At 66.9% G+C, this 112,543-nt stretch carries 109 protein-coding genes and 1 tRNA gene (1 of these 110 running past the window's edge); 78 read left to right on the forward strand and 32 right to left on the reverse strand.

Translation table 11 applies throughout. From position 1 onward, the window contains the following. Positions 1-41: 41 nt before the first annotated feature. The 4 genes from ACTAQI_RS17860 to atzF are packed head-to-tail and all read left to right on the forward strand — an operon-like array spanning position 42 to position 7,046. Entirely contained in the window at positions 42-773 is a 732-nt protein-coding gene (locus ACTAQI_RS17860) for an urea amidolyase associated protein UAAP1 (RefSeq protein ID WP_457951101.1), read from the forward strand. After that, positions 770-1,447 carry an urea amidolyase associated protein UAAP2 gene (locus ACTAQI_RS17865; protein WP_457947635.1) on the forward strand — a complete coding sequence of 226 codons (678 nt, stop codon included), beginning with the start codon at positions 770-772 and terminating at the stop codon, positions 1,445-1,447. Before ACTAQI_RS17860 ends, ACTAQI_RS17865 begins: the two co-directional genes overlap by 4 nt. 11 nt (positions 1,448-1,458) lie before the next feature. Further along, positions 1,459-5,202 carry an urea carboxylase gene (uca, locus tag ACTAQI_RS17870; protein ID WP_457951102.1) on the forward strand — a complete coding sequence of 1,248 codons (3,744 nt, stop codon included), beginning with the start codon at positions 1,459-1,461 and terminating at the stop codon, positions 5,200-5,202. Continuing rightward, positions 5,199-7,046, forward strand: coding sequence for an allophanate hydrolase (gene atzF, locus ACTAQI_RS17875; protein ID WP_457947636.1), 1,848 nt, complete (start codon positions 5,199-5,201; stop codon positions 7,044-7,046). The genes uca and atzF overlap by 4 nt, the downstream gene beginning before the upstream one ends. On the opposite strand, the gene ACTAQI_RS17880 is transcribed toward atzF, so the two are convergent. Beyond that, entirely contained in the window at positions 7,024-7,938 is a 915-nt protein-coding gene (locus tag ACTAQI_RS17880; RefSeq protein WP_457947638.1) for an alpha/beta fold hydrolase, read from the reverse strand. The genes atzF and ACTAQI_RS17880 overlap by 23 nt on opposite strands. Before the next feature lie 68 nt (positions 7,939-8,006). Here ACTAQI_RS17880 and lysS point away from each other — a divergent pair, with 68 nt between their 5' ends. The 10 genes from lysS (at position 8,007) to ACTAQI_RS17930 (ending at position 19,021) form a co-directional block, all read left to right on the forward strand. Further along, entirely contained in the window at positions 8,007-9,545 is a 1,539-nt protein-coding gene (gene lysS / locus ACTAQI_RS17885; protein WP_457947640.1) for a lysine--tRNA ligase, read from the forward strand. 2 nt (positions 9,546-9,547) lie between these two features. Next, the gene (locus ACTAQI_RS17890; RefSeq protein WP_457947642.1) at positions 9,548-9,724 is read left to right on the forward strand and encodes a hypothetical protein; all 177 of its coding nucleotides are present in this window, start codon (positions 9,548-9,550) and stop codon (positions 9,722-9,724) included. A 128-nt stretch (positions 9,725-9,852) separates the two neighbouring features. Further along, positions 9,853-10,182 (forward strand): histone-like nucleoid-structuring protein Lsr2, encoded by a 330-nt coding sequence (locus tag ACTAQI_RS17895; protein ID WP_457947644.1) that lies wholly within the window; start codon positions 9,853-9,855, stop codon positions 10,180-10,182. A 343-nt stretch (positions 10,183-10,525) separates the two neighbouring features. Further along, the gene (locus ACTAQI_RS17900; RefSeq protein WP_457947645.1) at positions 10,526-13,018 is read left to right on the forward strand and encodes an ATP-dependent Clp protease ATP-binding subunit; all 2,493 of its coding nucleotides are present in this window, start codon (positions 10,526-10,528) and stop codon (positions 13,016-13,018) included. A 396-nt stretch (positions 13,019-13,414) separates the two neighbouring features. Next, entirely contained in the window at positions 13,415-15,538 is a 2,124-nt protein-coding gene (locus ACTAQI_RS17905) for a prolyl oligopeptidase family serine peptidase (protein WP_457947647.1), read from the forward strand. A gap of 159 nt (positions 15,539-15,697) precedes the next feature. Then, positions 15,698-16,207, forward strand: coding sequence for an amino-acid N-acetyltransferase (locus tag ACTAQI_RS17910; protein ID WP_457947648.1), 510 nt, complete (start codon positions 15,698-15,700; stop codon positions 16,205-16,207). A 249-nt stretch (positions 16,208-16,456) separates the two neighbouring features. Beyond that, positions 16,457-17,458, forward strand: a complete 1,002-nt coding sequence (dhaK, locus tag ACTAQI_RS17915) for a dihydroxyacetone kinase subunit DhaK (RefSeq protein ID WP_457947650.1) — start codon at positions 16,457-16,459, stop codon at positions 17,456-17,458. A gap of 2 nt (positions 17,459-17,460) precedes the next feature. Further along, positions 17,461-18,093 carry a dihydroxyacetone kinase subunit DhaL gene (gene dhaL, locus ACTAQI_RS17920; RefSeq protein WP_457947652.1) on the forward strand — a complete coding sequence of 211 codons (633 nt, stop codon included), beginning with the start codon at positions 17,461-17,463 and terminating at the stop codon, positions 18,091-18,093. Continuing rightward, the gene (dhaM, locus tag ACTAQI_RS17925; RefSeq protein WP_457947654.1) at positions 18,090-18,812 is read left to right on the forward strand and encodes a dihydroxyacetone kinase phosphoryl donor subunit DhaM; all 723 of its coding nucleotides are present in this window, start codon (positions 18,090-18,092) and stop codon (positions 18,810-18,812) included. The genes dhaL and dhaM overlap by 4 nt, the downstream gene beginning before the upstream one ends. A 35-nt stretch (positions 18,813-18,847) precedes the next feature. Next, a complete protein-coding gene (locus ACTAQI_RS17930) occupies positions 18,848-19,021 on the forward strand; it encodes a hypothetical protein (RefSeq protein ID WP_457947655.1) in 174 nt (57 codons plus the stop codon). A gap of 20 nt (positions 19,022-19,041) precedes the next feature. On the opposite strand, the gene ACTAQI_RS17935 is transcribed toward ACTAQI_RS17930, so the two are convergent. The 3 genes from ACTAQI_RS17935 to ACTAQI_RS17945 all read right to left on the reverse strand — a co-directional run bounded on the left by ACTAQI_RS17935 (position 19,042) and on the right by ACTAQI_RS17945 (position 21,025). Continuing rightward, positions 19,042-19,536: a hypothetical protein gene (locus tag ACTAQI_RS17935; RefSeq protein WP_457947657.1), complete on the reverse strand. Its 495-nt coding sequence runs from the start codon at positions 19,534-19,536 to the stop codon at positions 19,042-19,044. 77 nt (positions 19,537-19,613) lie between these two features. Continuing rightward, entirely contained in the window at positions 19,614-20,045 is a 432-nt protein-coding gene (locus ACTAQI_RS17940) for a DUF3592 domain-containing protein (RefSeq protein ID WP_457947659.1), read from the reverse strand. 59 nt (positions 20,046-20,104) lie between these two features. Next, a complete protein-coding gene (locus tag ACTAQI_RS17945) occupies positions 20,105-21,025 on the reverse strand; it encodes an A/G-specific adenine glycosylase (RefSeq protein ID WP_457951103.1) in 921 nt (306 codons plus the stop codon). A 181-nt stretch (positions 21,026-21,206) separates the two neighbouring features. Between ACTAQI_RS17945 and ACTAQI_RS17950 the strand changes: the two genes are divergently transcribed. Continuing rightward, the gene (locus ACTAQI_RS17950) at positions 21,207-21,902 is read left to right on the forward strand and encodes a hypothetical protein (protein WP_457947660.1); all 696 of its coding nucleotides are present in this window, start codon (positions 21,207-21,209) and stop codon (positions 21,900-21,902) included. A 120-nt stretch (positions 21,903-22,022) separates the two neighbouring features. On the opposite strand, the gene disA is transcribed toward ACTAQI_RS17950, so the two are convergent. The 3 genes from disA to ACTAQI_RS17965 all read right to left on the reverse strand — a co-directional run bounded on the left by disA (position 22,023) and on the right by ACTAQI_RS17965 (position 24,190). Then, entirely contained in the window at positions 22,023-23,099 is a 1,077-nt protein-coding gene (gene disA / locus ACTAQI_RS17955) for a DNA integrity scanning diadenylate cyclase DisA (protein WP_457947661.1), read from the reverse strand. A 249-nt stretch (positions 23,100-23,348) separates the two neighbouring features. Continuing rightward, positions 23,349-23,864, reverse strand: a complete 516-nt coding sequence (locus ACTAQI_RS17960; protein ID WP_457947663.1) for a 2'-5' RNA ligase family protein — start codon at positions 23,862-23,864, stop codon at positions 23,349-23,351. An 86-nt stretch (positions 23,865-23,950) separates the two neighbouring features. After that, complete coding sequence (locus ACTAQI_RS17965) at positions 23,951-24,190, reverse strand: hypothetical protein (RefSeq protein WP_457947664.1); 240 nt, start codon at positions 24,188-24,190, stop codon at positions 23,951-23,953. Positions 24,191-24,386: 196 nt separating this feature from the next. Here ACTAQI_RS17965 and ACTAQI_RS17970 point away from each other — a divergent pair, with 196 nt between their 5' ends. After that, positions 24,387-26,000, forward strand: a complete 1,614-nt coding sequence (locus tag ACTAQI_RS17970) for a peptide chain release factor 3 (RefSeq protein WP_457947666.1) — start codon at positions 24,387-24,389, stop codon at positions 25,998-26,000. A gap of 6 nt (positions 26,001-26,006) precedes the next feature. Continuing rightward, the gene (locus ACTAQI_RS17975; protein WP_457947667.1) at positions 26,007-27,236 is read left to right on the forward strand and encodes a beta-ketoacyl-[acyl-carrier-protein] synthase family protein; all 1,230 of its coding nucleotides are present in this window, start codon (positions 26,007-26,009) and stop codon (positions 27,234-27,236) included. Positions 27,237-27,346: 110 nt separating this feature from the next. Here ACTAQI_RS17975 and ACTAQI_RS17980 read toward each other — a convergent pair whose 3' ends face one another. Next, entirely contained in the window at positions 27,347-27,835 is a 489-nt protein-coding gene (locus ACTAQI_RS17980) for an NUDIX domain-containing protein (RefSeq protein ID WP_457947669.1), read from the reverse strand. A 125-nt stretch (positions 27,836-27,960) separates the two neighbouring features. On the opposite strand from ACTAQI_RS17980, the gene ACTAQI_RS17985 reads away from it, so the two are divergent. After that, positions 27,961-28,200 carry a hypothetical protein gene (locus ACTAQI_RS17985; protein ID WP_457947670.1) on the forward strand — a complete coding sequence of 80 codons (240 nt, stop codon included), beginning with the start codon at positions 27,961-27,963 and terminating at the stop codon, positions 28,198-28,200. Between the two features lie 13 nt (positions 28,201-28,213). Here the strand turns inward: ACTAQI_RS17985 and ACTAQI_RS17990 are convergent, their stop codons facing one another. From ACTAQI_RS17990 to ACTAQI_RS18000, 3 genes are all read right to left on the reverse strand, one after another. Beyond that, positions 28,214-29,752, reverse strand: a complete 1,539-nt coding sequence (locus ACTAQI_RS17990; RefSeq protein WP_457947672.1) for a sensor histidine kinase — start codon at positions 29,750-29,752, stop codon at positions 28,214-28,216. 273 nt (positions 29,753-30,025) lie between these two features. After that, positions 30,026-31,399, reverse strand: coding sequence for a DNA repair protein RadA (gene radA, locus ACTAQI_RS17995; protein ID WP_457947674.1), 1,374 nt, complete (start codon positions 31,397-31,399; stop codon positions 30,026-30,028). Between the two features lie 74 nt (positions 31,400-31,473). Then, the gene (locus tag ACTAQI_RS18000) at positions 31,474-32,601 is read right to left on the reverse strand and encodes an FUSC family protein (protein WP_457947675.1); all 1,128 of its coding nucleotides are present in this window, start codon (positions 32,599-32,601) and stop codon (positions 31,474-31,476) included. A gap of 251 nt (positions 32,602-32,852) precedes the next feature. On the opposite strand from ACTAQI_RS18000, the gene pstS reads away from it, so the two are divergent. The 5 genes from pstS (at position 32,853) to ACTAQI_RS18025 (ending at position 37,497) form a co-directional block, all read left to right on the forward strand. Continuing rightward, positions 32,853-33,974: a phosphate ABC transporter substrate-binding protein PstS gene (gene pstS, locus ACTAQI_RS18005; protein WP_457947676.1), complete on the forward strand. Its 1,122-nt coding sequence runs from the start codon at positions 32,853-32,855 to the stop codon at positions 33,972-33,974. 103 nt (positions 33,975-34,077) lie between these two features. Further along, positions 34,078-35,010: a phosphate ABC transporter permease subunit PstC gene (gene pstC, locus ACTAQI_RS18010; RefSeq protein ID WP_457947678.1), complete on the forward strand. Its 933-nt coding sequence runs from the start codon at positions 34,078-34,080 to the stop codon at positions 35,008-35,010. Further along, a complete protein-coding gene (gene pstA / locus ACTAQI_RS18015) occupies positions 35,011-36,123 on the forward strand; it encodes a phosphate ABC transporter permease PstA (protein WP_457947679.1) in 1,113 nt (370 codons plus the stop codon). It abuts the gene before it with no gap. 76 nt (positions 36,124-36,199) lie between these two features. Further along, positions 36,200-36,979, forward strand: a complete 780-nt coding sequence (gene pstB / locus ACTAQI_RS18020; protein WP_307309605.1) for a phosphate ABC transporter ATP-binding protein PstB — start codon at positions 36,200-36,202, stop codon at positions 36,977-36,979. A gap of 92 nt (positions 36,980-37,071) precedes the next feature. Continuing rightward, positions 37,072-37,497, forward strand: coding sequence for a hypothetical protein (locus ACTAQI_RS18025; protein ID WP_457947680.1), 426 nt, complete (start codon positions 37,072-37,074; stop codon positions 37,495-37,497). A 116-nt stretch (positions 37,498-37,613) separates the two neighbouring features. On the opposite strand, the gene ACTAQI_RS18030 is transcribed toward ACTAQI_RS18025, so the two are convergent. The 4 genes from ACTAQI_RS18030 to ACTAQI_RS18045 form a co-directional block, all read right to left on the reverse strand. Then, entirely contained in the window at positions 37,614-38,021 is a 408-nt protein-coding gene (locus ACTAQI_RS18030) for a hypothetical protein (protein WP_457947682.1), read from the reverse strand. Between the two features lie 182 nt (positions 38,022-38,203). Continuing rightward, entirely contained in the window at positions 38,204-39,214 is a 1,011-nt protein-coding gene (locus ACTAQI_RS18035; protein WP_457947683.1) for an anion permease, read from the reverse strand. Between the two features lies 1 nt (position 39,215). Further along, the gene (locus ACTAQI_RS18040; RefSeq protein ID WP_457947684.1) at positions 39,216-39,833 is read right to left on the reverse strand and encodes a DUF47 domain-containing protein; all 618 of its coding nucleotides are present in this window, start codon (positions 39,831-39,833) and stop codon (positions 39,216-39,218) included. Between the two features lie 317 nt (positions 39,834-40,150). Continuing rightward, a complete protein-coding gene (locus ACTAQI_RS18045; protein ID WP_457947686.1) occupies positions 40,151-40,810 on the reverse strand; it encodes a hypothetical protein in 660 nt (219 codons plus the stop codon). Positions 40,811-41,007: 197 nt separating this feature from the next. Between ACTAQI_RS18045 and ACTAQI_RS18050 the strand changes: the two genes are divergently transcribed. Further along, positions 41,008-41,080, forward strand: a tRNA-Lys gene (locus tag ACTAQI_RS18050). 101 nt (positions 41,081-41,181) lie between these two features. Here the strand turns inward: ACTAQI_RS18050 and ACTAQI_RS18055 are convergent. Continuing rightward, positions 41,182-41,790: a M23 family metallopeptidase gene (locus ACTAQI_RS18055; RefSeq protein WP_457947687.1), complete on the reverse strand. Its 609-nt coding sequence runs from the start codon at positions 41,788-41,790 to the stop codon at positions 41,182-41,184. 3 nt (positions 41,791-41,793) lie between these two features. Further along, positions 41,794-42,135 carry a YciI family protein gene (locus tag ACTAQI_RS18060; RefSeq protein ID WP_457947688.1) on the reverse strand — a complete coding sequence of 114 codons (342 nt, stop codon included), beginning with the start codon at positions 42,133-42,135 and terminating at the stop codon, positions 41,794-41,796. Positions 42,136-42,271: 136 nt separating this feature from the next. On the opposite strand from ACTAQI_RS18060, the gene ACTAQI_RS18065 reads away from it, so the two are divergent. From ACTAQI_RS18065 to ACTAQI_RS18085, 5 genes are all read left to right on the forward strand, one after another. Beyond that, complete coding sequence (locus ACTAQI_RS18065) at positions 42,272-43,291, forward strand: LacI family DNA-binding transcriptional regulator (protein ID WP_457947689.1); 1,020 nt, start codon at positions 42,272-42,274, stop codon at positions 43,289-43,291. Positions 43,292-43,442: 151 nt separating this feature from the next. Beyond that, positions 43,443-44,279, forward strand: a complete 837-nt coding sequence (locus ACTAQI_RS18070) for a DUF4397 domain-containing protein (RefSeq protein ID WP_457947691.1) — start codon at positions 43,443-43,445, stop codon at positions 44,277-44,279. Between the two features lie 112 nt (positions 44,280-44,391). Further along, on the forward strand, positions 44,392-45,153 hold the full coding sequence (locus ACTAQI_RS18075) for a class F sortase (RefSeq protein ID WP_457947692.1): 762 nt from the start codon (positions 44,392-44,394) through the stop codon (positions 45,151-45,153). 45 nt (positions 45,154-45,198) lie between these two features. Next, entirely contained in the window at positions 45,199-45,810 is a 612-nt protein-coding gene (locus tag ACTAQI_RS18080; protein ID WP_457951104.1) for an RNA polymerase sigma factor, read from the forward strand. Further along, complete coding sequence (locus ACTAQI_RS18085; protein WP_457947693.1) at positions 45,797-46,648, forward strand: anti-sigma factor; 852 nt, start codon at positions 45,797-45,799, stop codon at positions 46,646-46,648. Before ACTAQI_RS18080 ends, ACTAQI_RS18085 begins: the two co-directional genes overlap by 14 nt. A gap of 45 nt (positions 46,649-46,693) precedes the next feature. On the opposite strand, the gene ACTAQI_RS18090 is transcribed toward ACTAQI_RS18085, so the two are convergent. Continuing rightward, positions 46,694-47,644 (reverse strand): ANTAR domain-containing response regulator, encoded by a 951-nt coding sequence (locus tag ACTAQI_RS18090; protein ID WP_457947695.1) that lies wholly within the window; start codon positions 47,642-47,644, stop codon positions 46,694-46,696. Positions 47,645-47,952: 308 nt separating this feature from the next. Here ACTAQI_RS18090 and arfA point away from each other — a divergent pair, with 308 nt between their 5' ends. The 12 genes from arfA to ACTAQI_RS18150 all read left to right on the forward strand — a co-directional run bounded on the left by arfA (position 47,953) and on the right by ACTAQI_RS18150 (position 58,201). Then, positions 47,953-49,479 carry an arabinosylfuranosidase ArfA gene (arfA, locus tag ACTAQI_RS18095; RefSeq protein ID WP_457947697.1) on the forward strand — a complete coding sequence of 509 codons (1,527 nt, stop codon included), beginning with the start codon at positions 47,953-47,955 and terminating at the stop codon, positions 49,477-49,479. A 58-nt stretch (positions 49,480-49,537) separates the two neighbouring features. Beyond that, the gene (locus tag ACTAQI_RS18100; protein WP_457947698.1) at positions 49,538-50,125 is read left to right on the forward strand and encodes an HhH-GPD-type base excision DNA repair protein; all 588 of its coding nucleotides are present in this window, start codon (positions 49,538-49,540) and stop codon (positions 50,123-50,125) included. Continuing rightward, a complete protein-coding gene (locus tag ACTAQI_RS18105) occupies positions 50,125-51,129 on the forward strand; it encodes a LacI family DNA-binding transcriptional regulator (protein WP_457947700.1) in 1,005 nt (334 codons plus the stop codon). The genes ACTAQI_RS18100 and ACTAQI_RS18105 overlap by 1 nt, the downstream gene beginning before the upstream one ends. A 62-nt stretch (positions 51,130-51,191) precedes the next feature. After that, positions 51,192-51,749: a cysteine hydrolase family protein gene (locus ACTAQI_RS18110; RefSeq protein WP_457947701.1), complete on the forward strand. Its 558-nt coding sequence runs from the start codon at positions 51,192-51,194 to the stop codon at positions 51,747-51,749. 95 nt (positions 51,750-51,844) lie between these two features. Continuing rightward, on the forward strand, positions 51,845-52,147 hold the full coding sequence (locus tag ACTAQI_RS18115; protein WP_457947703.1) for an urease subunit gamma: 303 nt from the start codon (positions 51,845-51,847) through the stop codon (positions 52,145-52,147). An 11-nt stretch (positions 52,148-52,158) separates the two neighbouring features. Next, positions 52,159-52,512: an urease subunit beta gene (locus ACTAQI_RS18120; RefSeq protein ID WP_457947704.1), complete on the forward strand. Its 354-nt coding sequence runs from the start codon at positions 52,159-52,161 to the stop codon at positions 52,510-52,512. Continuing rightward, positions 52,509-54,239, forward strand: a complete 1,731-nt coding sequence (ureC, locus tag ACTAQI_RS18125) for an urease subunit alpha (RefSeq protein WP_457947705.1) — start codon at positions 52,509-52,511, stop codon at positions 54,237-54,239. Before ACTAQI_RS18120 ends, ureC begins: the two co-directional genes overlap by 4 nt. A 17-nt stretch (positions 54,240-54,256) precedes the next feature. Beyond that, complete coding sequence (gene ureE / locus ACTAQI_RS18130; protein WP_457947706.1) at positions 54,257-54,742, forward strand: urease accessory protein UreE; 486 nt, start codon at positions 54,257-54,259, stop codon at positions 54,740-54,742. 150 nt (positions 54,743-54,892) lie between these two features. Then, positions 54,893-55,558, forward strand: a complete 666-nt coding sequence (locus ACTAQI_RS18135; RefSeq protein WP_457947707.1) for an urease accessory protein UreF — start codon at positions 54,893-54,895, stop codon at positions 55,556-55,558. A gap of 26 nt (positions 55,559-55,584) precedes the next feature. Continuing rightward, positions 55,585-56,199, forward strand: a complete 615-nt coding sequence (gene ureG / locus ACTAQI_RS18140; RefSeq protein WP_457947708.1) for an urease accessory protein UreG — start codon at positions 55,585-55,587, stop codon at positions 56,197-56,199. Between the two features lie 131 nt (positions 56,200-56,330). Beyond that, positions 56,331-57,164 carry an urease accessory protein UreD gene (locus ACTAQI_RS18145; RefSeq protein ID WP_457947709.1) on the forward strand — a complete coding sequence of 278 codons (834 nt, stop codon included), beginning with the start codon at positions 56,331-56,333 and terminating at the stop codon, positions 57,162-57,164. After that, positions 57,164-58,201, forward strand: a complete 1,038-nt coding sequence (locus tag ACTAQI_RS18150) for a HoxN/HupN/NixA family nickel/cobalt transporter (RefSeq protein WP_457947710.1) — start codon at positions 57,164-57,166, stop codon at positions 58,199-58,201. The genes ACTAQI_RS18145 and ACTAQI_RS18150 overlap by 1 nt, the downstream gene beginning before the upstream one ends. Before the next feature lie 60 nt (positions 58,202-58,261). On the opposite strand, the gene ACTAQI_RS18155 is transcribed toward ACTAQI_RS18150, so the two are convergent. After that, positions 58,262-60,187 (reverse strand): adenylyl cyclase, encoded by a 1,926-nt coding sequence (locus tag ACTAQI_RS18155; protein WP_457947712.1) that lies wholly within the window; start codon positions 60,185-60,187, stop codon positions 58,262-58,264. 165 nt (positions 60,188-60,352) lie between these two features. On the opposite strand from ACTAQI_RS18155, the gene ACTAQI_RS18160 reads away from it, so the two are divergent. Then, entirely contained in the window at positions 60,353-61,441 is a 1,089-nt protein-coding gene (locus ACTAQI_RS18160) for a LacI family DNA-binding transcriptional regulator (RefSeq protein ID WP_457947713.1), read from the forward strand. Here ACTAQI_RS18160 and ACTAQI_RS18165 read toward each other — a convergent pair. From ACTAQI_RS18165 to ACTAQI_RS18185, 5 genes are all read right to left on the reverse strand, one after another. After that, positions 61,438-61,887 carry a DapH/DapD/GlmU-related protein gene (locus ACTAQI_RS18165; protein WP_457947714.1) on the reverse strand — a complete coding sequence of 150 codons (450 nt, stop codon included), beginning with the start codon at positions 61,885-61,887 and terminating at the stop codon, positions 61,438-61,440. The genes ACTAQI_RS18160 and ACTAQI_RS18165 overlap by 4 nt on opposite strands. Before the next feature lie 90 nt (positions 61,888-61,977). Further along, positions 61,978-62,637 (reverse strand): GntR family transcriptional regulator, encoded by a 660-nt coding sequence (locus tag ACTAQI_RS18170; RefSeq protein ID WP_457951105.1) that lies wholly within the window; start codon positions 62,635-62,637, stop codon positions 61,978-61,980. 118 nt (positions 62,638-62,755) lie between these two features. Then, entirely contained in the window at positions 62,756-63,775 is a 1,020-nt protein-coding gene (locus ACTAQI_RS18175) for a transketolase family protein (protein ID WP_457947716.1), read from the reverse strand. After that, complete coding sequence (locus tag ACTAQI_RS18180) at positions 63,772-64,683, reverse strand: transketolase (protein ID WP_457947717.1); 912 nt, start codon at positions 64,681-64,683, stop codon at positions 63,772-63,774. The genes ACTAQI_RS18175 and ACTAQI_RS18180 overlap by 4 nt, the downstream gene beginning before the upstream one ends. Before the next feature lie 36 nt (positions 64,684-64,719). Further along, positions 64,720-66,057 (reverse strand): MFS transporter, encoded by a 1,338-nt coding sequence (locus ACTAQI_RS18185; protein WP_457947719.1) that lies wholly within the window; start codon positions 66,055-66,057, stop codon positions 64,720-64,722. A gap of 186 nt (positions 66,058-66,243) precedes the next feature. On the opposite strand from ACTAQI_RS18185, the gene ACTAQI_RS18190 reads away from it, so the two are divergent. The 5 genes from ACTAQI_RS18190 (at position 66,244) to ACTAQI_RS18210 (ending at position 70,761) form a co-directional block, all read left to right on the forward strand. Next, positions 66,244-67,068 carry a sugar phosphate isomerase/epimerase family protein gene (locus ACTAQI_RS18190; RefSeq protein ID WP_457951106.1) on the forward strand — a complete coding sequence of 275 codons (825 nt, stop codon included), beginning with the start codon at positions 66,244-66,246 and terminating at the stop codon, positions 67,066-67,068. 91 nt (positions 67,069-67,159) lie between these two features. Next, complete coding sequence (locus ACTAQI_RS18195) at positions 67,160-67,933, forward strand: SDR family NAD(P)-dependent oxidoreductase (protein ID WP_457947720.1); 774 nt, start codon at positions 67,160-67,162, stop codon at positions 67,931-67,933. A gap of 52 nt (positions 67,934-67,985) precedes the next feature. Then, positions 67,986-69,737 (forward strand): dihydroxyacetone kinase family protein, encoded by a 1,752-nt coding sequence (locus ACTAQI_RS18200; RefSeq protein WP_457947721.1) that lies wholly within the window; start codon positions 67,986-67,988, stop codon positions 69,735-69,737. Beyond that, on the forward strand, positions 69,737-70,237 hold the full coding sequence (locus tag ACTAQI_RS18205; protein WP_457947723.1) for an RpiB/LacA/LacB family sugar-phosphate isomerase: 501 nt from the start codon (positions 69,737-69,739) through the stop codon (positions 70,235-70,237). Before ACTAQI_RS18200 ends, ACTAQI_RS18205 begins: the two co-directional genes overlap by 1 nt. A gap of 83 nt (positions 70,238-70,320) precedes the next feature. After that, positions 70,321-70,761, forward strand: a complete 441-nt coding sequence (locus ACTAQI_RS18210) for an SRPBCC family protein (protein ID WP_457947724.1) — start codon at positions 70,321-70,323, stop codon at positions 70,759-70,761. On the opposite strand, the gene ACTAQI_RS18215 is transcribed toward ACTAQI_RS18210, so the two are convergent. Then, the gene (locus tag ACTAQI_RS18215; RefSeq protein WP_457947725.1) at positions 70,739-72,283 is read right to left on the reverse strand and encodes a carboxylesterase/lipase family protein; all 1,545 of its coding nucleotides are present in this window, start codon (positions 72,281-72,283) and stop codon (positions 70,739-70,741) included. The genes ACTAQI_RS18210 and ACTAQI_RS18215 overlap by 23 nt on opposite strands. Before the next feature lie 103 nt (positions 72,284-72,386). Between ACTAQI_RS18215 and ACTAQI_RS18220 the strand changes: the two genes are divergently transcribed. Further along, on the forward strand, positions 72,387-73,139 hold the full coding sequence (locus tag ACTAQI_RS18220) for a GAF and ANTAR domain-containing protein (protein ID WP_457947727.1): 753 nt from the start codon (positions 72,387-72,389) through the stop codon (positions 73,137-73,139). Here ACTAQI_RS18220 and ACTAQI_RS18225 read toward each other — a convergent pair. Next, on the reverse strand, positions 73,124-73,444 hold the full coding sequence (locus tag ACTAQI_RS18225) for a hypothetical protein (RefSeq protein ID WP_457947728.1): 321 nt from the start codon (positions 73,442-73,444) through the stop codon (positions 73,124-73,126). The two genes, ACTAQI_RS18220 and ACTAQI_RS18225, sit on opposite strands and share 16 nt — an antisense overlap. 105 nt (positions 73,445-73,549) lie before the next feature. Between ACTAQI_RS18225 and ACTAQI_RS18230 the strand changes: the two genes are divergently transcribed. From ACTAQI_RS18230 to ACTAQI_RS18240, 3 genes are all read left to right on the forward strand, one after another. Beyond that, a complete protein-coding gene (locus ACTAQI_RS18230; protein ID WP_457947729.1) occupies positions 73,550-74,272 on the forward strand; it encodes an AAA family ATPase in 723 nt (240 codons plus the stop codon). A 112-nt stretch (positions 74,273-74,384) separates the two neighbouring features. Further along, positions 74,385-74,669: a hypothetical protein gene (locus tag ACTAQI_RS18235; RefSeq protein WP_457947730.1), complete on the forward strand. Its 285-nt coding sequence runs from the start codon at positions 74,385-74,387 to the stop codon at positions 74,667-74,669. Between the two features lie 36 nt (positions 74,670-74,705). Further along, the gene (locus ACTAQI_RS18240) at positions 74,706-75,143 is read left to right on the forward strand and encodes a universal stress protein (protein ID WP_457947732.1); all 438 of its coding nucleotides are present in this window, start codon (positions 74,706-74,708) and stop codon (positions 75,141-75,143) included. Here ACTAQI_RS18240 and ACTAQI_RS18245 read toward each other — a convergent pair. Next, positions 75,140-76,060 carry a methyltransferase family protein gene (locus ACTAQI_RS18245; protein ID WP_457947733.1) on the reverse strand — a complete coding sequence of 307 codons (921 nt, stop codon included), beginning with the start codon at positions 76,058-76,060 and terminating at the stop codon, positions 75,140-75,142. The two genes, ACTAQI_RS18240 and ACTAQI_RS18245, sit on opposite strands and share 4 nt — an antisense overlap. Positions 76,061-76,203: 143 nt before the next feature. Beyond that, on the reverse strand, positions 76,204-77,463 hold the full coding sequence (locus ACTAQI_RS18250; RefSeq protein ID WP_457947735.1) for a glycoside hydrolase family 1 protein: 1,260 nt from the start codon (positions 77,461-77,463) through the stop codon (positions 76,204-76,206). 217 nt (positions 77,464-77,680) lie between these two features. On the opposite strand from ACTAQI_RS18250, the gene ACTAQI_RS18255 reads away from it, so the two are divergent. The 9 genes from ACTAQI_RS18255 to ACTAQI_RS18295 all read left to right on the forward strand — a co-directional run bounded on the left by ACTAQI_RS18255 (position 77,681) and on the right by ACTAQI_RS18295 (position 89,991). Further along, the gene (locus ACTAQI_RS18255; RefSeq protein WP_457947737.1) at positions 77,681-79,237 is read left to right on the forward strand and encodes an ABC transporter substrate-binding protein; all 1,557 of its coding nucleotides are present in this window, start codon (positions 77,681-77,683) and stop codon (positions 79,235-79,237) included. A 64-nt stretch (positions 79,238-79,301) separates the two neighbouring features. Beyond that, a complete protein-coding gene (locus ACTAQI_RS18260; RefSeq protein WP_457947738.1) occupies positions 79,302-80,255 on the forward strand; it encodes an ABC transporter permease in 954 nt (317 codons plus the stop codon). Then, complete coding sequence (locus tag ACTAQI_RS18265) at positions 80,252-82,390, forward strand: dipeptide/oligopeptide/nickel ABC transporter permease/ATP-binding protein (RefSeq protein ID WP_457947739.1); 2,139 nt, start codon at positions 80,252-80,254, stop codon at positions 82,388-82,390. Before ACTAQI_RS18260 ends, ACTAQI_RS18265 begins: the two co-directional genes overlap by 4 nt. Continuing rightward, positions 82,387-83,394: an oligopeptide/dipeptide ABC transporter ATP-binding protein gene (locus ACTAQI_RS18270; RefSeq protein ID WP_457947740.1), complete on the forward strand. Its 1,008-nt coding sequence runs from the start codon at positions 82,387-82,389 to the stop codon at positions 83,392-83,394. The genes ACTAQI_RS18265 and ACTAQI_RS18270 overlap by 4 nt, the downstream gene beginning before the upstream one ends. A gap of 70 nt (positions 83,395-83,464) precedes the next feature. Then, positions 83,465-85,744: a glycoside hydrolase family 78 protein gene (locus ACTAQI_RS18275; RefSeq protein WP_457947741.1), complete on the forward strand. Its 2,280-nt coding sequence runs from the start codon at positions 83,465-83,467 to the stop codon at positions 85,742-85,744. 72 nt (positions 85,745-85,816) lie between these two features. Beyond that, positions 85,817-86,665, forward strand: a complete 849-nt coding sequence (locus ACTAQI_RS18280) for a class I SAM-dependent methyltransferase (RefSeq protein WP_457947743.1) — start codon at positions 85,817-85,819, stop codon at positions 86,663-86,665. Between the two features lie 58 nt (positions 86,666-86,723). Next, entirely contained in the window at positions 86,724-87,188 is a 465-nt protein-coding gene (locus ACTAQI_RS18285; protein WP_457947745.1) for a phage tail protein, read from the forward strand. A gap of 63 nt (positions 87,189-87,251) precedes the next feature. Further along, positions 87,252-88,736, forward strand: coding sequence for a family 43 glycosylhydrolase (locus tag ACTAQI_RS18290; protein WP_457947746.1), 1,485 nt, complete (start codon positions 87,252-87,254; stop codon positions 88,734-88,736). A gap of 103 nt (positions 88,737-88,839) precedes the next feature. Then, complete coding sequence (locus ACTAQI_RS18295) at positions 88,840-89,991, forward strand: cation:proton antiporter (RefSeq protein WP_457947748.1); 1,152 nt, start codon at positions 88,840-88,842, stop codon at positions 89,989-89,991. Between the two features lie 35 nt (positions 89,992-90,026). Here the strand turns inward: ACTAQI_RS18295 and ACTAQI_RS18300 are convergent, their stop codons facing one another. Beyond that, entirely contained in the window at positions 90,027-90,857 is an 831-nt protein-coding gene (locus ACTAQI_RS18300) for an IclR family transcriptional regulator (protein ID WP_457947749.1), read from the reverse strand. 149 nt (positions 90,858-91,006) lie between these two features. On the opposite strand from ACTAQI_RS18300, the gene ACTAQI_RS18305 reads away from it, so the two are divergent. From ACTAQI_RS18305 to ACTAQI_RS18320, 4 genes are read left to right on the forward strand one after another with little or no spacing between them, the layout of a single operon-like run. After that, complete coding sequence (locus ACTAQI_RS18305) at positions 91,007-93,574, forward strand: family 78 glycoside hydrolase catalytic domain (protein ID WP_457947751.1); 2,568 nt, start codon at positions 91,007-91,009, stop codon at positions 93,572-93,574. Beyond that, the gene (locus ACTAQI_RS18310) at positions 93,568-93,723 is read left to right on the forward strand and encodes a hypothetical protein (protein ID WP_457947753.1); all 156 of its coding nucleotides are present in this window, start codon (positions 93,568-93,570) and stop codon (positions 93,721-93,723) included. Before ACTAQI_RS18305 ends, ACTAQI_RS18310 begins: the two co-directional genes overlap by 7 nt. Further along, on the forward strand, positions 93,720-94,712 hold the full coding sequence (locus ACTAQI_RS18315; RefSeq protein WP_457947755.1) for an alpha/beta hydrolase fold domain-containing protein: 993 nt from the start codon (positions 93,720-93,722) through the stop codon (positions 94,710-94,712). The genes ACTAQI_RS18310 and ACTAQI_RS18315 overlap by 4 nt, the downstream gene beginning before the upstream one ends. Next, positions 94,709-95,674 carry an alpha/beta hydrolase gene (locus ACTAQI_RS18320; protein ID WP_457947756.1) on the forward strand — a complete coding sequence of 322 codons (966 nt, stop codon included), beginning with the start codon at positions 94,709-94,711 and terminating at the stop codon, positions 95,672-95,674. Before ACTAQI_RS18315 ends, ACTAQI_RS18320 begins: the two co-directional genes overlap by 4 nt. 36 nt (positions 95,675-95,710) lie before the next feature. Here ACTAQI_RS18320 and ACTAQI_RS18325 read toward each other — a convergent pair whose 3' ends face one another. After that, positions 95,711-96,466: a FadR/GntR family transcriptional regulator gene (locus tag ACTAQI_RS18325; RefSeq protein WP_457947757.1), complete on the reverse strand. Its 756-nt coding sequence runs from the start codon at positions 96,464-96,466 to the stop codon at positions 95,711-95,713. 138 nt (positions 96,467-96,604) lie between these two features. On the opposite strand from ACTAQI_RS18325, the gene ACTAQI_RS18330 reads away from it, so the two are divergent. The 8 genes from ACTAQI_RS18330 (at position 96,605) to ACTAQI_RS18365 (ending at position 104,837) form a co-directional block, all read left to right on the forward strand. After that, complete coding sequence (locus ACTAQI_RS18330; RefSeq protein WP_457947759.1) at positions 96,605-97,903, forward strand: ABC transporter substrate-binding protein; 1,299 nt, start codon at positions 96,605-96,607, stop codon at positions 97,901-97,903. A 99-nt stretch (positions 97,904-98,002) separates the two neighbouring features. Continuing rightward, the gene (locus tag ACTAQI_RS18335; RefSeq protein WP_457947760.1) at positions 98,003-98,956 is read left to right on the forward strand and encodes a carbohydrate ABC transporter permease; all 954 of its coding nucleotides are present in this window, start codon (positions 98,003-98,005) and stop codon (positions 98,954-98,956) included. Continuing rightward, the gene (locus tag ACTAQI_RS18340; RefSeq protein WP_457947762.1) at positions 98,953-99,825 is read left to right on the forward strand and encodes a carbohydrate ABC transporter permease; all 873 of its coding nucleotides are present in this window, start codon (positions 98,953-98,955) and stop codon (positions 99,823-99,825) included. The genes ACTAQI_RS18335 and ACTAQI_RS18340 overlap by 4 nt, the downstream gene beginning before the upstream one ends. Before the next feature lie 9 nt (positions 99,826-99,834). Then, positions 99,835-100,983 (forward strand): galactonate dehydratase, encoded by a 1,149-nt coding sequence (gene dgoD / locus ACTAQI_RS18345; protein WP_457947763.1) that lies wholly within the window; start codon positions 99,835-99,837, stop codon positions 100,981-100,983. Between the two features lie 5 nt (positions 100,984-100,988). Then, positions 100,989-101,666 carry a bifunctional 4-hydroxy-2-oxoglutarate aldolase/2-dehydro-3-deoxy-phosphogluconate aldolase gene (locus ACTAQI_RS18350; RefSeq protein WP_457947765.1) on the forward strand — a complete coding sequence of 226 codons (678 nt, stop codon included), beginning with the start codon at positions 100,989-100,991 and terminating at the stop codon, positions 101,664-101,666. Then, complete coding sequence (locus ACTAQI_RS18355; protein ID WP_457947767.1) at positions 101,663-102,673, forward strand: sugar kinase; 1,011 nt, start codon at positions 101,663-101,665, stop codon at positions 102,671-102,673. The genes ACTAQI_RS18350 and ACTAQI_RS18355 overlap by 4 nt, the downstream gene beginning before the upstream one ends. 45 nt (positions 102,674-102,718) lie before the next feature. Then, positions 102,719-103,948: a D-mannonate dehydratase ManD gene (gene manD / locus ACTAQI_RS18360; RefSeq protein WP_457947769.1), complete on the forward strand. Its 1,230-nt coding sequence runs from the start codon at positions 102,719-102,721 to the stop codon at positions 103,946-103,948. A gap of 64 nt (positions 103,949-104,012) precedes the next feature. Next, positions 104,013-104,837 carry a class I SAM-dependent methyltransferase gene (locus ACTAQI_RS18365; protein WP_457947771.1) on the forward strand — a complete coding sequence of 275 codons (825 nt, stop codon included), beginning with the start codon at positions 104,013-104,015 and terminating at the stop codon, positions 104,835-104,837. Between the two features lie 102 nt (positions 104,838-104,939). Here ACTAQI_RS18365 and ACTAQI_RS18370 read toward each other — a convergent pair whose 3' ends face one another. Further along, positions 104,940-106,532, reverse strand: coding sequence for an IclR family transcriptional regulator (locus tag ACTAQI_RS18370; RefSeq protein WP_457947773.1), 1,593 nt, complete (start codon positions 106,530-106,532; stop codon positions 104,940-104,942). Between the two features lie 157 nt (positions 106,533-106,689). On the opposite strand from ACTAQI_RS18370, the gene ACTAQI_RS18375 reads away from it, so the two are divergent. The 4 genes from ACTAQI_RS18375 to ACTAQI_RS18390 all read left to right on the forward strand — a co-directional run bounded on the left by ACTAQI_RS18375 (position 106,690) and on the right by ACTAQI_RS18390 (position 110,037). Next, positions 106,690-108,003: an MFS transporter gene (locus ACTAQI_RS18375; protein WP_457947775.1), complete on the forward strand. Its 1,314-nt coding sequence runs from the start codon at positions 106,690-106,692 to the stop codon at positions 108,001-108,003. Between the two features lie 9 nt (positions 108,004-108,012). After that, positions 108,013-109,002, forward strand: coding sequence for a hydroxyacid dehydrogenase (locus ACTAQI_RS18380; RefSeq protein ID WP_457947777.1), 990 nt, complete (start codon positions 108,013-108,015; stop codon positions 109,000-109,002). Positions 109,003-109,019: 17 nt separating this feature from the next. Then, on the forward strand, positions 109,020-109,661 hold the full coding sequence (locus ACTAQI_RS18385; RefSeq protein WP_457947779.1) for an RraA family protein: 642 nt from the start codon (positions 109,020-109,022) through the stop codon (positions 109,659-109,661). Between the two features lie 127 nt (positions 109,662-109,788). Continuing rightward, positions 109,789-110,037: a hypothetical protein gene (locus ACTAQI_RS18390; protein WP_457947780.1), complete on the forward strand. Its 249-nt coding sequence runs from the start codon at positions 109,789-109,791 to the stop codon at positions 110,035-110,037. 223 nt (positions 110,038-110,260) lie between these two features. On the opposite strand, the gene ACTAQI_RS18395 is transcribed toward ACTAQI_RS18390, so the two are convergent. Continuing rightward, complete coding sequence (locus ACTAQI_RS18395) at positions 110,261-110,728, reverse strand: MarR family winged helix-turn-helix transcriptional regulator (protein WP_457947782.1); 468 nt, start codon at positions 110,726-110,728, stop codon at positions 110,261-110,263. 134 nt (positions 110,729-110,862) lie between these two features. On the opposite strand from ACTAQI_RS18395, the gene ACTAQI_RS18400 reads away from it, so the two are divergent. Continuing rightward, positions 110,863-111,804 carry an SDR family NAD(P)-dependent oxidoreductase gene (locus ACTAQI_RS18400; RefSeq protein WP_457947783.1) on the forward strand — a complete coding sequence of 314 codons (942 nt, stop codon included), beginning with the start codon at positions 110,863-110,865 and terminating at the stop codon, positions 111,802-111,804. Between the two features lie 2 nt (positions 111,805-111,806). Next, on the forward strand, positions 111,807-112,543 hold the 5' portion of the coding sequence (locus tag ACTAQI_RS18405; RefSeq protein ID WP_457947785.1) for an amidohydrolase family protein. The gene runs 154 nt beyond the window's last position; only the first 737 of its 891 coding nucleotides appear in the window; the start codon lies at positions 111,807-111,809; the stop codon falls past the right edge of the window.

Consider the following 112,543-nt stretch of genomic DNA (forward strand, 5'->3'; position numbering starts at 1 on the left):
ACGTGCCCGCAGCTTCCGCTCCGGCCCGCCTTGTGACCGGAATGCCCGACGGCGCGTCCCCCACGTGGGCGGAGTCCCTTGCCTTTGGCCGCTACACCACCATGGCGCTGGCCCGCGGCACCCGCATCAGGCTCACCGACACGGCCGGTGACGCGTGCGTGCACACCCTCCTGTACCGCACCGGCAACCTGCACGAACGCCTCAACGTGGCCGACACCGTCAAGGTCCCCTGGCAGGCCTACCCCGGTGCCGGGCACCCGCTGCTGTCCGACGCCGGCCGCCTGATGGCCACCATCGTCGCGGACACCTCCGCCCGCCATGACGCGCTCACCGGCGCCACCACCCTCGCCGGCAACGCCGAGAAGTACGGTGCGGGGACCGCCCACAGTGCGTCGCCCGCAGCCCGCGAACTGCTGACCCTGGGCGCACTGAAGAACGGGCTGGGCACCAGGGATGTGGCGCCGTCGCTCTCCTTCTTCAAGGGCATCAACGTGGACCCGGCCGGCAGCATCACGTTCACCGGCAGCGCGGGGCCGGGTGCCGCCGTCGAACTTCTCCTCCACATGGACGCCGTGCTGGTCCTGGCCAACACCGCCCACCCGCTGGACCCGCGCGCGGACTTCACCGGCACCGCCGTTGACATCCTTGCCTGGCACGCACCGCAGGACCTCGCCGCGCTGGAGTCCGGCAGCCTGAGCGGCCCGCTGGCCCCGGAGCACCTGCAGGCCCTCCGCAACACTGACCACGATCTCGCCGCTAGGAACTCCCGATGAACACTGCAATCGATACCAGGTCAACCCATGACGCCGCCGACACGGCCCTCGCCCCAGGCACCGTGGTCCTTGACGAGTTCGTCGAAGCCCGCGGCCCATGGTCCGCGGTCGTGGCAGCGGGCGATGTCCTGACCATCGTGGACCTGGAAGGCAACCAGGCCGTGGACTGCCTGCTCTATGCCGCGGCCGACACCACTGTGCGCTACTCGGCCGCCGCCACCATCGCGGCGCAGCAGTCGATCGTCCTCACCACGGGTTCCGTCCTGCGGGCGGACACCGGGGCGCCCCTGATGACCGTTGTTGCTGACGAGGTGGGCGTGCACGACACCATCGGTGGCGCCTGCTCGCAGGAGTCCAACACGCTCCGCTACGGGCAGCACACCCGTGAACAGCACGCCTGCGTGGAGAATTTCCTGATCGAGGGCTCGCGCTGGGGCCTGGGCAAGCGGGACCTGGTGTCCAACATCAACTGGTTCATGAACGTCCCGGTGGACCCGGACGGTGCCCTGGGCATCGTTGACGGCCTGTCCGCTCCCGGCAAGCGCGTGGCCCTGAAGGCCGAGGTGGACACCCTGGTGCTCGTCTCCAACTGCCCGCAGATCAACAACCCCTGCAACGGCTTCAACCCCACCCCCGTCCGCATGATCGTCACCCGGCCGGAGGCTGCCAAGTGAACAGCAAGAACGTGAACGCCTTCGACACCCTCCTGGTCGCCAACCGCGGTGAAATTGCGTGCCGCATCATCGAATCCGCCCGCAAGCTCGGACTCCGGACCGTCGCCGTCTTCTCCGAGGCGGACCGCGGCGCCAAGCACGTCCGGCTCGCCGATGAAGCCGTGCTCCTGGGGCCCGCACCGGCCAAGGAGTCCTACCTCCGGGTGGAAGCCATCCTTGCCGCCGCCAAGGAAACCGGCGCCGGCGCCATCCACCCCGGCTACGGCTTCCTCTCCGAGGACGCGGCCTTCGCCGAAGCCGTCGAGGCCGCCGGGCTGGTTTTTGTGGGCCCCACCGCCGAGCAGTTGCGCATCTTCGGCACCAAACACACAGCGCGCGACGCCGCCCGGGCGGCCGGGGTGCCCATGATCGCCGGTTCAGGGCTGCTTGAGGACGTGGACGCCGCCGTTGCGGCCGCCGACACAATTGGCTTTCCGCTGATGCTCAAGGCCACCGGCGGTGGCGGCGGAATCGGCATGACGGTCTGCCGCTCCGAGGCCGAACTCGTGGACAGCTTCCCCCGCGTGGCCCGCCTGGCCGGCGCCAGCTTCGGCACCGCTGGGGTTTTCGCCGAGCGCTACGTGGAGAACGCCCGGCACGTCGAGGTCCAGGTCTTTGGTGACGGCGACGGCCGGGTGGTGAGTCTCGGTGACCGGGACTGCTCCCTGCAGCGCCGCCACCAGAAAGTCCTCGAGGAAGCGCCGGCCCCGGATCTGCCGGCAGAGCTGCGGGAGGAACTGCACCGCAGCTCCCGCGCCCTCTGCGCCTCCCTTAACTACCGGTCGGCCGGCACCGTGGAGTTCGTCTATGACTCGGCGCGCAAGGAAGCCTCCTTCCTGGAAGTCAACGCCCGGCTCCAGGTGGAACACCCTGTCACCGAGGCCGTGACCGGGGTGGACCTGGTGGAGTGGATGCTCCGCCTGGCCCAGGGCGGCGCGGAAGCGGCCGGCGTCCTTGCCGGCCTGCCTGACGGCCTGCCCGTTTCCGGCCACGCAGTGGAAGCCCGCGTCTATGCGGAGGACCCGGCCCGCGCTTTCCAGCCCAGCGCCGGCACGGTCACCAACGCCGCATTCCCTGCCACAGACGGTGTCCGCGTGGACGCCTGGGTGGAGACGGGCACCGAGGTGTCCACCAACTACGATCCCCTCCTGGGCAAGATCATCACGTCCGGCGCGAGCCGCGGCGAGGCTTTTGACCGGCTGGCAAGGGCGCTCGCCGGGACCCGGGTCGACGGCATTGAAACCAACTTAGGGCTGCTCCGCGCTGTCACCGGCATGGACGTGGTCCGCAGCGTTGACCACTCAACCAGCACCCTGGACAGCGTGGGGGACCCGGAGCCGCGCATCACCGTGGAACGTCCCGGCCTCCAGACCACCGTGCAGGACTGGCCCGGCCGGACGGGGCTGTGGCAGATAGGGGTCCCGCCAAGCGGCCCCATGGATGACCTCTCTTTCCGGCTGGGGAACACCGCCCTGGGCAACCCGGAAGGCGCGCCCGGCCTGGAGTTCACCATGACCGGCCCCAGCCTTGTGTTCACGCACGCCACCACCGTCTGCGTCACCGGCGCAGAAGTAACGGTCACGGTGGACGGCGCGGAGGTGCAGGCCTGGGCACCCGTCACGGTTCCCGCGGGCGGGACGCTCGACGTTGGCACGGCGACCGCCAAGGGCCTGCGCGGCTACATCCTGTTCCAGGGCGGCCTGGACATCCCCGAGTACCTGGGCAGCGCGTCCACCTTCACGCTGGGGCAGTTCGGCGGCCACGCCGGACGCGTCCTCCGCGCCGGTGACGTGCTCCGCTCCGTGAAGCCTGGCCCCGAGGCCCAGGCTGAAGCACCTGCCGCAGCGGTGCCGCTGGACAGCCGTCCCGCCCTCACCTCCGCCTGGGAACTGGCCGTGGCCGAAGGCCCGCACGGCGCCCCGGAGTTCTTCCAGCCCGAAGATATCGAGGAGTTGTACGCCGCGGAGTACGAGGTCCACTTCAACTCCGCCCGCACCGGCGTCCGCCTGATCGGCCCCAAACCCCGCTGGGCGCGGACCGACGGCGGCGAGGCAGGCCTGCACCCTTCCAACATCCATGACACCGCCTACTCGGTGGGGGCCCTGGACTTCACCGGTGATACCCCCATCCTGCTGGGCCCGGACGGACCCAGCCTGGGCGGCTTCGTCTGCCCCGTCACCGTGGTGACGGCCGACCGCTGGAAGCTGGGCCAGCTGCGCCCGGGGGACAAGGTCCGGTTCGTGCCCATCAAAGCCAGCCAGGCGCCGTCGGCCAGGGACCTGGGGCCCGGCCGCCAGCTGGTGCTGCCGGGTGACGCGGAGTGGTCGCCGAACCCGTCCGTGGCCGCCCCGGCGACCAGCCGCGGCTTCCGCGGCGATGGCGACGACGGCGTGCTGGGCCGCGTGCCGGAAGGTTCCGGCCGGCCTGCCGTCACCTACCGCCGCTCCGGGGACGACAACCTGCTGGTGGAATACGGCGAGATGGTGCTGGACCTTGGCCTGCGCGCCCGGGTCCACGCCCTGCACCAGCAGATCGAGGCGCTCCGTGTGCCGGGCGTCGTGGACCTCACCCCGGGCATCCGGTCGCTCCAAATCAAGGTGGATCCGTCCGTGCTGTCCACCACGCGGCTGCTGGACCTGGTCCAGGAGGTCGAGGCAGCACTGCCTGCCAGCTCCGAACTGGTGGTTCCCAGCCGCACCGTCCGGCTGCCGCTGTCCTGGGACGACCCCGCCACCCGTGAAGCGATCCAACGCTACATGGCAGGCGTCCGGGACGACGCCCCCTGGTGCCCGTGGAACATCGAGTTCATCCGCCGCATCAACGGCCTGGACTCGGTCAACGACGTCTTCGATACCGTGTTCAACGCCGAGTACCTGGTGCTTGGGCTGGGCGACGTGTACCTCGGCGCCCCGGTGGCCACCCCGCTGGACCCGCGGCACCGCCTGGTCACCACCAAATACAACCCGGCCCGCACCTGGACGCCGGAGAATGCTGTGGGTATCGGCGGCGCGTACATGTGCATCTACGGCATGGAGGGCCCCGGCGGCTACCAGTTCGTGGGCCGCACCACCCAGGTGTGGTCCCGGTACGCCGACTCAGCCCCGTTCGAACCCGGTTCGCCGTGGCTGCTGCGCTTCTTCGATCGGATCTCCTGGTACCCGGTCAGCCCAGAGGAACTCCTGGACCTGCGCGCCGACATGGCCGCGGGCCGCGGCCGGGGCGTCGAGATCGAGGAAGGGACTTTCTCGCTCGCCGAGCACGAAAAGTTCCTGGCGGAGAACGCCGCGTCCATCGAGGCGTTCCGGGAAAAGCAGGGCGCCGCCTTCGCCGTCGAGCGGCAGGCATGGGCCGACGCCGGTGAGTTCGATCGTGTGGAGGCGCTGGCCGCCGTCGTCACTCCCGTGGTGGACGACGTGGAGGTTCCGGACGGCGGCTCTCTGGTCTCCGCACCCTTCGCTGCAAGCGTCTGGAAGGTGGACGTGGCCGCAGGTGACCGCGTGGTCAAGGGACAGCCATTGGTTTCGCTGGAGGCAATGAAGATGGAAACGGTCCTCGAAGCGCCGTGCGATGGCGTGGTAGTCCGCGTCCTGCAGGCTGCCGGTTCCCAGGTGGTGGCCGGTGAGGCAGTAGTGGTCCTGGGCGGCAGCGACCTGGCGACCGGGGAAGTGGAAAACCTGGATCTCGAGGCACAGGAACTGGAAGAGGCGGCAGTATGAGCACCACAATCAACGGCGCTGCCACCAGGCGCGTCCAGGCAGCGCTGGCGGCTGTTGAGGCTGTGGACCGGCCGGAAATCTGGATCACGCTGCGCGGCGGGGAGGACCTCCTGGCCGAAGCCGCAACCATTGACGCGGCCGTTGCCGCCGGGGCGGAGCTCCCGCTGGCCGGGCTGCTGCTGGCCGTCAAGAACAACGTTGACGTGGCAGGTATCCCCACCACCGCCGCCTGCCCGGGCTTTGCCTACACCCCGGACAAGGACGCGGAAGCGGTGGCCCGCCTCCGCGCGGCCGGGGCCCTGGTCCTGGGCGCCACCAACCTGGACCAGTTCGCCACCGGACTGGTGGGGACCCGGAGCCCCTACGGTGCCGTCCGGGATTCCCGACGGCCGGAGTACATCTCCGGCGGCTCCAGCTCCGGCTCCGCGGTAGCGGTGGCCTTGGGGCTGGTGGATATCGCGATCGGTACGGACACCGCCGGCTCGGGCCGGGTCCCGGCCGGGCTGCAGGGCATCGTGGGCATCAAGGCAACGCTGAACGTCGTCTCCACAGCCGGGGTGGTGCCGGCCTGCCGGTCCTGGGACGCCGTGACCATCTTCGCCCGGCACCTGGCCACCGCCGAGCTCGCCATGGGCATCATGGCCGGCAACGCCCGGGCGTGGCCCGCGGACGTCAGGCTTGCCGCGCCGTCACGACCGCGCGTGGCCTACCCGGCAAACCTGCCGGCACTGCCGCCGGAGTGGGCCGCCGAATTCGACCGCCACATTGACCGGCTGCGGGCTTCCGGGGTGGACGCCGCACCGATCGACTTCGACGACTTCCTCCAGGCGGCCCGCCTGCTGTACGACGGCGGGCTGGTGGCCGAGCGCCACGCCGCCGTGGGCGCTTTCCTGGAAACGTCCGACGGCGGCGCTGACGGCGGGGCGGGCATCGATCCCACCGTGGAAGGCATCATCCGGGCGGCGGGCACAGTGCCCGCGCACCGGTACGTCGCCGATACCGGCCGGCTGGAGGAACTGAAAAACAAGGCCATGGCCCGGCTTGAGGGCTTTGATGCCCTGCTGGTCCCCACCGCGCCCTTCCACCCCACGCTGGCCGAGGTGGCCGCGGACCCCGTCGGCGTGAACTCGCTGATGGGCACGTACACGAACTTCTGCAACCTCTTTGACCTGTGCGCGGTGGCCGTCCCGGCCGGGGAAGCGGACGGCGCGCAGTTCGGGCTCACGGTGGTGGGCCGCACCTTCCATGACGCCGTTGCAGCGGACATCGCCCGCCGCCTGGAAGTGACCCCGGATGCGCCGGCCCTCTTTGCTGCCGGCGCGGCAGCCGGGGCAACGGCGGAAGCCGGGCGGCCGTCGTCGTCCGTTCCATGGCCGGTGACTGCGGGCGCTGAATGGAGGCCGCTGGTGGTGGTGGGCGCGCACCGCAAAGGGCAGCCGCTGGCGCCGCAGATGGAGGAACTCGGGGCGTTCTGGGACGGCCCGGTCCGGACGGCGGCGCGGTACCGGATGGTGGCGCTCGACACGGTGCCACCCAAGCCGGGCGTGTACCGGTCCGACGACGGCGCGGAGCTGGCGGGGGAGCGGTGGCTCTTGTCCCCGGCGGCCTTGGGGGCGTTCCTTGCTGCGCTCCCCGAACCCATGCTGCTGGGATCGGTGCAGCTCTCGGACGGGTCCACCGCCGTAGGGTTCGCCTGCGACGCCGTTGCCGCTGCGGGCGGGGAGGACATCACAGCCTGGGGCGACTGGCTCGCCGACCGGGCCGGGGAACCGAAGCCGCGGACGGTGTGGCGGGACCTCGGGGAAGCTGCCCTGGCCGGGTTCAGCCGCGGGGAACGGGGATAGCGTCACGGGCATCCGGGCGGGACTCCCCGTCCGGATGCCCGTCCCGGAAGTAGTCGGAAATTGCCGTGACCAGGTCCTTGACCGCCGCCGGGATGGACCCGTGGAAGCACTTGGGGGAGAGCTGGTAGGTGCTCCCCGGCACGGCTGCGTGGAGCCGTTCCGCCGTCACCCGGTAATAGCTGGGGCTCTTGCCGCCTGCCATGAAGTGGGTTCCGGCGGGCAGCACGCTGAAATCCCTGGCGTGGTCCTTTTCGTCGTACGCCGCCCTCAGCTCGCCCACCCCGCTGGGCATGACCTGTTGGAACATCCTGTTGACCTTGGTCCGCGACAACACCGCCATCAGGCCGGCCAGGACCGGTTCGGGGATCCTGGCCATGGCTGAGCCCGGGCTGGTGGCCTTCTTCATGTGCGCCAGCGCGTGCCCCACCCTGCCGTTGTTGACGGCGTCCTCGAACCCGTCCAGCCAGGCGGTGTCGATGCTGCCGTCAATGTTCACCGCCGCGTCGTACACGGCCAGCTTGTCCGGGACGAACTCGGTCCCGGCGAACTCCTGGACCGCGTTCAGTGCCACCGATCCGCCCAGGCTGTGGCCCAGGATGTTCCGGGCACCGGTGGCTTTGAGCGCCGTCCGGACATCCTCGATCTCGGTGGCCATGGAATAGTCCGCGGGCTGCTCGGAGGAGTTGCCCCGGCCCCGCCGGTCGTAGACGTCAACAGCCCAGCCATCGCCCAGGCCCTTCGCCAGCGCAATGGAGAACGGCCGGTAGATCAGGGCCGTGAGGAACGCGCCACCGATCAGCAGCACCCGCTTTTCGCCGGGCGCGTCCTCGGTGCCGTAGCTGTATAAAGCCAGCCTGCCGCCGTCGTGCGTTGGAAGTACCCGTTCTTTCACCCGCCCATCCTAGGGCGCAAGCCTGCGGGGCAGCTGAAAGTCCGGGTAGCCAATGCCCGGTAAACTTGATGATTGTGACTTCCCAAAACACCCCCGCGCCCAAGAATGCCCCAGAGCCCATCGACGCCAGCGAGCAGATGCGGATCCGCATGGAAAAGCGCGCCAAACTTCTTGAGCGCGGCACGGAGGCGTACCCCGTGGGAGTGGAACGCACGCACTCCCTCGCCGAGATCCGGGAAAAGTACGCCCACCTTGAGGCGGACGACACCACCGGCGACACCGTGGGCGTCACCGGCCGCGTGGTCTTTGTCCGCAACACCGGAAAGCTCTGCTTCGCCACACTGCAGGAAGGCGGCACCGACGGCAAGGGAACGCGCCTGCAGGCCATGCTGAGCCTGGCCAACGTGGGCGAGGAAGCGCTCGCGGACTGGAAGGCCCTGGTTGACCTGGGCGACCACGTATATATCAAGGGCGAGGTCATCTCCTCGCGCCGCGGCGAACTGTCCGTCATGGCCGAATCCTGGTCCATGGCCTCCAAGGCCCTGCGCCCGCTGCCGGTGCTGCACGCGGACCTGAACGAGGAAACCCGCGTCCGCCAGCGCTACGTTGACCTGATGGTCCGCGATGAGGCGCGCGAAATGGTCTACACCCGCGCCGCCATCACCCGCTCCATCCGCGAGACGCTCTTCCGGCACCGCTACGTTGAAGTGGAAACGCCCATCCTTAACCTGGTACACGGTGGTGCCCTGGCGCGGCCGTTCGAGACCCACATGAACGCCTTCGACCAGAAGATGACCCTGCGCATCGCCACCGAGCTGTACCTCAAGCGCGCCGTGGTGGGCGGAATCGACCGCGTCTACGACATGGGCCGCGTATTCCGGAACGAGGGCGTGGACTCCACCCACAGCCCCGAATTCACCACCCTTGAGTGCTACGAGGCCTGGGCCGACCAGTTCGTCATGGCCGAACGGATCAAGGAAATCATCCTCGACGCCGCAGACGCCGTGGGTGCCGGACGCGTCCTGCAGACCGAGGCGGGGGAGATCAACCTCGACGGCGAGTGGACCTGGCTGGCCGTATACCCCGGACTTTCCGACGCCGTTGGGCAAGAGATCACGCCGGACACGTCCGTTGAGGTGCTTCGGGAGCTTGCAGCCAAGCACGACGTCAAGGTGGACCCCAAGTGGGACGCCGAGAAGCTTGTAGTGGAGCTCTTCGGTGAAATCGTGGAGCCCACCCTGCTGAACCCCACCTTTGTCTACGACTACCCGCCCTCCGCGCAGCCGCTGGCCCGCCCGCACCGCGAGGACGGCCGGCTGATCGAGGCCTGGGACCTGATCATCGGCGGCATGGAGCGCGGCACCGCCTTCTCCGAGCTGATCGACCCCGTCATCCAGCGCGAGCGGCTCACCGAACAGTCCATGCACGCAGCTGCCGGCGACGTCGAGGCCATGCAGCTTGATGAGGACTTCCTGCGCGCCCTGGAATACGGTGCTCCGCCCATGGGCGGCATCGGCCTGGGCATCGACCGGCTGGTGATGCTCTTCACCGGAGCCGGAATCCGCGAAACCATCCTGTTCCCCCTGCTGAAGCCCGAAGGGCACTGACCATGGAGTACGTAGCAGTCATTCTTCCCTCCCTCGTGGTGGGCCTGCTTTTCTGGTTTGCCATGAAAGCCATCTTCAACGCGGACAAGGCCGAGCGGCAGGCGGAAGCCCGCGCCCAGGCCGAAGCGGATTCCCTCCCGGTGCAGCCCACGGACCGCCCGGGTTCGGAATCCAAATAGATAAACCCCCTACTTTCCAGGTTTATCCCCAAGGAACCATTAGGCGCTTTGACGCGTTGCCAAGATAAGAGTCATACTTTTTTCGGGAAACATCCTGCTTTTCTGAAAACCCAAGAGGAAGACCTTTAATGGCACAGAAAGTAAACATCATCCTCGTTGATGATCTGGATGGGGGATCCGCAGACGAGAATGTTAAGTTCGGCCTCGATGGGGCCAACTACGAGATAGACCTGTCGGCAGCCAATGCCGCAGAACTTCGGTCTTCACTGGAGAGGTTCATCACTGCAGCCCGCAAGGCATCCGGAGGCCGCGCCCAGCGGGCAAAGGCGGCAACGGGTGGCCGCAGCCACGATTCGGCGCAAATCCGGCAATGGGCGCGGGATAACGGTTACACCGTTAACAGCCGCGGCCGAATTCAGGCCGAAATCCAGGAAGCCTACCAAAAGGCAAATTCCTAGGACCGCCTTTAGCTCCACTGAAACCCCGCTACCGCCGCCAGGCGGGGCGGGGTTTTTCAATTTTCGGAAATTACTGCTACCGGCATCTTCGGCACTTGGTCCTTTGGCCCAATTGGGGCGTTGTCGTGGACTCTTGTTGCCGGCAGTATTTGCCGGGCTGTGAGCGCCCCTGCCGGTGCGTCCGCCTGCCACTGCTCCGCCTTGCTGGCCGGTTCGCCGCGCCCGCAACTGCCCGCCACCGTTATTCCCGCAAGGGGCACGGTTTCCCCTGTGGCGAACACGCTCCACAACTCAGGAGCGGCCACGTAGCATCAAAGTACGTCGTAGCTAGGAGTGTGGCGAAATGTTTGAGCGATTTACGGACCGTGCCCGTCGCGTAGTTGTGCTTGCCCAAGAAGAGGCACGCATGCTGAACCACAATTACATCGGTACCGAACACATCCTCTTGGGTCTGATCCATGAGGGTGAGGGCGTTGCCGCCAAAGCTCTTGAGTCCTTGAGCATTTCGCTCGACGGCGTTCGCGAGCAGGTGCAGGAGATCATCGGGCAGGGCCAGCAGGCTCCCTCCGGTCACATCCCCTTCACCCCCCGTGCCAAGAAGGTACTGGAGCTCTCGCTGCGCGAAGCCCTGCAGCTGGGCCACAACTACATCGGCACGGAGCACATCCTGCTCGGCCTGATCCGTGAAGGTGAAGGCGTTGCCGCCCAGGTTCTGGTCAAGCTCGGCGCCGACCTCAACCGGGTCCGCCAGCAGGTCATCCAGCTCCTCTCCGGCTACCAGGGCAAGGAAACCACCGGCGCAGGCGTCGGCGGCGGACAGCCCGAGGGCGCCCCCGCCGGTTCCGTGGTCCTGGACCAGTTCGGCCGCAACCTGACCCAGGCTGCGCGCGAGAACAAGCTGGACCCGGTGATCGGCCGCGAGCAGGAAATGGAACGCGTCATGCAGGTCCTTTCCCGCCGCACCAAGAACAACCCGGTCCTCATCGGTGAGCCCGGCGTCGGCAAGACGGCCGTCGTCGAAGGCCTTGCCCAGGCGATCGTCCGCGGCGACGTCCCGGAGACCATCAAGGACAAGCAGCTGTACACCCTGGACCTCGGGTCCCTGGTGGCAGGCTCCCGCTACCGCGGTGACTTCGAAGAGCGCCTGAAGAAGGTCCTCAAGGAGATCCGCACCCGCGGCGACATCATCCTGTTCATCGACGAGATCCACACCCTGGTGGGTGCGGGTGCCGCCGAAGGCGCCATCGACGCAGCCTCGATCCTGAAGCCCATGCTGGCCCGCGGCGAGCTGCAGACCATTGGTGCCACCACGCTGGATGAGTACCGCAAGCACATCGAGAAGGACGCTGCTCTGGAGCGCCGCTTCCAGCCGATCCAGGTCAAGGAACCCTCGGTGGCACACGCCATTGAGATCCTCAAGGGCCTGCGCGACCGGTACGAGGCACACCACCGTGTCACCATCACCGACGGTGCCCTGGCCTCCGCTGCCAGCCTCGCCGAGCGCTACATCTCGGACCGCTTCCTGCCGGACAAGGCCATCGACCTGATCGACGAGGCCGGCGCCCGCCTGCGCATCCGCCGCATGACCGCTCCGCCGGAGCTCAAGGCCATGGACGAGCGCATCGCGAAGCTGAAGATGGAGAAGGAATCCGCCATCGACGCCCAGGACTTCGAAGGTGCCGCAGCGCTCCGCGACAAGGAGCAGAAGATGATCTCCGAGCGGTCGGAGAAGGAGCGGCACTGGAAGTCCGGCGGCATGGACGACATCTCCGAGGTGGATGAGGATCTCATCGCCGAGGTGCTGGCCAACTCCACCGGCATCCCCGTCTTCAAGCTGACCGAGGAAGAGTCCTCGCGCCTGCTCAAGATGGAAGATGAACTGCACAAGCGCGTGGTGGGCCAGGACGAGGCCATCAAGGCACTGTCCCAGGCCATCCGCCGCACCCGTGCAGGACTCAAGGACCCCAAGCGTCCCGGTGGCTCGTTCATCTTCGCCGGCCCCACCGGCGTCGGCAAGACCGAGCTCGCCAAGGCACTCGCGGAGTTCCTGTTCGGTGAAGAGGACGCCCTCATCACCCTGGACATGTCCGAGTACTCCGAGAAGCACACCGTTTCGCGGCTCTTCGGTGCCCCTCCGGGCTACGTGGGCTACGAAGAGGGTGGTCAGCTGACCGAGAAGGTCCGCCGCCGTCCGTTCTCCGTGGTGCTGTTCGACGAAGTGGAGAAGGCCCACGCGGACCTCTTCAACTCGCTGCTGCAGATCCTGGAAGACGGCCGCCTGACCGACTCCCAGGGCCGCGTGGTGGACTTCAAGAACACCGTGATCATCATGACCACCAACCTCGGTACCCGGGACATCTCCAAGAGTGTCGCCACCGGTTTCCAGTCCGGCACCGACACGCAGACCGGCTACAACCGCATGCGTGCCCGTGTCACGGAGGAACTCAAGCAGCACTTCCGCCCCGAGTTCCTGAACCGTGTTGACGACGTCGTGGTGTTCCCGCAGCTGACCCAGGACGAGATCATCGAGATCGTCGACCTGTTCGTCACCCGCCTGGAGAAGCGACTCAAGGACAAGGACATGGGCATCGAGCTCACCAAGGCCGCCAAGGTGCTCCTGGCAACCCGCGGCTACGACCCCGCCATGGGTGCCCGGCCGCTGCGCCGCACCATCCAGCGCGAGATCGAGGACCAGCTCTCCGAGAAGATCCTGTTCGGCGAGATCCACCCCGGCGACATCGTCGTAGTGGATGTCGAAGGCGAAGGCGACGACGCGAAGTTCACCTTCGCCGGCAACGCCAAGCCGCGCATCCCGGAGATCGCCCCGAGCGTCTAGCCTCCACAGCCAAAGCCCCGCCACTCCGCAAGGAGCGGCGGGGCTTTCTGCGTCTACTCCAACATCCGTGGCTGCGTCCGGCGCTTTCATCCGTGGCGGGGTCCGCTCCGGCACCGGCGCCATTTGCCGCTTGCTGCTCGTTCCTCGCTTTGACGCAAGCTACACAAATGACCCCGGCACCCTCGCTGGGTGCCTTCCGGACTTGAGCGGCCCTTCCCCGCATAACCGGTGCTGCCCGACACCGGTTATGCGGTTTGGGGCCGTTCATGCCGCCGCTCTGCCTTGGACTCGTCACGTACTTTCCGCACGAGGTGCCGGTGCGGGACTGAGCCTCGGAAGGACGCAGGGGAGCGTGGCGACTGTGATGCGGGGCACAAACCGTGTTGAATCGGGGGCATGGCTAATCAGAATCCGGCGATCCCGGACGAGCAACCACTGACCCCTTTCCACGACCTCGACCACTACCTGTCCATCCCGCGGGTAAGTGGCCTGGCCCTGAGTCCGGACGGCTCACGGCTGGTCACCACTGTCAGCACCCTGAACGGCAAGGGCACCGAGTTCGCCACCGCACTGTGGGAGCTGGATCCGGCCGGGCAGAAGCACGCGCGGCGCATCACCCGGAGTGCAAAGGGCGAGGCCGGCGCCGCTTTCGCGGCCAACGGGGACGTTTACTTCACGTCCGCGCGCCCCGATCCGGACAGTCCGGAAGAAGAGCCGGTCAACGCGCTGTGGCTGCTTCCGGCCGACGGCGGGGAAGCCCGCGTTGTCCTGAGCCGGCCCGGCGGCGTCAGCCGGGTGATGACGGCAAGGAACGCCGATGCCGCGTTCGTGACCGCCGAGGTCCTGGCAGGGTCCGCGGATGAGACCGACGACGCTGAGCGGCGCAAGGCGCGCAAGGACAGGAAGGTCTCGGCCATCCTGCACAGCGAATATCCGGTCCGCTACTGGGACGCCGACCTGGGCCCGGACCAGCCGCGGATCTTCGCCGTGGAGGCGGGGGAGGACGCGGCATCCGGCAAGCCCGCGACTGTTGACGCGACGGCTCCCCTGGTCCTGCGCAACCTGACAGCCGGGGCCGGCCCGCGGCTAAGGGAAGCGGAGACGGTGGCCAGCCCGGACGGGAAGACCGTCTACAGCAGCTACACCAAGCCCCTCGCCAAAGCGGACAGCCGCTCCGTCCTGGTGGCAGTGGATGTGGCATCGGGCAGCCTCAAGGTGCTCCTGGACCAGGAGGGAATGAGCTATTTCCCGGGTCCCGTCAGCCCGGACGGCAAAACCCTGGTGGTGCTCAGCGAATGCGACTCCACCCCGCAGCGTGCTCCCGAGATCAGGATGCACCTCTTGGATGTCTCCGGCGGTGCCGCCGCGGATGCCGCCGGCCTGCAGCCCCTTGCCCACGACTGGGACCGCTGGCCCAAGCCCGCAGCTTGGCTTCCGGACGGTTCGGCCATCCTGGTCACAGCGGACGACGACGGCGCGTCGCCGGTTTTCCGGGTCAGCGTTCCGGGGGCTGCCGCTGAGGTGGGCGTCAGCCGGGTGACGCAGGACGCCGCGGCTTATTCCGACGTCCTTGTTTCTCCTGAAGGCCGGTACGCCTATGCCCTGCGGAGCTCCTACGAATTCCCGGCCGAAGCCGTGCGGATTGACCTGGCCACCGGGGAAACCACCCGCCTGCCAGCACCTGCGGAACGCCCGGCCTGCCCTGGGCGCCTGGAACGCATCGCCGCCACCGCGGCCGACGGATCCCGGGTGCCCGCATACCTCGCCCTGCCGGAAGGCGCATCGGCTGAGTCGCCTGCGCCGCTGCTGCTCTGGATCCACGGTGGTCCCCTGGGATCCTGGAACGCGTGGACGTGGCGGTGGAACCCGTGGCTCCTGACTGCCAAGGGGTATGCGGTGCTGCTTCCTGATCCTGCACTGTCCACGGGTTACGGCCAGGCCTACATCCAGCGCGGCTGGGGCTCCTGGGGCAAGGCGCCGTTCACCGACCTGATGGCTATCACGGACGCTGCGGTGGAAAGGCCGGACATCGATCAGGCCCGGACTGCTGCGATGGGCGGCTCCTTCGGCGGGTACATGGCCAACTGGGTGGCGGGCAACACCGACCGGTTCAAGGCCGTCGTCACCCATGCCAGCCTGTGGGCGCTGGACCAGTTCGGACCCACCACGGATGCTTCCCAGTACTGGCTGAAGGAAATGACCGAAGAGATGGCACTGGAGAATTCGCCGCACCTGCATGCGGAGAAGATCAGTTCGCCCATGCTGGTCATCCACGGCGACAAGGACTATCGGGTGCCCATCGGCGAGGGCCTGCGGCTCTGGTACGAGCTGCTGTCCAAGTCCCGGCTCGCGGCGGACCAGGACGGGCAGACGCCCCACAGGTTCCTCTACTTCCCGGATGAGAACCACTGGGTCCTCCAGCCGCAGCACGCCAAGGTCTGGTACCAAGTGGTGGAGTGGTTCCTGGCGCGGAACGTCCTGGGTAAAGAGACCGATCTGCCGGCTGAACTCGGTCTCTAAATTCCCGCTAACAGGAACAAAGCATCGCTCGATGGGGAAGATCCCAAGGTGAAGGGGGCTGGGGCATTTACGTAGCGTGCGTCTAAGCGAGGAACGAGCGAGCACGCGGTAAATGCCGCAGTCACCGAGCCGAAAGCCTTCGCCTCGTAGGATGGTTTTGTGACCGATTCCTTCCACATCCGCCCAGCACGCACCAGTGACGTCCCTGCCATCAAGAAGCTGGTGGCGCCCCTGGCCGACGAGCGCATCCTCATGGCGAAGGAGACAGTGGCGTACTACGAGAGCCTCCAGGAGTTCCGTATTGCGGAGTCCAGCGACGGCGAAATGATCGGCTGCGGGGCCCTGCACGTCATGTGGGAGGACCTGGCCGAAATCCGCACCCTCGCGGCGTCCGGGCAGTGGCGCGGCAAAGGGGTGGGCCACGTGCTGGTGGAAAGCCTACTGGAGGAAGCCCGGGCCCTCGGAGTGTCCAGGGTCTTCTGCCTTACCTTCGAGGTGGACTTCTTCAAGCGCCACGGCTTCGAGGTCATGGCGGACCAGTCCGCCGTGGACCCGGAAGTGTACTCAGAGCTTCTCCGCTCGCACGACGAAGGCGTGGCTGAATTCCTGGACCTGGCGCGGGTCAAGCCGAACACCCTGGGCAACACCCGGATGATACGCACCCTTTAGGGACCCGCGGCGGGGGACAGTGCAAACCCCTCTTGGCATTACTCGAATTGATGGATAAACTACTGGAGGCCGATATGTGGGGGGCCTCAGGAAAGGGACAGTCATTGGGGGCTGTCCCTTTGCTGCGTCCGGGACCGCTCGCCTTCGGAAGCCGCCGGAAAACCGGGGCCAGAGGAACCTACCGCCACCTGTGATCCCGGTAGTAGGGTCAGACACACATCCTTCAGGAGCACAGCCAGGAGCACCGCCATGAAGAAACTCATCAACGATCCAAAATCCGTTGTCCAGGAAGCTGTCCAGGGATTTGGCCTGGCACACGCCGGGCTGGTCACCGTCAGTGAAGACCCCATCTACGTCACGCGCAAGGACGCGCCAGTGGCCGGCAAGGTGGGGCTGGTTTCAGGCGGCGGCAGTGGTCACGAGCCACTTCACGCCGGCTACGTGGGGCGGGGAATGCTCGACGCCGCCGTGCCGGGGGCGGTGTTCACGTCGCCAACGCCGGACCAGATCCTTCCCGCCACCCTGGCAGTGAACTCAGGTGCCGGCGTCGTGCATATCGTCAAGAACTACACCGGCGACGTCCTGAACTTTGAGACGGCGGCCGAACTGGCCGAGGCGGAGGGCGTGAGCGTCCGGACCGTGCTGGTCAACGACGACGTGGCGGTTGAGGACTCGCTGTACACGGCCGGCCGCCGCGGGGTGGGCGGCACGGTGCTGGTTGAGAAGATCGCAGGTGCTGCTGCCGAACGCGGTGACGCCCTGGACGCAGTGGCTGCCATCGGCGAACGGGTCAACGCCAATGTCAGGACCATGGGCGTTGCGCTGTCAGCCTGCACTGTGCCGCACGCGGGCAAGCCGAGTTTCGACCTCGCCGAGGATGAGATCGAGATCGGCATCGGCATCCACGGCGAACCTGGCAGGCACCGGATCCCCATGGAAAACGCGGACAGCATCACCAACCGCCTGCTCGAACCCGTACTGGCCGACTTGAAGGTCAGCTCCGGGGACAAAGTGCTGCTTTTCGTCAACGGCATGGGCGGCACTCCGCTGAGCGAGCTCTACATCGTGTACCGGCGGGCCGTGCAGGTGCTCGCCGATGCTGGCGCCACGGTGGAACGGTCGCTGGTGGGCAACTACATCACGGCCCTGGAGATGCAGGGCTGCTCCATCTCGGTCCTCCGGCTCGACGACGAGCTCACGGAACTCTGGGACGCACCCGTACACACCCCCGCACTGCGCTGGGGCGTGTAACCGTGGTGCTGGACGCCAACTGGGCGGTGAAGTGGTTGACCCTGTGTGCGCAGGCCATGGCTGAACACCGCGTTGAACTGATTGAACTGGACCGCGCCATCGGGGACTCGGACCACGGCGAAAACATGGACCGCGGCTTCCAGGCCGTCCTTGCCAAACTTGGTGAAGCCACGCCGGAGACGCCGGGGGCGGCGTTGAAGATGACCGCCATGACCCTGATGTCCAAGGTGGGCGGCGCGGCCGGCCCCCTTTACGGGACCGCGTTCCTTCGCGCCGCCACGGCGCTCGGTGATTCCGCTGAGATCGAGCCGGCCGCCTGGGCCGGGGCCCTGGAGGCGGCCAGGGACGGGATCGTGGCGCGCGGCAAGGCGGAATCCGGGGACAAGACCATGGTGGACGCGTGGACGCCGGCGGTTGATGCTGCCCGCGCCGCGGCCGACGGCGGCAGTACGGACGTCCTGGGTGTCCTGGTGGCGGCCGCTGAGGCTGCCGAGGCGGGAGCGGTGGCCACCGACCCGATGGTGGCGCGGAAAGGACGCGCCAGCTATCTTGGCGAACGCAGTGCCGGGCACCGCGATCCCGGAGCAGTCTCCAGCGCGCTGATCCTGCGCGCCGCCGTTGGGGCGGCTGCGTGACCGTAAGCATCGTGGTGGTGTCCCACAGTGAAAAGATTGCCGACGGCGCCGTGGAGCTTGCCGCGCAGATGGCGCCGGACGTGGTGATCCTGCCGGCCGGGGGCACCGACGACGGCAGGATCGGCACCAGCCTGGAGAAGGTCCTCGCCGCCATTGAACAGGCGGGCGCGCAGGCGGGTGGACAGGACCACGGGGCCGCTGGGGATGGCACCGTGGTCCTGACAGACCTGGGATCAGCCGTGATGACCGCCGAATCGGCACTCGAGTTCCTGGAAAGCCCTGCCGGTGTCCTGCTTGCGGACGCACCGCTGGTGGAAGGCTTGGTGGCCGCGGCCGTTGCGGCCCAGGGCGGAGCGGACGTGCAGGCGGTCCGGAAGGCGGCTGAAGGCGCACGGGGTACGGCCAACCAGGTGCCGGCTTCTTCCGAGGCGGAGGAGCTGGAACCTGTCAGCAGTGCCGCGCCTGACTTCACCGGCGACTTTGAGCTGGTCAACCAGGCCGGCATGCACGCCAGGCCTGCCGCGAAGGTGGCAGGGGGCCTTGCCTCGCTTGACGCGGAGGTGACCATCAACGGGGTGGACGGCGCGTCCATGACTGGCTTGATGACCCTGGGGGCGGGGAAGGGCACCGTGCTGCACGTGGAGGCATGGGGAGCGGATGCGGAACGTGCAGTGGAGTACGTTGGCGGCCTGGTGGAGGCCGGCTTCGGCGAGCCCTGAGCCCCATCCCGCTTCCTGGGAATAAGCTCGATGCCATGGAACGGCCGCTTGCAGAAAATTCCCAGGAAATCGAAGTGCTGGACGGCCAAATCTCAGTGGAGGAACTGCTGGCGGAACTCGGCTTCGACTGGAGCGCCGAGCCCGTGGGCGGCGGCCCGTTGCCTGGAACCCCTGAAGGCGACACCTTCACCCAGCCCGCGCTGTTCTAGCCGGGCGCTTCCCCGGACATTTACCCGGACGCAGGCTGTTGGTGCAGCCCGGCGTCGTCCAACACGACAGCTGCCGACAGGACCTTCCCACACTGCTCACCGAACGGATACAGCACCTTGGGCTGTAACTCCAGGGTGAGCACCGGCAGGGCGGTTCCATCCGGTGCCGTGCCCGAAGCGGTAACCGTCATGGGTGATTCCGTCAGGGCGGCCAGCATCAGGGTCCCCACCTTGGTGCCATCGGGCGAGGCAGTGGCTGAACAGGCGCCCTCGGTGTTGCATCCCTGCCCGATGGAGGAGCTGCCCGGCCGCAGTTCGACGCCGTCCTCCGCGCAGGTGCCGTCCTGGCAGGCCCTGAGGTGCAGCGTCGCCACCCGCGGTGAGTAGCCGGCGGTGACCGTCACGGCGACGGCGGTGGCCTGGGTGATTGCCGGACACGCGCTGCCGGCCGGGTCGCAGGCCGAGATGAGTGACGCCGTCGTCATCAGTGCCAGGAGCAGTCCGGGCTTTCGCATGCCTTCAGGCTACGTCCGGTTGAAGCGCATCAACGGGGCCGGCCGCTTTTGGCGGCAGCATTGTTATGCCCGCCGCCCTAACCCAGCGGGAAGACGCCGATGAACCAGAACAGGGCGATGGCAAAGACCGCGAAAAACGCAATCAGGCAGCCCATGACCGTTCGCGGCTCCGAGGACACCTGGAGTGACTCATTGGGGTTGGCCGGGTTGTAGGCCACCTCGATCAGTGAGCCCGGCACGGGCTGCTCCACTTCGGAGATCTCAGACTTGCCCATGAAGAGGGTGCCATGCGGGTCGGTGAACTGGTACGTGGGGTAGTAGCGGAGGTTCCGGTTGGAGCTGCCCACGCCGCTGGTCCAGCCGGTGGCGCTGCCGGTGACGGTTGCCTGCGCCTTGGGCCAGGACGCCATCTGCTGTTCCTGGCGCTTGGTACTGCGCGCCGCGTAGAGCAGTGAAAATATCGCGGCGGCGACGAACAGCGCCCACACGATGTACAGAATTGTCTTCATGGCTTCCCCCGGTTCCGGTCACCAAGAAGTATGCCATCCGGGCCCCCGCCGCCGGTGGGTCAGGCTGGGAGCCGGTAGCCGCCGTCGTGCATCTCTGCCAGCCCGTCCGCCAGGAGCCCCGCCAGCGCCCGTTCCAGCTGTTCAGGGGCGGAGTTGAGCCGGTGCAGGGCGGCCAGCGGCACGCCAATTCCTTCAGGGGCATAGCCAAGATCGGCTGGTTCGCGCTGGAACATGTCCGGCGGTACGGGGGTTTCCGCCAGCCGGAGCACGGCCAGGACGGCGCCGCGGACCTGGCGGTCGGTGCCGTGCCACGCCTGGCCCTTGGGAACGTACGACGGCGGGGGCTCGCCTGCCGCCAGCCACGCACAGGAATCCTTCACCGGGCAGGCGGCGCACTTTGGCGCCCGGGCCGTGCACACCAAAGCCCCAAGTTCCATGACCGCAGCGTTCCAGCGAACGGAGGTTTCGTCGTCGTCCGGCAACAGGGCGGCGGCCACGCGCATCTCCGCCGCGGTCAGCGCGGGGGCGGGAAGCGCGACGCCGGAGACCAGGCGGGCGTGCACCCTGCGGATATTGGTGTCCACCACCGTTTCCCGGCGGCCGTACGCGAACGCCGCCACTGCCGCGGCGGTGTAGCTGCCCACCCCGGGCAGGGCCAGCAGTTCCGCGTAGGTGTCCGGGACCTTGCCGCCGTGGTCCTGCACGATCGCCGTGGCCGCGGCGTGCAGCCGAAGCGCGCGGCGCGGGTAGCCCAGCCTGCCCCACGACCGGACAGCTTCCCCGGCGGGTTCCCCGGCCAGCCCGGCGGGCGTGGGCCACCGCTTGAGCCACTCGTGCCAGACGGGGAGCACCCGGACCACGGGGGTTTGCTGCAGCATGATTTCGCTGACCAGCACGCCCCAGGGGGAGCAGCCGGGCTCGCGCCAGGGAAGGTCGCGGGCGATGCCGGCGAACCAGTCGTTGATCCGGTGGTGGAGCATCTCCAGGGCTGCGGGGCCCGCTGGAGTGACCGCGGCGGTTGTGGCGGGGGAGGTTTGAGTGTCGATGCCAACACTGTAGTGGATGGGTTCCGGCCGGCTGCAACCCGGTTGTGACAAGAGCGATGCCGGCCCGGCGGCGTGGTGGCAGGGCAGAAGCGGCGGCGTTCCATAGCCTAGGAGGATGGGCAGGCAAGGCGATTCACCAGCACGCGGCACGGCATCGGGTTCCAGCAGCGTCCGCAAACCGGGTGCCGCCGTGTACCGCCGCCGCCGGCTGGTGGCTGGCGGCGCGCTCCTGCTGGTGATCGCGCTGGTGGTCAGCGGTTTCGCGCTGGCCGGTGCCTTCAAGGGCGGTTCGCAGCAGGCTTCATCCACCCAGCCTTCGTCCCCGGACCCTGCGGCCTCCCCGTCTGCTGCCGCCACCCCTTCTGCTTCCGCCTCCGCAACTCCGTCAGCCACGCCGTCGCCCACTGCCCCGGCGACCCCCACCTGCAACCAGAACCTGGTGACCGTCTCGGCAGCCACTGACAAGCCGGTGTATGGACCGGGGGAAAATCCGCTGCTCACCCTGAAGGTGACCAACGGCGGCACCGTCGCCTGTGAAGTCAACATTGGGACCTCACAGATGGAATTCCTGGTGACCAGCGGCTCTGACCGGATCTTCTCGTCAAAGGACTGCCAGGCATCGAGCGATGACCTGGTCAAGGTGATTGCCCCTGGCGCCAGCGAAACCGCCAACTTCCCGTGGAGCCGGAACCGCAGCGCCGATGGCTGCAAAGCAGTGGCGGCAGCCCCCGGTGGCGGCGGGGCGTACTACATCTTCACCGCGAAGCTGGGTTCACGGGCCAGCCCCAAGGCCGTCTTTCAGCTGAACTGAGCCCCACACCCATCCATTGCTGAGTAATTGTCGGTCTCAGGGCTGAAAACGGCACATGCTCAGCAATCGATGAGGGAAAGCCGCCGGGATTGCCCGCTGCGGGGGAGCCGGGGTGGTGCTTTAGAGGAAGCGGTCCAGGAGGCTTGCCTCGGCCATCCGGCTCAGGCCCTCGCGTACGGTGCGGGCGCGCTGGTCGCCGATGCCGTCAACGGTCATGAGGTCGTCGATCGTGGCGGCCATCAGGAACTGCAGGCCACCGAAATGGTCCACCAGGCGGTCCGCGACGGCCTTTGGAACTGCCTTGAGGCCGGACAGCAGCCGGTAGCCGCGGGGCTGGACCACGGCGTCGAGATTGGCTTCGCCGCCGGCAAATCCTACGATCGCCGCAATCTTGCCCAGGTCGATCAGTTCCGTGGGGCCCAGGCTGACCAGTTCATGGACGGCTTTGTCGATGTCCTCTGCTGAAGCATTGGGGCTGGCGTAGTCGCGGATGATCACGTCGCTGCCGGGGCCCCTGCCCACGGTGAGTTCGTCGAGCTGGAGGGAGAGAAGCCGGCCGTCTTCGCCCAGTTCCAGGACATACTGCGAGATTTCCTCCGAGATGCGGCGGACCATTTCCTGCCGCTGAAGTGTCACGGCAACGTCGCGCACCGTCACCATTGCCTCGATTTCCAGGGCGGACAGCGAACTGGTGACCTGGTCCAGCCGTGCGCGGTAGCGCTCCAGGGTGGCAAGTGCCTGGTTGGCGCGGGCCAGGACGTTCTCTGATCCCTCCAGGACGTGGCGCAGGCCGTTGACGTAGAGGGCGATGATCTGCATGGACTGGCTCACGGAGATGACCGGGACCCCGGTCTGCTTGGCCACCCGTTCCGCCGTGCGGTGTCGGGTTCCGGATTCCTGCGTCTCGATGCTCGAGTCCGGGACCAGCTGGACGGCGGCCCGCAGGATGTTGCCGGCGTCCTTGTCGCAGATAATGGCGCCGTCCATCTTGGCCAATTCCCGCAGCCGGGTGGGCGAGAATTCGATGCCGATATCGAATCCGCCCGAGCAGATGGAATCGATGGTGCGGTCAGAGCCCAGGACGATCAATGCCCCGGTGCGCCCGCGGAGGATCCGCTCCAGGCCATCGCGAAGGGGAGTTCCGGGTGCAACCCTGCCCAGAGTGGCCCTCAGCGATTCTTCGGGGCTCCGCGCCATAGGTGTTTCCCTTCAAAGGTGCGGACCGCCACCCGCAGGAATGCCGGCGTCCGCAGTTGGCCGGCAGGATCAAAAAGTGCTCTGATTCCCGCAAGCTCAATGATAGGGGTAAGAATCCCCAAGTTCCGCACAGGCAAGCCCCAAAGTGGCCCATTAGGGGGTGGCCGGTACGGCAGGAAAAATGCCGTTTGGATGCCGTGCCCGGCAGGCACTTTCGCTCCTTTCGCGCCACGGTTCCCGCCGTCGGCACTAAGCGGGCTTACCCAGGGGCGTGACCGTTTTGGTGCTGCTGTCCCAGAGCCGTGCGGCTGTACAACTGCCCTCGACGCGCAGGTCCAGCAGGTCCATGGCTGCCCCGAGCTGAGGACCGGGGATGCGGCGGGAGATGGTGACGTGCGGCGTCCAGGACCCCGGCAGGGTCAGCGGCAACGCGCCCGACAGACCTTGGTGCAGGTGCCGGTGCAGGTCCAGCAGGGGAGCGGTCAGCAGGACCGCCCGGGCAAGTACATACTTGCCGGTGCCGGCGGGAAATACGATGGCACCGGAAAACGCGATGTCCATGGGCAACGCCTGCCAAACCCCTTCCTGGAGCGGCCCTTCCCGGCCGTCCTGCAGGTCGGCTCCTGCGGCCAGCGTGATGTGCGGGCTGTTGCTGGGGGAGGTGTGCGCAGCGAGGCTCGGGAGGCCGGCGGCCTCGAGCCGCGCCCAGTCGTCCCTGAGGAGGGCGTCGGTGGGGTCATCAAAGACCAGTTCGATGCTGCGCATAAGCACATCATGCCTTTACCCGCTGCCCCGTACCGCCACGTGGCGCGGTGTTTGCCGGGATAGTCCAGCGCCTTCGCAGGGAAACCTCAGCGCCTGCGCTCCTTGAGCATCCGCTCCAAGTCCCTGCTCACCTTCGAAAGGGACGCGGCCCGGAGCGCCTTGTGCTCGGCTGCCGTCTGGACGCACCGCTTACGCTGCGAGCCGGAAGGAAGGGCCGACGCCGGCGCTTGGGTGGGCGTGCCAAGGCCTGCGCCTACATTCATTGCCAGGTTGGTGGCCAACGGATCGAAGAAGAGGTTGCCGGAGAAGGTGGCGCCGTGCATCATGCGCCAAAGCTAACTGCCCCGCATTTCGCGGCTTTGAACGTCCGGTTTCGCCTGCGTTAAGCGGAACCGGTGCCCGTTTGCGGCCCTGCGATAAACTTGTACTTTGGCTGTTTGCCAATCTCATTCCCCGCCCTCGAGTCGCAGCGCAGAACCCGAAAGGCCCCTGGGCAGCCACAACCGCAGCGAAAGTAGCACCGTGTCCCAAGATGTCCTGACCCCCGCCCGGATCTCCGAGATTCACAAGGAGGCGGGCCGCCGCAGGACCTTTGCCGTCATCTCCCACCCGGACGCCGGCAAGTCCACGCTCACCGAGGCACTGGCCCTGCACGCCAAGGTGATCGGCACTGCGGGCGCCTCCAGCGGCAAGGCCAACCGGAAGGAAACGGTCTCCGACTGGATGCAGATGGAGAAGGACCGTGGCATCTCCATCAGCTCCGCAGCCCTGCAGTTTTCCTACCGCGACACGGTCATCAACCTCCTGGACACCCCCGGCCACGCCGACTTCTCCGAGGACACCTACCGCGTGCTTGCCGCCGTGGACTGTGCCGTGATGCTGGTGGACGCCGCCAAAGGCCTGGAAACCCAGACCATGAAGCTCTTCGAGGTGTGCAAGCAGCGCAACCTGCCCATCATCACCGTCATCAACAAGTGGGACCGCCCCGGCCTGGACGCCTTGGCGCTGATGGACGAGATCACCGAACGCACCGGCCTGCAGCCCATGCCGCTGACCTGGGCCGTTGGCATCTCCGGGGACTTCCGTGGCGTCTGGGACCTCCGCAACGACCGCTTCGCCCGGTTCCAGCGCAACAACGCCGGCGCCCAGATCGCCATCACCGAATACTTCACGCCGGAAGAGGCCGCCGAGAGCCAGGGCAGCAATTGGTCTGACGCCGTGGACGAGGCAGGGCTGGTGATCGAGTCCAACCTTGAGTTCGATGTCGACGCCTTCCACGCCGGCAAGGCCACCCCCATCCTGTTCAGCTCCGCCGCTCTCAACTTCGGCGTCAAGGAACTGCTCGACGCCCTGGTGGACTTTGCCCCGCCGGCGTCCCCGCGCCCCGATGTGGACGGCACCGCCCGCCCGGTTGAGTCTCCGTTTTCCGGCTTCGTCTTCAAGGTGCAGGCCGGCATGAACAAGGCCCACCGCGACCACGTAGCCTTCATCCGCGTCTGCTCCGGTGTCTTTGAGCGCGGCATGGTGGTCACCCAGACCCGCACCGGCAAGTCCTTCGCCACCAAGTACGCACAGCAGGTGTTTGGGCGCGAACGCGAAGTCATCGACGAGGCGTACCCCGGGGACGTGGTGGGCCTGGTCAACGCGTCCACCCTGCGTGTGGGTGACAGCCTGTTCATGGAGGACCCGGTGGAGTACCCGGCCATCCCGCTGTTCGCCCCCGAGCACTTCCAGGTGGCCCGGTCCAAGGACCCCAGCAAGTTCAAGCAGTTCCGCCGCGGCATCGAGCAGCTCGAGCACGAGGGCGTTATCCAGGTGCTCCGCTCCGACGTCCGCGGCGACCAGGCGCCGGTGCTTGCCGCCGTCGGGCCCATGCAGTTCGAGGTGGTGGAGGACCGCATGGCGCACGACTTCAGCGCACCCATGCGCCTGGAACGCCTGCCGTACTCGCTGGCCAGGATTTCGACGGCGGATGCCATGCCCGCGCTGGCAAACGTCCCTGGCGCTGAGGTGCTGTTGCGGTCCGACGGCGAATACCTCGCCTTGTTCAACGACGTCTGGGCGCTCCGGCGGATCGAGAAGAACCACCCCGACCTGACGCTCGTGCCCATCGGCACGCACAACCCCGCAAAGTAGGGCATCATGGCTGCAATCCAACCCCGCGCACTGGTCACCGGTGCCGGCACCATCAACCCCCTGGGTTCCACGGTCAGGGAAACCTGGGAGGCCCTGCTTGACGGGCGCTCCGGGATTGCGGCGCTGGAGCAGGACTGGGCAGAGCAGCTGCCGGTCAGGATCGCCGGTCAGGTCACGGCAGACCTTTCGGACCACCTCAGTACCCGCGAGATGAAGCGGATGGACCGGTGCGGCCAGTTCGCCCTGATTGCGGCACGGGAGGCGTGGGTGCAGGCCGGCGCCCCGGAAGTGGACCCGGAACGGTTCGCCGTGGTGATCGGGTCCGCGTATGGCGGGCTCGGTTCCACCATCGAGCAGGACCGGGTGCTGGGACAGTCAGGTCCCCGCAAGGTGTCCCCGCACACCCTGACCCGGCTCATGGTCAACGGCCCGGCCGCGTGGGTGTCCATGGACCTTGGTGCCCGCGGCGGCGCCCGGACGCCTGTCAGCGCCTGCGCCTCCGGGGCTGAGGCGATTGTCCAGGCCGCCGAGATGATCCGCTCCGGTGCTGCCGACGTCGTAATTGCCGGCGGTGTTGACGCTTCCGTGAACGACCTGGTGATCAGCGGCTTCTCCCAGATCCGTGCCCTGTCCACCCGTCCGGATGACCCGCAGCGGGCCTCGCGCCCGTTCGACGGCGGCCGGGACGGCTTTGTGCTGGCTGAAGGCGCCGGAGTTGTGGTGCTGGAGAGCGAGGAGCACGCACGTGCCCGCGGCGCCGCCATCCTTGGGGCCGTGGCCGGGGGAGCGGTGACGTCCGATGCCAACGACATCGTGGCGGCGGATCCTGCGATGCAGCGTCGCGTCATGCAGAAAGCGCTGGAATCGGCCGGGATGGCTCCGGCGGAGATCGGCTTCGTCCATGCCCACGCCACGTCCACCCCTGTGGGCGACAGGCTGGAGGGCCAGGCGATCAACGCCGTCTTCGGCGCCGACGTCCCCGTCACGTCCACGAAAGGCCACACCGGCCACCTGCTGGGTGGCGCCGGTGCGCTGGCCGCCGTCGTGGTCCTCGAAGCCCTGCGCACCGGCAAGCTGCCGGGAACGCTGAACGTGGAGGCGCTGGACCCGGAAGTGGACCTGAACGTCATCACCGCCAACACCCACCAGCTGGCACCCGACTACGCCCCGGCAGGGCTGGTGAATGCCTTCGGATTCGGCGGCCACAGCGTCGCTTTGGTGCTCACCGCCGGTTAGCTGCAAACGCCGAAAACGCCGGAACGGTGCGGGGAACGCCGGATCGGTCGGTCCGGCGTTTCCGCACCTTTTCGGCGATCCGGATGCAGCAGCGCGTTTAAGCGGGTGGTCTAGCTGGCCGCCAGGTCCTCAACCAGCGCATCGAGGATGGGCAGCTGGCCCTTCACGAGTTTGAGCCGGGCCTCCTGCTCCGGGAACCAGCGGGCGTCGTCAATTTCGGGATACTGCTGCATCCTGCCGGACCCCTTGGGCCATTCCAGCGGAAAAGTGTTGCTGCTAATCACCTCCGGGGCGAACTCAGCCTGCGCCGCGTAGGCGGTGATGAGCTTTCCCGAGGATTGCCGGAACTCGCCAAGCAGCCGGTATTCAGCCTCCGGGGCAGCAGTCCCCATCTCCTCTGCGAATTCCCGAAGCGCGGCGGCCAGCGCGTCTTCGCCGGCGGCATATTCGCCTTTCGGAATGGACCAGGCGTGCATGTCCTTGCGGGCCCAGAACGGGCCGCCCATGTGGGCGATCCACACCTGCAGTCCATCCCGGGCGCCGGCGGGGGTGGCCGGGTCCTGCCGGTACAGCAGGATGCCTGCGCTTCGAATGGGCATTGAATCTCCAGATCGTCAGGAAGTGCAGTTGCCGTTCGCCGTTAACGTGGAGTTCACGGCGCTGCTTTAGGTTATTCCTTCAGGCACTCTGCCAGGCACTCTGGTCGAAAGGGACGGGACCACTCATGGCCAACATTGCTGAAGTTTTGGGACGGCTCACGCCGGAAGAAGTGGATGAGCTCCGCAGCCTGGGCCCGCAGGGACACCTGCCGCGGCACCTGGTGGATGCCCTGGACCGTGCAGCAGGTGGAACAGGGGCGGGCCGCGGGTACTACGTGGCCAACGGCAATGTGAGCGCCACCGGCGGCCCGCTGCTGGTGCTGCGCAGCGACGTTTCCAGCTGGCTGGCCGGCGCCGCCTCCTGACTGCCCGGAGCTGTCAGAGTCCCGGCAGGATGAAGGTTGCAGTGGTGCCCACGCCGGGCTCACTGTCCAGGCTGATGGATCCACCGTGGCCCTCAACGATGGTCTTGCTGACGGGCAACCCCAGGCCCGCACCCGGGATGGCCGTTTCCCGCGACCGCGCCGAACGGAAGAACTTGGTGAATGCCTGTTCCTGCTCTTCCGCCGTCATCCCCACGCCCGTATCGGTGACGGAACACACCAGGCCCGCATCGGTCCTGACGGCCCCGGCAGTGATTAAGCCGCCGCTGGGGGAGTACTTGATGGCGTTCGAAAGCAGGTTCCGGACCACCTGGCTGATTCGTTCCGGATCCACCCTCGCCGGCAGCGGCTGCTCTACATCAAGTACCAGCTGCAGCCCGTTGCCGGCGGCCTTGGGCAGTGCGGCATCCACCTCCAGCGCCAGCAGCCGGGCCAGGTCCGTTTCCTCCAGCGCCAGGTCCATCCGCTCGGATGCCACAGCGATCAGGTCATTGACCAGGCTCAGCAGGTGTTCCGCGTTCCGGCGCACCACCAGGAGCTCCTCCCGGATGTCCTCATGGCCGGGTTCGTCCAGGACCAGTTCCAGGTAGCCCAGGATGGACGTGAGCGGTGTCCGCAGCTCGTGCGAGACAGTGGCAACAAAATCGTCCTTGGCCGCCAGCGCACTGACCAGGGTGGTGACGTCCACAAAGGTGATGACGGCACCACCTTCCTGGCCGCCGGCAGGAGGGAAAGCATGCGAACTCACGGAGTAGGCGCGCTGGCGTTCTGCGGGGCCGGCCCAATACAACTCGTCCGTGAAGGCGTCCCCGGCTGCGGCCCGGGCCGCGGGAAGCAGGCCTGACGGTACCGGTGTACAGCGGTCCGCCAGCATCAACGTGCCCGATCCTCCGGCAGGGTCCATCACGCCGCCGAGGGCGGCGTCCGTGCGCATCGCCCTGTTTGCCAGCACCGTGTGGCCCCGCGTGTCCACCACCCAGACGCCCACCCCAACGGCCTTCAGCACTGCGTCAAGCAGGGCCCGCCGGCGCACGCTTTCACCCAGGGTACGGGCCCGGTCCTGTTCGTTTTCGACAAGTTTGACGCGATGCCGGCGGATGGTGGTGGCCACCACGTGGGCGGTCACCGCGATGACGGACATGACCAGGGGAAGGATGAGGGTCCGGATCATGGATCCCCCCGTAAGCGGTGCCCCCTGGACAAGGGATGGCGCCACCGCGCTGAGGACCGTCCCTGCAATGGCCAGGGCCGGCATGTACGGCCGGACCTGCGCCGAGAGCCAGACGACAGGAAATACCAGCATCATGCTCAGTACGTTGAAGGCCGGGCCTCCGGCCTCGCGGGTGAAGCCGATGGCAAGGCAGTCCAGGAGCGGGATCACGGCGAATGCTCCTGCCGGAAGCCTGGCCCACGGAACGGCCACGCACGCGGCGGCGATTGCCAGATGGAACAGCAGCGCCGCGAGAAAGAAGCTGTTGGCCAGCGTCTCCGGACTGAAAATTGCCGCGGCGAGGACCACGAGCGCAATGGTCAAGGTGACGGGCAGTTGGCACGCCGCTATGCGCTTCCGCGGACCGAGTGCCCCGAATAAACCGTCAAGACGGTCCGACACAACAGGTTGCGTGGGCCCCCTGCGTGCGTGCTTTGCAGCGTCTGCGGCGCCCTGCTGTTCCTGGATTACCAAGCTTCCCCCAGCACAGAAATCAAAAACCTCCGTATGCGAGAAGGTTCTGCACCCAGAGTACCCGCCGGGAGCCCGGGCGCCGGACAGGGCCGAACGCCCCCGGCCAGGGGCAAACGCCGGCTGCTAGCCAATCAACAGGCTGAGTGCCTCCGTGAGGTGCTCCACTTCACGCACCGAGAATCCCGCGGGCACGGGCCCGGGCCCGGTGTGGCTGGCGGGAACCACAGCGTGGGTGAATCCCAGCCGGTGTGCTTCCTGGATGCGCTGGTTGATGCCCGGCACGGGCCGGACCTCGCCGGCCAGGCCCACTTCTCCGAAGGCAATCAGCCGGATGGGCAGGGGCTTGCGGGCCTTGGCCGAGGCCACGGCAAGGGCCACGGCAAGGTCCGTTGCGGGTTCGCTGAGTTTCACCCCGCCCACGGTGGCAACGTAGGAATCGTCCTTGTGCAGCAGGGTCCCGGCGCGCTGCTGCAGCACGGCCAACAGCATGGACACGCGCGAACTGTCCAGGCCGCTGGTGGCCCGGCGCGGCTGCGAGTTGGGGCTTTCGGCGAGCAGCGACTGCACCTCGGCCAGCAGGGGACGGCGACCCTCCATAGTGACGGTGATGCAGGTCCCGGACACCGGATCCTTGGTGCGGCTGACGAACAGCCCACTGGGATCGGCCAGTCCCTCGATACCGTTTTCATTGAGGTCAAAGCAGCCTACATCGTCGGTGGGCCCGTACCGGTTCTTCACGGCCCGGAGCAGCCGCAGCCGGGAGTGCCGCTCGCCCTCGAACTGGCACACCACGTCCACCAGGTGTTCCAGCAGCCGGGGCCCGGCGATAGAGCCGTCCTTGGTGACGTGCCCCACCAACAGGGTGGTCATGTTCCGCCGCTTGGCCGCGGCAATGATGGATGCCGCCACCTCCCGGACCTGGGACACGCCGCCGGCGCTGCCATCAACATCGGCGCTGCTGAGGGTCTGCACGGAGTCCACGATCAGCAGCCGCGGTTCGATCTTTTCCACCTGGCCCAGGGCCTGCCCCAGGTCCGTCTCCGCGGACAGGTACAGGGACTCGGCGACGGCGTCGATCCGCTCCGCGCGCAGCTTCACCTGGGCGGCGGATTCTTCGCCGGTCACATACAGGACGTCCTGGGCAGTCCGGGCGAACTTGGCAGCCACGTCCAGCAGCAGCGTGGATTTACCGACGCCGGGCTCGCCGGCGAGCAGGATGACGGCGCCCGGAACCAGGCCGCCGCCGAGCACCCGGTCCAGCTCGTCCACGCCGGTGGGCAGGAAAGCCGCCGTGGTGGCGTCGACGTCGGCAATCCGGCGTGCGGGCTCCAGCACCGTTGTGGCCGCCGTCGTACGCGCCACGGCCGCACCCGTTTCCTCCACCGTGCCCCATGCCTGGCACTCGCCGCAGCGGCCCACCCACTTGGCGGTGGTCCAGCCGCACTCGGCGCATTTGTACGCGGGCGCCTTGGACGCCCGGGAAGTCTTTGTTGCCATGCGTTCAACCCTAGTGGCGGGCACCGACATTGCTTCTCCGTAAGCCCCCGGCAGGGCCGTCGGCCCGTCCGCAGCTACAGCGCGGGCAGCACGTCCCTGGCCTCGGCCGCATCCATGCCGGTGGCTTCCAGCAGGTCCACCATCAGCGGCCGGAACAGCATGACAACGGTTTCGCCCTCCAGCCGCGTCACCTCCAGCAGCTTGGGATGCAGGCGAAGGGCGATCTCGCTGAGGTCCCGCCGGGCAGTGCGCAGGTGGGCGCGGCGGACGCCTTCGTGCGTCTCCGCAAGGCCCAGGGAAAGCTCATCGATGGCGGCAGCTGTCTCCTGCAGCACCCCCGCGATGCTGTCCGTCGCCTCGTCCGACAGCGCCGTGTGGTTAATGGCGCTGGTCAACCGCCGCGCAAACACGCGGCTGTTCCTCAGGGCAAGGTCGATGAAATCCAGCGACTGCTTCAGCCGGTCCAGTTCATCACGGTGCCGCCGGTAGGCGGGCGCCAACGTGGCCACCTCGCCGGACGCGCGGAGGGACTGGCGCATGGCATCCACCAGCGGCTGGCAGTTCCGGCCGCGGATCAGCGCATGCCAGGCCTGGGTGGAGTCACTGTTGGCCAGCGCCCCGGCACATTCACGCAGTACCTCCGCCAGTTCATGCAGCAGTTTCTGCACATCCCGGCGCGGCTCCTGGCGGGGGTCCTTTGGCACCAGGATGGTCACCAGCAGGGCACACATGCCGCCCACCACGGCATCGATACTCCGGGTGAACGGGCCCCCGGACGGTGCCGGCAGCAAGACCACCAGCAGCGATTGAAGCGCCAGCTGGGTGGTGAAGATACTTCCGCTGTCCAGGAAGCGGGCCAGCAGGATGGAGAAGAGGAGCACGACGGCGGCCACCCAGATGTCGCCGCCCAGCCAGTGCAGGAGCAGGTCACCGACGGCGATGCCGATGGTGCAGCCCAGGCCCACCTCCATCACGCGCCGCAGCCGTGGCTCCCGGGAGAACCCGAGGGCGATCAGCGACGAGGTGGCTGCGAACAGGGGGCCGGAGTGGCCCAGGACGTACTCGGCGAACGCGTAAGCGCCCACGGCGCACACGGTCATCTGGATGGCGGGGACGAACGAGTTGCGGCTGCGGATCAGTCCGGTCCGGACCCGGCTGCGCAGGAACCGCCTGGATGCTGAGAGTCCTGCTGGGATGGCCATGGGCTCAAGTCTATTCAGTGCCGATCCACTACCCGTCGCGGCTGCACTACGACCGTGCATGTGATCTGCGCAATGGTGACCCGGCATTTGTCAGCCAATATCCCGCCGTCGTTAATCCTCCGTTCACTTTGGACAGCCCATCCCGTTACCTGCGGCCCTTAACTTTCTTGAAGGTACAAAACGTACGCATCGCGCAGCAGGGTTCTCCGTCCCTGTCCCGCACCTGAATAACCCTGGAAGGGGTACATCTAGTGAAGGCACTCCGCTTCGGCCGCCACGCGGCTATCGCTGTTATCGCAGCCGGCGCACTCGCGCTCACCGCCTGCGGTTCAGACAACGCCACGGGCACCGCTCCTGCCGGTACCCAGTCCGCCGGCGGCACCAAGGTCACCGGCACGCTGACCGGCATCGGCTCCTCCGCCCAGGGCGCCGCCATGGACGCCTGGAAGACCAACTTCGCTTCCGCCAACTCCGGTGCCAGCGTTCAGTACTCCCCGGACGGCTCAGGCGCCGGCCGCAAGGCAATCCTCGACGGCTCGGCCCAGTTCGCCGGCTCGGATGCCTACCTGAAGGATGACGAGTACGCCTCCTCCAAGTCAGTTTGCGGACCCGACGGTGCCATCAACGTCCCGGTCTACATCTCCCCGATCGCCGTGGCCTTCAACGTTCCCGGTGTCGCTGACCTGAAGCTCGACGCCACCACCGTGGCCAAGATCTTCCGCGGCCAGATCGCCAAGTGGAACGACCCCGCCATCGCCGCCCTGAACGCCGGCGTTTCCCTGCCTGACCTGAAGGTCACCCCGGTGAACCGCTCCGACGACTCGGGCACCACGCAGAACTTCACCGACTATCTGGCCGCCGCAGCCTCTGATGTCTGGACCGACAAGGCCGCCGGTGTTTGGCCCGCCAGCCTCCAGGGCGAAAATGCCAAGGGAACTTCCGGTGTGGTCAAGACCGTTACGGACACCCCCGGTGCCGTGACCTACGCTGATGACTCCGCTGTCAGCGGCAAGCTCGGCGTTGCGCAGATCAAGGTGGGCGATTCCTTCACCAAGATCTCCGCCGATGCTGCTGCCAAGGCCGTGGACGCCGGCAAGCCCGTTGACGGCCGCGCCGCGAACGACCTCTCCATCAAGCTGGACCGCAAGACCACCATCGCCGGGGCTTACCCGATCGTGCTGGTGTCCTTCCACGTCCTGTGCACCACCTACGACAAGCAGGAGACCGTCGACCTGGTCAAGGCCTTCGAGCACTACGTGGTTTCCGCAGAGGGCCAGAAGGCTGCAGCTGAGTCGGCCAAGTCCGCCCCGCTGTCCTCGGACCTCGCAGCAAAGGCTGCCAAGGCCATCGACTCGATCAAGGTCAAGTCCTAGCCAACGCTGCAAAACCGGGTTCCCCGCCTGCCGGACGGCAGTGCGGGGAACTTGGCTTTGCACCCCGCCTCCTTAATCCAGCAACGAATCGAAGGGCCGTCGAATGACCGCCACCTCCCTGACCAGTACCCAGGGCGCCGGGCGCGCCGGGGACAAAGTCTTTTCCGGCGCCACGCTGGCAGCCGGGTGCCTGATCCTCGCCGTCCTCTTCGGCGTCGCACTCTTCCTGGTAGTCCAGGCAATTCCCGCGCTGACCGCGCCTGCGGACAAGATCCAGGGCGGCCAGGGCTTCTTCGCCTACATCTGGCCCATCGTGATCGGTACGCTGATCGCCGCCGTCATTGCGCTGGTGATCGCCACCCCCATCGCCATCGGCGTGGCGCTGTTCATCTCGCACTTCGCGCCGCGGCGCCTGGCCTCCGGACTCGGCTACGTCGTGGACCTGCTCGCAGCGATCCCCTCCGTGGTCTACGGCGCCTGGGGCGCAGCCTTCCTGGCCAAGGAGATCTCGCCGGCTTATGGCTGGCTCGCGGCAAACATGGGCTGGCTCCCCATCTTCGAGGGCCCCGCTTCCACCACCGGCAAGACCATCCTCACCGCGGGCATCGTCCTGGCGGTCATGGTCCTGCCGATCATCACCTCGCTGTCCCGTGAGATCTTCCTGCAGACCCCCAAGCTGCATGAGGAAGCTGCCCTGGCGCTGGGTGCCACGCGCTGGGAGATGATCAAGATGGCCGTGCTGCCCTTCGCCCGCCCCGGCATCATCAGCGCCATCATGCTGGGCCTGGGCCGCGCGCTCGGCGAGACCATGGCCGTGGCCCTGGTGCTCTCCTCCGGTGCCCTGACCGCCAGCCTGATCCAGTCCGGCAACCAGACTATCGCCGCCGAGATTGCCCTGAACTTCCCCGAAGCCAGCGGCCTCAAGGTCAGCACCCTGATCGCCGCCGGCCTGGTGCTGTTCATCATCACCCTGGCCGTGAACATGATCGCCCGCTGGGTCATTACCCGGCACAAGGAATTCTCGGGAGCCAACTAAATGACCTCCACGCTTACCCCCGTGCGCAGCAAGCGGTCGGCGCTGACCAAGGGCCAGCTGCCCAAGTACGCGCCCTATGCCGTGCTGGCTGCAGCCCTGATCGTCGGGGCCGCCATCCTTGCCCTGATTGGTTTCAACCCGTTCGGCTGGGGAGTGGTCTCTGCGATTCTGTTCGCAATCGGCCTGGTTTCCTGGAGCGCTGCCGTGGAAGGCTCCCGCAGGGCCAGGGACAAGCTGGCCACCTGCCTGGTGGTGGGCTCGTTCCTGGTAGCCCTCCTGCCCCTGGTTTCGGTGATCTGGACGGTGCTGGTGAACGGCATCCCGGGGCTCATCGACCCCGGGTTCCTCACCACCTCCATGAACGGCGTCACGGGCGCCTTCGACAACAAGGCTGTGGAAAGCGGCGGCCCGGTGCTGGGCGGCATCTACCATGCCCTCCTCGGCACGGTGCAGATCACGCTGCTGGCCACTGTCATCTCCGTTCCCGTGGGGCTGCTCACGGCCATCTACCTGGTGGAGTACGGCAACGACGGACGCCTGGCCAAGGCCATCACGTTCTTCGTGGACGTCATGACCGGCATCCCCTCCATCGTGGCCGGCCTGTTCGCCGCCGCGTTCTTCTTCGCGGTGGTGGGCCCGGGAACCAAGACCGGTGCCGTGGCCGCCGTCGCGCTTTCGGTGCTGATGATCCCGGTGGTGGTCCGCTCCAGCGAGGAAATGCTCAAGATCGTCCCCAACGAACTCCGTGAGGCGGCCTATGCCCTGGGCGTGCGCAAGTGGCGGACCATCCTCAAGGTGGTCATTCCGACGGCGATTTCCGGCATTGCATCAGGCGTCACCCTGGCGATCGCCCGGGTCATCGGCGAGACGGCGCCCATCCTGGTCACCGCCGGCTTTGCCACCAGCATCAACTCCAACGTGTTCGGCGGCTGGATGGCCTCGCTGCCCACCTTCATCTACACCCAGATCCTCAACCCCACCTCGCCTTCCAACCCGGACCCGTCCTCGCAGCGGGCCTGGGGTGCCGCCCTGGTGCTGATCATCCTGGTGATGGTCCTGAACCTGGTGGCGCGCCTGATCGCCAAGATCTTCGCTCCCAAAGCCGGCCGGTAGCCAATCCGGCTGCACCTTCCGCCGTCCCGCGGCGGATCCTAGACTTCAACCCATACCCAGTCAGTGAAGGAACACCATGTCTAAGCGCATCGACGTCAAGGACCTGAACGTGTACTACGGCGATTTCCTCGCCGTGGAGGACGTCAGCATCAACATCGAGGCCAAGTCCGTCACCGCGTTCATTGGCCCGTCAGGCTGCGGAAAGTCCACCTTCCTCCGCACCCTGAACCGCATGCACGAGGTCATCCCCGGCGCCCGCGTTGAGGGTGAAGTCCTGCTGGACGGCGACAACCTGTACGGCCCCGGCGTGGACCCCGTAACTGTGCGCTCGCAGATCGGCATGGTCTTCCAGCGCCCCAACCCGTTCCCCACCATGTCCATCCGGGACAATGTGCTGGCCGGCGTCAAGCTGAACAACAAGAAGATCTCCAAGGGTGAGGCCGATGTCCTGGTGGAGCGCTCGCTCAAGGGCGCCAACCTGTGGAACGAGGTCAAGGACCGGCTGGCGAAGCCCGGTTCCGGCCTGTCCGGCGGCCAGCAGCAGCGCCTCTGCATTGCCCGCGCCATCGCCGTGGAACCCCAGGTGATCCTCATGGACGAGCCCTGCTCCGCCCTGGATCCCATCTCCACGCTGGCCATCGAGGACCTCATCAATGAGCTCAAGGACCAGTACACCGTGGTGATCGTGACCCACAACATGCAGCAGGCCGCGCGCGTTTCCGACAAGACCGCGTTCTTCAACATCGCGGGCACCGGCAAGCCGGGCAAACTGATCGAGTACGGCGATACCCACACCATCTTCAGCAATCCCGTGCAGAAGGCCACCGAAGACTACGTGTCTGGACGGTTCGGGTAAGTCCTGTTCCCGTTGGCGAACTACAGCGGCGACAAGTACGCTAATCGAGATACTTTTAAAACTAGTAGTAAGCCCGCTTAAGGAGTTTTGCCATGACGCAGACGGCCGGTAACCCCCTGGGCACCCCGCTTACTGTTTCCGTACCTGGGACGGATGCAGTGCAGGACGCCGTGGAACCGGCGCAGGCTTTCGCCGCTGCGGCAGGCCTGGCCGGACCCTTGGCAGCCGGTCCCCTGGCGCCGGAGCTTGAACCGCACCTCGCCCTGGCTGCAGCCGGTGTTGAGGAAGGCGTCGAGGAAGAGGATGTCCTGGCCGAGGTGTGGCGCACCAGCTCGCGCCTTGAAAGCATGCAGTGGGAACTGGACACCGCCCAGGAGTCCCTGCGGCAGGCGGTCCGTAAAGCCTCCGCAGCCGGAGTGGCGAACGATGAACTCTGCACCGCGGCAAACTTGACGCAAGGCGAGCTCGCCGCCGTCCTGGTGGCCGCCGCCGGCAGTCCTGCCGCCCTCCAGCTCTAGCAGACCCTGAGGTTCGCCTGCGCGCAGTGACGGCTGCGCCCGGTGCACACGGACTGCCCAGGCACACCGCGCCGGTCTGTAGCTGCGCAGGACGGCACACGGAAAGCGCGGCGTGGTTACTCCGGGACTTCGAGCTGGAAACCGCAGTGGCAACGCAGGACCCGGGTGGGCAGGGATACGGCGTTGAGCCCGCTGCCTGTCCTGCTGCTGCGGTAGCAGAGCTGCTCAACCTCGAACTCCGCCTCCTCCATGGGAAAGCCGCAGTGGATGTAGTCGTCCCCGAAGAGGATCACCTTGGCCATCCACCGGACCTGGTTCAGTGCAGCCGCGACGTCGGTGGCATAGGCGGTGTGTTCCTGGAACAGGTCGCAGTCGTTGCACGTGTAGGAGACCGTGACCAGGTCCCCGCCGGCAGCGCCGATGGCCGTGATGGCATGAATGGTCAGCTGGTGCTCGGTTCCGCAGGCCTCGCACTGGGGCTGCCGGGGCTGTGGCAGGGGGCGCCGGGAATACGAGGGAGACATGACGCCTGCTCTTTTCCGCGTTGTGCATCCAAGCCGCCGGGTGGCTGCAGCGGCGCCTCGTCCGCAGCCCTGCACCAGGCGCGGACGCCGGTCCCCGGCACCATTGACCGGGGGCGCACTTCCGAATCTACGTCACGGCGAATGCCCTGTACAGGGGAGCGCCGTGCTCCGATGCTCCCCGCCTAAGCGGAAATGGGGGAGAGGGCCAGCGCGAGCACGAATGCCAGCGCGCAGGTGGCCAGGGGGGTCAGTGCCCAGAGCCACAGGATCCGGATGACCAGCTTCCGGTTGGTAACCGAAAAATGCTGGTTTTCCCCGGCGCCCAGGGCGCCGGCCGTGACGGTGTGGGTAGTGGAGAGCGGCCAGTGGAGCCCGATGGCGCCCACAAAGAGCATCAGCGCGCTGAACGTCTGGGCCACGGAACCCCGCAGGGGGTCGATTCTGGTGATTTTGTAGCCGATGGTGTGCGAGATCCGCCATCCCCCAAAGAGCGTCCCGGCAGTCATCATCACCGCGGAGAGCGCCGCCACCCAGGTGGGGATCCCGCCGTCGGAATAGCCTGCCGCAAGAAGGGCCAGAAGCAGCACCGCGCTGACGCGTTGCCCGTCCTGCAGGCCGTGGCCAAACGCCACCGCCCCGGCGGCAACGGCCTGGCCCCGGCGGAAGCGCTGGTTCACGACATTGGGCTGGGTGTAGCGGGCCACCCACGTTGCCGGATACACCAGGAGGAAGGAACCGCTGTAGGCAACGAGCGGGGACAGCACCAGGGGCAGCACCACCTGGAACAGCAGCGACTGGTCCACCCCGGCAACCCCGGGCCCGCCGATTGCCAGGCTTGCGAGGCCTGCCCCGGCAAGCCCGCCCACGAGGGCGTGGGTGGAGGAGGCGGGGATGCCGCGCCACCACATCAGCAGGCCCCACGCGCAGGCACTGGCCAGGCCCGCCACCAGGATGGTCAGGCCGTCAATGCCCGCCGGAAGATTGATCCAGGTCCGGCTGACGGCGACGGCGAGCAGGGCGCTCAGGAGGGCGCCGACGAAGTTGAAGAACGCGGCGAGGAGCACGCCCACACTGGGGGTGAGGGCCCGGTTCCGCACCGCGAGGGCCACCGAGGTGGAGGCATCGCGGAAGCCGTTCAGGAAGGCAAAAGCGGCGGCCAGCAGCACCACCGCAGTGAAGATGACTGCCGCCACGTCAGGATTCCTTGACGATGATGCTGCCTACCTGGGTGGCCACCCGACGCATGTCCTTGGTGACCTCCACGAGTTGGTTGGCGATGTCACGGTTCCGGGAATACTGCGCCCATTTCATGTCCGCGATCATGTCCGCCACCCAGACCCGGTGGGTCCGCTCTGCCCGCTTGGCCAGGCGCAGGATCTCGATCCAGTAATCCTCGAGGTCATCGAGGTCATTGAGCCTGCGCATGGCGTTGACCGTCAGCTCGGCCTGCCGGCTGATGATCTCCAACTGGTCCGCGGCGCGCTTGGGCAAACGGTCCAGCCGGTAGAGGGCCACCAGCTCTGCCGCGGCGTCCATCTTTTCCATGGCCTCGTTGAGGTACCGGGACAGGGCGTACATGTCCTCGCGGGGGAGCGGGTTTACAAAGCTGGTGCGCATGTGGGTCAGCAGCGCGAAATGCAGTTCGGCGGACTTGGCCTCGATGTTGTGCATGTCCTCCACGAGTTTGCCGTGCTCGTCCGCCGGTACGCCAAGGATCTCGGCCAGGGTGGCGCTGGCCAGCACGATCTGTTGTGCCATCTGTGAGAGGAGGTTCAGCCCTGCGGGCTCCTGGGGAAAAAGGCGCAGTTTCACGTGTTTACCGGTCTCCGGGGACTTATCAAGGCGGGGGTTGCTGCTGTGTGACTTGACCTGGGCGCGCAACTGCCGCTAACTCTACCGGCCCGTAACAGCACCCTCTGAATCGGCCACCTGGAGGAGGGCAGAAAAATGGTGCCGAACCGGATACGCCTCTCGGCGGTAGGCCGCTCTAGGCGGCTAATTGTTGAAGCCCGGGGGTTTCGCGGCTCGGCACCGGTTTCAGTCTTCTACTTCACCCGGCCCAAGTCAATCTTGACAGCGGGGCCTTGGTTCGTCCCGGAAAGTCCGGGTCCGCCGGCGTAAAAGGACACTCAGTCCAGTTCGCCCAGCCGCCACGCATTGGCGGCGTGTTCGAGGTCCTCGGCGGTCTTCACCAGCTGGTGGGAGTTGCGGGTCAGCTTGCTGGCGTGCGCCTCGTTGGCATGCTCGGCGCCGTCGGCCAGGGTGGCCTGGCCGAGCGCCACCACACGGCAGAAGGCGGCCGAGCGCTCCAGCGCGACGTCGAAATCGCCGTCGAACGCGCCGGAAAGGATGGCATCCGCCATGGTGCGCATTTCATCAGCGCCCGGCGGTTCGGCTGCCCCGGCCACCACGTTGGAGACCTGGGCGGTGTCCCTGCCCGCGCGGAAGTAGACGGAGATGCGTTCGGGGTCCTGGACGGTGGCCGCCCGCAGTGCGTAGAGCCGCCACAGCGCGCCGGGAAGGGAGCGGGCGGGGCTCTCTGCCCACATCTCGGCGATGGCGTCCAGGCCCTGTTCGTCGGCGAGCTTTACCAGGCGTTTGGTGATGACGGGATCGTCGCTGTCGCGGCCATGCCGGACCAGGGCCTGCGCGGCGAGGTGGGCGGCCTCCGACACGCGGGCGGGATCGGCGCCGCCGGCGAAGGGCTCAAAGTCCATCGGAGCGAAGGGCTTGGGCTTGTGATGCCGGTTGCTTCCGCCGTAGGGGCTGGTTCCTGCTTGCTCGCTCATGCCCCCACGCTACTCCTGTGCCACGCTGTAAATCGAGCGTCTGCGGGGCTTGTCCGCTGCCCGCGGAAGGAGCCTGACAGCGTCCGACGACGGCGCACGGGACGTGTGCGAAGTCGCCGGAACCATGGGTTAGAGTATTAACGTCCAGAAATGGATTGGGCCGTACGGGCAGCACAGCGTGCTTGACCGGGCGGCAGGGGCCTTTAGCTCAGTTGGTAGAGCATCGGACTTTTAATCCGTGGGTCGTGGGTTCGAGCCCCACAGGGCCCACCCATCGAGACCGCGGGCGTCCGCCGCAAGTGCAGGCGGACGCTGGCCAGGCAAACCATCCCGTTGGGGAATCAAAGCCTTTCAGGCGGAATGCCGTGACTTCACCCGCGCACCACAGTCCCGTTCCGCGGCAGTCCGCCCGGGAACGAGATGGGAAGCGCGGACGCCTGCCCGGGATCTGCCGAGTCCATCGCCTGCACGTGCAGGTGGGGTTCCGTGCTGTTGCCGGAGTTGCCGCACCGGCCCACCAGCTGGCCGCGCCCAACCGGCTGACCCGGCTGGACGCAGACGCTCCCGCGCTTGAGGTGGCACAGGGCGATGAACACCCCGCTGTGTTCGATGATCACGTGGTTGCCCGCCAGGCCCGGCCACCCCTCCCGCACGCGCCCTGCCTGGGTTGCGGCATAGGCAAGTGAGGGGAAACCGCGGAAAGCGGCGTGGTCCGGCTCCCCATCATGGGCGGCGCACACCACCCCGGAAACCGGCGCCGTCACAGCCCGGCCAAACCCCATGAACACTTCCGGTGGCTCGGGCCGGAACAGCGATGCAAGGGTTATCCGCCCAGACCGCCCGTTGCCGTCCACCGGCGTGAAGTCGATGGCACAGTCCGTGGCAAAGAGCCGGGTGCCGTGGCTGGGGACCCGGTCCGCGGGAGAGTTCTGTACCAGCCAGGGTCCCGTGAAGGGATAGGCCAGGTCGACCGGAGGCACCGTTCAGCTGGCGGGGTCGTACGCGAAAGCGCGCACTTCTTGCGCGCAGCGGCAGGCCGTGGCGATCTTCGCTGCCCAGTGCAGCGCAGCATTGTAGGTAGGCAGTTCCAGCACGGTGTAGCCGCCTTCGATCTGCGCCGTCTGGGGGTAGGTGCCCGCCGTGACGGTTCCGCTGCCGTCCACCATGACCGGTGGGATGCTCTCGTCGATACCGCCGCCGAAAACCCAGACGCCGGCGTCCTTCGCCTCCTGGACCACCGCGTGCGCCGCGTCCGCTACTTCCTGCAGGCCGCCGTCGGGGATGTCCATGACACCGCTGGGAAACGAGATCAGGTATTTGGTCATTCCGCCGGCTCCTTCTTTGCAAACGGGGGATCACCCTCATCCTTCCCATCGGACCCCCGCCGCGCAAGGAGCCAGCCAGAATCAGCCAACCCCAACACAAAGGAACCGCAGCGGCGGCAACAGGCACAATAGGCACATGGCAAAAACCAGCAAGGGCCGGATGCCGCGCCTGGAAGACGTGGCCAAGGTTGCCGGTGTCTCCCACCAGACCGTCTCCCGCGTGGTCAACAACCACCCCAACGTCAGCAAGGCGACCCGGGAAAAAGTGGAGGCAGCCATCGCGGAACTGGGGTACCGCCGCAACACCGCGGCCCGGAGCCTGGTCACGCGGCGCTCGCAGACCATCGGCGTGCTGGCGAGCGAGCTCTCCCAGTACGGCCCGGCCAACACGCTGCTGGGGGTTGAACATGCAGCCCGCAACGCCGGCTACTTTGTCAGCATCGCGGCCTTGCGGGAAGTCAGCCGGGACTCCATCTCCAACGCGGTGGGCCATTTCATGGACCAGGCAGTGGACGGAATCGCCGTGCTGGTGCCGCACTCAGACACTCTCGCCGTGCTGGAACAAATGAACCTTCCGGTGCCCGTGGTGGCCGTGGGGTCCGCCGGCAGCGCCTCCGTCAGCGGGGCAATGGTGGACCAGCGCGCGGGCGCCAGGCTCGCCGTCGAACATCTCATCAAGGAAGGCCACCGGCGGATCGGGCATATCGCAGGCCCTCCCGACTGGACGGACGGCGCGGAGCGCGCGGCGGGCTGGCGTGCGGCGCTCCGCGAGGCTGGGCTGGACGATTCGCTCCTGGTGGAAGGGGACTGGAGCGCGGGGAGCGGTTACGCAATCGGCCGCGGGCTGGCGTCCGGACTCACGGCAACGGCCATCTTTGTGGGGAACGACCAAATGGCGTTGGGCGTCCTGCGCGCGTTCACCGAGGCGGGCGTCAGGGTGCCCGACGACGTCTCCGTGGTGGGCTTCGACGACCAGCCGGAAGCTGGGTACTTTACGCCGCCGCTGACGACCGTACGCCAGGACTTCGAGGAGTTGGGGCGCCGCTGCGTGGACATGATGCTTGAAGAAATCGAGTCCGGGGCCGCTGTGAGTTCCACCGTTGTCCCGCCGGTGCTGGTTCTCCGCGCCAGCACCGCAGCGCCGGCCTCCGCTTAGAAGCCCAGGAACCGCCCGGGAAGGGCGGGGCGAACGGCGACGGAAGAAATCTAAAAAATCTCCATGAATCTGCATCCAAATCCGGGGCTGCGCCGGTAGTAGGAGTGTCAGCAAAAAACGCCCGGCAGCCGGGCCGTTCAAGGAGATGGACATGCGCAACACAATCTTCACCGCAGGTGCCGGCGCGGCAGCCATTGCAGCCGCAATCGCTCTGGCCGGCCCCGCCAACGCAGCAGAAGGAGACGCCCAGCTCTCAGTGCTGCACGGCGTTCCCGGACTGACAGTGGACGTTTGGGTCAACGGCGACCGGACGCTGGACGATTTCACCCCGGGTACCCTCGCCGGTCCATTGGCCCTTCCTGCGGGCACCTACGAAATTGCCATCACGGCAGCCGACGCAGCCGACGCGTCCGCCCCCGCCATTGGACCGGTCAGCGTTAACCTGGCCGCCAATGGAAACTACACAGCAGCCGCCCACCTCGGCGCAGACGGAAAGCCCACGGCAAGCCTGTTCACCAATGACGTCTCCCAGATCGAGGCCGGCAAGGGCAAACTAACCGTCCGGCATGCCGCCGCCGCACCCGCCGTCGATGTCCTGGCCGGCGGCACCGCCGTCGTCACCAACCTGGCCAACCCGAACGAACAAACCCTGACCCTCGATCCCGGCACGGTCCCGGCCGCAGTTGCCGCCGCCGGCACCACCACCCCCGTGATCGGCCCGGCGGACGTCACGGTGGCCGAGGGGACGCACACCATTGTCTACGCCTGGGGCAGCCTGGCGGACCAGAACCTGAAGCTGGCCGTTCAGACCATCGAGGGCCTGCACACCGCTCCGGCCTCAGTGCCCGGCGCCCTTGACGGTTCCGCAAATACCGGCGGAGCGGGCCCCGCAGTTGCCACCGCCGGGTTCGGCCTGGCAGCCCTGGCCCTGCTGGCCGGGGCGGTGGGCGTAAGCCGCGCCGTGCGTGCCCGGCGGCCTGAACTGTAGCCGCCCGGCTGTAGGACCATCAGCGCAGGGGCCCGGCCGCACACCCGCGGACGGGCCCCTGCGCCGGCCCCTTTGTTCCCCAACCGATGTGTTCTTTGGAAGGAGGCCAGTCATGAACGCACGCACGACGCCGCAAGGCTGGTACCGCCGTCGGCCTGCCTCAAGGGGTGCGGCAGCAGCGCTAGTGGCTGGGGTGCTGGTTCTCTCCGGCTGCGGTTCCGCCGCCCCGTCCAATTCCGGGCAGGCACCGCCCCCTGCGGTTGCAGCCAGTTCGACGGCTCCGCCGGATTCCCCGCTGCCGCAGGCAGCTGCCCCAGGCGCGGCGGCCCCTTCCGGCCCTGACGCTTCCGGCCCTGCCCCTTCCAGCACTGGCAGTGCGCAGCCGGGGGCGATCCCGCTTCGGCCAGCCACCCTGCCGGCGAATGCTCCAGCCCCGGCCCCCACTTCGCTCACCGTGACCGGCACGGCCATCGACATGCCGGTGGTGCTCGGGGGAGTATCCACCGGAGGAGCGATGGAGATCCCGGACGTGTTCGACCGTGCCGCCTGGTACAGGTTCGGCCCCGCCCCCGGGGCGGCCCAAGGCACCGCCGTCATCGCCGGACATGTCGACACCACCTCGGACCGCGCGCCCTTCTCCGCCCTGAAATCGCTCCCGGCGGGAACTATCATCCGCGTGGGAAGGGACGGCGCCCCCGCGCTCAGCTACAGGGTGGTGGGCGTGGAGTTGATGGCCAAGGACAGGTTCGACGGCGCATCCCTCTTCAGGCGGTCAGGGCCCCATGAACTCAAGCTGGTCACCTGCGGCGGCAAATGGCTGGACGAGCGGATGGACTACAGCGACAATGTGATTGTCACCGCAGTCCCTGCCTGAACCGGTCCCCGCATGAACCAGTTCCTGCACAGCCGGTGGCCAGCCATGTATCTCGTCGCCGAAGCCGGGAGGGAGCCGCCCGTGACGCTCCCCGGCCGCGCGTCCCCTGGATGGGATGACGGGCTCACCGACACTTTCCTGTCCGGCGATGAGCATGCGCTGGCGGCGGCCTACCGCGAGTTCGCGCCGCTGGTGCATACGCTGGCCCTCCGGTCCCTGGCGGACCGCGCGGCGGCGGACGACGTGACCCAGGAGGTCTTCATCCGGGTATGGCGCTCCCGGAACACCTTCAACCCGCAGGTGGCCCGTCTCCCGGCATGGATTGTTGGCATCACGCGCAATGCCATCGCGGATGCCCAGCAGTCGTCCGCCCGCGAAGCGCGCAAAGCCTATGCCGCGGGCGCCGGCATGGCCGGGGATGCGGGGGCGGGAACGGAGGCCGCGGAAACGCTGGCGGACCGGCTGCTCCTGGACGGCGAACTGGAAAGGCTGGGTGAGCCCCAGGGGTCCATCATGAAGCTTGCGTTCTACGAGGACCTGACGCATGAACAGATTTCGCGGAAACTGGACCTTCCCCTTGGTACCGTCAAGAGCCACATCCGCCGCAGCCTGACACACCTGAAAAGCAGATTGGAGGTAGACCATGCCGCATCTTGATCCGGAAGAGTTGAGCCTCCTGGCGCTGTACGACGACTGGGATGACCTGGGCGGCCGGGAGCACCTTCTGGCCTGCCCCCAGTGCGCCGCCGACTACGCCGCCCTGCGGCGTGCGGTGGAAGCGGTGAAGACGACGCCGGACACCAGCCGGCTCTCCGTGCCCGGGCCCCAGGTCTGGGCGGGAATCCACCGCGAACTTGTCCTGGGCGAGTCCGTCCGGGAGGACCCGCTCGCGGCGGGGGTGCCGGCGGAACCCGGGTCTGAAGAAGACGCTTCAAAGGAACACGGGCATGAAGGAGGCGGGGCTGACGGAGGTGCGGCAACTCCTGCCGTCACGCCCGCGCCCGGGGACGTGCCGCCGTCGAACGTTGTCCGGCTCGGTGGCAAGACAAGGGGCGCCCGGACAAGGGGTGCGTGGCAGCGCCCCGGAACATGGCTGGCAACGGCGGCAGCTGCTGTCCTGGTGGTTTTCGGCGCCGTCTGGGCCTTCAATCGCCCGCCCCAGCCCCAGGAGCTGGCGGCAACCCAGCTGGCCCCGCTGCCGCAGCACTCCGCGGCGGGATCGGCCAAGGTGGTGGAAGAGAAGGACGGTACCCGCAGCCTGGAGGTCAGCCTGGACAAGGATGAAGCCAGAGGCTACCAGGAGGTGTGGCTGATCGCGCCGGACCTTTCCAAGCTGGTCAGCCTGGGCGTCATGAACTCCACGTCAGGAACGTTCCAGGTGCCTGCCGGCCTTGACCTGTCCCAGTACCCGGTGGTGGATGTATCGGACGAGCCCATGGACGGCAACCCCGCCCACTCCACCGTAAGTATTGCCCGGGGCACCCTCAAATCCTGATCTGCGCCCGGGCCCGCCCGGCAACCAGGCTGAACCAGCAGCGGGTCAGCGGCCGAAGTGTGAGTTCGGCGCACCCTCCGGCAGGCGTTCCAGGATGTCCTCGGCCACCTTGCGCACCTTGATGTTCCGGTGGCTCGAGGCCTTGGCGAGGATGGAGAACGCCTCCTGGTAGGAGCACCTGTTCTGGGCCATGATCACCCCGCAGGCCACGTTGATGGACGTACGGCTGTCCAGCGCCGAGCGGAGGTCGGTGGCCAGCGAACGGGCAGCGTGCAGGTTGACGGCCATCTGGAGACTCTTGGTTGCCATCGCCGCGAAGGTGCGTGCTTCCGCGATGACCTGGAGCGGAAAGGCCTTTGCGTCCTGGGCGAAGAAGGCAAGGGCCGCGCTCGACTGGGCGGGTTCGCTGTTGCCGGGGATCCCGTCGTCGGAAGGAACGTCTGTGTCCAGGCGGAGCCGGACCGCAAGGGCGCTGCCGTAGCCTGCCGACTGCAGCTGGCTGGAGTAGTGCCGCCAGCGGAAGTCCCCATTTCTCTGGAGAACCGCCACGGGGTGGCCGCCGGCCATCACATCGGTCACCGGGCCCTCGGCCGTTTCCCGTTCCCAGTCAAGCAGGCGGACTACCTCGTTGGTGGTGCCGGTGATGGCCGGACCGCGCTTGGGCTGGTGCAGCACCAGGCCGCAGCCGACGTCGATTCCGGCGGTCCTGACCACGTGTCCGGCCGACGCGGCCACCAGCAGGTCCAGGGAGTCGGCCAGAGTTTGCGCGCCATTGACCAGATCCAGCAGGAGGGCAGCGTTCCGGGGTGCTGCTTGCCCGTGGCTGTTCGCCGCGGGCAGCGGTCCGCGGCCCCTCCGGGAGGCCGGAGGGGCAAGAGGGCCGGCGACGGCTGGGGGAGAGCCCTTGGTCTCGAAGGACTCCTCGTCGCCGGCCCCGCCTATTACCCGGGTCCTATGGACCGGGAAGCCTGGGCCTATATGTGGTGAATGATGCATTGCCAGTCTCACACCCCCCTAGTGAGCCAAGTACCAAGAGCCTGAAGGTCTTGTCTCTGTGAAAAACCTAATTGCCGTCCAGCCCCCGGTGAATGCGTAGCTGGTACCTGTCTTTTCGATTAGGTAGTACTTGGACGATCCGGACCCGGCGGCGTTCGCGGCGTCGCCGCAGGTGGGCCTGCCTTCGGCTCCCCGGCTCCGCACTGGAACCCGTGTGCGGGATGGGAGGCCAAACACTTGACTCGCGAGGCGGTGCAGCAAACAATGTTCTTCTATAACGTTGTAAAAACTAACCCGAGGATATTTTCGTGACCCAGCCACAACCCGCCGCAGCAAAAATCACCGTCGATCCATCCTTCACCGTGGGCCCCGTCCGCCGTCGTACGTTTGGCGCCTTTGTGGAGCACCTTGGCCGGTGCGTGTACACCGGGATCTTTGAACCGGAGCACCCGGACGCCGACGAGGACGGCTTCCGCAAGGACGTCCTGGAACTCACCCGCGAGCTGGGCGTTTCCACCGTCCGCTACCCCGGCGGCAACTTTGTCTCCGGCTACCGCTGGGAGGACGGCGTGGGGCCGGCGGACCGGCGTCCCGTCCGCCTGGATCTGGCCTGGCATTCAACTGACCCCAACACGGTGGGCGTGGACGAGTTTGCCAAGTGGTCCGCCAAGGCCGGCGTAGAACCCATGATGGCCGTGAACCTGGGCACCCGCGGCGTCCAGGAGGCACTTGACCTCGTGGAGTACTGCAACATCGACGGCGGGACCGCCCTCTCCGAGCAGCGGCGGGCCAACGGGGCCGGCAGCGGATACGGCATCAAGATGTGGTGCCTGGGCAACGAAATGGACGGACCCTGGCAGATCGGCCACAAGAACGCGCTGGAATACGGCCGGCTGGCAGCGGACACCGCCCGCGGCATGCGCATGATCGAGCCCGACCTGGAGCTGGTGGCGTGCGGCAGCTCCGGGCCCACCATGGACACCTTCGGTGAGTGGGAGCGTGTTGTCCTTTCCGAAACCTACGAGCTGGTGGACCTGATTTCCGCGCACCAGTACTTCGAGGACTTCGGCGACCTGCAGGAGCACCTGGCCGCCGGCCACAAGATGGAAGCCTTTATCCGCGACATTGTGAGCCACATCGACCACGTGAAGTCAGTAAAGAAGTCCAGCAAGCAGGTGAACATCTCCTTCGACGAATGGAACGTCTGGCACATGAGCCGCGACGAATCCAAGGTGCCCACCGGCAAGGACTGGCCGGTGGCACCCGTTCTGCTGGAGGACACCTACACGGTGGCGGACGCCGTGGTGGTGGGGGACCTCCTGGTCACGCTGCTCCGCAACACGGACCGCGTCCACTCGGCAAGCCTGGCGCAGCTGGTGAACGTCATCGCGCCCATCATGACCGAGCCCGGCGGCCGCGCCTGGAAGCAGACCACCTTCCACCCCTTCGCCCTGACGTCCCGGCACGCCTCCGGCACAGTGCTGCAGCTCGCCGTCGAATCCCCGCTGGTCAGGGGCGGCAAGACCGCCGACTTCGCCGCACTGTCCGCCGTCGCAACCTATGACGCGGACAAGGGCGAGGCCGTGGTGTTCGCGGTGAACCGCTCCGCCGACCAGGCGCTCACGCTTGATGCCGCCGTGGCCGGCCTGGGCAACGTCCGTGTGGTGGAGGCGGTGACCTACGCCAACAAGGACCCCTACTGGCAGGCCAGCGCCGATGATTCCACCTCCGTCCTGCCGTCGGAAAACGGCACGGTAACGGCGGACGGCGGCCGGCTCAGCGCGGAGCTTCCGGCCGTTTCCTGGTCCATGATCCGGCTGGCCGTGGAGTCCTGACCCGCGGCGCAGGAGGGCGGGGGAGTCCTTATGACGACGGCGGCCCGCAGGTGGGAGGATGGACGGCATGGAACTGCACATCACGGGCGATCCCGCCGCGGACAAGTTGTTGAGTGAGGACGACTTCGCCCTCCTGACGGGCATGCTGCTGGACCAGCAGGTGACGATGGAATCTGCCTTCGCCGGGCCGGAGAAGATCCGGACGCGGATCGGGTCGTTGAAGCCCGAGGCGATTGCCGCCCACGATCCCGCGGCGTTCGTGGAGGTGTTCAAGGAACGGCCTGCCGTCCACCGCTTCCCGGGCTCCATGGCTGCACGGGTGCAGGCGCTCGCGGAGGCCGTCCAGAACGAATGGAACGGTGACACCGCCGCCATCTGGACCAAGGGCTCACCGGACGGCGCCGAGGTGCTGCGCCGGCTCAAGGCGCTGCCCGGTTTCGGGGAGCAAAAGGCCAAAATCTTCCTGGCCCTGCTGGGCAAGCAGCGTGGCCTTCACGCTCCGGGGTGGCGTGAAGCCGCCGGCCACTACGGTGAGGACGGCGCCTACCTGTCTGTGGCAGACATCGTGGACCCGGAATCCCTGGCCAAGGTGCGGGCCAGCAAGCAGGCTGCCAAAGCGGCGGCAAAGGCAGGAAAAGAACGTTAATGGCAGTCACCATGAACGATGTCGCGAGGGCGGCAGGCGTCTCCCTCAAGACCGTTTCCAACGTCCTGAACGACTATGAATTCATCCGCCCCGCCACTAAACAGCGGGTGCAGGATGCCATCGCGGAGCTGGGCTACGAAGCCAACCTGACCGCCCGCAGCCTGCGCTCCGGCAAGACGTCCATGCTGGGCCTGGTCTTGTCTGACCTCTCCGCCCCCTACTATGCCGAGCTGGCGTCCAAGCTCATGAAGGCCGCGGCCCGCCACGGCTACCGGGTGCTGGTGGAGCAGTCCGACGCCGAAGCCTCCGTTGAACTTGGCGCCCTCCAGGGGACCTTCCGCCAGCTCACCGACGGCCTGCTGTTCACGCCCCTGGTGGTGGATGCGGATGCCATTGCCGCGCGGGCGGGCAACAAACCGATGGTGATGCTCGGCGAGCACATCATGGATCCCCGTTTCGACCTGGTCACCATGAAGAACGAGGAAGCCGCGGCTGCGCTTACGGCGCACCTGCTGGCCGGCGGCCGCCGTCGTATTGCCGTCATCGGAGCCAACGCCGGGGAGTCCTCCGGCAGCGCCGGCCTGCGCCTGAACGGGTACCGGAACGCGCTGAAGGAGGCAGGCGTCCCCTTCGACCCCGCACTCGTGGCACCCGCCGAATGGCGCCGCGACACGGGTGCTGCCGCCGTCGCCGGGCTCGTGGAAACGGGCGTGCAGTTCGATGCCGTCTTCGGGCTGAATGACGTACTGGCGCTCGGGGCCATGCACGAGCTGCTGATCCGCGGCGTCAAGGTGCCGCAGGACGTTGCGGTGGCAGGCTTCGACGACATCGACGAAGCGCGGTTCGCGTCCCCTTCCCTGACTACTGTCTCGCCTGGCATGGATGAGATCGCGGAGCGCTCCATCAGCCTGTTGCTGGACCGGATCGCCGGCCGCGAGCCGTCGGAGCAGGGCGTGCACGTGGAAGCCGGGTTCGAGTTGAGGGTGAGGGAGTCCGCGCCCTAGGGTTTCGGGGCCCTGCCGGCGGGTAACTTTCCCTCACCGGCTCAACGAGGAAAGGTGCCCACATGATTGCCCTCCTGGTCATCGACATGCAGAACGCATTCTTCGAAACCCCCGAACTGGCCGCCCAGCAGGAGCGGGTGGTCCGTGAGTGCAACCGGCTGCTGGAGGGGTTCAAAGCCGCCGGACACCCGGCGCTCCTGGTAGGCACTGAACACGAGCGGGACAAATCCACCTGGACCCTCAGCATGCTCGACGACGACCAGGGCTTCATTTTCCGCGGCAGCAGGCAGGCGCAGTCGGTATCGGGCCTCCTCAGGGAGGACCTGCCCCAGCTGAACAAGACAAGGGACAGCGCGTTCGTGGGCACCAACCTGCTGGCCCGGCTGCGGAACTGGGGCGCCGGGGAAGTAGTGCTCGCCGGCGTCTCCACCCACAACTGCATCGCCCAGACCGCCGCGGACGCGTTCGCGCACAACATCCGGGTCACCTACGCCAAAGACGCGATGGCTTCCGAGGCCGACCAGGACGCTGCCGACATGCTGCGTGTCCTCTCCACCACCTACCGCCAGCCCATCCAGTCCAGTGACGAGATCCTGGCCCGGCTCAACAAGGCAAAGTAAGCCCGTCACACAGCGTTCGCTGATACTCCTGAAACCTGGCGGAAACGTGACGCGCTTACGCTGGCAGCACGCCGCAGGCCGTCGAAGGGAACCCCATGCATCTGATGCCGCGTGAACAGGAAAAGCTCCTGATCGTGGTGGCCGCCGACCTTGCCCGCCGAAGGCAGTCCCGCGGCCTCAAGCTCAACTACCCCGAGGCCGTGGCCATCATCAGCTATGAACTGATCGAGGGCGCCAGGGACGGCAGGACCGTGGCCGACCTCATGAGCTACGGCACCACCCTGCTCACCCGTGAGGACGTGATGGAAGGCGTGCCGGAGATGATCCACGACGTCCAGATCGAGGCCACTTTCCCGGACGGCACCAAGCTGGTCACCGTCCACAACCCCATCCGCTAAGGAGCACGGCAATGATTCCAGGCGAATACGTCCTCCGGGCGGAGCCCGTGACCGCGAATGCGGGCAGGGAGGCAGTCGAGGTGGCCGTCACCAACACCGGCGACCGGCCTGTCCAGGTGGGCTCCCACTTCCACTTTGCCGAGGCCAACGCGGCGCTGGCGTTCGACCGGGACGCCGCTTACGGCCGGCGCCTGGACATTCCGGCGGGAACAGCTGCCCGGTTTGAGCCGGGCGACTCCCGCAGCGTGCGGCTGATCGAACTGGCCGGGCGACGCGAGGTTTTCGGGCTCAGCAACGCGGTGAACGGAAAGCTCGACGGCGGCACCCGCCCGGTCGGGTCTCTTGCGGAAAGGGACGGCAAGTGAGTTTCGAGATTCCACGCCGGCAGTACGCTGACCTCTACGGCCCCACCGCCGGGGACAAAATCCGCCTGGCGGACACCGAGCTCTTCCTCGAGATCGAGAAGGACCTCACCGTCTATGGCGAGGAAGTGGTATTTGGCGGCGGCAAGGTAATCCGCGACGGCATGGGGCAGAACGGCCAGGCCACCCGCGACGAGGACATCCCGGACACCGTGATCACCAACGCCGTCATCCTGGACTACACCGGCATCTACAAAGCGGACGTCGCTCTGCGGGACGGCCACATCTTCAGGATCGGCAAAGCCGGCAACCCGCAGATCACCGACGGCGTGGACATCGTCATCGGAGCCAGCACCGAAATCATCGCCGGCGAGCGGAAAATCCTCACCGCCGGCGGCATCGACACCCACATCCACTTCATCTCCCCGGACCAGGTCCCCACGGCGCTTGCCAGCGGCGTGACCACGATGATCGGCGGCGGCACCGGCCCCGCCGAAGGCACCAAGGCCACCACGGTGACCCCCGGAAAGTGGCACATCCAGCGGATGCTGCAGGCCGCTGAGGGGTTCCCCATGAACATCGGCCTGTTCGGCAAAGGCCACGCATCCGCCGTCGAACCCCTGGCCGAGCAGATCCGCGCCGGCGCCATCGGGCTCAAAGTCCACGAGGACTGGGGATCCACCACCTCCTCCATCGACACCTCGCTCAAGGTGGCGGACGAGTACGACGTCCAGGTGGCCATCCACACGGACACTCTGAACGAGTGCGGGTTCGTGGAGGACACCATCCGCGCCATCAACGGCCGAGTTATCCACACCTTCCACACCGAAGGCGCCGGCGGCGGGCACGCACCGGACATCATCAAGATCGCCGGCATGCCCAACGTCCTGCCCGCCTCCACCAACCCCACGCTGCCCTATACGCGCAACACCATCGAAGAGCATCTGGACATGCTGATGGTCTGCCACCACCTCAACCCGGAGATTCCTGAGGACGTGGCCTTCGCCGATTCCCGCATCCGCGCCGAAACCATCGCCGCCGAGGACGTCCTGCAGGACCTGGGCATCTTCTCCATCACCTCCTCCGACTCGCAGGCGATGGGCCGGGTGGGCGAGGTCATCACCAGGACCTGGCAGGTGGCGGACAAGATGAAGAAACAGCGCGGGACGTTGGAGGAGTCCGACGGCGGGGCTCACGGCAGTGCGGGCAGCGACAACTTCCGACTCAAGCGCTACGTGGCCAAGTACACGATCAACCCGGCCATCGCCCAGGGCATCGCAGACTCCGTCGGATCTGTGGAGGTGGGCAAGTTCGCCGACCTGGTCCTCTGGGACCCTGCCTTCTTTGGCGTCAAACCGGAGCTGGTGCTCAAGGGCGGCCAGATCGCCTACGCACTGATGGGGGACTCCAACGGCTCCATTCCCACGCCGCAGCCACGTACCATGCGGCCCATGTTCGCCACGTTCGGCAAGGCCATGCAGCAGTCCTCCATCACCTTCCTGTCCCAGGCAGCGATCGACGCCGGCGTGCCCCAGGAATTGGGCCTGGAAAAGCTCATCCGGCCCGTCTCCGGCATCCGAACCCTCACCAAAGCGGACCTCAAGTACAACGACGCCACCCCTGACATCCAGGTGGACCCGGAAACCTACCAAGTGACCGTCGACGGGGAGGACGTCACGTGCGAGCCGTCCGACGTGCTCCCCATGGCGCAGCGCTACTTCCTCTTCTAGAACCTCGAAAGACCCACATGATCATCGACAAAGTCCTGGGCAACCTGCACGACCTGCCGGACACCGACCTCGCCGCCTACGCCGGCCTCCACCGGGAAAAAGTGGTGCTCCCCAGTGCCCAGCTGGTCAAACGCATCCAGCGCGCCACCACGGACCACGGCAAGGAAATCGGCATCCGCCTCCCCGCCGGCTCCGGCGACCTCCGCGACGGCGACATCCTCCACGTGGAAGAGACCAACATGATCGTGGTGTCCGTGCTCCCCACCGACGTCCTGGTCATCGCCCCCCGCACCATCTCCGAAATGGGCGTCACCGCACACTCCCTCGGCAACCGGCACCTTCAGGCACAATTCTTCGACGCTTCATCGGAATACCAAGCCGACGTCATGGTGTGCGCCTACGACCACACCGTCGAGGACTACCTCCGTCACAACTCAGTGCCTTACACCCGCCAGGAACGCGTCATGCCTGTACCTTTCCGCCATGCTGAACACAGTCACTAGTACCAGCGGCACCTTGGGTGCGGCTGGGGAAGGCGCGGGGGCTTCGGCGGGTGATAGGGGCCGTGCCCGCTTCGCGGTGCCCGCCACGCCGCGGCCCCTATCACCCGCCTCCGCCGGATTGGGCGCGTACGTCGCCTTGGGAGCGCGGTTATGAGTTACCAGCTTGCTCTTCAGCAGCTCACTGACTCTGCGCTTCCTACTGGGGCCTTCGCGCACTCACTTGGGTTCGAGACTTACCTCGATCGGGAGCTCGTTTTTGATGAAGAGTCTTTCGGAATCTGGCTCGGTGCTTTCATCTCGCAGTCGCTGACTTACTCTGACGGGCTGGCCATTCGGCTTCTTTTTGAGGGTGGGGAGCTGGGGGAGTTGGATGTTCTCTTGTCTGCTTCGCTTTTGCCTCGGCAGGTTCGGGAGGCAAGCCTCAAGATGGGGGCCCGCCTGCTCGAGATTGGGGCTGAGGTGTTTCCCTCGCCTGCGCTGGAACTGTACCGGGACCTGGTGAGTGACGGCCTTGCCGCCGGGCACCAGCCGCTGGCGTTCGCCGTCGTCGCCCGCTCCCTGGGCGTGCCCCAGCAGGAAGCCCTGGCCGCCTACCTTTTCGCTACCGTCACCACCCTGACGCAGAACGCCGTCCGCGCTATTCCCTTGGGCCAGAACGCAGGGCAGCGGGTGCTGCGGAGAGCACACGACGACGTCGCTGCCGCCATCGACGCGATCGCCCGCCTCACGACGGACGACCTTGGGGCCGTCAGCCCCGGGCTGGAAATTTCACAAATGCGGCACGAACGCCAACGTGCCCGGATGTTCATGAGCTGACCGTGCTCGTGACCTAGGAGGAAACCATGACTGAACCCATCAAAATCGGCATCGGCGGGCCCGTCGGCGCCGGCAAAACTCAGCTCGTGGAGCGGCTCACCCGGCACATGAGCGGCGACATCTCCATGGCCGCCATCACCAACGACATCTACACCATCGAGGACGCCAAAATCCTTGCCGCCAACGGCATCCTCCCCGTGGACCGGATCATCGGCGTCGAAACCGGCGGCTGTCCGCACACCGCCATCCGTGAAGACACCTCCATGAACACCGCCGCCATCGAAGAACTCAAAACCCGGCACCCTGACCTGCAGGTCATCTTTGTCGAATCCGGCGGTGACAACCTCTCTGCCACCTTCAGCCCCGAACTCGTGGACTTCTCCATTTACATCATCGACGTGGCCCAAGGCGAGAAAATTCCCCGCAAAGCCGGCCAGGGCATGATCAAGTCCGACCTCTTCATCATCAACAAAACCGACCTCGCACCCCACGTCGGGGCGGACCTCGCCGTCATGGAACGGGATTCCAAAGAGTTCCGCGGGTCTAAGCCGTTCTGTTTCACCAACCTCAAAACCGACGAAGGGCTCGACAAAGTCATCGATTGGATCCGCCACGACGTCCTGATGCTTGATTTGGCATGAGTACGACGGCGGCCTTGGGTTCAGCGCTTGGCTCACCAGGGCCTGCGCCCGCGGGTGGAAGGGGCCGTGCCCGCTTCGCGGTGCCCGCCACGCCGCGGCCCCTTCCACCCGCGTCCGCTGATCGGCCCGCAATGGGCGAGCTTGAGCTTGTGGTCGCCGTACGTGGGCAGCGGTCCTTTGCGGCGCACCAGTACCATCGGGGGGCTTTGAGGGTTTTGCGGCCGCATTACCTCGATGACTCCGGGCAGGTTTGTTATGTCGTCGTTAATCCTGGTGGGGCTTATCTTGGTGCGGATCTCTTCCTGGTGGATGTGGAGGTGGGGGACGGAGCTGACCTCCTGCTGACTACCCAATCCGCTACGAAGGTTTATCGGACTCCCGGGTCTTTTGCTGAGCAGCGGATGACTGTGCGGCTGGGGGAGGGGGCACGGCTGGAGCTTATGCCTGACCAGCTCATTGCCTACCGGGAGGCCAGCTACCGGCAACGGACCTCCGTGACCCTGCGGCCGTCGTCGAGCCTTGTCATGGCGGAGGTGGTGACCCCGGGCTGGTCGCCCGACGGCGCCGCCTTCCGGTATGAGGAAGTCAGGCTGCGGAACGACATCCGGCTGGACGATGGAACGGGTGATCTGCAACTGCTGGCGCTGGACAACCTGCTGATCCGGCCGCCGCTCCACGACGTCACCGGGCTCGGGTTCATGGAGGGCTACAGCCACGTGGGCTCGCTCCTGGTGGTGGATGCACGGGCGGACCAGGAGCTCGCCGACGAACTGCACCGGCTCGCGGCCGGACGTGACGCACTGACCGGCATTTCACTGACCCGCACCGTGTCCGGGACTACCGGGCTGGTGCTGCGGAGCCTCTCCAACAGCACGGACGAGCTGAACCGCCTGCTCCGGTCCTGCACAAACTTCCTGCGCGACCGCTGGTACGGCCAGGGCCCGCTGGACCTGAGGAAGCACTGATGACCAGCATCGTCGGCCTCTACCGCGACCGGGACGCATTGCCGCTCCGGACCCGGGTGCTGTTCACTTTCGGTGCGGTGGCCGCGCTCCATGCCGCCGCCGTCGTCCTTCTGCTCGCCGGAACCGTCAACGTCCGTGGGCAGCCGCTGACCTGGGGACTGGTCCTCACCGCCTACCTGGCCGGCGTGAAGCACAGCTACGACTGGGACCACCTGGCGGCAATCGATAACTCCACCCGGAAGTTCGTGGCACAGCGGCAGCATCCGGTGAGCGTCGGGTTCGCCTTCAGCCTGGGACACAGCTCCGTGATGACCCTGGCCGGCGTGCTGGTGATCGCCGGTGCATCCATGGTGGGCGGACTGATGCAGGACGGGTCTGCCGGGAATTTGATCCTGGGTCTGATCGGCAGCGGCGTGTCCGGACTGTTCCTGCTGGCCATGGGCCTGTTCAACGGCTCCGCCTTCGCCCGCTCGGCCCAGGCTTACCGGCGCTCCCGGCGCGGCGCCGTGGTCAATGCCAGCGACCTGGAACCACAGGGGCTGGTGGCGCGGCTCCTGGCCAAGCCCCTCGCCAGGGTGCGCCGGCCCCGGAACATCTACGTGATTGGCTTCCTGTTTGGGCTGGGGTTCGATACCGCCACCACCATCGGGCTGCTGATGATGACGACGGCGGCCTCGCTGGCCGGGGCGCCGCCCATGGCCTTGCTCGCGCTGCCAGTGGCCTTCGCTGCCGCGATGACGCTGTGCGATTCGCTGAATGGCCTGGCGATGATGCGGATGTACCGCTCGGCGCTGGATGACCCGCAGCGGAAGCTCGGCTTCAACGTTTTGGTCACGGGCATTTCGGCGGTCTCTGCCTTGTTCATCGCCGCCATCACGCTGGGCGGGTTCCTCCATGCGGCGTTCCCGCTGGACGACCCCCTGACTGCGTGGCTTGCTGCGATTGACCTGGGCGACGCCGGGCTGTTGCTGGTGGCACTCCTGCTCGCGGTGTGGGGCGGGGCTGCGCTGACGGTTAATAAATCCCGAAACAAGTAACGTGGCGCGGTGCGGGCTTGACTGCCTGCACCGCGCCTCGCGGTGGTCCTGAACGACTCGTTAGCCGAAATCGGCCACGTAGCTGGGCACCCCGACGGCGTCGGTTGATACCGGCGCGCCCGTGTCGTTGATGACGTGATCCAGCGTGCCCGCGCCGAGGTTCACCGTCAGCAGGCTGTGCAGTTTCACACCTGGCGTTACCGGCACCTCAAAGCCCCTGTTCGCGTGGATGGTGGGGTCCATATTGGTGTAAACGTAGCTGCCGCCGCCCCAGAGTTCATGGGACGTGACGGAGTCTGCGACCTTGTAGCCGGCCCGGCCCAGGACCCCGTCGTGCTGCCAGGCTGCCTGGTTGGGAGCATCGTAGGGCAGTTCATTCTGGAAAAAGACGGTTTTGCCGTCTTCACCGTTCCAGATGACGTTGTACTCCTGGTAGTGCTCCACGAACAGGCCCGTGGCGGTGACATTGTTGCCGTTGACGATCACGCCATTCCTGCCGGTGTTGGTGGTCCATCCCACCCCGTTGCCGTGATCAGCGCGCCAGGCCCAGATGTGGTCCAGGAGGACGTTGTCGCTGTTGACTTCCAGGCTGACCGAGGCCTTGCCCACGTGCGGGCCGCCAATACGGAAGAACACGTCGTGGAGCGTGGTGGGGTTTGCGGGATCGCTGCGGACGGCCGAGTTGGCGGGGCCGCCACCGGCACCCTTATGGTCCTTGCCGATGCGCATAAGGGCAGGTGAATTCACATCGCCCGCATCCACCGTGACGGCGGCGATGTCCACCCCGGGGACATCCGCGACTGTCAGGGGAACTGATCCGTTGACGGCGGAAAGTGTTGCCATCCCGAGTCCCAGGACCACGGTCCCTGCCCGCTTCACCTCGATGCTCTGGTCAACGTCATAGACCCCCGGGGTAAGGAGCAGGTTCTTTCCACGGGCCAGCTGGGAGTTGATGGCCTGCACTGAATCGTTGGGAGTGGCGATGTAGAAGTCGGCCAAGGGGATGCCCCGGCCTTGGGTAGGACCGTTTTCCCACGTGGTCCCGGCAGAGTCCTGGCGGACGGCGGGCACGAACACGCTGTACTGGCCGGCCGGATCCACTGTCAGATACGGCTTCTCCCGGCTGGTGGGGGTGCTGTTCAGGGTCGTGTACGGCGGGTTCGGGAAGGAGTCGGCGGGTGCACCGTTCACGCCGGAGAACACCTGGTTCCAGACCCCATTGGACCAGCTTCCGATGCTGCTGTTGCGGACCAGGTACTGCTGCTGTGATCCGTTGATGACGGCACCCGTCTTTGAATCCGCGATGAAACCGCCGCTCGCGTACTGCGGACCGGCCGTGCAGTAATCCATGAGGGAAAGATTGCCGCCGGTGATGTTGACCCGGCGCATGGGGGAAGCCTGCGAAGCTGCCCAGAAGTTGGCCGAACTGCGGCAGCCCTCCAGTCCCGTGACGTTGATGGTGAGGTTGGAAAGGGAGCGCCAGAAGTTGTTCAGCGCGATGCAGTTGTCCGCGGCCAGGCAGCGGTTGTAGACGTCCACGTGCCCATTGATGGTGACGTCGGTGGGTGCAGCACCCAGTCCGGCGACTTCCGTGGAATAGCCCACCTGGACAATCAGCGGCTCTTCGGGGGTGCCGTAGGTGCCGGGCTTGAACAGCAGGGAGTAGCGCTTGGTCCCCATTTCGTCGTCCACCTGCTGTGCCGCAATGGCGTCCACCGTGGACTGGATTTGGGCTACCGGCATGCTGGGGTCGAAGACGTAGGTGTTGGATCCAAAGGGGTGTTGTGCCGCCTGTGCTGGTGCCGGGATGGCCTGCGCGGGAGCTTGTACCGGGTTCAGGGCCGGCGGCGAGGCCTGGGCTTGAGCGGTGCCGCCGGCGGCGAAAAGCCCAATAAGAAGGGCAATTCCGGCGGCAGTGCTGCCGGCGCGACGCCGCCGCTGTGCGGGGACGGATCGGGGCGTATCAGGGCGTGGGGCTAGCGGCATTGCTGGTCCTGTCAGTGGTGGGGCTGGACGACCGTGACAGCTGCACGGGCAGCCGGGTCGAGTGGTGGGAGCGCTCCCGTCGGGAAGCGTAACATCGCGTTCAGGCACCGGCAAGAGTTCGCGGGAGCGCTCCCACGTCGAGGGGCGTGTCGTATTGTCGGTGTAATGAACGCAAACTCCAGCCGTCCGGCCCCGTCAGGGGCAGGACGGCCCAGTCCCACGCTGGAGGACCTCGCATCGGCCGCCGGGGTGTCACGCTCCACCGCATCCCGTGCCATCAACGGCGGGTCCAAGGTGAGCCCGCAGGCCCAGGCTGCCGTGGACGCCGCGATCGCGGAATTGGGCTACACGCCCAACCGTGCTGCACGAAGTTTGGTCACCCGGCGCACGGGTTCGGTGGCGCTGGTGATCCCTGAGCCTGACGCCCGGGTCATGATGGACCCGTATTTCGCCGCAGTGATCACGGGAGTCAATGATGCACTCCGCGATACCGACCTCCAGTTGGTGCTGCTGATGTCCCGGGCAGGGGACGACTCGGCACGGACCATCCGCTACCTGCGCGGTGGCCATGTCGACGGTGCGATCGTGGTGTCCCACCACCGCGCTGACGACTGGGTGGAGACCCTGGGTGCCACCGGGCTGCCGACCGTCTTCATCGGCAGGCCGTGGAACACGGCATCGGGGATTCCCTACGTGGACCTGAACAATTTCGAGGGCGGACGGCTGGCGGCACGGCACCTGGCGGGCATCGGCTGCACCCGGCCCGCAACTGTCGCCGGCCCCACCGACATGACGGCCGCCGTCGACCGCCTGGAAGGATGGCTGCAGGGACTCAGGGAAGCCGGCCTTGAGCCCGGACCGGTCATCCACGGGGACTTCACGACGCCGGGAGGTGCCGATGCTGCGGCCCAACTGCTGGCCACGTCGCCTGACGTGGACGGGATATTCGCCGCATCAGACCTCATGGCGCTCGGCGTGGTGGACACTCTTCGCGGAAGCGGGCGGCAGGTGCCGGGTGACGTGGCGGTGGTGGGCTTCGACAACCACCCCATCCAGGCGGCAAACGGCCTGGGACTCACCACCGTGGCCCATCCCGTGGCGGACATCGCGGCTGCGGCCGGAAAGCTGCTGGTCAGCGCCATTGGCAACCCCGGCGAGGCCTGGGAGCCCGTCATTTATCGGGCGGAACTGGTGGTGCGCGGAAGCACTTCCAAAGCCGCCCCAGGACCCGCCGGAGTTTCAGCCGGGGCCTAGGCGGCCATCCCGCCCCTGGTTTTGCGGTGCGGGCGGTGCCTTGCCGGTGCCAGGCGGGAGTGCATCCCGGCAAGGACCTCGCTGCCGTCAGGCACCGTGCTGTCCGTTTCCAGGTGGACGCCGTGCTCAATCAGGACGCTTGAGCCAATCCGCGAGTGGCTGCCTATGTGCACGCGGTTGCCGATGACCGTACCCCGGCCAATGCGCACGCCGTCGCCAATCACCGTCCGGTCACCGATGACGGCGCCCCGGTCGATCCAGCTGCCGTGACCTATCCGGCAGCCTGAACCCACCTGCGCGCCGTGCTCCACGTAGGTCATGGGGCCGATCCTGGCGCTGTCCGCCACGCTGGCTCCGGGGGCGATGAGCCCGCCGCCGTTGTCGTGGCGGGCATACCGGGTGACCTTCCCGGCGTCGTCCTCAACTGACACAAACTTTGCGGTCATACCATCCCTCGTTAACGCCGCGGTTATTTACCGCGCAGTAAGTTAACGGGCGGAAGGGCGTTGAGATTCCCGAACGGGACCCGGAAGGACTTACGCCACCAGGTTGGCGGCTGCGCTGTCCATGTGTTCCAGGATGGTCTTCCGCGCCAGTGCGGCGTCGGCTGTGTCGATCGCGGCCACGATGTCCTTGTGCCGGTCCACGCTCATGTTGCTGACGCCCTTTTCCAGGCCCGCGAACATGATGGACATCCGGATGGAGCCTTCCAGCGATTCCCAGGAATGGAGGAGGGTCTCGTTGCCGGTGAGGCGGCAGAGGGTGCGGTGGAATTCGAGGTCGGATTCGATCCGCTCCTCCAGGCTTCCGTTCGTGGCCTCCGTCATGGCGTCGATGGCCCTGTGCAGGGACTCGGTGACCTGCTGCCGGTCCGGCAGCTCGCACAGGGTCCGGGCTGCCAGCGATTCCAGGGCGGCCCGGACGGCGTAAATGTCCCGGATTTCCTTCTCGTCCAGGTGCCGAACTGAGAGGCGGCCGCGCGGCCCGGCGGACAGCAGGCCTTCCTGCTCCAGCTGGCGCAGCGCCTCGCGCAGCGTTCCGCGGCTGATCTGCAGCATCTCGGACAGCTCGGTCTCCACCAGGTGCCGGCCGGGTTCCAGTTCCCCGCTGGTGATGGCGGTCCTGAGCGCCGAGAGCGCCTGCTCGCGCAGGCTTTTCTTTTCCAGTCCCAGCAGCGGGGCGGTCAGTCCGGCCATGGCTTCTGTCCTCAATGTCATAAGTCGACTGTTTACAGTCGGGAGTAATTTCGATGGTACGGCAGAAAGCACGGCACTGGCCGGGACCGGTGCCGTGCTTTCTGCATGTCTGGTTTTCCTAGCCGAGTTCGGCGAGGACCTTGGCCACGATGCGGTCCACGGCCAGGCCGTAGCGGTCGTGCAGGGTGGGCAGTGCACCGGCGTCCAGGAACTGGTCCGGCAGTGCCACGGGCACCACGCGCTTGCCCAGGCCCGCGGTGACGACGGCGGACGCGACGGTTTCGAACAGGCCGCCCACCACGGAGTGGTTTTCCAGGGTGACGGCCAGGCGGTCCGTGTTGAGCTCCTTGAGGACGGTTTCGGCGTCGAACGGCTTGATGGTGGGGGTGTGCACGACGGCGACGTCCACGTTGTGTGCCTCCAGTGCCTTGGCTGCCTGCAGGGCCCGCATGGTCATCAGCCCGGAGGAGATGAACACCACGTCGTTGCCGCCGCGCAGGACCTTGGCCTTGCCGAGCTCGAACGTGTAGCCGTACTCGTCCAGGACGGTGGGCACGTTGCCGCGCAGCAGGCGCAGGTACGTGGGGCCCTCGGAAGCGGCCAGCTGCGGCACCGCCTGCTCGATGTCAATCGAGTCGCAGGGGTCAACGATGGTCAGGTTGGGCATGCCGCGGAAGATGGCCATGTCCTCCGTGGCCTGGTGGCTGGGGCCGTATCCGGTGGTGAGCCCGGGCAGGCCGCCCACGATGTTGACGTTCAGGTTCGGTTCGGCAGCGTCCAGGCAGAGGAAATCGTAGGCGCGGCGCGCTGCGAACACCGAATAGGTGGAGGCGAAGGGCACCAGGCCGGACTCGGCCAGGCCGGCGGCGGCGCCGAAGAGCAGCTGCTCGGCCATGCCCATCTGGAAGAACCGTTCCGGGAAGGCCTGCGCGAAGATGTGCATGTCGGTGTACTTGCCCAGGTCCGCGGTCAGTCCCACGATCTTGTCGTTCTCCTGCGCGGCTTTGACCAGCGCGTGCCCGAACGGCGCGTTGGAGGTCTTCTGGCCGGGGTCGGCGAACGATGCGATCATCGCCGAGGTCTTCAGCTTCGGCTTGGCCGCTGTTGTGGTGTCGGGAGCCTCGGTGGCGGTGCTCATGCTGAAGCCTTTCCTTCATAGCCGGCGGTAAGCTGCTCGCGGCAGACCTGCCATTCGTCTTCTTCGATGCGCATGAAGTGCGCCTTTTCGCGGTCCTCCAGCAGCGGGACGCCGCGGCCCACCTTGGTGTCGCACAGGATCACGGAAGGACGCCCGACGGCGGCGGCCTGGGCGGCTGCGTTGTCGAACGCCGCGAGCAGCGCGGCGACGTCGTTCCCGTCCACGCGCTGGGTGTACCAGCCGAACGATTCCCACTTTTCGGTGACCGGCTCGGTGCGCAGCACGGTGTCCGTCTTGCCGTCCGCCTGCAGGGCATTGATGTCCACCATGGCTGTGAGGTTGCCCAGCTGGTGGTGGTGCGCGCCCATGGCGGCCTCCCAGGTGGAGCCCTCGTCCAGCTCACCGTCGGAGAGGAAGTTGAATACCCGGGCACTTGAGCCCTGGTAGCGCAGGCCCAGGGCCATGCCGACGGCGATGGTCAGGCCGTGCCCCAGCGAACCGCCGGAGATTTCCATGCCGGGCGTGTAGGTGGACATGCCGGACATCGGCAGCCGCGAATCGTCGGAGCCGTATGTTCCCAGCTCCTCGACGGGGACGATGCCGGCCTCGGCCAAGGCCGCGTAGTGGCCGATCGCGTAGTGGCCGGTGGAGAGGAGGAACCGGTCGCGGCCCTCCCAATGCGGGTCCTCGGCGCGGAAGGTCAGCTGGTCCCCGTAGACGGTGGCAAGCATGTCCGCGGCACCCAGCGCCTGGCCCACGTATCCCTGCCCCTGGACCTCGCCCATGTTCAGGGCGTGGTGCCGGATCCGGTACGCGGCGGCGCTGATCTTGTCCACCCGGTCCGGGGTCACCGCAGTCTGCAGTAGTCCTCCCTGCGGGGCGGCGTCCTGGACGGTATCTGTAGGCATTACTGGCTCCGTGTTCGTTTGGTACGTGCTGGTCATTCAGGCGTTGACGGTGTTGGGGGTGCTTTTGGTGGCTTCATCGGCCAGCTCGCGCTCCCGCTTGCCCCAGGTTTCCCGGGTGGCGATGGCGGCCCAGAGCCCGATCAGGGCGTAGGCGCCGAAGAGCAGCGCCGGGCCCATCCAGCCGAAGCTGACGAACAGCAGGGTGGTGATGAACGGCGTGAAGCCGGACACCATGGCGGAGATCTGGTACGCCAGGCTGGCGCCGGAGGCGCGGGTCTTGGCCTGGAAGAGCTCGGGGAACCATGCACCCTGGGCGCCGGCCAGGGAGTTCTGGCAGACCGCGTAGGAGATCACGATGGTGAGGATGATGGCGATGAACAGGCCGGTGTTGACCAGCAGGAACATCGGGATGGCGAACAGGGCGGCAAAGGCAGTGGACCAGACATAAAGAGGGCGGCGGCCGATGCGGTCCGTCAGTGCGGCCCAGGCCTGGGTGGCGAAGATGCCGATGGCCGATGCGATGCAGAGGGCGACGAGGGTCTGGGTCTTGTCCGCCAGGTGCTGGCTGTTGAGGTAGGAGATCATGTAGGTGATGGAGACGGCGTAGCCTGCGGTTTCGGCGATGCGGAGGCCGATGCCCTTGACGATGTTGCGCCAGTCCGTCTTGATGACCTCGACGATGGGGGCCTTGACGATGGTGCCGCTGTCCTTGACCTCATCGAAGACGGGGGACTCCGGGACCTTGGAGCGGATGATGAGGCCTACGATGACCAGCAGGATGCTGGCCAGGAACGGGATGCGCCACGCCAGTTCACCTCCGAGGCTGGTGCTCGCCAGGAAGGTCAGGTTGGCCAGCAGCAGGCCCACGGGGAAGCCGGCCTGGACGATTCCGGTGTACTTGCCCTTGGATTTCCAGGGGGCGTGCTCGTAGCTCATCAGGATGGCACCGCCCCATTCAGCGCCGAAGGCCAGGCCCTGGACGATGCGGACGAAGACCAGCAGTGCGGGGGCCAGCAGTCCCACCGCGGCGTAGGTGGGGAGCAGGCCGATGGCGAAGGTGGCCAGGCCCATCAGGATCAGGGAGGCGACCAGGACGGGCTTGCGGCCCACTTTGTCACCGAGGTGGCCGCCGATGATTCCGCCCAGGGGACGGGCGGCGAAGCCGACGCCGAGGGTGGCGAAGGAGGCGAGGGTGCCGGTAACGGGATCGCTCCCGGGGAAGAATGCGGTGCCGAAGTACAGTGCGGCAGCGGTGCCGAAGCCGATGAAGTCATACGTCTCAATCACGGCCCCCACGCCGGATCCGATGGCAACTCGCCGGGCGTCCTTGGTGCCGTGGACCGGGCCGCGCATGGTCAGAGCATCTTTGCTCATGGTGGTTCCCTTTCGAAAAGCGGCCGAAGGAGGTCCGCCGCTGTCGACTGTTAACAATTGATGGAATCCAGTGTGACCCAGATCATTTCTACTGTCAACAGTCGACTTTTAGAGTTGACTGTTGACAGTTAACGTCCGTAGTGTGGTTCCCATCACTACCGCCCGGCACGAACCAAAGGATCAATGATGTTCCACTCCAGACTTGGGTGCTCATCCATCAGCTTCCGGCACCAGGACCTGGGCAACGCCCTGCGCACCATGAAGGGGCTGGGCTTCGAGGAGATCGACCTGGGCGCGCTTCCCGGCGTCTGCGATCACGTTCCGTACGAACTCACTGAGGCAGCTGTGGACGCCGTATCCGCGGAAGTTCTCGCCTCGGGCCTCCGGGTCCGGTCCGTGAACGGCGACATCGGCGACCTCAACGCTGTGCTCGACGCCGAGGGCGAAGCCGCCAGGCAACGTCACCTGGACGCCCTGCTTACCCTCACCGCCAACTGCGGCGCCAAGGCGCTCGTCCTTCCGTGCGGTGCCCTGGATCACACCCCGGTCCGGAGCGTCGGGGAAGACCTGGACCTCATTGCCGCCCAGCTCATTGGAGCCGGCCGGCGGGCGGCCGAGTCCGGCGTCGAACTCTGGACCGAATCCCTGCACTTCCTGCGGTTCTGCTGGAACCTGGAGCGCGCGGGACTCCTGGCCGACCGCCTGGCCGGTTCCGGCGTCGGAATCGTCATGGACTTCAGCCACATCACCGCGGCCGGCGAAAACGTCCACGACTACCTGGACCGGCACCGCGGCCGCATCAGCCACGTCCACCTGCGCGACGCCGTGCCGGGAAACATCAACCTCAGCATCGGCAACGGCAGCGCCGACTTTGCCGGTGGGCTCAAGCGGCTCGCCGCCGACGGCTACACCGGCCACTTCTCGCTCGAACTGGAAACCCGGGACGTCACCCACGACGAACGCCCGGCCGCTGCCGCCAAGGCGGCAAGCTTCATCACCGACCTCATTTGAACCATCGATTGCTCCGTAAACGCCGTTATGGCCCCTCATAACGGCACATACGGAGCAATCGATCCACCCAAACAATTCAAGGAGCACCATCATGACCACCATCCAGCGCACCGCAGTCCTCACCGGAGCAACCTCGGACCGCGGCATCGGCATCACCACCGCCCGCCGCTACGCCCGTGACGGCTGGGGCATCGTCATCCTGGACCTCGACGGCGAGAAGTCCGCCAAGGTTGCAGCTGAAATCGGCAACGAATTCAACGTTCCCGCCTTCGGCCACGAGATCGACGTCGCCAACGAAGCGTCCGTGGCCGCCGCCCAAGCCGCCGTCGCCGCCGAGGTGGCCGCGGGCAACCTCCCGCCCGTGGGCGCCCTTGCCAACATCGCCGGCATCACCTCCCCGGTTCCGTTCCTGGAAACCACCCTTGAGCTGTGGCACAAGGTGATGGACGTCAACGCCACCGGCACCTACCTGGTGACCAAGGCCTTCCTGCCGGACATGATCGAGAACGGCTGGGGCCGCATTGTGAACATGTCCTCCGTGTCCGCCCAGCGCGGCGGCGGCGTGTTCGGCAAGGTCCCCTACTCCGCCGCCAAGGCAGCCATCCTGGGCTTCACCAAGGCCCTTGCGCGCGAGCTCGGCACCACCGGCGTCACGGTCAACGCCATCACCCCGGGTGCCGTGGACACCAACATCCGCGTGGGCAGCACCGAAGAGCAGGAGGCCGCCATCAACGCCGGCATCCCGCTGGGCCGCAACGCCACCACGGAGGAAGTGGCCTCCGTGATCGCTTTCCTGTCCTCCGAGGACTCCGCCTACCTCACCGGCACCACCATCGACATCAACGGCGGCAGCCACATCCACTAGCAGCCACTGACAACACCCAGCACTGACAGCACCCGGACGCCGGAGAACCACCATGACCAAAATCTTCAACGACCCCTCAGAGTTCGCCGAGGAAGCCCTCGCCGGTTTCTGCGACGTCCACTCGGACCTGGTCCGGCAGGTTCCCGGCGGCGCCGTCCGCCGCTATCGGCCGGCACAGCCCAAGGTGGCCGTCCTGGCCGGCGGCGGCTCCGGCCACTACCCGGCCTTCGCCGGATTGATTGGAAGCGGCTTCGCCGACGGTGCGGTGGTGGGCAACATCTTCACCTCGCCGTCCGCGCAGCAGGCGTATTCGGTGGCCAAGGCGGCCGAATCCGGCGCCGGCGTGATCTTCACCTACGGCAACTACGCGGGCGACGTGATGAACTTCGGTATGGCCAGCGAGCGGCTGGCCGCCGAGGGCATCGCCGTGGAGAACGTCCTGGTGACGGACGACATCGCCAGCGCCCCGCCGTCGGAATCCGAAAAGCGCCGTGGGATCGCCGGTGACTTCACCGTCTTCAAGGTGATGGGCGCGGCTGCCGAGAACGGCGCGGATCTGGCCGAGGTGGTCCGCCTGGGCCGCAAGGCCAATGACCTGACCCGCACCATCGGCAGCGCGTTCGCCGGCTGCACGTTCCCCGGCGCCGACTCGCCGCTGTTCACCCTTCCCGACGGACAGATGGGGCTGGGCCTCGGCATCCACGGCGAGCCCGGCCTGCACGACACCTACCTGCCGTCGGCCAGGGACCTGGGCCAGGAACTGGTGGCCCGGGTGCTCGCCGAAACGCCGCCCAACGCCGGCAAGCGGATCGCCGCCATCCTCAATGGGCTCGGCTCCACCAAGCATGAGGAACTGTTCGTGCTCTGGGGCACCGTGGCGCCGCTGCTGCGCGCCTCCGGCTACACGCTGGTCATGCCGGAGGTGGGCGAGCTGGTCACCAGCCTGGACATGGCCGGCGTCTCGCTGACCGTTACCTGGCTTGATGAGGAACTGGAACCGCTGTGGACGGCGCCGGCGGAAACTCCCGCCTACCGCCGCGGCAACGCAGCCAGGGAAGGCGGCGCCCTGGGCGCCGAGGAAGCGCCCGACGGCGATGCCGCCGCTACGGCGTTCATCGCCACCGACGCCTCCCGCGGGTACGCTGCCGCCTGCCTTGAGGCAATCGAAGCCGCCCGCACATCACTGCACGACGCCGAGGAACGGCTTGGGCGGATGGACGCCATTGCCGGCGACGGCGACCACGGCCGTGGCATGGTGCGCGGCGTTGACGCCGCCGCTGCAGCAGCGGCGGACGCGTTGGGGAGAGGCGCCGGCGCCGGTGACGTGCTCGCTGCCGCGGGTGACGCCTGGGCGGACAAAGCCGGTGGAACCTCCGGCGTCCTCTGGGGAGCAGGACTGCGTGCCTTTGGCGAGACGCTGGGAAACTCCTCGGCCCCCGCACCCAGTGCACTGGCGGCAGCAGTGACAGCGTTCGCCGACCGGATCGTCCAGCTCGGCAAGGCCGAAATTGGCGATAAGACCATGGTGGACGCCCTGCTGCCCTTTGCCACCGCCTTCAGCCGCGCTGTGGGTTACGGCGTGGACCCGGACCGGGCATGGCAGGAGGCCGCACGTGAGGCGGCCGCCGCGGCGGAAGCCACCGCGGACCTCCTTCCCCTCAAGGGCCGGGCCCGCCCGCTTGCCGAAAGGAGCCTGGGCACGGCGGACCCCGGTGCCACCTCCCTGGCGATGGTCTTCGCCGTGATGGGGCCGCACTTCACCACCACCAGCACAGCCGCCGTTGCGCCGGCGGGAGCAAAGTAATGGCGACGGAAGGACAAACGATGGGGCTGCGGCTCATTGTCGGCGCAGATGAAGCCGGCGTCGACTACAAGGACAAGATCCTGGCAGACCTGCAGCAGGATCCGCGCGTCAGCGAGGTCATCGACATTGGGGTCAACCGAAATGACGCCCCGGACGACTTCACCAGGCCCTACCCGTACGTCGGCATCACGGCCGGGGAGATGATCCGGGACGGCGCCGCCGACCGCGCCATTCTCTTCTGCGGCACCGGAATCGGCGTGGCGATCGCCGCGAACAAGGTGGAAGGCATTCGCGCCACCGCCGCGCACGACTCCTTCTCCGTGGAGCGTTCCATCCTGTCCAATGACTGCCAGGTGCTCACCATGGGCCAGCGCGTGGTGGGCATCGAACTCGCCCGGCGCCTGGCCAAGGAATGGATCGGCTACACGTTCGATCCGTCGTCGGCCTCTGCCGGCAAGGTGAAGGTCCTCACGGACTTCGAGGGTTGCCAGCCGGTTTAGGAGGATAGCTTGAGCCCCGCTGGCGCGAAAACCGCGCTGCAAATAGCTGCCGCCCGGCGCCGGGGTACTCCTAGACTGGGGTGATGATCACAGTCGCTGGAAGCGTGGAGACCAACCTGTCCGCCGAGAAGGCTTTTGCCTTCATGAGCCAGTTCGAGAACACCCCCAAGTGGGACCCCAACACCCCCGTCATGGACAAAACCACCCCGGGGCCGGTGGCTGTAGGGCACAAGTACCATGCCGAGTCCGAATTCCGGGGGAAGCGGCAGACCCTGGTCTATGAGGTGATCGAGCTGACGGACAACCACATCAAGCTGCGGGGCGAGAACAAAACCGTCACCTCCTACGATTCCATCGACGTCAGCCTCAACGGGACCGGTTCGGTGGTGAAGTACACGGCGGAGTTCAGCATCAAAGGACCCGCCAGGATCATCCAGCCGCTCCTGAAACCTGCCTTCAATTCCCTGCGTGACCCTGCGCTTAACGGGATCCGCGATACCCTCAACGCGCTGGCAGCGGCCTGACGGCTTCGAAAAACTCCCTGATCTCACGCCGGGGGTCGGCTTCCACCCGGGGGCCGTCGTCGAGCACCATGGTTTGGTGCTGCGCTCCGTACTCTGGCCATGCAAGGGTCGCCGTGCCAGGTGTTCCCGTGTGGGCGAAGGCTGCCCACGCCCCGCTCGTGGCATCGCTGAGCGACTGGGGCGCCTTGCCCCGCGTGAGGAATGCCGCTTCCGGTGCGGCCAGGTGCCGGAAGACGAAGGGGATGTCCAGGGCATGGCAGGCTCCGAGTTTCCCGCCCATGGCCGGGCTGCGCCAGGTGAACAGGTAGGCGAAGTTTCTTCCGCCGGCAGCCGCCTGGCGGGCCGCCAGCAGCCGGTTGCTGGGCTGGCGGTACACGGAATCGGCGATGGCGGCCTCCAGGAGTTCCTTGCCGGTGGGCTCCCGGGACAGGACGTGGGCGAGTGCCTCCGTGTAGCCCGGTGCCTGTGCTGCCGGGATCCCGGCCCCTGTCAGTACCGCCGCGGCGCGGTCCGGATAGTCCGGATCACCGGGTGTTGGCGGACGCATTTCCACCGCGAACGAGCCCTCATTCAGGTTGGTTCCGATCAGCAGGTCAACGCAGGCATTAACCCCGCTGCGGACGCTGTCCAGCGGCGGCACCGGCAGGGACGGTGTCCCCACCGTGGGCTGGAACGGCAGCGGAACCGCGAAGGATTCCGCGGCTACCCGCCGTTCCAGGGCGGCCTGGGCCTCAAGCAGCCGTTCCACCGGAAGGGTCAGCAGGTGGTTTGCAGAGGATTCCTCCAGACCGCACAGCTCCAGGAACAGCGCGGTGATTCGCGCCGAGTCCTCCGGCCGGCGGTACCGTTCCGCGGTGCCGCTTTGCATGATGGCCCGGTGGAAGAGCCCTTCCGACGCCGGCATGCCCAGCAGGGTGCCGATCGCTGCAGCGCCTGCGGACTCCCCGAAGACAGTCACGTTGTCCGGGTCCCCGCCGAAGGCGCCGATGTTGCGCCGGACCCAGCGGAGGGCCTCAAGCTGGTCCAGCAGGGCAAGGTTTGACGAGTCGCCGTACCCGGGACCCAGCAGGTCAGCCAGGTGCAGGAAGCCCAGGGCGCCCAGGCGGTAATTGATGGACACCAGCACCGCGCCCGCCGCTGCGGCGAGCCTGGCGCCGTCGTACATGCCGTCACTGTTGGCACCCGAAAGGTAGGCGCCGCCATGGATCCATACCATCACCGGCCTGGCCGGGCCATCCGAAGCCGGGCTCCAGATGTTCAGGTTCAGGCAGGCATCCTCGCTCCAGATGCGCGGCTTGGCGCCCGGCGGCGCGGGGTTTTCCGGGTTCTGGGGTGCTGCGGGTCCGGGTGCAGTGCAGTCGAGGACGCCCGTCCAGGGCAACGCCGGGACAGACGGCCGGAAACGGTTGAGTCCCGACGTCGGTCCGGCGTACGGGATGCCAAGGAACCGCTGGATGGTGGTCCCGTCAGTCTCCAGGGAGCTGCCGCGGACGGATCCGCCCGGGGTGGAGAGGCACGTCATGGTTGACAGGTTACGACACGCGCGCAGGTAGGCTGGCATCACCGTTCGGCAGTGAGCGGCCACAAAGGTGTGGCTTTTAACTAATGTCCGGGAGGTAAGACGCGTGCTCAACGCCGGCGTCCCTGAAGACCAGGATTTTGCAGACGTTGCACTGCATATCCAGGAGTCATTCCTGCAGAACCCCGAGGTTGAGGCATTTCTCCAGGATTTGGCGGCCTACGCGGCGGCCCGGCTCGGCGGGCAGGGGCACGAATGCGCCTGTGACATTGTGGTGCTGCGGCCCAAAAAGCCCGCGGCGAGGGCTGGCAGCAATTCCAGCGCTCACGTCATTTCCGGGCTGGAGTCCAAGCTGGGCGATGGTCCGGGCATCACGGCCATGCGGACAGCAAAGACGGTGCTGGTTGCGGACCTGCGGCGGGAAGATCGCTGGCCGGAATACGTGCACGCTGTCCAGGGCCGGGGTTTCCGCTCGGTGCTGAGCATCCCCGCATCGCTGGAGGGGGACTCGCAGGGCGTGCTCACGTTCTACTGTTCGCATCCTCTCGCCTTCGGCAGCAACGGTATCAACGCCGCGGAGGCGTTCGTCCGGCAGGCTTCAAAGGGCCTTACACTTGCCCTGCGGATGCTGAAGCTGGAAGAGACCAAGGACGGCATGAACGCGGCGATGCAGACGCGCACCGTGATTGACCTGGCCACCGGGGCCATCATGGCGCAGAACCGCTGCAGCCAGGCTGCCGCCTTCAAGCTGCTGCGGGATGCATCCAGCACCCGGAACATTAAACTCCGGGACGTTGCGGCGGCAGTTGTCGCATCAGTTGCCGGCGCAGCGGAAACCTTCACCTACTTCGATGAGTAGGGATCCCTCCGCTCCGGGTCCTTCCGCTCCGGGTCATGCCGTTCCGGCTGCCGGAGGAAAAGGGCAGAGGTGCTGAGGGGAGCCCGGAGCGGCAGGCCTTCCGCTGCGCAATGTTCATTGACAGCCTGGGCCAATGCATCACGTTCCTTTGCTGAAAGAGTGGCCTCGCCCGCGCAGTAGTCCCGGATGAGTTGTTCCGAGGCGTCGCCGCCCAGCCCAACGAACTCCAGCCACAGCTGTGCCAGATCCAGCCGGTGCTCCTTGATGACAGCGCCGGTCAGGGCCTGCTGGTCAACGGCATCCATCGTCCCGTCCTAGCCTTGGTTGCACTCGTACACGTGGTGTTCGGAACGGGCCGCCAGGTGGATGGGAAAGAATAGACAAAATCTTTTTGCTGCGAGAATGGGGCCATGCCTCTGCGCACTTACCCCATCAGGCGGCTGGCAGAGGATCCTGCGAACGTTCTTGACCGGGCACTCTGGCCGGCTGTGCTGCCTCCGGTGTCCCAGGTCCTTGACCAAGGGCTCGATCTTGGCCCTGCCACTATCCTGGTGGGGGAGAACGGGTCGGGAAAATCAACGCTGGTGGAGGCCCTTGCGCTCGCCTATGGACTGTCTGCTGAGGGCGGGTCTACCGGCGCCCGGCATGCCACCCGGCGCACCGAATCCATCCTCGCCGACCATCTCCAGCTTGTCCGGAACGCCGGCACCACCCGCCGCGGCTACTTCCTCCGGGCGGAGACCATGCATGGGTTCTACACGTACCTGGAGCAGAACCCCAGCACCTCCATCCCGGACATCCCGTTCCATGACATGTCCCACGGCGAGTCCTTCCTGCAGTTGGCGGCTGACCGGTTCAACGGCCCCGGCTTGTGGGTCCTGGACGAACCCGAATCGGCGCTGTCCTTTTCGGGGTGCCTGAGCCTCCTGTCCGTCCTGAAGGAATTGCTGGCCGGCGGCAAATCCCAAGTGGTGATGTCCACCCATTCCCCGCTGCTTGCCGCTCTTCCCGGTGCCACCATCCTCGAAGTGGGGCCGTGGGGACTGCGGTCCCGGTCCTGGGAGGAACTGGAGCTTGTGGCCAACTGGCGGAGGTTCATGGACTCGCCCGAACGCTACCTCAGGCACATCTAGCTGCCCCCGGGTCCATCAGGTTTCCGGGGGACTTTTGCCCCTAGGCATGTAACTCCTGCAGGCGGTCAACTGGAGTGTCCGGAGCAGGCGAGCACAACAGGAGGCAAGGACCATGGGCGCATGTGATGTCTGCGGCAGCAGCGAGGGCCGCATGTTCACCGTCAGTATGGGGAACCAGACCGGCACATTCGACAGCTTCGAATGCGCCATCCACATGATGGCCCCGGCCTGCGAGCACTGTGGCTGCCGGATCCTGGGCCACCCCGTTGAAAGCGAAGCAGGCATCTACTGCTGCCTCCACTGCGCAAAGGAAGCGGGCAACCCGCACCAGGCCGCCAAGGCGGAGCATTCGACAGTGGCCGTGCCGGCGCAGGGAACATCAACGGGCCAGGGCTAGTCCCGCCGGAAACTTCACAACAGGAGAAGGAGACCCGTGGCCGGTAACGGAAGCTTCAGGATCGTGGTGGGCGTGGACGGTTCCGATCAGTCCAAGGCCGCGATGGACTGGGCCATTGAGGAGTCCAGGCTGCGCAAGGGGGAGGTGCAGGCCTTGACCGCCTGGAGTTTCCCCTACGTCAGCGATGCCCTTGGCACGGCCTGGGACTATGACATCTTCCAGAAGGACGCCCAGGCCATCCTTGAAGCAGAGCTCGAACGCGTCAAGGACCAAGGTGTAACCATTACGGGGCGCATCGTGGAGGGCAACCCGGCATCGGCGATTATCGATGCTTCCCGGGATGCCGACCTGGTGGCAGTCGGTTCACGCGGCCACGGTGGATTCACCGGAATGCTGCTGGGCTCCGTATCCCATCAGACCATCCACCACGCACACTGCCCGGTACTGGTCATCCGCGAACCGGGCTCCGACTAGGGCATGCGGTAGGGGCCGCGGGTCGCGGGGATCCAGCAGCGCACCGCCGCACGGTACTGCTGGAACTCGTCACCGAACCGCACCGCAAGGTCTGCTTCTTCCAAGGGCCGGACGGCATAGTTCCACACCAGGGACCCCAGGACGGCATAGCCCACCACGAGCCACGACTGCAGCAGGAGGCCCACCGCGGCTCCCTGCACTATGCCCGCCACGGCCATCGGGTTGCGGATCCAGCGGTAAGGCCCGGCGACAACCAGGCGGTTGGGCATCACCGACGGCAACGGCGTTCCGTCTCCCAGGGTGGACATCACGGCTGCCGACCAGATCCCCAAAGCGCTCGCCAGGACCAGGACCGCGATACCTGCCGGAACTGCCCACGGCGGAAAGGCCAGGGCCAGGCCCCAGCGCTGTTCAAGGAACGCCAGGCAGGGCGGATCGAGCCCCAGGAAGAAACCCCAGAACACGACGATCTGCACAAAGGTTCCAGCCACGTGGAGCCCCGGGCTCCGGCGGCTGCGGGCCGCGCGGAAAGCGAAGGGGCCGCGGACAATCCACTCCGTGGGAATGCGTCCCAGCAGGACAAGGCAGAGCGCAGCGGCCGAACCTGCGGTGGCAGCCCCCATGGCCAGGACACCCAAGCCCGCCTCAGCGGTGGCGGTGGCATAGGCGGCCAAGGCGACGGTGACGACGGCGGTCCACGCGGCGCTGACGACGGCGGCAGTCCGGGCGGCGGTCTTTGCACCGGCGGCAGCTGCTGAGGCAACAACGAACAGGGGGATGTCGAAGGCGGCGACGAGGAGGGGGTCGAGGTCGCCGAGGGTGGCCCGCCGGACCTCCGGCGAGACGAAAACCGTGATCCACCAGAGACAGCCCGCCACCGCCTGCAGGGCAAAGTACGCCCTGCCCCAGTGGGCCAAACTCCATTGGAGCAAACGCGGCACAGATCCCCCCGAATCTTCTGGTGCCGCGAACGGTTACGGCGCGTCCCAGCCTAGCGAATGCCGCCCCGGCCTCCGGAATGGCCCGGACTTCCAGTGAAGGCCGGGCCATTCAAAGGCGTTTAGGCGGGCTGTGGCGCCTCCGCCAGGGCATGCTGCCGGGCAAGGCTGCCCAGCCACCGGGCGCTTTCCTTCGGGGTCCGCTCCTGGGTGGAACGGTCTACGGCGATCAGGCCGAACTTGGGCCGGTAGCCAAAGATCCACTCGAAGTTGTCGAACGCCGTCCAGGCCATGTACCCCCGCACGTCGATGCCGTCGGCAAGGCAGGAGGCAACGCCGTCGACCGCTGCCTTCAGGTAGGCCACCCGCTGGGTGTCATCCTCCGTGGCAAGGCCGTTTTCGGTGACCATCACGGGGATGCCGGCGATCCGGTGCGCCTCGCGGATGGTCGCTTCCAGGGCCTGGGGGTAGATCTCCTCACCCATCTGGTTGGTGGGTACGCCCTCCGGCGCCGGTGCATGGCCGTCCGGGCCGTACACGGTGCGCCCGTAGGTCTGGATGCCCACGAAGTCATCGCCACGGGAAGCTTCCAGGAAGCGTTCGTTGACGTCCCGGCGCACCCGGTCCGCGATTTCCTCACCGCCGGCGATGGCCTGGATGTCCGAATTGGCCAGCGTCCAGCCCACCGGGAGGTCCGGGCGGTGGGCCTTGATGGCTGCTGTGGCCGCCCGGTGGGCCGCCAGCTTTACGTCGAATCCCGCCTCGGTTGAACAGAACTGGAACGGGGCAACAGTGCTGGCGTCGACGCCAAGGCGCTCCGCGGCGGCAGCCCACATGGGCACTGAGCCGCGGTTCTCCGGTGCTTCCCCGCCAATGCCAAAGGATTCGAGCAGCCATGGAAGGTTGGGCTCGTTCAGGGTGCAGGCGACGCCGATCAAGTTACCCAGGTGGGCCATGACCCGGTCGCAGTAGCGGGCGAAGAGGTCCGGCGTCTCCTGGCCCTCCCACCCACCGGCCTGAAGCAGCCAGCGCGGTGAGGTGAAGTGGTGGAAGGTGACCACCGGGGTCAGCCCGTGCTCGTGGCATGCCTCCAGCACCCGCTTGTAGTGGTCCAGCTCAGCCACCGAGAAGTGGCCTTCCTCCGGCTCAATCCGCGCCCATTCAATCGAGAAGCGGTAGCTGGTGAAGCCCAGGCCGGCGATCAGAGCGATGTCCTCCCGGTACCGATGGTAGTGGTCCACGGCATCCCCGGACGGCTCGGCGAAGATCGTCCCTGGCAGCTGCTCCAGGAACCAGGTATCGCTGTTGACGTTGTTGCCTTCCACCTGGTGGCCTGCAGTGGCCACGCCCCAAAGGAAGTCGCGGGGGAACGGGTTGGTCATGGGGTTCCTTTCGTCATGGACGCGCGTAGGCGTCCCAGGCTTCGCTGCCTTCCATCCATCCTGTCGCCCGGCGTGACCGCCGCCACAATACCTTTTCAATCAATGACATTGTCATGTTTGGTGCCTGTGGCCCCGGCTGATTCTTGAAGGGAGCCGGCGAGCAGCCAGCCCCACAACCGTTCCTCCGTCGTCACATCAGAATGCAAAGGCGCACTACATGAAACTTCCGAACTCCACCGCCCGTGCGAGCTCCGCCGTTCTGGCCGGTGCCCTGCTGATGGGTTCCCTGGCCGCCTGCGGCGGCGGGTCCGGCCAAGCAGCCGCCAAGGCTGATACCAGCAGCCTGACCCTGGCCATCGACAGCGACTCGGCCTCCTTCGGCTTTGACCCGCTGCGCGTCTCGGCAGCGCAGCGCCAGTTCTTCGAAGGCCTCTACGACAGCCTGATGACGCTCCAGCCGGACGGCTCCGCAGGCCCCGGCCTGGCCAAGGAGTTCAGCTACAACGCTGACAACACCGTCCTGACGCTAACCCTGAAGGACGGCGTGACATTCACGGACGGCTCCAAGCTCGACGCCGAGCTGGTCAAGGCCAACCTGGACCGCCGCTCCGATCCCGCACTCAACGCCTACTCCGCCGTGGCCAAGGGCGGCGCCCAGGAAATCACGTCCGTGGACGTGGTCAGCCCCACCCAGGTGGCCCTGACCTTCGCCAAGCCGCAGCCCGGATTCGAGAAGAACCTGGCCTCCACCACGGGCATGATCGTGGGCAAGAACGGCGTCACGGACACCGCAACCCTGGCCGCCACGCCTGACGGCTCCGGACCATACACCCTTGATCCCTCCACGGTGAAGGGCAACAAGTACGTCCTGGTGAAGAACGACAAGAGCCCGGACGCTGCCAAGTACGCCTTCAAGAAGGTTGTCTTCAGCGTTGTCCTGGACCCCCAGGCCCGCGCCAACGCCCTGGTCTCCGGCCAGGCGGACGTGGCCATGCTGACCTCGAACACCGTTGACTTCGCCAAGTCCAAGGGTGTGGGGGTCTCCCAGATTGGCGGCACCGTCAACACCATGATCTCCTTCGACAAGACCGGCAAGACCGCGCCGGCCTTCGCCCAGGAAAAGGTCCGCCAGGCCATCCAGTACGCCATCAACCGCCAGGCCCTGGTGGACGCCCTGCACAAGGGTGACATCCCCGCCTGGAATGCGCTGCCCAAGGATTCGGCCGGCTTCACCAAGGACCTCGAGACCAAGTTCGCGTACAGCCCGGAGAAGGCCAAGAGCCTGCTCGCCGAGGCCGGCTACCCGAACGGGTTTGAGTTCACCATCCTTGCCGGCGCCCAGACGCAAACGGACCTGCAGGCGGTCCAGAAGGACCTCGCCGCGGTCGGCATCACCATGAACGTCAAGATGGCCGCTTCCACCGACGAGGCGTTTGCCGCCGTCGCCACCACGCCGCTGGGCTACGCGCCACTGAACTGGGACAACCCGGTTGGCGTTATGTACGGGGCCATCCTGAACGGCTTCACCAACGTCCAGAAGGCCACCGATGACCAGCTGAGCGCCGCCACCGGCCAGCTGGCCGCCGCCAAGGACGACGCCGCCGTCAAGGCAGCCGCCACCAAGCTGAACACCCGGTTGGTGGAGTCCGGCTGGATGATCCCGCTCTACGAGGCCCTCACCAACCAGGGCTACAACACCAAGAAGGTGGCCCAGGTGAAGTTCGCCGGCACCAACGCCTACCCGCTCCTCTCGTCCTACACGCCGGCCAGCTAATACCCGTATCTTCCCGGGCGGCCCCTATGGACCAGGACAGGGGCCGTCCGGGAAGGCCTGACCGATGGAGGTCACCATGGCACTATTCGTCACCAAGCGCCTGCTCATGGCGCTTGCCACCGTGCTGGTGGTTGCGGTGCTGGCATTCCTGCTGGTGCACGCAATGCCGGGCAGCCCGGGGGCCGTGTCCCTCGGCGCGGGCGCCTCCCAGCAGGCCATCGACGACGTCAACCAGCGGCTGGGCTGGAACGATCCGCTATTCACGCAGTTCTTCGGCTGGCTGGGTTCAGCGGTCCAGGGCGACCTGGGCATCTCGCTCATCGATGGCCGCTCCATCAGCGCAGACCTTGCCAGCCGCCTCCCCGTCACAGCCTCGCTTGCCGCCGGAGCCACCGTCCTCAGCGCGGTCCTGGGGATCGCCCTGGGCGTCACTGCAGCCGTCCGCGGCGGCCTGCTGGACCAGGTGATCGGCGGCTTCGTGGGCCTCCTCGTGGCCCTGCCGGCGTTCTGGGTGGGCGTGATCTTCGTGTACCTGTTCGCCGTCCAGTCCTCCGTCTTCCCGGCCACCGGCTACGTGCCGTTCGAGGTTTCGCCGCAGGACTGGGCGCTGTCCCTGGCGCTGCCGGTGATCACCCTTGCCGTGGGAGGTGCGGCGTTCATTGCCCGCCAGACCAGGGCCTCCATGCTGGAAGCGCTGCAGCAGGAGCACATCCGCACCCTGCGCGCCACGGCCACGCCCACCTGGAAAATCCTCTACGTCCACGCCCTGCGCTATGCCAGCCTGCCCATCGTGGCCGGCATCGCCCTGCAGTTCATCGGCCTGTTCGGCGGTTCCGTCATCGCGGAGCAGCTGTTCGCCATGCCCGGACTGGGCCAGGCCGTCCAGACCTCCGTCAGCACCCATGATGCCCCCGCCGTCCAGGGTGTGGTGGTGATCGCCACCGTGGTGGTGGTTGCCGTCAACCTGGTGCTGGAGCTGGCCACCAAGTTCCTCGACCCGAAGTTGCGTGCCTCATGATCCCAACAGTTGCCCCGGCCCCCGCGGACGCGGACCAGGCAGGACGTACGACGCCGGCAGGAACGCCTGCGCGCAACATCGGCAGAGCGGCCATCACCACATTGTCCAGGCACCGGCTGTTCAGCTCACCGGGAGCCGTGGCCGGGCTCGCATGGCTCGCGGTGCTGGTCCTCGCGTCACTGACCGCGCCGCTCTGGCTGCCCTTCAAGACCGAGGACCAGGATTTCACCGCAGTCCTCTCCGGCCCCACCGCCGCCCACTGGCTCGGGACGGACGAACTTGGCAGGGACATCCTCAGCCGCATCTTCGCTGCCGCAGCCGGCACCCTGGGGACGTCGATGCTCACGGTGATTGTCGGCGTCGGGCTTGGCACCATCCTTGCCATGGTTGCCGCGGGTGCCGGCGAACGGACGGAAGCCGTGATCAGCAGGGTCACGGAAATCATGATGTCGTTGCCGGGAACGGTGATCATCCTGGCCGTCATTGGCGCCGTGGGAACCAATATCCCGGTGGTCATGGCCATCCTGGGCATCCTGATGTCCGCCGGCATCTACCGTGTGATCCTGGGCCAGGCCAAGTCACTGCAGTCCCAGCTCTACGTGGATGCGGCCAAGGTGGACGGCGTCGGCCCGCTGCGGATCAGCCTCCGCCATGTCCTGCCCGGACTGGCCAACACCATCGTGGTCCAGGCCGCGCTCATTTTCGCCGTGGGCATGCTCATCCAGGCCGGGTTGGCGTTCATCGGCTTCGGCCCGCCCATTCCGCAGCCCAGCTGGGGCGGCATGATCCAGGGTGCCTCCCAGCACGTCTATGACGCGCCCTGGATGATGGTCCCCACCGGTGCCGTGCTCGCGCTGACCGTCCTATCCGCCAACGCCATCGGCAACGCCCTGGGCAAGGCACCCAACGCCGCTTCCCCGCACCTGCCCTCCGCGGCGGCCCGCCGGCAGCGCGCCAAAGCCGTCGCCGCCATCGCCGCAGCCGCCCCGGAAGCAAGGGACCGTGCCTCACAGGACGGCGCGCTCAGCGATACCGCTGCGAAGGGAACGCTTAGCGTCCGCAACCTGTCCGTCGGCGTCGACAGTGCTGGTGCAGGCAACGGCGTCCGCCTGGTCACGGACGTCTCCTTCGAGGTCCAGCCCGGTACCGTCCTGGGCCTGGTGGGGGAGTCCGGCTGCGGCAAGACCATGACCGCCCTGTCCCTGCTCGGCTTGCTTCCCTCGGGCGTCAGCGTCACCGGCGGTCAGATCCTCTGGAACGGCAGGAACCTGGCGGCCGTGGCGGACAAGGACATGGAAGCCGTCCGCGGCCGCGAGATCGCGCTGATCAGCCAGGAACCCATGCGCGCCCTGGACCCCATGTTCACCGTCGGCTACCAGCTCACCGCCACCATCCGCCGCCTCCGCGGCATGGGCAGGGCGGAGGCGCGTGAGGAAGCCCGCAGCCTGCTGGAGAAGGTGGGGATCGTTGATGCTGCACGGATCCTGAAGACCTATCCGCACCAGATCAGCGGCGGCATGGCCCAGCGCGTGGCCATTGCCCTGGCGCTCTCAGGCCAGCCCAGGCTGCTGGTGGCGGATGAACCCACCACCGCGCTGGATGTCACGGTCCAGGCCGAGATCCTGTCCCTGCTCCGGACCCTGGTGAGGGACACCGGCATGTCGGTGGTGATGGTGACCCACGACCTCGGCGTAGTGGCTGATATCTGCGACCAGGTGGCCGTGATGTACGCCGGGCAGGTAGTGGAGAACGGCAAAACCGACGCCGTCCTGGACAACCCCCGCCACCCCTACACCTTGGCCCTCCTGGCGGCCGACCCGCACGCCAACACGGCAGACGACATGCCGGAAAGGCTGGCCACTATTCAAGGCCAGGTGCCGCAGCCCAAGGACTGGCCCACCGGCTGCCGGTTTGCAGCCCGCTGCCAGTTTGCCGGCTCCGCTTGCCTGGAACCCGTCCCGCTGCTGCGCTCCGGCACCGGCGAAGGGCTGGTGCGGTGTGTCAAAGCCGACCAGCTGGCCGTCGAGGGCATGGACTGGCTGGCTACTGACGTGCCCGCCTCACGCACCCTGCAGGTCACGCCCAAGCAGAACCCGTCCACCCTGGCCGGCATCATCGAAAAGGACCTGGCATGAGCACCGCAGTCACCGAACGCCGCGGTTCCACGCCGCCCTCCGCCGCCACCCCCATGCTCGAGGTCAAGGACCTGGTGGTCCGCTACGGCCGGGGCCGGAAGGCAGCCGCGGCTCCTGCCGCCGTCGACCACGTCAGCTTCAGCATCGCGCCCGGGGAGACCGTGGGCCTGGTGGGGGAGTCCGGTTCCGGAAAGTCCACCATCGGCAAGGCCATTCTTGGCCTGCAAAAGGTCTCCGGCGGCACCATCAGTTACCAGGGCAAGGACATTACCTCCGCCGGTGCTGCCGAGCGCCGCGCCCTGGGCGGGGAACTGCGGGCCGTCTTCCAGGATCCCAACTCCTCGTTGAACCCGCGAAACACCATCGGCACCTCCCTGGCCGAGCCGCTGCGCCTCCGCGGGGTGTCCGCAGCGGAGGCCCGCGCCAAGGCCGGGGACATGCTGGAACGCGTCGGCCTGCCCCGCGAGGCCGTGGACCGGTACCCCAGCCAGTTCTCCGGCGGCCAGCGCCAGCGGATCTCCGTTGCGCGTGCCCTCATCTGCGATCCACAGCTGGTGGTCTGCGACGAAGCCGTCAGCGCCCTGGATCTTTCCACCCAGGCCCAGGTGCTCAACCTGCTTGCGGACCTGCGCGACGAGCGGGGCCTGAGCTACCTGTTCATTGCCCACGACATCGCAGTGGTGCAGTTCCTTGCCCAGCGCGTGGTGGTGCTCTACCGCGGCCAGGTGATGGAAAGTGGACCGGCGGCGGCCGTCACGGAGAGCCCGAAACACCCCTTCACGCAGGCCCTCGTGGCCGCCTCCCCGGTGCCGCGCCCGGCGGAGCAGGCGGAACGCCGTGAGGCGCGCGAATCACTCGGGGTCCGCACCGGGGCAGCCGCCGTACCCGGACCCGGCGGCTGCCCCTTCCGGCTCCGCTGCCCCCTGGCCACCGAACTGTGCGCCACCGAACGGCCTGCCCTCCGCCGCGTGGGGACGGCCGACGTCGCCTGCCACTACGCCTGACGGCACCCGGCCTGTTTCGCGGACCGAACCACCCTTGACCATGCTTCCAACAGAACGGAACACTCCCTCCATGACTTCAGCTCCCTGGCACGCCGCCATGATCACCCCCGAAAACGACTTCGACGGTGCCCCGCTGCTCCGGAAGGAGTTCACCCTTGAAGAGGGCCACGGCGCCGTGGCGAAGGCGACCCTGCGGGCCACGGCCCTCGGCGTCTACGAGGCGTCCATCAACGGCGCGCCGGTGGGAGACGACGTCCTGAGCCCGGGCTGGAGCTCCTATGAGTGGCGCCTCCGCTACCGCAGCTACGACGTCACCTCGCTGGTGGGGCCCTCCACCGTGATCGGGGTGGAACTGGGCAACGGCTGGTACCGCGGCAGGCTCGCGTGGCATGGCATGTCCAACCTGTACGGCAGCAAGCTGGGGTTTTTTGGCCAGCTGGACATCGAGTTCGAGGACGGGCACGTCCAGTCCATCGCGTCAGATTCCTCCTGGCAGGCCAGCCCCTCCGCCACCACCTTCAACGACCTCTACGACGGGCAAACCATCGACGCCCGCCGCCGTCAAAAGGGCTGGGCGGAGCCCGGCTTCCCACCGGACGCCCGCTGGACGGGCGTACGGGAGTTGGCGTTCGACGGCGGCCGGCTGGCTGAGCCGGTGGGCCCGCCCGTGGTGCGTGCCGGCGTCGTGCATCCCGTGAAAATCTCTACCTCACCCGCCGGCAGGACGCTGGTGGACTTTGGCCAGAACCTGGTGGGATGGCTGCGGTTCACCGTGCAGGGCGAAGCCGGCACCACCATCACAGTTCGGCACGCCGAGGTCCTGGAAAACGGCGAACTGGGCGTCCGGCCCCTGCGCTCCGCGAAGGCCACGGACACCTTCATCCTTTCCGGGGGCGAGGACTTCTTCGAGCCCACCAAGACCTTCCACGGTTTCCGCTACGCCGAAATCACCGGCTGGCCCGGGGAGCTCACGGAGGAGGACCTGGAAGCCGTGGTGGTCCATTCCGACCTGGAGCGCACCGGCACGTTCGAATGCTCCAATGACCTGGTGAACCAACTGCACCGCAACATCGTCTGGGGGCTGCGGGGCAATTTCCTGGACCTGCCCACCGACTGCCCGCAGCGCGACGAACGGCTGGGCTGGACCGGCGACATCGCCGTGTTCGCCCCCACCGCCGCCTACCTGTACGACGTCAAGGGTTTCCTGCAGGACTGGCTGCTGGATCTCGCCGCTGAGCAGAAGGCACAGGACGGCCTGGTCCCGATCACCGTGCCCGATGCCCTGAAGTACTGCCCGCAGCCGGCCGAATTCCCCACGCCTGAGTCCTCCGCGCTGTGGAGCGAGGCATCGGTCTGGGTGCCGTGGGCGCTGTGGGAGGCCTACGGGGACCTCAGCGTCCTGGAGAACCAGTACGAATCGATGGCCGCCCATACCCGCCGGGTGGAAGGCCTGCTCTCAACCAGCGGGCTGTGGGATTCCGGCTTCCAGTTCGGCGACTGGCTGGACCCGGACGCCGACCCGGACAAACCCTGGGACGCGAAGGCGGACACCGCCGTCGTGGCCACCGCGTGCATGTACCGCACGGCGCGGCTCACCGCGCGGGCTGCCGGTTTGCTGGGGAAGCACGACCACGAGGCACAGTTTGACGCGCTCGCCGCCCGTGTGCGTGCAGCCTTCGCCGAACACTACGTGGCGGCCGACGGCACCATCCACAGTGACTGCACCACCGTCTACGCGCTGGCCATCGCCTTCGACGTCCTGCTGACGCCGGAGCTGCGGGAGTTTGCCGGCAACCGCCTCGCCGAGCTGGTCCGGGACAACGGCTACCGCGTGTCCACCGGTTTTGCCGGGACGCCGTTCATCACCCACGCGCTGACGGACACGGGCCACGTGGACGACGCATACCGGCTGCTGCTGGAGGAGGGCTGCCCGTCCTGGCTGTACCCGGTGACTATGGGTGCCACCACGGTCTGGGAACGCTGGGACTCCATGCTCCCGGATGGCACCATCAACCCCGGTGAGATGACCAGCTTCAACCACTACGCCCTGGGTGCGGTGGCGGACTGGATGCATAAGGCTATCGGCGGCATCCGGCCGCTGGAACCCGGGTACGCCCGTGTGCTCATCCAGCCGCAGCCGGGCGAGGGGATCGACTGGGCCAGGACGGCGCTGAAGACCCCGCATGGTGAGGTCCGCGTCGGATGGAAGCACGACGGTGGGGTGTTCCGGCTCGAGGCGGCCGTCCCTGACGGGGTGGCGGCCGACGTCGTCCTCCCGGACGGTGCCCGGCACGCCGTCGGTGGCGGGACGCACCGCTTCGAAGCTGCGCTTGCCGTGCTGGTGAAGTAGCCGGGATCTATCCGGGGCCGGACATCTCGGAGACCGGCCCCGTTCCTCTCTTCAGCGATGTAGGCTCGCGGGATGGGGAGCATGGGTGGAATTGACTGGGAGGCTGCGCGCGCCATCAACAGGGACAACTGGGAAGACCGGGTGCCCCTGCACGAGGAAGCTTACGGGCGCGGCGCGTTGGATGACCCCGGGTATCTAACGCCGGTGGTGCGGACGGATCTTGCCGCGCTCGCGCCCTACCTGCTAGACGGGACGGTTGCCGGCCTGGACGTCTGCCACCTGCAGTGCCACATCGGGACGGACACGGTGTCGCTGGCCCGTGCGGGGGCCCGGGTCGCCGGCCTGGACTTCTCGCCGTCCGCCCTCGCGTCCGCTGCCGGCCTGGCGGAAAAACTGGGCCTGAAGGTGGCGTGGGTGGAGGCGGATGTACTGCAGGCGCGGTGGGCCGTTTCCGGTGACTTCGACGTCGTCTATACGAGCATCGGAACCATCACCTGGCTTCCGGACCTGGCGCAGTGGGCGTCCCAGGTGGCAGCGCTCCTCAAACCCGGCGGCACCTTCTACATCCGCGACGGCCATCCCGCCCTCTACGCGGTGGATGAGGATGCCGAGGGGCTGCAGCTCCGCTACCCCTACTTCAACCGCGGCGAGGCCCAGGTGTGGGACGAGGAGTCCACCTACGTGGGCGACGGGAAGGTGGCCCATTCCCGCACCTACCAGTGGGCGCATCCGCTGTCCGACATCATCAACTCCCTCATCGGCGCCGGGCTGCAGATCCTCCGCCTGGACGAGGGCACCACGCTGCCGTGGAAGTTCTCGCCCCGCATGGTGGACGTGCCGGACGGCTACGCGTGGCCCGAAGCTGAGCGGGACCTCGTCCCCTGCACCTACACGGTGGTTGCTCGCAAACCACAGGTGTGAATGCGCGGCAGCCGCTGATCTGCAACGATGTGCCACAGGACCAATCCCAGGAGGACTCATGCCGTACACCGTCGATTTCAAGAACGTGTCCACGGTCGGTTTGGAATCATCGCCGGTGGCCGACGCACTGGCCGGGCTGCGCGCTAACGAGGCGCGCTACTACAAGAACAAGTACGACCACGACTTCACCGTCACGCCCGCCGAAGACGATCCGGAGACGCTCGCGTACATCCACAACATCCTTGCCACGGAGCGGAACCTGGTGATCGCCTCCAAGCCCCTTGAAGTGTCCTCCTTCGAGGTGGACGGGCTGCGGATGGCCTACGTGTTCTACGAGTCCGGGCTGTCCATCAACGTCATGTACGGCATCGACGAGGGCGCGAAGCGGGCCGTGGGTTTCAAGCTGTCCGACGGCATGGAAATCCCCGAGGAACTGGCGTCCAGCTTCAAGTTCGCACGGCAGAAGTCCAAGTTGGCCGGCACCATCCGCGGCTCCTACTTCGTGATCAAGGGCGAATACTGAGAACGCCTTCCAACGAATGAAATAGCGCCGCAGGTGTTTGCTGCGGCGCGGGACGATGACTGGATGCACTCAAACCCCATCCTCTCCGGCTTCAACCCGGACCCGAGCATCGTCAGCACGCCTGACGGCTACTACATCGCCACCTCGTCCTTCGAATACCTGCCGGGGCTGCCGATCTATCACAGCGAGGACCTTGAAGGCTGGGAGCTGGTTGGTCACGTGGCCACGCGCGACGAGCAGGTTGGGCTGGCCCACGTACCCACGCCCGGAGGCGTCTGGGCGCCAACCCTCCGGTACCGGGACGGGGTGTTCTACCTGATCGTTTCGGTGTTCCTTGGCGGGAGGGGTTGCGTCGTTTTCACGGCCACCGACCCCGGTGGGCCCTGGAGCGACGGCACAGTCATCGAAGCTGTGGACGGCATAGACCCGGACCTTGCCTGGGACGGGGACGGTACCGCATACGTGACCTTTGCCCGCCACCCCGACGCGATCCAGCAGGTCCGCGTGAACCTCGCCACCGGGGAGGCCCTGGAAGAACCGCGGCCGCTCTGGTCCGGCAGCGGCCTGTACGCGCCCGAGGGCCCGCACCTCTACCGGCGCGGAGACTGGTGGTACCTGATGGCCGCGGAGGGCGGGACGGACAGGGGCCACGCTGTGACGGTGGCCCGTTCGCGGCGTCCTGATGGACCATTCGAATCCGCGCCCCACAACCCCATCCTTACCGCCGCGGGAACTGGCTGGTCCGTGCAGAACACGGGTCACGCAGACCTCGTGGAGCTTCCCGACGGCGGGACCGCTATGGTCCTGCTGGGCGTACGTCCCGTGGGACTCACCCAAGCGTTCTCGCCCCTTGGACGGGAGACATTCCTGACCGCGGTGGACTGGATGGACGAGTGGCCGCATGCCCGAATGCCGCACGCGACAGGCAGCCGCCCAGAGGAGGTGGAATACCACTTCGACAGAGGCGCCGGCTTGGAGGACCCTCGGTGGATCGGTGTGCGGAGGACGCCGGCGGAGTTCTCGGCACCTACCTCAAAGGGTCTGGTGATCAGGGGCGAGGGGAAGACGCTGGATTCGCCCCGTCCCTGCTTCCTCGCGCAACGCCAGCGCCACCTCGGGATTGAATTCCGTGCTGTGCTCGACGTCAGTTCCGGGGCAGGCGGTATCGGGGTCCGGAACGCAGAGGATAACTGGTTTGGCCTCGAAGCCAGCCAGGACCACGGCGGCGCCAGGATCACGGCGCGTGCCGTCGTCGCCGGCTTCGACCGCACGTGGGAAACAACTGTTCAGTCCGGCGACGTGGAGCTGGCAATCCTGGCCACCCCGCCGCCCCGGGACTTCAGCGCCGGAGCCGTGGGCGGCGACAGGATCCGCCTGCTGGTCCGTGCAGCCGGGCCGGGCGGCGGCGACGGTGAGCTTCTCACCGAGCTCGACGGAAGGCACTGGGCCTTTGAAACCGCTAAGGCATTTACCGGCAGGGCGTTTGGCGTCTTCGCTTGTGAAGGAGAAGTCCTGGTCCGCCGCCTGTCCTACCGCGGCAAAGACTGAGCTTCGAAACTGGTACTGTGAGCCCACTATCCGTCCGCCATGCCCGCTGGCTGCCGATGCATGGGGTGGGTGCTGGTCCGGGCGCGCCGGCAAAAGGAGGAAGGTGTCGTTCTTCCAGCTTTCGCTGATCGCCGCCGTCGCGCTCCTCGGACCCGTGCTGGCGTTCCCCCGGCAATGGCACCTTCCCATGGTGCTTGGGCAGCTCCTCGCCGGCATCGCCATCGGGCGCACGGGCCTGGGCCTGGTGGACTCCTCGGATCCCACCTTCACGTTCGTGGCCGACGTCGGGTTCGCCCTCATCATGTTCGTCGCCGGAACGCATGTGCCGGTGCGGGACCAGGCCATCCGCCCCGCCCTGGGCGGCGGCGCCCTGCGTGCCGCAATTGCCGCGGCGCTGGCGGCCGGCGTCGGAACCGCCATTGCGTTCGCCTTCGGCACCGGACATGCCCCGCTTTACATCGTCCTGCTCGCATCGTCTTCGGCGGCCCTTGTCCTTCCGATCGTCGATTCCCTGCGGCTGACGGGACCAAAGGTCCTCACGACGACGGCGCAGGTGGCCGTGGCGGACATCGCCTGCATCGTGGCGCTTCCGCTCGCCGTTGACCCGCCCAACGCTTCCAGGGCAGCAATCGGGGCGGCAGCCGTCGCTGCGTGTTCCGTGGTGTTGTTCTTCGTGCTTCGCTGGCTGGAGGTCAGCGGCACCCGGGGGCGGCTGCATGATGTGTCCGAGGAACGGAAGTTCGCCCTGGAACTGCGGATCCAGCTTGCCTTGCTCTTCGCGCTCTCCGGGCTTGCCGTGGCAGGTCACGTGTCCGTCATGCTGGCCGGATTCTCCTTCGGACTGGTGGTGGCGGCCGTGGGCGAACCCCGCCGGCTTGCGCATCAGCTCTTCGCTGTCAGCGACGGCTTTCTGGGGCCCGTGTTCTTTGTTTGGCTTGGCTCATCACTGGACCTGCGTGCGCTCGCCGGCACTCCAGGCATGGTGCTCCTGGGAATCTGCCTTGGCGTGGGGACCCTTCTGGTCCACGGAAGCCTGCGCCTGCTCGGCCAGCCGCTGCCGCTCGCGGTGCTTTCGGCATCCCAGCTGGGCGTGCCGGTTGCCGCTGCCACCATCGGCTCCCAACTGGACCTGCTGGAGCCCGGGGAAGCCTCCGCCTTGATCCTGGGCGCCCTCATCACCATCGGGGCAAGCGCCGCGGCAGGTTCACGGGCTGCCCGCACGTTTGCCCGGAACGCCCCGGCGCCGGCGGGATAAGCAGTTCCGGGGCGTGAATGCGGCGGCCAGGTTGGCTATCCCCGCGAGTGCGTCCGGACCCCGGCGCTGGCCTCCGCCTGGTACCCCAGGTTCCTGGACACCGCCCGCGCGGCAGCACGCACGGCGGGGGCCAGCACGTTCGGGGGAGTGGACCCGTCCGGGACAACGATGGACAGCGATGCCACCACGGCGCCCTGTGCATCGAAAATCGGAGAGGCCACGGACACTGTCCTGGACGGGACGGTGCGGCGGATCATCGCGATGCCCGTGCGCCGCACGTCGGACAGGGTTCGCCGCAGCTGCCCCTCCGGCATCTCGGGCACGCCGGGTTCATTCTCCGGCGGCCGCTTCAGGATGGTCTCCTGGAACTGCTGGTCCGCCCCGGCCAGCAGCACCAGCCCGATGGCCGTGGACCGCAGCGGCGCCCGGCCGCCAACCCGGTATGCCACCTCGGTGGCGTCCTTTCCGGACAGCCGTTCGATCAGCACGGCCTGCTCGTTGTCCCGCACCGCCAGCAGCACGTGGTGCCGGGTGACCTCGAACAGGTCCTCCAGGTAGGGGAGCGCTATTTCCCGCACCCCGTGCCCGCGCGGCGACAGGGACGCCACCTCCCACAGCCGGACCCCCACGACGTACCGGCCGTCGTCGAGCCTTTCCAAGGCGCCCCAGGCCACCAGCCGGGCAATCAGCCGCAGCGCCGTGGGCGCGGGCATGTCCGCATACCGCGCCAGCTCGGACAGGGTCAGCGCACGGCGCCGGTCGGAGAAGACGGCGAGCAGGCTCAGCGCCCGGTCGATGACCGGTTCGCCCTGTTTGGGCCGCTTTCCGCGGGCGGGCGGGGTGTCCGTTTCCGGAGTGGCAGTCATGGCAGTGGTTCCTAGCGCCGTCGGCAGTTGCGGGCTCGCAGTGAGCTGAACCACAATACTATTCCAACCATTGAAAGCTCCCTGTGGAGGGCAAGTCATGGGACGCGAAGCTGGAACTCCCAGCAACCGCACCCCAGGAGTCCTGCCGTATGACCGCCCCCACCCGGCTGCGCGCCGAGCACCTGTCCGAGGCGATGGGCCTGACCATCCGGGAGCCCAGGCTCAGCTGGACGCCGCCCGCGGAAACCACCGGCCAGACGGCTTACCGCATCACGGCCAGCAACGGCTGGGACACGGGCCGGCAGGAATCGGCTGCCTGCGGCGGCATCCCGTACAGCGGGCCCGCGCTGGATTCCCGCAGCCGGTTCGAGTGGCGCGTCCGCACCTGGAACGCTGATGCCCACGGCGCTGAAACAGCCAGTGACTGGTCCCAACCCATGCCCGTGGAGCTGGGACTCCTGCACGCCGGGGACTGGATGGCGCAGTGGATTGGCCCTGAGGAACCGGAAGTGCCGGCGCCGGGGGAGCGGCCCGGCTATGCCCTCACCAGGGCCTTTACGCTGCCGGCAGCCCCGGACAGGGCGCGCGCGTACGCCACCGCCCACGGTATCTACGAACTCTTCATCAACGGCCGACGCGTGGGCCACCAGCAACTCACCCCCGGCTCCACCAGCTACAACACCACACTCCAGGTCCAGGCCTACGACGTCACCGCCCTGCTCCGCGAAGGCAGCAACACCATCCGCGCTGTGCTCACCGACGGCTGGTACCGCGGCACGTTCGGCTACACGCGCGACGCCGACATGTACGGCACGCACACCGCTTTCCTTGCGCAGCTCGAGCTGGAGTCCAGGGCGGGCCGGCACGTCATCGGCACCGACGCGTCGTGGCTGGTGTCTGCCACGGAGATCGTGAGTGCCGACCTCATGGGCGGCCAGCGCGCCGACTTCCGGACGGCCGACGGCGGGAACCCGCCCCATGCGGGCAGCGGCGCCACTAACGCCAGCGCACCAAAGCCCCGGGCCGCCGTCGTGCGCTCCGGCAGCTTCGACGCACTGGCCGGACCCCTGGCCCCGCCCACCCGCGTGACACAGGAGCTGGCTCCGGTGTCCATCACCCGCCTTTCAAATGGCCACCAGGCGGTGGACTTCGGCCAGAACATCCACGGCTGGGTGCGGCTCACCAGGCTCGGAGAACCGGGCCAAACCGTCACCCTGGAATACGGCGAAGCGCTGGGCAAGGACGGCGACGTCAGCCGCGACCACCTGCGCCCGCACGACTTCCGCGCACCGGGAGCCTTCCGTGACGCCGGGCAGGTGGATACCGTCACCGCCTCCGGTGCCGCGGGCGAAGTCTTTGAACCCCGGCACACCACCCACGGCTTCCAGTTCGTCTCCGTCCAGGGCCTGGCCGCGGACTTGCAGCCGGCGGACATCACCGGCTGCCTGGTCCGGACCGACCTGGAACGCATCGGTACCTTTCACTGCAGCGACGAACGGCTCAACAAGCTCCACGACATCGTTGAATGGAGCTTCCTGGGCAACTCCTGCGAGGTCCCCACCGACTGCCCGCAGCGCGAAAAAGCCGGCTGGACCGGGGACTGGCAACTGTTCGTCCCCACGGCCGCGTACCTCTACGACGTCACCGGCTTTTCCCGGAAGTGGCTGCGTGACGTCCGCGCCGACCAGTGGGGGAACGGGGTCATCGCCAACATCTCGCCGTCACCCGGGCCAGCTGTCACCTCGGCTGAGTTCATGGGCTTCACCAACGGGTCCGCCGGCTGGGGCGACGCGGTGGTCATGGTGCCGTGGGAGGTCTACTTGGCCACCGGGGACGCCTCAATCCTGGCCGAGAACTGGGCGGCCATGCAGCGCTGGCTGGGTTTCGTCCGCACCACCGCCGAAACGCAGCGCCACGCCACCCGCGCGGCGGCCTCGCCTGTCCCTGCCGTCCACGAGCAGTTCCTGTGGGACACCGGCTTCCACTTTGGCGAATGGATGGAACCGGACGGCCCCGAGCCGGACCTGTTCGCCGCCCGCACCGCGGACAACGGCATCGTGGCCACCGCCTACTACCGGCACACCACCGACCTGATGGTCCGCATCGCCGATGTCCTGGGGCTTGCGGAAGAAGCAGCTGACCTTGCAGAACTTTCGGCAAATATCCGCAGCGCCTGGGAAACGGAATACTTGGACGCGTCCGGCCGGGTCACCGAAGCCAGCCAGGCCACCTGCGTCCGCGCCCTGGCCTTCGACCTCGTCAGCCCCGGGCACCGGGCCACCGTCACCCGGCAACTGGCGGACCTGATCCGCGGCGCCGGCACGCACCTCGGGACCGGGTTCCTGGCCACGCCCTACCTGCTCCCGGTACTGGCCGACAACGGAGAACTGGACCTCGCCTACGAGCTCCTGATGCAGGACTCCGAACCGTCATGGCTCACCATGGTGGACCGCGGCGCCACCACCGTGTGGGAGCTGTGGAACGGCATCGACGCCAACGGCACCGCGCACCAGTCGCTCAACCACTACAGCAAGGGCACCGTGGTTTCCTTCCTGCACCGCTACACGGCGGGGCTGCGGCAGGCTCCCGGCAGCGCGGGCTGGGAGCGCATCATCATCGAGCCGCGCCCCGGCGCCGGCCTGACGTCCGCGTCCACAACGCACCACGGGCCGGCGGCCCCATCGGGGTGCAATGGGGAACGGACGACGGCGTGCTGAAGCTCAGTGCCGCGATCCCCTCCGCCACCACCGCGGAGGTGCGGCTGCCCGGGGAACCGTCCGCCGTCGTCGGGCCCGGACACCATACTTTCCTTGCCGCAACCGGCGGGGACACCGCACAACCTGAACTGATGAGGAGCACACTATGACAGTGGACAACGCTACCGACGTAATGGACCCGTCCCGGCCGGACAATTCCCAGCCCGGAGGCAGAGAGGTTCCGACGTTCCCCGTCTTCGATGCGCCGGGGACCCCCGAGCACGTCTCGGACGTCTCATCGGTCCACCGTGAGGTCACGTACGCCAGGGCCATCGGATTCCGGCCGCTGAAAATGGACATCTGGCTGCCCCGCAACGCAGCCGGCCCCACGCCGCTGGTCCTCTGGGTGCACGGCGGAGCGTTCCAGCTAGGCGACCGCCGGGAACTGCCGCCCACCTTCGCGCCCGGCTCCGTGTTCCGGCTGCTCAACCAGGCCGGCATTGGCTGCGCCACCGCAGACTACCGGCACTCCCTGGAGGCGCCGTTCCCCGCGCAGCTCCACGACCTCAAGGCCGCGGTGCGCTACCTCCGCGAGTTCGCCGCGGCCCTTAACATCGACCCCGACCGATTTGGCGCATGGGGCGAATCCGCCGGCGGCCACCTGGCGGCGCTCCTGGGACTCACCGGCAACCGCAGCGACCTTGAGGGCGGGCTCGGCGCGCAAGGGCACCCCAGCGGCGTCAGCGCCGTCGTCGATTTCTACGGCGTTTCCTCTCTTGTGGACATTCCACCCATCAGCACCCCCGACGGGCTCTTCCCCCCGGCCCTGACTGCCGCTGTCCCGCCGGGGAGGTCACTGCAGCCGGAGAACATGCTGGTGGGCGGCTCGGACGACCCCGGACTGCTGGCGGCGGCCAGCCCCGTCAGTTATGTGACCGCTGACGCCGCGCCGTTCCTCCTGGTCCACGGCGATTCGGATGGCCTGGTTCCGCACTCGCAGACCGACCTGCTGGCCGCCGCGCTCGCCGATGCGGGGGTGGAAAATGAGGTAGTGACCATCACGGGCGGCGACCACTGCTTCTTTGGTGCCGAGGACCAGCTGGACACCATCCTTGCCACCGCCGTCGACTACTTCTCGAGGAAGCTGGGCACACCATGACACCCCGGGCAGAATCAGCCGCGGCTTCCCCGGAGGTCTCCAGGACCGAACGGCAGGGAGAACCTGCCGGTTTCGCCGAGTACCTTGCCAGCCCGGAGGGGCCGCAGTTCCTGAACCCGGACGCTGTCCGGACGCCGGGCCCGGAAGTCCCCATCCGCACCGTGACCGCCGACGGACGGCACGGGCCGGTGGCCATCCGGATCTACGGTGCACCGGCCGGCACGGACAGCCCGGCGCTGGTGTGGCTGCACGGCGGCGGATTCGTCAGCGGCAGCGTGGACATTCCGGAGTCGGATTACCTGGCACGGGTGCTCGCGAACCAGGGCACGCCGGTGCTGTCGGTGGACTACAGGCTGGCACGGGACGGCGTGTCCTTCCCCATCCCGCACGACGACGCGCTGGCTGCCTGGTTCTGGGCCCGTGGGAATGCACAATCCCTGGGGTTGGATCCGGACCTGTTGTGCCTGGGCGGTGCCGGCGCCGGCGGCAACCTGGCCGTGGGCGCCGCGCTGTACCTCATCGATGCGGGCAAACCGCTGCCGGCCAAACTCCTGCTGGCCTACCCCTTCCTGCACGCCGAACTCCCGCCGCCGGCCGGCGGACTGGACCAAGATGTCATGGAAGGACTTCCGCGCCACCTGCGTTTCACCCTGGAGGACTGCATCCGCACGGCGGAAAACTACGTGGGCGGACCCGTGAGCATGGCATCCTCCTATGCGATGCCCGGCTACGCCGACCCTGCCGGACTTCCGCCTACGGCTTTGCTTGCATGCGAGTACGATGACGCCCGCGGCTCAACCGAGCTTTTTGCCTCCGCTTTGGAGCGGGCAGGGGTTCCGGTGTCCTACTTCCTCGCCCAGGGCGCGGTCCATGGCCACCTCAACCACACGGCGGGACTGCCGGAAGGGCAAGCAGCCCTGGATTTCCTGGCGCGGGAACTCGCGGGGGCCCAGCGGGCGTAACACTCGAAGTGCCCACCGGCGCTGGCGGCCCCTGTCCTACCCGGGATCAGGGCTGCCCTCGACCACCGAAGGGTGGCTGCTGGACCAGATGTCGCCCATTTCCTCCGTGGACTGCTCCACGATCCTGCTCATGGCCGCGTGGGCGGCACCTGCGTCGCGGTGCTGGATGGCGCTGGCCACGTCCACATGCAGCTGCAGTGCCTCGTGGTCCGGGAGATGGGGCATCAGGCCATGCTGGGTGCGGCCAGCCAGGACTTCCGCCACCAAATTGTGCAGCTGCGAAAACATCAGGTTGCCGGAGGCGTTGAGGACTGCGGCGTGAAACTCAATGTCCAGGCGCAGGAAATCGCCCTGGTCCCCGCGCTGCCCCGCGGCCCATAGGCGCGCCGCCATGGAGACCATGTCGCTGGCCTCATCCAGGGACGCCCGTTCGGCGGCGAGGCGGGCAGCCTGCGGCTCGATGGCGCCGCGCAGTTCATTCAAGGAGCGCAGCTGCTCCAGCCGTTTGGCCGAAGCCAGCCGCCAGCGGATCACCTGGGGGTCATAAAGGTTCCAGCTGGCCTCGGGCTGCACCACCGTGCCGAGGCGCCGGCGGGACTCGAGCATCCCCATGGAGGACAAGACACGGGTGGCTTCCCGGATCACCGATCGGGAGACTTTGTGCTGCGCCTCCAGCTCGTCCAGCCGCAGGATCGAATTCGGCGCCAGCGTTCCCTCGGCAATGGCGAGCCCCAGGTTCTCGACCAGCGATGAATGCAGGTCAGGGGACAACGCCGCCTTTGGGATGGTCATGAATAAATCATATGGCGCCATGGCAAGGTCTTGTATATGTCTGCCTTATTTGTCTATGCTCGCTGAACAGAGCAGACGTAACGAGGCGTTTGTCACCGGCCCGCGGAGCTGCGGGCCCTAAAGGCAAAGGGAGTCGTAATGAAGCGGCGTTCAATTGTGAAGTACGCGGCTGTGGCCGCGGTCATGTCGCTGGGGCTGACCGCCTGCAGCGGCGGCGGAGGCGGCAGCGACCAGGCAAAGCAGTCCGGGACCGTCCGCGTCACCCTGGCCAACCACGTCTGGACCGAGGGCATCAAGGCCGCCATTCCCGAGTTCGAGAAGTCCAGCGGCCTCAAAGTGGAACTCACCCAGCTCGGTGAGGACCAGCTCTCGGACCAGTACAACGTCAAGCTCAACGCAGGCAGCGATGAAATCGACGTGATGATGTACCGCCCGCTGCAGGAAGGCAAGGCATTCGCCAAGAACGGCTACCTGGCGGACCTGACCAAGAACGTCTCCTCGGACTCGGGCTGGGACTGGAAGGACTACCAGGAGGGCCCGGTCAAGGCCACCACGGTTGACGGCAAGGTGGTTGGTGTTCCAATCATCACCGAGCGCGAGGTCCTGTACTACCGCAAGGACCTGCTGCAGGCCGCAGGGCTCCAGGTCCCCAAGACCATGGAGGAGCTGGAAGCGGCTGCCAAGGCCATCAAGGCTTCCTCCCCTGACACTGCGGGCTTCGTGGCCCGCACCGGCAAGTCCACTGCTGTGACCCAGTTCTCCAGCTTCCTGTACAGCTTCGGCGGCGACTTCATGGACGCCAGCGGCAAGGCCTCCGTCAACACCGACGCGGCCAAGAAGGCCTACGCCTACTACGGCGGCCTGATCCGCAACTACGGTCCCGCCAACGTCAGCACCGACATGAGCTGGCCGGAGGCGATGGCCATCTTCACCCAGGGCGGCGCCGCCTTCTACACGGAGGCCGATTCGCTCTACAAGAACGCCACGGACCCCGCCAAGTCCAAGGTTGCGGACAAGGTGGGATTCGCAGCCCTGCCCGCCGGTCCCGCCGGCTCCAAGCCGTACAACATCCCCTCCTGGGCCCTGGGCGTGAACCAGAACTCCAGCAACCAGGACAACGCCTGGAAGTTCATCCAGTGGGCAACCAGCAAGGAACGCACCCTGGCAGCCCAGAAGGCCGGCGTCCCGGGCCCGCGTACCTCCGTCTGGGCCAACCCTGACGGAACCTCCACCTACCCGAAGGACTTGGCGGACGCGATCTCCGCCAGCGCCAAGAACGGCGTGGGCCACGACCGGCCCGAGGTTGTCACCGTGGGCAAGGCGCGGGAAATCGTCGGCGCCCCGATCGTCGCCGCCATCACCGGGGCGGACGCCGCCGCCGCGGCAAACGACGCCCAGACCGCTTTCCAGACGTTCCTGGACAGCGAAAAGAAGTAGGACGCCGGCGCGCCTGCCGCGCCACAACCTCCCGCCGGGATGGCTTCCCAAAGCCGTCCCGGCGCGGCCCACTTCACCCCCAAACTCCTTAGGTGAACCATGTCTGTATTGAACCCTCCCCGTAGCGCCCGCACCCGCCGGCCCGGTGGGCCCGTCGGCGCTGGGGGGCACTTCTCCGCCTGGGCCAACCGGCACCGCAAATGGCTCTTCGCCGCCCCGGCCATGATCTTCGTCGGCGTCCTGATCGTCTTCCCGCTGGCCTGGACCGTGTACCTCAGCCTCACCGACTCCCAGGGCTCCGTCCGGGCCGCCACGGATTTCATCGGGCTGCAGAACTACATCACGGTCCTCACCGACACCGAGCGTTTCTGGCCCGCCGTAGGCCGCACCCTGGCCTTCACCGGCGTCGCGCTGGCCTTCGAAGTGGTGCTGGGTATGTGCGTGGCCCTGCTTCTGTGGCGGCCCTTCCGCGGTGAAAAGTGGGTCCGCGTGGCCATCCTGCTGCCGCTGGTGGCCACCCCCGTGGCGGTCGGCATGATGTGGCGGCTGATCTTCGATCCCAACATCGGCTTCGCCAACCAGCTCCTGGGCATGGTGGGGATCCCGCCCCAGCCGTGGCTGTCCGGGCAGGACACCGCCCTGGGCACCACCATCTTCATGGACGTGTGGCAGTGGACCCCCATGGTGGTCCTGATCCTGCTGGCCGGACTGACCTCGCTCTCCGATGAACCGGACGAGGCCGCCCGTGTGGACGGCGCCAACGCCTTCCAGCGGTTCTTCTTCATCACCCTCCCGCTGATGATGCCCACCGTGATCGTCGCCATTCTGCTGCGGGGCATTGACGCCCTGAAGACCTTCGACATCCTCTACGCCACCAAGGGCAAGGGCGGCGGCTCGTTCCACGAAGTGGAGACCTTGAACGTCTACGCCTACGGGCTGAGCTTCGACTACAACCAGTACGGGCTCTCCTCCGCCGTTCTGATCCTGTTCTTCATGATCATCATTGGCATCATGTGGCTGCTCACCATGCGCAAGAAAGCGGTAAGCAAATGACCGTCATGACAGATTCCACCACTACCGGCAAGCGGACGCCGCGGCGCCGCAAACCGCTTGCCACCCGCGCCTACAAGGTCTTCCGGGTTGTTGCCCTCATCCTCGTGGTGCTGTTCCTGCTCGCGCCGCTGTTCTGGATGCTCCTGGCGTCCCTCAAGACCAACGTGGACATTTATGACACGGCCAAGGCGATCGTGTTCTCGCCCACCTTCGAGAACTACGCCAACGTGCTGCAGCGCAACAACTACTTCGTGTTCATCTTCAACAGCTTCTGGGTTGCCTTCGTCTCCACGGCACTGTCAATCGTCCTGGGCGTCCCGGCGGCCTATGCCATGAGCCGGTTCACCATGCACCGCTCCGCGCTGGTGGTCCTGATGGCCCGCGTCATCCCTGGCGTGTCGCTCCTGGTGCCCTGGTACTACGTCTTCTCCAACCTGCGGATGGTGGGGAAGTTCGAGGTGCTGATCCTCAGCCACATGTTTGTGGCCCTCCCGCTGATCGTGTACATCATGATGAGCTACTTCGACTCACTGCCCCTGGAGCTGGAGGAATCGGCCGAGGTGGACGGGCTCACGCCGATCGGTGCCTTCCGGCTGATCACGCTTCCGCTCGCGGTGTCCGGCATCGCAACGGCGGGCATCCTGTCCTTCATCTTCTCCTGGAACAACTTCATGTTCGCCCTGGTGCTCTCCGGCGCCAAGACCAAGACCCTGCCGGTGGCGATCTTCGACTTCGTCTCCTACGCCAGCATCGACTGGGGCGGCCTGATGGCCGCGGCAACCGTTGTCACCATCCCCATCATGATCATTGCGCTCTTCACGCAGAAGTACATCGTCTCCGGCCTGACCGCCGGCGCAACCAAGGGTTAGGACCGCCGCGTGACCGTCATCAGCCGGATCGAAACATTCCTTGTTCCACCCCGCTGGCTCTTCGTCCGGGTCGAGACCGAAAGCGGAATCGTGGGGTGGGGCGAGGCAACCTGCGAGGGCCGCAGCGAGACGGTGCGCGCCGCCGTCGGACAACTCTCGGAGCTGCTCATCGGCAGGGACGCCCTGCGGATCGAAGATCACTGGCAGGTGATGACCAAGGGCTCGTTCTACCGCGGCGGTCCTATCCTTGCCAGCGCCGTCTCCGGCCTGGACCAGGCCCTCTGGGACATCGCCGGCAAGCACTTCAACACCCCGGTGCACCAGCTCCTGGGCGGCCACGTCCGCGACCGGATCCGGATGTACGGCTGGGTGGGCGGCGACGAGCCGAACGAGGTGGCGGACCAGATCAGCGCCCAGCTGGAGGTGGGGCTCACCGCCGTCAAAATGAACGCCAGCGGACGGATGAGCCCGGTGGCATCGGTGGCCGAGATCGACGGCGTCATCCGCCGGGTCGCCGCGGCACGGCAGGTCCTGGGCGACCACCGGGACGTCGCCGTCGACTTCCACGGCCGCTTCAGCCTGGCCAACGCCAAACGGGTGGCTCCGTTGCTGGAACCGTTCCGGCCCTTCTTCCTCGAAGAGCCGGTGGTCCCGGAAAACACCCACCTGCTCCGGGAATTTACCTCCTCCACCACCACGCCAGTGTCCACGGGGGAGCGGCTCTACAACCGGCAGGAGTTCCTGCCCGCCCTGCAGGCAGGGATAGCGGTGGCGCAGCCTGACCTCTCGCACGCGGGCGGCATCACCGAGGTCCGGAAAATCGCCGCCCTGGCCGAAGTCTATGAAGTCCAGCTGGCGCCGCACTGCCCGCTGGGGCCCCTGGCGCTCGCCGCGTGCCTCCAGGTGGGCTTCGCGACGCCCAACTTCCTCATCCAGGAACAAAGCATCGGCATCCACTACAACCAGGGCGCCGAAGTCCTGGACTATGTGGTGGACAAGACGCCGTTCAAGTTCGTGAACGGACACATCGAGCGGCTCACCGGGCCCGGGCTGGGCGTCAACATCGACGAGGCCGTGGTCCGCGCAGCTGACAAACGCGGCCATGCCTGGCGCGGGCCGGTATGGCGCCACCCCGACGGATCCTTCGCAGAATGGTGAACCCTATGACGTCCCGGAATTCAGCTGATACTTCCGCCAGCCTTCTGGCCGGCATCCGGCAGGCGCGCCTTGTCGGCATTGTCCGCGGGAACGACGGCGGTGCTGCCGCCAAGGCCGCGCTGGCGGCGATGGACGAAGGCTTCCAGTACGTGGAGATCGCCCTCACCACGCCCGATGCGCTGGAGGCCATCCGCGAGGTTCGCGCGGCTGCCCCGGCCGGCTGCCTGGTTGGCGCGGGCACCGTTCTCAGCGAGGCCGACGTCGAACACGTCACCGCAGCCGGTGCCCAGTTCATCGTGACGCCTTCCCTGGCCCCTTCGATCAGCGAGGCAGCAAGTGCCGGCATCCCGGTCCTGGCAGGCGCGCTGACGCCCAGCGAGGCGTACGAGGCGATGGAACGCGGCGCCACCGCCGTCAAACTCTTTCCGGCATCGATTGGCGGCCCCGGTTATTTGAAAGCCGTCCGCGACCCGTTCCCGGACATCCCCTTCATCGCCGTGGGCGGCGTAGGGCTCGGCGAAGCCGCCGGCTACTGGGAGGCCGGTGCCATCGCGGTGGGACTGGGCGGTCCCTTGTTTGGCACGGCTGCCTCCGGCGGCGACCTCGCCGAAATGCGCCACCGTGCCCGTGCATTCCTGGGCCTCGCCGCCGATTTCACCGCGCGGACCGGGACCGCTTCATGACTGCTGATGCCGCGGCTGGGCACAACCCGGGCCCGCACCCGGTGGGCCTGCTGACCTTCGGCGAGGCCATGGTCTCGCTCCGGTCCGCCGGCCCGCTGGTGAACGGCGGCCTCCTGAACATGCAGGTGGCCGGGGCGGAATCGAACGTGGCCATCGGCGTCGCGCGGCTTGGCCACACGGCTGCCTGGGCCGGGGCGGTGGGCGCGGACCCGCACGGCGAGTTCATTCTCAAGCAGTTGCGGGGCGAGGGCGTCCAACTGCACCACAGCGTGCACCCGGAGCGGAGCACCGGCGTGATGTTCCTGGAACAGCGCACGGCCGACCTCAGCAGGGCCTTCTACTACCGCGCCGGATCGGCGGGGTCCTCCATCTCGCGCAGCCAGGTTGCTGCCGCCCTGGATGGCGGGGCCCGGATCCTGCACCTGACCGGCATCACGCCGGCGCTCAGCCCGGAAGCCCGGGATGCGGTGGAATACGCCGCCGAGCGGGCTGCGGCGGACGGAATGGTGGTCTCCCTGGATGTGAACTACCGGAGCAAGCTCTGGTCCCGCGACCAGGCAAAGGCAGTGCTTGGCCCGCTGGCCCGGCACGCCACCATCGTCATAGCGTCCGACGACGAACTTGACCTGGTTGCCCCGCCCCGCGAGGGGAGCGGACCGGCAGCGCCCGCGGCAGCTGAGTCCCATGCGGCCGCGTGCCTGTTGGAGCTGGGAGTCAGCGAAGTCGTGGTGAAGCGCGGCGCCGCTGGGGCAGCAGTCCATACAGCGGAAGGCCTTCTCGAAGCCCCGGCCATCGCCGTGACCTGCGTGGACACTGTGGGGGCCGGGGACGCGTTCACCGCCGGCTACCTTTCAGCCCTGCTCGACGGCGACGACGTCCCCGCACGCCTGCACCGCGGCATCCTGGCCGGGGCCTTCGCCGTCAGCACCCGTGGCGACTGGGAGGGCCTGCCCCGCCGCGAGGAACTGGCCCTGCTCGACGCAGCCCGGGGCAGCACCCAGCGCTAACCCTTGCCCCACCACCAAAATTCCCCATCGACCCGAAAGCCAACCATGAAGATCATTGCCGCCGAGGTGTTTGTTACCAGTCCGTCCCGGAATTTCGTGACGTTGCGGATTGCTACGGAGGATGGTGTGACCGGGATTGGTGATGCCACGTTGAATGGGCGTGAGTTGGCTGTTGCCGCGTATTTGAAGGAGCATGTGGCGCAGTTGCTGATCGGGAAGGATCCGCACCGGATTGAGGATACGTGGCAGTTCCTGTACCGGTCGTCGTATTGGCGGCGTGGTCCGGTGACGATGGCGGCGATCGCTGCGGTGGATATGGCGTTGTGGGATATCAAGGGCAAGGTGGCCGGGCTGCCGGTGTACCAGCTGCTCGGTGGTGCGTCGCGGAACGGGTTGCGCGCGTACGGGCACGCGTCGGGTTCGGATATTGAGTCGTTGTTTGATTCGGTGCGGGAGCATTTGGAGTTGGGGTACAAGTCGATCCGGATTCAGACGGCGGTGCCGGGGATCAAGGCCGTGTATGGGGTGGCGGCGCAGGCGCAGGCGTCGGGGGAGCGGTATGACTATGAGCCGGCCGGGCGGGGTGCGTTCCCGGTGGAGGAGGACTGGGACACCCGGGCGTATCTGCGGCATTTGCCGACGGTGTTTGAGGCGGTGCGGAATGAGTTCGGCCCGGAGCTCCCGTTGCTGCATGACGGGCATCATCGGATGACGCCGATCCAGGCGGCGAGGCTGGGCAAGGCGCTGGAGCCGTATGACCTGTTCTGGCTGGAGGACTGCACGCCGGCGGAGAACCAGGAGGGGCTGCGCCTGGTCCGCCAGCACACCACCACGCCGTTGGCGATCGGGGAGATCTTCAACACCGTGTATGACTTCCAGACGCTGATCAAGGAACAGCTGATCGATTATGTCCGGGCGGCGTCCACGCACTTCGGCGGGATTTCGCCGTTGAAGAAGGTCATGGATTTCGCTGCGCAGTACCAGATCAAGTCCGGGTTCCACGGGCCTACGGATATTTCCCCGGTGGGCTTCGCGGCGCAGCTGCACGTGGGGTTGGCGATCCATAATTACGGGATCCAGGAGTACATGCAGCACTCGGAGAAGACCAACGAGGTCTTCGAGCAGTCCATGACCTTCTCCGACGGGTATCTGCACCCGGGCGACAAGCCCGGGATCGGCGTCGAATTCAACGAAGAAGCCGCCGCAGCGTACCCCTACCAGCAGGCCTACCTGCCCTACAACCGCCTGGTCGACGGCACCGTCCACGACTGGTAAGGCAGGCCGCGGCTGGCAGGCGCTTCCCGTTGACCCCGCGGTCACCCGGTGTGAGGATGGCGCAATGAACCAGATCTCGGCCTTCTACACCGGCCCCGGGAGACTTTTGGCGGCCATCGGCTCTGCCCTGGACGCGGCCGGTGTGGACCGCACAACGCTGCGGCCGGCCGATCTCGCTGCTGTTGACGAGTTCCACATCCGTGGCCGAAGGGCAACTCTGGAAATTATCGAGGCACTCGCCCTCAGTCCCGACTCCCACGTGCTTGACCTCGGCAGCGGACTGGGAGGCCCCGCACGGACGCTCGCCGAGTTGACCGGGTGCACGGTCACAGGGATCGACCTCACGCCGGAATTCTGCCAGGTAGCGACGGCGCTCTCGGAGTGGACAGGCTTGTCCGGCCGCACCCGCTTCCAAATTGGGGACGCAACAGCCACCGGCCTTCCCGACGGGTCTGTGGATGCGGCACTGACCATGCATGTGGCCATGAACATTCCCGACAAGCACGCGCTGTACGCGGAAGCATTTCGTGTCCTTCGACCGGGCCGCAGGTTCGTGGTTTACGACGTCCTGCAGGGTGAAGGCGGCGAAGTGCACTACCCGGTGCCGTGGGCCAATGACTCCTCGACAAGCTTTCCCGCCACCCTGGAAGAGATGCGCGAGCTCCTCCCGTCAGCAGGTTTCGATGTCGTCTCCGAAATCGACTCCTCGGACGAGAGCCTCGCTTGGTTCCAACAGATGCTCGCCCGGATCCAACGGGACGGGCCGCCGCCCGTGACTTTCGCGACCTTCCTGGGCGACAGTTTCGCGCAAATGACGGCCAACCAGGTGGCGAACCTCGCCGAGCGGCGCATCCGGACCGTCATGTTTGTGTGCTCGAAGCCGTCGTGACACGTGGGCGTCTAGTAACCCTAGTGTTTTGAGGCGGGGAGGTTTCGAGACACTGGACTCGGATGGGGTTGGAGGAGTCCCGCGGCCCCTAAGCCTGAACCCCTACCCGGCAATGGTCGACGGTGTCCGGGTTTCCGACGGTTTTATTGGTCCGGATTCTTCGCGGCCTGGCGGCGCCTGCGGGTCCGTGGTCAGTAGTCGGCTGAGCCGGTGTGCTGCTTGGACGACGGCGGCGGTAAGTTCTTCGGCTGGGGTTCCGGCGATGCGGTGGTTGGGAACGGTGGCTGTGACTGATCCGCTGATGGCGCCGTTAATGAAGATGGGGGCAGCTATTCCGTGGGCGTCGGGGACTCTTTCGCTGTTGGTGGCAACCCAGCCTTGGGAGCGGACACGCTCGAGTTCTTCTACCTGGATGCCGGCTTCACTGCTGATCCTTGCGCTGATGGTTTGCGGTAGGTAGGCGAGGATGGCCTTGCCCGCTGCTCCGGCTGTAAGCGGCGTCTCGGCCCCTTCTTCCAGGACGTATCGGACATTGCGGGCGCCGACGAGTGATCGTGCGATCTGAGCTCTTACTTCCTGGGAGTCGTAGAGGGTGAGTGTGATGGTTTCACCGGTCTGTTCGCTGAGGGACAGGAGGTCTTCGTCCACGATTTCAGACAGTTCGTGGTTGGTGCCAAGGGCCGCGGACCAGCGGAGCAGCGTGGGGCCGATACTCCAGGTGCGTTCGTCCAATCTTGTTATGAGCCCCACCTCACAGGCGGATTCGACAAGACGACGCGTCGCGACTGATCGCGTTCCCCACAGGGAGGAAAAACCCGAGAGGGTCAGTTTGGCCAGCGGCCGGCCACAGAACGTGGTCAGGATGGCTGCGATCCGATCAATCAGGGCGGAGGACTCGGCCGGGAGCACATCTGAGGTTGGAGCTGATTCTTTTTGGGACTGAAGCAGAGCCTCAAGTTCCCTGGCGGCGCCGCACAGCATTTCTGCGCTTGGACTGATGGACGCCTCCGTGAACTCGTTGCGTGGCCTGGACAGGGAAAGTGAGCCCACCAGGTGGTCATTGAGGGTGAATGGGACGGCGATGCCGGCGGCATCCGGGATGTGCTGTCCTATGCTGACCACCGCACCGGTGGAGGCGTAGCTCTGGAGGGCGTTTTCGATCCGTTCCCGGCTGTCCATGGAAGCTTCGGTGTATTTCTTCAGTTGCCCCGGCAACCCGGCCGTCCCCCGGCGCGACAGGATGGCCAGTCCCAGTGCGCCGGCATGGGTGGGGACCCTGGACCCTGGTGTCAGCGTGTACCGGACGGGGGCGTCAGGTTCCAGCGATGCCAGCACAAAGCATTCTTCCGGCTTGCCGGATTCGACCGCCATCAGGGCGGTCGCTCCGGAAGCCCGGCTCAAGCGTGAAAGGATGCGGGAGCCTTCCGTGAAGAGTGGGTGCCCCTGCTGCAGTGCTTTGGAGAGGACTTTCAGGCGGGGCCCGAGAATGTAGGCCCCCGCCGCGTCCCGGGAAACAAGCCGTTCTTCCACGAGGCGGCCAAGGATCCGGTTGATCGTGCTCCTGCTGGCGCGCAGCTCTTCGGCGAGCTCCCGCACGCCCCAGCCGTAGCCGGCGCGGCCGATGACAGCCTCGAGGACCGAGACCACTTCTTTGGAGCCATCGCGCTGCGTTGCCTGGGGATCCTGTTCCTCCATACCGGCAGTATTTCACGCCCAGAGAGCCCAGCATCCAGAATGCGCGCCCGCGCGGAACACCACTTGACAGTGGCCTGGAACACATGCATGCTTTAAATGGCCCCGCAAATGAGACATCGTCCCATTTTTCTAACATCGTAGACAGAGAGGTCTTCGAATGACTACCCCCACATTGGCCGCCCCGGATCTGGCGCGGCGCAAGAAAGCCAAGAAGGCGACCGGCGTTGCCGCCTTCGGAACCTTCATCGAGTACTACGACTTCAGCGTGTACGGCTATGTCGCCGCGACCCTGGCGACGGTGTTCTTCCCCGGCAAGGACCCGCTGATGTCGCTGCTGGACACGTTGCTGGTGTTTGGTTCGGCCTTCGTCGTCCGCCCACTGGGCGCGGTCTTCTTCGGCCGTCTCGGTGACAAAAGGGGACGCCGCTACAGCCTCATTGCCAGCATCACCTGCATGGGTGCTGCAGCCACGCTGACCGGCCTACTGCCTGGTTTCGCGCAGATCGGCGTCCTGGCCCCGATCCTCCTGGTAATCCTGCGCATGCTGCAGGGCTTCTCCACGGGCGGTGAAATCGGCGGTGCCGCCGCGTACATCCGGGAGTGGGCCGAACCGAGCAAGCGTTCGCTATACGTCTCGATGATCCCCTCCATCGCCCAGCTCGGTAAGGGCCTCGCCGCCGGCCTGGCGGCCATCGCCGCCGCAACAATGCCTGCCGCTGTCATGACCGAGTGGGGCTGGCGCATCCCGTTCCTGCTCGCGCTTCCATTGGGCATCCTGTGCCTGATCCTGCGGCTCAAAGTTGAAGACAGCCCTGAATTCACGGCCATCAAGACCAAAGACAGCACCGCCGACAAGCCGTTCCGCGAAGTCCTGAGCAAATACCCGAAAGCCCTTGCCAAGGTCACCACCATTTCGCTGGTCCAGAACCTTGGCACCTACATCGGCACGGTGTTCGTCGCGGTGTACTTCAGCGAAGTCCTTGGCTTCAAGAAGAGCGAAGCGGCCACCATTGTCCTACTGGCAGTACTGTTTGCCGCGTTGGTCATCCCGTTCGCGGGCCAGCTCGGCGACCGGATCGGCGGCCGCAAAGTTCTCCTCTGGTCCTATATCGCCTACGCCGTCATCTCGATCCCGTCCTTTGCCCTGATGAACCAGCACTCCTTCGCGCTGGCACTGCTCGGACTCGGCCTCGGCATCATCCCCTATGCCCTCTGCCAAGCCGGAACCTACGGCTCCATGCTTGAGTTCTACCCCACCCGCATCCGGCACACCGGCGTCGCCTTCGGCCACAGCGTCGGCGCTGTCATCGGCGGCGGAGCCGGCCCCTACTTCGCCACCTGGCTGATCGACCAAACCGGAAACACCTTCGTCCCCGCCTTCGTCCTGGTAGGCGCCGGCCTGCTCGGACTCCTCGTAGTGGGACTCACGGTCAAGAAAAACGACGCAACCTCCGAACACCTCTACCGATAGGCCATCCCCTTGACCAGCATCTACATCTCGGACCCCATCCACCCGGACGTCCTCACCGACATCCAGGCCACGGCCACCGTCCACCTCGGTTTCGGACCCAGCAAAGTCGACTACCTCAGCGTCAGCGACAGCATCGACGGGGTCATCCTCCGAGCCGAAAACTTCACCCGCGAGATTATCGAAGCCTCGCCCCGGCTCAAGATCATCGCCCGCCACGGTGTCGGCACGAACAACGTAGATATTGACGCAGCAACCGAACACGGTATCTGGGTGACCACCACACCAGGGGCCAACAGCAACGCCGTCGCTGAGCACGTCTTCGCGCTTCTGCTCGCTGAAGCCAGGAAGGTCTGCGCCGCCGCGGACCGCGTCCGGGCCGGCAACTGGTCCGAAAGCAAAGCCGACCTGATCGGGTTCGAACTCTCAGGACGCACGATCGGCATCATCGGATTCGGTGCCATCGGCAAACGCGTCGCCGCGATCGCCCAAGGCTTCGGGATGCGGATCCTTGCCTCAGACCCGGTCACAACCACCGCGGACGCCGCAGCCGCAGGAGCAGACCTGGTCGAACTGGACACCCTTTACGACAGTGCGGACATCATCACCCTGCACGCGCCGCTGCTACCGGGCACCCAGCACATGATCGGCGCGCGCGAACTGGGCCGGATGAAAAACACGGCAGTGCTCATCAACACTTCACGAGGTGGGCTGATCGACGAGGACGCCCTCGTCCATGCCCTCACAGAGGGACAAATTGCCGGCGCAGCGCTGGATGTCCTCGAAGCCGAAAGCACCGACATGAAGGATCCACTGGCCCACACCCGCGTTCCCCTGAGAGAAGTACCAAACCTCATCGTTACGCCGCACATAGCCGGACAAACCCAGGAAGCGTTCCTCGAAGCCGGAACGAAATCCTGGGCCGAGGTCAAGACGGTGCTGGCCGGCAACACACCAACCTTTCCAGTCAACGCCAACGACCTGCAAAAGCTCGCCGTCTAACCCGATCAAGGAACCACGTGTATATCAACGCTCCGGCAGACAACATCGCCGTCTACCCCGAATGGCCCCGCCCTTCCCGGGACATCGTGCAGTCCCTCGCCGCCTACCCGCCGGCACTGATCGGGGACGTGCGCAAACGCATGGACATGATGTCCGCCGACATCCGCTGCCTCACCCCCGGCACCCGCCTTGCAGGCACTGTACTGCCCATCCACACCTGGGAAGGCGACAACCTGGCCATCCACCGTGGCCTGGATGAAGCCAAACCAGGCGACGTGCTGGTGATCGCCGGTAACGGCGTGACCAACCGGTCCGTCTTCGGCGGAATCCTCGCTGAAATTTGCCTGCACAAAGGCGTTAGAGGAGTCATCATCGACGGCGCCGTCAGGGACGTCGAAGAAATGAACGACATGGGCATCGCAGTGTTCGCCCGCGCCGTCGTCCCGGCCGGCCCCTCCAAGAACGGACCTGGCTATGTCGGCAAGCCGATCGCCTGCGGCAACGTCGTCTGCAACCCCGGCGACGTCGTCATCGGCGACCAGGACGGCATCGTCGTCATCCCGCAGTCAGAACTCAACGAAACCCTCCAGGCCCTCCCCGGCCAGGAGAACCTCGAACGCCAGATCCGCTCCCGCATCACAGAACACGTCGCCCCCTAGAGGCACCCGTCCGACTCAAGCAGTGGCGGCGGCCCGGCACACCCGGACCGCCGCCACTGCTGACTTAAACATCTGGAAAACAATGACACTAAACCCGGCAAACCCACTCAGACACGTTGAGTGGTCAATGCTGATCAACGCTCTGGTGGAAATCCGCCACAAAGGCCAACTGATCAGGAGCGGCTTCGTCGAAGACGCCATGCCGGACTCCTCTGCGCTTTGGATCGCCGCCGACAGCAAGAACTCCCGCCAAATGTTTGAGGCCTCTCAGGGCCACGAAGTATGGGTTACTCCACAACAGCTCAACGGCGAGCTCAGCTACCGCATGACCGCCAGCCAAATCTTCAGACCAACACCACCTGCCCGGCGCCCATAGACCAGGGCCGACAAGAACAGCGGATGTCAGTGGTCCACCAGGCAAAAGAGTGCCACCTACTGGCGTCTCGTAATGCTTGGGTTTTGAGGCAGGCGAATTCCTGTGGTGCAGGCACCGCTGGGATTCGCCGGTTAGTTATGAGGCACCGCAGAGCAGCCTGTGATTGTCCCGCTTGTCCAGGCTGCGAATTGTGTTCCTCGGGGACAATGAACGCAGGCTGCCCCTACTCCGCCGCGCCCCACAGTGCCTTGCGCAAAAGCCGCTTCAACTCCTGCGACTCATTGTCGGAAAGTCCGGCCAGCTGGTCCAGCTCCGCTTGGTCCAGGGCCGCGCGTGCCTTGGTGTGCATCTTGCGCCCCTCGGCCGTGGAAACGATGATCTTGGCGCGCCGGTCCTGCTTGCCCTGCGCCCGTTCCACCAGGCCGCGCCGTTCCAGGTCGTCCACCAGCGTCACCACCTGGCTGGGGTCCAGGCTGAGGAAATCGGCGAGTTCCCGCTGCGTCGGCTCCAGCCCGCTGCATGCCAGCGTCAGGACGGAGAAGGACCGCTCGCGCAGGCCAAAGTCGGCCAGTGCCTTGTTGTTCAGGACCGAACCTGCGGCATGCAGCTTGGCCAGCAGCAGGCCCACATCACTGCCGATCCTGGCGGCCGCAAGGCGCGGGGTCTGAACGTCTGTGCCCAAGGTGGCCATCACAACTCCGGTACTGGTAAAAAACAATCGTTGACTTTTTCAATGATCCGTATTTTCATTGAATTCAACAAGGATCTCACACCGCAGTGGGACCACCCCATCGGCTTCGGCCGGCGCATGCGAAGGAGCAGGCCATGAGCTTGAACGGCAAGGTTGCAATCGTCACCGGCAGCGGGCAGGGCCTCGGCCTCGCCTACGCAAGGGAACTGGCCCGCCAGGGTGCCGCCGTCGTCATCAACGACGTGAACGCTGAGACGGCCGCGCAGGCCGTGGCGCAGATCGAGGCCGACGGCGGCCGGGCCACCGCCGTGGTTGTCCCGGTGGGAACCACGGACGCCGCCAAGGCCCTGGTGGCCGGAGCCGTTGACACGTTCGGCCGGCTGGACATCCTGGTCACCAACGCCGGGATCCTGCGGGACAAGAGCATCCTGAAGATGACCGATGAGGACTTCGACCTGGTGATCAACGTCCACCTCAAAGGCACCTTCACCTGCGTCCGGGAAGCCTTCGCCTACTTCAAGGAAAACAACATCCAGGGCCGCATCATCACCATCGGGTCCCCCACGGGCCAGCGCGGCAACTTCGGCCAGACCAACTACGCCGCCGCCAAGGCGGGCATCGTGGGCATGGTCCGCACCTGGGCCCTGGAAATGAAGAAGGCGGGCGTGACGGTCAACAGCGTCATCCCGGTGGCCGCAACGGCCATGACCAAGACCGTGCCGTACTTCCAGAAGGCAGTGGAGGCGGACGAGCGCGGTGAAGCCATGCCGTCCTTCTTCCGCCACGACCTTGGCTTTGGAACGGCCGACGACGTCGCCGGGCTGGTTGCCTTCCTCGCCTCCGACGAGGCCGCCAACATCACCGGCCAGGCTATCGGCGCCGGCGGTGACCGGCTTCAGGTCTGGACCCACCCGGAAGCTGCCACCACCGAATACCGCGAAGGCGGCTGGAGCTACGAGGCGCTGCAGGACAACGCCGGCCAGCTGTTCACCGCGGAAACACTCCAGGGCTACGGCGAGGAATTCCTGCCCCTGCCCGAAGAGCTCAAGCCCGCGCAGCCGGCCGAGGCCCGCTGACCATGGCTGACCGTTATGAGCTGGGCGTCGACCCAGCGAAACTCGACGCCATCGACATGCACGTCCACCTCGAGGTGGACAGCTGCGGGCACGGCTCCCTGCCGGAGGCTCTCACCGAGGCCTCGGCCAAATACTTCAAGGCCGAGGACCGCACCCCGTCCCTGGACCGCATCGCCGAGGTATACCGCGGACTGAACATGGCCGCCGTCGTCTTCACCGTGGACGCCCGCACCCAGCTCAAGCACGAGCCCAACAGCATCCCCGAACTCATCGCCGGTGCCGCCCGGAACAATGACGTCCTGATCCCGTTCGGCAGCGTCGATCCGCGCACGGGCAAGGACGCCATCGCTGGCGCCAAGCACCAGGCAATCGAACTCGGCGCGCGCGGCTTCAAGTTCCACCCCTCCCTGCAGGGCTTCGACCCCTCCAGCGAGCGCTTCTACCCGCTCTGGGAAACCCTCCAGGAACTGGGCCTGCCCGCCATCTTCCACACCGGCCAAAACGGCATGGGCGCGGGCCTTCCCGGCGGTTTCGGCATCAAGCTGGCCTACTCCAACCCCCTGCTCCTGGACGCCGTGGCCGCGGACTTCCCGGGCCTGCAGATCATCATGGCCCACCCGTCCGTGCCGTGGCAGGATGAGGCGAACTCCATTGCCACTCACAAGGCCAACGTCTTCATCGATCTCTCCGGCTGGTCGCCCAAGTACTTCCCGGAGTCCCTGGTGAAGGCCTCCAACTC

This window comes from Pseudarthrobacter sp. alpha12b (genome assembly GCF_054130495.1).

Coding starts and splice junctions, on each gene's coding strand:
- ACTAQI_RS17860 (WP_457951101.1), top strand. CDS start 42: ATGCCCGACGGCGCGTCCCCCACGTGGGCGGAGTCCCTTGCCTTTGGC.
- ACTAQI_RS17865 (WP_457947635.1), top strand. CDS start 770: ATGAACACTGCAATCGATACCAGGTCAACCCATGACGCCGCCGACACG.
- atzF (WP_457947636.1), top strand. CDS start 5,199: ATGAGCACCACAATCAACGGCGCTGCCACCAGGCGCGTCCAGGCAGCG.
- lysS (WP_457947640.1), top strand. CDS start 8,007: ATGATTGTGACTTCCCAAAACACCCCCGCGCCCAAGAATGCCCCAGAG.
- ACTAQI_RS17890 (WP_457947642.1), top strand. CDS start 9,548: ATGGAGTACGTAGCAGTCATTCTTCCCTCCCTCGTGGTGGGCCTGCTT.
- ACTAQI_RS17895 (WP_457947644.1), top strand. CDS start 9,853: ATGGCACAGAAAGTAAACATCATCCTCGTTGATGATCTGGATGGGGGA.
- ACTAQI_RS17900 (WP_457947645.1), top strand. CDS start 10,526: ATGTTTGAGCGATTTACGGACCGTGCCCGTCGCGTAGTTGTGCTTGCC.
- ACTAQI_RS17905 (WP_457947647.1), top strand. CDS start 13,415: ATGGCTAATCAGAATCCGGCGATCCCGGACGAGCAACCACTGACCCCT.
- dhaK (WP_457947650.1), top strand. CDS start 16,457: ATGAAGAAACTCATCAACGATCCAAAATCCGTTGTCCAGGAAGCTGTC.
- ACTAQI_RS17930 (WP_457947655.1), top strand. CDS start 18,848: ATGGAACGGCCGCTTGCAGAAAATTCCCAGGAAATCGAAGTGCTGGAC.
- ACTAQI_RS17935 (WP_457947657.1), bottom strand. CDS start 19,536: ATGCGAAAGCCCGGACTGCTCCTGGCACTGATGACGACGGCGTCACTC.
- ACTAQI_RS17940 (WP_457947659.1), bottom strand. CDS start 20,045: ATGAAGACAATTCTGTACATCGTGTGGGCGCTGTTCGTCGCCGCCGCG.
- ACTAQI_RS17945 (WP_457951103.1), bottom strand. CDS start 21,025: ATGCTCCACCACCGGATCAACGACTGGTTCGCCGGCATCGCCCGCGAC.
- ACTAQI_RS17950 (WP_457947660.1), top strand. CDS start 21,207: ATGGGCAGGCAAGGCGATTCACCAGCACGCGGCACGGCATCGGGTTCC.
- disA (WP_457947661.1), bottom strand. CDS start 23,099: ATGGCGCGGAGCCCCGAAGAATCGCTGAGGGCCACTCTGGGCAGGGTT.
- ACTAQI_RS17960 (WP_457947663.1), bottom strand. CDS start 23,864: ATGCGCAGCATCGAACTGGTCTTTGATGACCCCACCGACGCCCTCCTC.
- ACTAQI_RS17965 (WP_457947664.1), bottom strand. CDS start 24,190: ATGATGCACGGCGCCACCTTCTCCGGCAACCTCTTCTTCGATCCGTTG.
- ACTAQI_RS17975 (WP_457947667.1), top strand. CDS start 26,007: ATGGCTGCAATCCAACCCCGCGCACTGGTCACCGGTGCCGGCACCATC.
- ACTAQI_RS17980 (WP_457947669.1), bottom strand. CDS start 27,835: ATGCCCATTCGAAGCGCAGGCATCCTGCTGTACCGGCAGGACCCGGCC.
- ACTAQI_RS17985 (WP_457947670.1), top strand. CDS start 27,961: ATGGCCAACATTGCTGAAGTTTTGGGACGGCTCACGCCGGAAGAAGTG.
- radA (WP_457947674.1), bottom strand. CDS start 31,399: ATGGCAACAAAGACTTCCCGGGCGTCCAAGGCGCCCGCGTACAAATGC.
- ACTAQI_RS18000 (WP_457947675.1), bottom strand. CDS start 32,601: ATGGCCATCCCAGCAGGACTCTCAGCATCCAGGCGGTTCCTGCGCAGC.
- pstC (WP_457947678.1), top strand. CDS start 34,078: ATGACCGCCACCTCCCTGACCAGTACCCAGGGCGCCGGGCGCGCCGGG.
- pstA (WP_457947679.1), top strand. CDS start 35,011: ATGACCTCCACGCTTACCCCCGTGCGCAGCAAGCGGTCGGCGCTGACC.
- pstB (WP_307309605.1), top strand. CDS start 36,200: ATGTCTAAGCGCATCGACGTCAAGGACCTGAACGTGTACTACGGCGAT.
- ACTAQI_RS18025 (WP_457947680.1), top strand. CDS start 37,072: ATGACGCAGACGGCCGGTAACCCCCTGGGCACCCCGCTTACTGTTTCC.
- ACTAQI_RS18030 (WP_457947682.1), bottom strand. CDS start 38,021: ATGTCTCCCTCGTATTCCCGGCGCCCCCTGCCACAGCCCCGGCAGCCC.
- ACTAQI_RS18045 (WP_457947686.1), bottom strand. CDS start 40,810: ATGAGCGAGCAAGCAGGAACCAGCCCCTACGGCGGAAGCAACCGGCAT.
- ACTAQI_RS18060 (WP_457947688.1), bottom strand. CDS start 42,135: ATGACCAAATACCTGATCTCGTTTCCCAGCGGTGTCATGGACATCCCC.
- ACTAQI_RS18065 (WP_457947689.1), top strand. CDS start 42,272: ATGGCAAAAACCAGCAAGGGCCGGATGCCGCGCCTGGAAGACGTGGCC.
- ACTAQI_RS18070 (WP_457947691.1), top strand. CDS start 43,443: ATGCGCAACACAATCTTCACCGCAGGTGCCGGCGCGGCAGCCATTGCA.
- ACTAQI_RS18075 (WP_457947692.1), top strand. CDS start 44,392: ATGAACGCACGCACGACGCCGCAAGGCTGGTACCGCCGTCGGCCTGCC.
- ACTAQI_RS18080 (WP_457951104.1), top strand. CDS start 45,199: ATGTATCTCGTCGCCGAAGCCGGGAGGGAGCCGCCCGTGACGCTCCCC.
- ACTAQI_RS18085 (WP_457947693.1), top strand. CDS start 45,797: ATGCCGCATCTTGATCCGGAAGAGTTGAGCCTCCTGGCGCTGTACGAC.
- ACTAQI_RS18090 (WP_457947695.1), bottom strand. CDS start 47,644: ATGCATCATTCACCACATATAGGCCCAGGCTTCCCGGTCCATAGGACC.
- ACTAQI_RS18100 (WP_457947698.1), top strand. CDS start 49,538: ATGGACGGCATGGAACTGCACATCACGGGCGATCCCGCCGCGGACAAG.
- ACTAQI_RS18105 (WP_457947700.1), top strand. CDS start 50,125: ATGGCAGTCACCATGAACGATGTCGCGAGGGCGGCAGGCGTCTCCCTC.
- ACTAQI_RS18110 (WP_457947701.1), top strand. CDS start 51,192: ATGATTGCCCTCCTGGTCATCGACATGCAGAACGCATTCTTCGAAACC.
- ACTAQI_RS18115 (WP_457947703.1), top strand. CDS start 51,845: ATGCATCTGATGCCGCGTGAACAGGAAAAGCTCCTGATCGTGGTGGCC.
- ACTAQI_RS18120 (WP_457947704.1), top strand. CDS start 52,159: ATGATTCCAGGCGAATACGTCCTCCGGGCGGAGCCCGTGACCGCGAAT.
- ureE (WP_457947706.1), top strand. CDS start 54,257: ATGATCATCGACAAAGTCCTGGGCAACCTGCACGACCTGCCGGACACC.
- ACTAQI_RS18135 (WP_457947707.1), top strand. CDS start 54,893: ATGAGTTACCAGCTTGCTCTTCAGCAGCTCACTGACTCTGCGCTTCCT.
- ureG (WP_457947708.1), top strand. CDS start 55,585: ATGACTGAACCCATCAAAATCGGCATCGGCGGGCCCGTCGGCGCCGGC.
- ACTAQI_RS18145 (WP_457947709.1), top strand. CDS start 56,331: ATGGGCGAGCTTGAGCTTGTGGTCGCCGTACGTGGGCAGCGGTCCTTT.
- ACTAQI_RS18150 (WP_457947710.1), top strand. CDS start 57,164: ATGACCAGCATCGTCGGCCTCTACCGCGACCGGGACGCATTGCCGCTC.
- ACTAQI_RS18155 (WP_457947712.1), bottom strand. CDS start 60,187: ATGCCGCTAGCCCCACGCCCTGATACGCCCCGATCCGTCCCCGCACAG.
- ACTAQI_RS18160 (WP_457947713.1), top strand. CDS start 60,353: ATGAACGCAAACTCCAGCCGTCCGGCCCCGTCAGGGGCAGGACGGCCC.
- ACTAQI_RS18165 (WP_457947714.1), bottom strand. CDS start 61,887: ATGACCGCAAAGTTTGTGTCAGTTGAGGACGACGCCGGGAAGGTCACC.
- ACTAQI_RS18170 (WP_457951105.1), bottom strand. CDS start 62,637: ATGGCCGGACTGACCGCCCCGCTGCTGGGACTGGAAAAGAAAAGCCTG.
- ACTAQI_RS18175 (WP_457947716.1), bottom strand. CDS start 63,775: ATGAGCACCGCCACCGAGGCTCCCGACACCACAACAGCGGCCAAGCCG.
- ACTAQI_RS18180 (WP_457947717.1), bottom strand. CDS start 64,683: ATGCCTACAGATACCGTCCAGGACGCCGCCCCGCAGGGAGGACTACTG.
- ACTAQI_RS18185 (WP_457947719.1), bottom strand. CDS start 66,057: ATGAGCAAAGATGCTCTGACCATGCGCGGCCCGGTCCACGGCACCAAG.
- ACTAQI_RS18190 (WP_457951106.1), top strand. CDS start 66,244: ATGTTCCACTCCAGACTTGGGTGCTCATCCATCAGCTTCCGGCACCAG.
- ACTAQI_RS18195 (WP_457947720.1), top strand. CDS start 67,160: ATGACCACCATCCAGCGCACCGCAGTCCTCACCGGAGCAACCTCGGAC.
- ACTAQI_RS18200 (WP_457947721.1), top strand. CDS start 67,986: ATGACCAAAATCTTCAACGACCCCTCAGAGTTCGCCGAGGAAGCCCTC.
- ACTAQI_RS18205 (WP_457947723.1), top strand. CDS start 69,737: ATGGCGACGGAAGGACAAACGATGGGGCTGCGGCTCATTGTCGGCGCA.
- ACTAQI_RS18210 (WP_457947724.1), top strand. CDS start 70,321: ATGATCACAGTCGCTGGAAGCGTGGAGACCAACCTGTCCGCCGAGAAG.
- ACTAQI_RS18215 (WP_457947725.1), bottom strand. CDS start 72,283: ATGACGTGCCTCTCCACCCCGGGCGGATCCGTCCGCGGCAGCTCCCTG.
- ACTAQI_RS18225 (WP_457947728.1), bottom strand. CDS start 73,444: ATGGATGCCGTTGACCAGCAGGCCCTGACCGGCGCTGTCATCAAGGAG.
- ACTAQI_RS18230 (WP_457947729.1), top strand. CDS start 73,550: ATGCCTCTGCGCACTTACCCCATCAGGCGGCTGGCAGAGGATCCTGCG.
- ACTAQI_RS18235 (WP_457947730.1), top strand. CDS start 74,385: ATGGGCGCATGTGATGTCTGCGGCAGCAGCGAGGGCCGCATGTTCACC.
- ACTAQI_RS18250 (WP_457947735.1), bottom strand. CDS start 77,463: ATGACCAACCCGTTCCCCCGCGACTTCCTTTGGGGCGTGGCCACTGCA.
- ACTAQI_RS18255 (WP_457947737.1), top strand. CDS start 77,681: ATGAAACTTCCGAACTCCACCGCCCGTGCGAGCTCCGCCGTTCTGGCC.
- ACTAQI_RS18260 (WP_457947738.1), top strand. CDS start 79,302: ATGGAGGTCACCATGGCACTATTCGTCACCAAGCGCCTGCTCATGGCG.
- ACTAQI_RS18265 (WP_457947739.1), top strand. CDS start 80,252: ATGATCCCAACAGTTGCCCCGGCCCCCGCGGACGCGGACCAGGCAGGA.
- ACTAQI_RS18270 (WP_457947740.1), top strand. CDS start 82,387: ATGAGCACCGCAGTCACCGAACGCCGCGGTTCCACGCCGCCCTCCGCC.
- ACTAQI_RS18275 (WP_457947741.1), top strand. CDS start 83,465: ATGACTTCAGCTCCCTGGCACGCCGCCATGATCACCCCCGAAAACGAC.
- ACTAQI_RS18280 (WP_457947743.1), top strand. CDS start 85,817: ATGGGGAGCATGGGTGGAATTGACTGGGAGGCTGCGCGCGCCATCAAC.
- ACTAQI_RS18285 (WP_457947745.1), top strand. CDS start 86,724: ATGCCGTACACCGTCGATTTCAAGAACGTGTCCACGGTCGGTTTGGAA.
- ACTAQI_RS18290 (WP_457947746.1), top strand. CDS start 87,252: ATGCACTCAAACCCCATCCTCTCCGGCTTCAACCCGGACCCGAGCATC.
- ACTAQI_RS18300 (WP_457947749.1), bottom strand. CDS start 90,857: ATGACTGCCACTCCGGAAACGGACACCCCGCCCGCCCGCGGAAAGCGG.
- ACTAQI_RS18305 (WP_457947751.1), top strand. CDS start 91,007: ATGACCGCCCCCACCCGGCTGCGCGCCGAGCACCTGTCCGAGGCGATG.
- ACTAQI_RS18315 (WP_457947755.1), top strand. CDS start 93,720: ATGACAGTGGACAACGCTACCGACGTAATGGACCCGTCCCGGCCGGAC.
- ACTAQI_RS18320 (WP_457947756.1), top strand. CDS start 94,709: ATGACACCCCGGGCAGAATCAGCCGCGGCTTCCCCGGAGGTCTCCAGG.
- ACTAQI_RS18325 (WP_457947757.1), bottom strand. CDS start 96,466: ATGACCATCCCAAAGGCGGCGTTGTCCCCTGACCTGCATTCATCGCTG.
- ACTAQI_RS18330 (WP_457947759.1), top strand. CDS start 96,605: ATGAAGCGGCGTTCAATTGTGAAGTACGCGGCTGTGGCCGCGGTCATG.
- ACTAQI_RS18335 (WP_457947760.1), top strand. CDS start 98,003: ATGTCTGTATTGAACCCTCCCCGTAGCGCCCGCACCCGCCGGCCCGGT.
- ACTAQI_RS18340 (WP_457947762.1), top strand. CDS start 98,953: ATGACCGTCATGACAGATTCCACCACTACCGGCAAGCGGACGCCGCGG.
- ACTAQI_RS18350 (WP_457947765.1), top strand. CDS start 100,989: ATGACGTCCCGGAATTCAGCTGATACTTCCGCCAGCCTTCTGGCCGGC.
- ACTAQI_RS18355 (WP_457947767.1), top strand. CDS start 101,663: ATGACTGCTGATGCCGCGGCTGGGCACAACCCGGGCCCGCACCCGGTG.
- manD (WP_457947769.1), top strand. CDS start 102,719: ATGAAGATCATTGCCGCCGAGGTGTTTGTTACCAGTCCGTCCCGGAAT.
- ACTAQI_RS18365 (WP_457947771.1), top strand. CDS start 104,013: ATGAACCAGATCTCGGCCTTCTACACCGGCCCCGGGAGACTTTTGGCG.
- ACTAQI_RS18370 (WP_457947773.1), bottom strand. CDS start 106,532: ATGGAGGAACAGGATCCCCAGGCAACGCAGCGCGATGGCTCCAAAGAA.
- ACTAQI_RS18375 (WP_457947775.1), top strand. CDS start 106,690: ATGACTACCCCCACATTGGCCGCCCCGGATCTGGCGCGGCGCAAGAAA.
- ACTAQI_RS18390 (WP_457947780.1), top strand. CDS start 109,789: ATGCTGATCAACGCTCTGGTGGAAATCCGCCACAAAGGCCAACTGATC.
- ACTAQI_RS18395 (WP_457947782.1), bottom strand. CDS start 110,728: ATGGCCACCTTGGGCACAGACGTTCAGACCCCGCGCCTTGCGGCCGCC.
- ACTAQI_RS18400 (WP_457947783.1), top strand. CDS start 110,863: ATGAGCTTGAACGGCAAGGTTGCAATCGTCACCGGCAGCGGGCAGGGC.